We start from the raw sequence: 115,343 nt of genomic DNA, 5'->3' as shown, positions 1-115,343 counted from the left end.
TCGCAGCGCGTACGATCGGCAGAAAGCGTATAGCTCACTCCCAATGCCTGCAACGCATTCAGCATATGACGAACATCATCGCTATCCAGCAGATTGGTTAATACTGTTTTGCCGTGTGCTAATGCCGCCAACAATAAAGCGCGGTTAGAAACGCTCTTGGAACCAGGCAGATTAATAGTGCCATCGACACGGGCGATGGGGTGTAACGTCAGGGATTCCATGAACTCAACTCTCTACAACCGAAATAAAAACCCCACAGTCTGGCTGTGGGGATTAAGCAAATTTTAGGCATTAGCCGTGACGACGTTCGAACTCAACCATGAAATCTGTCAAAGCTTTAACGCCTTCCAGCGGCATCGCGTTATAAATAGAAGCGCGCATTCCGCCGACTACACGGTGACCTTTCAGCGCATGAAGACCAGCGGCAAAAGACTCTTCGAGGAACAGCTTGTCAAGCGCACTATCTGCTAACTGGAACGGCACATTCATCCGCGAACGGTTAGCTTTCGCCACATCATTACGGTAGAAATCGCTGTTATCAATCACGCCATACAGCAGTTCTGCTTTTTGCTGATTGATATTATCCATTGCAGCCACGCCACCGTTCGCTTTTAGCCATTTGAAGACCAGGCCAGATAAATACCAGGCAAATGTTGGCGGCGTATTAAACATGGAGTCGTTATCGTTGAGGATGGAATAATCCAGAATCGACGGGCAGGCGATATTTGCTTTACCCAGCAAATCTTCGCGAACAATAACGATCGTCAGGCCAGCCGGGCCGATATTTTTCTGCGCGCCAGCGTAAATCACGCCATAACGGCTGACATCAATCGGGCGGGAAAGAATCGTTGAAGAAAAGTCGGCAGCGACCACCACATCTTTGCCGAAGTCTGGCGTTTCGTCGATGGCGATACCGTCGATGGTTTCATTCGGGCAGTAATGCATATAAGCAGCATTATCTGAGAGATGCCATTCACGCATTGGCTTAACCGCGCGCAGGCCATCAACAGTCACTTTGGCGTCAAACACATTTGGCGTGCAGTATTTTTTCGCTTCTTTGATGGCGCTTGCCGCCCAGTAGCCGGCATCAACATAATCTGCGGTGGTTTTATCACCAAGAATATTCAGAGGTACGGCAGCAAACTGACCGCGACCGCCGCCGTGACAGAATAATACTTTGTAGCTGGAGGGGACGTTAAGAAGATCGCGAAAATCCTTCTCGGCTTCCTCTGCAACCTGAATGAACTCTTTGCCACGGTGGCTCACTTCCATCACCGACGTGCCAAGACCGTTCCAGTCGCGCAGTTCCTGTTGAGCCTGTTTAAGCACCTCTGCCGGTAGCATTGCCGGACCAGAACTAAAATTGAAGATTTGAGCCATTTCCCCTCACCACGTTGCGTTGCTATTAACCCCGGTCAATCGATTGCGACCGCAGGTAATACGTTATTCCTGTGGCTATCGGTTTTATCATTCAGTGACACGCATCGCAATGGGTAAAACCGTTGAGAGCAAAAATGCGGTACGCGTCACACAATAGAAAATCTCGGATTATTGGAAAAAAACCGATATTTTTGCTGTCAGGTCACTCGTTTTGCCCGACTTGCCTTCGTCCATTCTGGATTTGCACAGCGCGGACATAATTGTTTTTCACCCGCCTTCATGTGAATGATTTCACTGCAACGGATGCAGGCATAGTCCGCCGACTCCGGCACCACTTTATAACGCTGGGTACAATCACTGGGTAAAATAAGTAACCCCGGCTTCACCTTGTCATCTTCAAAGAAATAGACGCTGATTTCACCGTTGGTTTCAAGAATAGCCAGACGTACCTGTCCTAGTTGTTCTACACCACGCAGTCGCAGCTCCATAAAAAACTCAAATTCCGTCATGTTGGAGTTATTGAGTTTCGACCAGGCCAGTTCGCCATCTTCAATAATGACAACCGGCTTGCCCTCCAGCAGATCTTCCAGTTTCTCACTGTGCGCCATCAGCCACATCACAAGGCGGTATAACAACGCCAGGGTAATGAAGACGATAAGCACCGGGATCATCGGCACATCGTCGTAAAACGCCACATCCCCTGCTGCCGACCCCAGTGTCAGAATGATTAACACTTCAAACAGCGACATTTGCCGCACTCCACGCCTACCTGTCATTTTAAGAAACAGAAAGACCAGTACAAAGGTATAGAGACTGCGTAGAGCGACTTCGCCAAGAAAATCCAGCGGCACTTTATCGAATGCCATACGGTGGAGATCGAACGCCTTCATTTTTATGCTCTTATCGTAATTTATCCGCTAAAAGCATAGTCAACAGTTCACCGGCGTGGCGGCGGTGATAGCGCCTTTGAGATAAAACCCGTATTATTGCGCGCTTTCCGTACGACTAAAGTGATTTTCATGACACAAACATTTATCCCCGGCAAAGATGCCGCCCTGGAAGATTCCATCGCTCGCTTCCAGCAAAAACTCTCCGACCTCGGTTTTCAGATTGAAGAAGCTTCCTGGCTGAATCCGGTGCCTAACGTCTGGTCTGTACATATTCGCGACAAAGAGTGCGCGCTGTGTTTTACCAACGGTAAAGGCGCAACCAAAAAAGCGGCGCTGGCTTCTGCTCTGGGTGAATATTTCGAGCGTCTCTCAACCAACTACTTTTTTGCTGATTTCTGGCTGGGCGAAACTATCGCCAACGGTTCGTTCGTCCATTATCCCAACGAAAAATGGTTTCCACTAACCGAAAACGATGATGTGCCGGAAGGCCTGCTTGATGACCGTCTGCGCGCATTTTACGACCCGGAAAATGAATTGACCGGCAGTATGCTGATTGATCTGCAATCCGGTAATGACGATCGCGGTATATGTGGCCTGCCGTTTACGCGCCAGTCTGACAATCAGACCGTCTATATTCCGATGAATATTATCGGTAACCTGTACGTTTCCAATGGTATGTCCGCTGGCAATACCCGCAACGAGGCGCGCGTTCAGGGGTTGTCCGAAGTTTTCGAACGCTACGTGAAAAACCGCATTATTGCTGAAAGCATCAGCTTGCCGGAGATCCCGGCAGAGGTGCTTGCACGTTATCCGGCTGTAGTTGAAGCGATCGAAACACTGGAAGCGGAAGGTTTCCCAATCTTTGCTTATGACGGCTCGCTTGGCGGTCAGTATCCAGTGATCTGCGTCGTACTGTTCAACCCGACCAATGGCACTTGTTTTGCCTCCTTCGGCGCGCATCCTGATTTTGGCGTTGCACTGGAACGTACCGTGACCGAGCTGCTGCAGGGTCGTGGCCTGAAAGATCTGGATGTGTTTACTCCGCCGACCTTCGATGATGAAGAAGTCGCCGAACATACTAACCTCGAAACGCACTTTATCGATTCCAGCGGTTTGATCTCCTGGGATCTTTTCAAACAAGATGCCGATTATCCGTTTGTGGACTGGAATTTCTCTGGCACCACTGAAGAAGAGTTCGCCACGCTGATGGCTATCTTCAACAAAGAGGATAAAGAAGTTTATATTGCCGATTACGAGCATCTGGGCGTTTATGCTTGCCGCATTATCGTACCTGGTATGTCCGATATTTATCCGGCAGAAGATCTGTGGCTGGCAAATAACAGTATGGGCAGCCATTTACGTGAAACGATTCTTTCGCTACCAGGCAGCGAGTGGGAAAAAGAAGATTACCTGAACCTCATCGAGCAACTGGATGAAGAAGGTTTTGATGACTTTACCCGCGTGCGTGAGCTGTTAGGTCTGGCGACCGGGTCAGATAACGGTTGGTATACCCTGCGTATCGGTGAATTAAAAGCAATGCTGGCACTGGCTGGCGGCGATCTGGAACAAGCTCTGGTCTGGACTGAATGGACGATGGAATTTAACTCATCGGTGTTCAGTCCGGAACGCGCCAACTATTATCGATGCCTGCAAACATTGTTATTGCTGGCGCAGGAAGAAGATCGCCAGCCGCTGCAATATCTGAATGCCTTCGTTCGTATGTACGGCGCAGACGCGGTAGAAGCAGCCAGTGCGGCAATGAGTGGCGAAGCGGCGTTTTATGGCCTGCAACCGGTAGATAGCGATCTGCACGCGTTTGCGGCGCATCAGTCGCTGTTAAAAGCCTACGAAAAGCTGCAGCGTGCCAAAGCGGCATTCTGGGCAAAATAAAATCAAATAGCCTACGCAATGTAGGCTTAATGATTCGGCTGAGTTATATTACGGGGCGTTTTTTTAATGCCCCGCTTTACATATATTTGCATTAATAAAATAATTGTAATTATAAAGTTAAATATCGGTAATTTGTATTTAGTAAATACGATCGATATTGTTACTTTATTTGTCTGATGCTCCCTTTTAATTAACTGTTTTAGCGGAGGATGTGGAAAAAATTCAACTCATTTGTTAATTTTTAAAATTTATTTTTATTTGGATAATCAAATATTTACTCCGTATTTGCATAAAAACCATGCGAGTTACGGGCCTATAAGCCAGGCGAGATATGATCTATATCAATTTCTCATCTATAATGCTTTGTTAGTATCTCGTCGCCGACTTAATAAAGAGAGAGTTAGTGTGAAAGCTGACAACCCTTTTGATCTTTTACTTCCTGCAGCAATGGCCAAAGTGGCCGAAGAGGCAGGTGTCTATAAAGCAACGAAACATCCGCTTAAGACTTTCTATCTGGCGATTACCGCCGGTGTTTTCATCTCAATCGCATTCGTCTTCTATATCACAGCAACTACTGGCACAGGCACAATGCCCTTTGGCATGGCTAAACTGGTTGGCGGCATTTGCTTCTCTCTGGGGCTGATTCTTTGTGTTGTCTGCGGAGCCGATCTCTTTACTTCTACAGTGTTGATTGTTGTTGCCAAGGCGAGTGGGCGCATCACCTGGGGTCAGTTAGCGAAAAACTGGCTGAACGTCTATTTTGGCAACCTGGTCGGCGCGTTGTTATTTGTGCTTTTAATGTGGCTTTCCGGCGAGTATATGACCGCAAATGGTCAATGGGGACTAAACGTCCTACAAACCGCCGACCACAAAGTACACCATACTTTTATTGAGGCTGTCTGCCTCGGTATCCTGGCTAACCTGATGGTATGCCTGGCAGTATGGATGAGCTATTCTGGCCGCAGCCTGATGGACAAAGCGTTTATCATGGTGCTGCCGGTCGCGATGTTTGTTGCCAGCGGTTTTGAGCACAGTATCGCAAACATGTTTATGATCCCGATGGGTATTGTAATCCGCGACTTCGCATCTCCGGAATTCTGGACCGCTGTCGGTTCTGCACCGGAAAATTTTTCTCACCTGACCGTGATGAACTTCATCACTGATAACCTGATTCCGGTTACGATCGGTAATATTATCGGCGGTGGTTTGTTGGTTGGGTTGACATACTGGGTCATTTACCTGCGTGAAAACGACAACCATTAATGGTTGTCGAAGTACGCAGTAAATAAAAAATCCACTTAAGAAGGTAGGTGTTACATGTCCGAGCTTAATGAAAAGTTAGCCACAGCCTGGGAAGGTTTTACCAAAGGTGACTGGCAGAATGAAGTAAACGTCCGTGACTTCATTCAGAAAAACTACACTCCGTACGAGGGTGACGAGTCCTTCCTGGCTGGCGCTACTGAAGCGACCACCACCCTGTGGGACAAAGTAATGGAAGGCGTTAAACTGGAAAACCGCACTCACGCGCCAGTTGACTTTGACACCGCTGTTGCTTCCACCATCACTTCTCACGACGCTGGCTACATCAACAAGCAGCTTGAGAAAATCGTTGGTCTGCAGACTGAAGCTCCGCTGAAACGTGCTCTTATCCCGTTCGGTGGTATCAAAATGATCGAAGGTTCCTGCAAAGCGTACAACCGCGAACTGGATCCGATGATCAAAAAAATCTTCACTGAATACCGTAAAACTCACAACCAGGGCGTGTTCGACGTTTACACTCCGGACATCCTGCGTTGCCGTAAATCCGGTGTTCTGACCGGCCTGCCAGATGCTTATGGCCGTGGTCGTATCATCGGTGACTACCGTCGCGTTGCGCTGTACGGTATCGACTACCTGATGAAAGACAAACTGGCACAGTTCACCTCTCTGCAGGCTGATCTGGAAAACGGCGTAAACCTGGAACAGACCATCCGTCTGCGCGAAGAAATCGCTGAACAGCACCGCGCTCTGGGTCAGATGAAAGAAATGGCTGCTAAATACGGCTACGACATCTCTGGTCCGGCTACCAACGCTCAGGAAGCTATCCAGTGGACTTACTTCGGCTACCTGGCTGCTGTTAAGTCTCAGAACGGTGCTGCAATGTCCTTCGGTCGTACTTCCACCTTCCTGGATGTGTACATCGAACGCGACCTGAAAGCTGGCAAGATCACCGAACAAGAAGCGCAGGAAATGGTTGACCACCTGGTCATGAAACTGCGTATGGTTCGCTTCCTGCGTACTCCGGAGTACGATGAACTGTTCTCTGGCGACCCGATCTGGGCAACCGAATCTATCGGTGGTATGGGCCTCGACGGTCGTACCCTGGTTACCAAAAACAGCTTCCGTTTCCTGAACACCCTGTACACCATGGGTCCGTCTCCGGAACCGAACATGACCATTCTGTGGTCTGAAAAACTGCCGCTGAACTTCAAGAAATTCGCCGCTAAAGTGTCCATCGACACCTCTTCTCTGCAGTATGAGAACGATGACCTGATGCGTCCGGACTTCAACAACGATGACTACGCTATCGCTTGCTGCGTAAGCCCGATGATCGTTGGTAAACAAATGCAGTTCTTCGGTGCGCGTGCAAACCTGGCGAAAACCATGCTGTACGCAATCAACGGCGGCGTTGACGAAAAACTGAAAATGCAGGTTGGTCCGAAATCTGAACCGATCAAAGGCGACGTCCTGAACTACGATGAAGTGATGGAGCGCATGGATCACTTCATGGACTGGCTGGCTAAACAGTACATCACTGCACTGAATATCATCCACTACATGCACGACAAGTACAGCTACGAAGCCTCTCTGATGGCGCTGCACGACCGTGACGTTATCCGCACCATGGCGTGTGGTATCGCTGGTCTGTCCGTTGCTGCTGACTCCCTGTCTGCAATCAAATATGCGAAAGTTAAACCGATTCGTGACGAAGACGGTCTGGCTATCGACTTCGAAATCGAAGGCGAATACCCGCAGTTTGGTAACAACGATCCGCGTGTAGATGACCTGGCTGTTGATCTGGTAGAACGTTTCATGAAGAAAATTCAGAAACTGCACACCTACCGTGACGCTATCCCGACTCAGTCTGTTCTGACCATCACTTCTAACGTTGTGTATGGTAAGAAAACGGGTAACACCCCAGACGGTCGTCGTGCTGGCGCGCCGTTCGGACCGGGTGCTAACCCGATGCACGGTCGTGACCAGAAAGGTGCTGTAGCGTCTCTGACTTCCGTTGCTAAACTGCCGTTCGCCTACGCTAAAGATGGTATCTCCTACACCTTCTCTATCGTTCCGAACGCACTGGGTAAAGACGACGAAGTTCGTAAGACCAACCTGGCAGGTCTGATGGATGGTTACTTCCACCACGAAGCGTCCATCGAAGGTGGTCAGCACCTGAACGTTAACGTGATGAACCGTGAAATGCTGCTCGACGCGATGGAAAACCCGGAAAAATATCCGCAGCTGACCATCCGTGTATCTGGCTACGCAGTACGTTTCAACTCGCTGACTAAAGAACAGCAGCAGGACGTTATTACTCGTACCTTCACTCAATCTATGTAATTAGATTTGACTGAAATCGTACAGTAAAAAGCGTACAATAAAGGCTCCACGAAAGTGGGGCCTTTTTTAGCAAGAGAGCCTTTTTTGTCAGCTATCTATACTTTAAGGTAACTGCCAAAACAGACTCGACGTAGCCTTCGAGCTGCGCACCAACACGGCCTCAGATGGGCCACATCTGGAGAAACACCGCAATGTCAGTTATTGGTCGCATTCACTCCTTTGAATCCTGTGGAACCGTAGACGGTCCAGGTATTCGCTTTATCACCTTTTTCCAGGGCTGCCTGATGCGCTGCCTGTATTGTCATAACCGCGACACCTGGGACACGCATGGCGGTAAAGAAGTTACCGTTGAAGATTTAATGAAGGAAGTGGTGACCTATCGCCACTTTATGAACGCTTCCGGCGGCGGCGTTACCGCATCCGGTGGTGAAGCAATCCTGCAAGCCGAGTTCGTTCGCGACTGGTTCCGCGCCTGCAAAAAAGAAGGCATTCATACCTGTCTGGACACTAACGGTTTTGTTCGTCGTTACGATCCAGTAATTGATGAACTTCTGGAAGTGACCGACCTGGTAATGCTCGATCTCAAACAGATGAACGACGAAATCCACCAGAATCTGGTAGGCGTTTCCAACCATCGTACACTCGAGTTTGCTAAATATCTGGCGAACAAAAATGTGAAAGTCTGGATACGTTATGTCGTAGTACCTGGCTGGTCTGACGATGACGATTCAGCTCATCGCCTCGGTGAATTTACTCGCGATATGGGTAACGTCGAAAAAATCGAGCTCCTCCCCTACCATGAGTTAGGCAAACATAAGTGGGTGGCGATGGGCGAAGAGTACAAACTCGACGGTGTGAAACCACCGAAAAAAGAAACCATGGAGCGCGTAAAAGGGATTCTTGAGCAATATGGTCATAAGGTGATGTTCTAAAACATCATATTTCGACCTGGGCCCCTTCCTTTAGTAGTAATGAGTAAATCAGCGTTGAGAACATGCTCGACGCTGATTTACTAGACTTAATTTCCGAGATTTAACCTTCTGATTCTACCTCGTTACCAGTCGGCGTAAGGTATCAGCGGCTGCGGCGGTAAATCCATGTCGCCCTGCCATCCGGCGGCGGAATACCGCACGTAGAGCAGGAAATGGCTTGGCGCATAATCTTTCGCCTGCTGGATATCGATTGCCGTGCCGACAAACCAGTTGGACGTGACCCGACGCTCAAGTAACGCCCGCGCCGTGTAGCCAAAGCCCTGACTGCTGCCGCCGTCGTTGGTCTGGCTGGCGGCATCCTCTTTCCAGTCCGTCGGGATCAGGTTCATCAGCGGATAACGCGGCATGGTTTTGGTGCGCGAATGCGACCACGAGCCAGACGCGCCCAGCTCCCATGACCAGTTTTCCGTCCGCTCACGCCACATCACCGGTATGGCAAACGACAGGTATTCCTGCGGGCTGTAGTAACCGCCCTGACCGAGTGAGTACCCACTCAGGTCTTTGTCGTAATGCCAGATCATATTGTTCAGGCCGACAGTGACGCGGCGATTATTCTGGTTGATGACCTTATAGTAATAGCCCGTCATCCAGCGCACGCGCCAGTTATCTTCGACATTTTTGCCGGTTAACTGGTCGCCGCTAAGGGATGCCCAGACGCCGTTCGCTTCACCTTTATCGTAGCTCAGACTCAGCCCCACGCCATCGGCACGCACACCGCCCCATTTTTTCCCGGTATTGCCCGGAGAGTCTTTCTGCCCGCCAAAGGCCAGTAACGAACTGGAGATGGGGCGACGATGGGCGTTAACGGTGTAACCAAGCGGCCCGATATCGTCGCTGTAACTGATGCCACCGACCACATCCACCACGTTGAAGCCCATCGGTGTGGTGCCGATATCCCAGCTCCAGACGTCATTTCGCCAGCCGACCGCCACGCTGGCGCCGGAATCCGACTGGCTGCGGTTGCCGCTACAGTCCTGCAACGTACAGGTGCCCCAGTTGTTATCCCATTTACCCTCAGCGTCGGCGGAAAAACTGCCGACATTCATATTGACGAAATCACTGCGGAAGAACATCCGTCCGTCAGAATACGGTGCATCCACCTGCAACATGGTGGTGTGCGCTTTCAGGTCGGAATAGCCACCGGTGCCGCTCGATCCCCAGTAGTCGTGCTCCAGGGTGACGTTAAGATCCTGCTGACGATAGAGATCCGCCGCATCGCTGCGCACACCGCGCTTCAGCCAGTCGTCCTTCTCATCGTTACGGGTCAGACGGGTAAAGGTGTCGTTATCCTGCGGACGCGTCGTGGTCACACCGGATGCGACCATCGCGTCTTTGTAGGTTTCCAGCGCCTGCTCCGGATCGCCCGCCTGCGCTTCAAACCCTGCACCATCACGCAGTACCATCGCACTTTCCATCGACGGCGGCTGAGATTTTGCCTGCGGGATCAGCTTGTTAAACGTCTGCTGCGCCGCTGCGGTATCGCCAAGCTGCGCCTGTACCAGCGCCACGCGCCGCTGTGTATTCAGTGAGGTATTGTCGGTGGCGGGCAGTTTCGCCAGCTGGCTGCGTGCCGCCACTTTGTCACCGGCGGCGATATCCACTTCCGTCAGGCCAAGAATGGCATCAACGTTAGCTGGCTCCCGCGTCAGGACATTCTGATACGCCGCGCGGGCGGCGGTGTCATCACGTCGCTGCTGTGCCCAGTCGGCCAGGGTGAGGTCAATGCGCGTGGACGGTGGCTGTTGGCGCAGCATCGCTTCCGCTTCTGCCTCTTTGCCGCTTTCACGCAGGCGGCTGGCAGTTTCCAGTACCTGATCGCTTTGCAGGCGGTTTGCCAGTTCCTGAATATTGCTGTTCCACTGCGCGCGCGGCAGGCTGTTGATATGCGCCAGCGCGGCTCTGTCCTGGTCGTGACCGGAAAGATACAGTCCGTAAGCGTAAACCTGCTCCGGGTCGTTCGGCTTCTGTTGCGCCAGATTGCGCATTAACGTATCGGCCTGGCTGCGTTGTCCGGCCTGCCAGAGATCCTGCGAAAGCCGGTAAGTAATCCACACACTGCCGGGATCGAGCGCCAGTCGCTGACGCTGAAGTGCTGCCGCCTGCGCCCATTTACCCTGATTTTCCAGTGCCTCCGCCTGCTGTGATAAGCGGTCGTTTTGCAGGCTGCGTTCGATATCATCAATGCTGCGCCGCTGGCTGGCAGAGAGCGAGGCGATAAACGCTTCGGCTTTTTCCGGCGACTGCCGGCGATAAAGATTCGCCAGCCCGCGCACGGCGTTGGTGTTGCCGCTGTCCATACGCAGCGTCTGCTGGTAATAACGTTCGGCGGCGGGGTAATCTTTGCGCGCCATCGCCACATCGCCCAGCCCCAGCACCGCATAGCTGTCGGTGTTATCGACATTGCGCGCCTGCTGGAACAGACGCTCTGCGCGGTCAGGATTATTGGCTTTCAGCGCAGCATCGCCCTGCTGGATCGCCAGCCAGTAGCGATTCACCTTCAGCAGACTGTTCCATTTGTCGTTGTTGCTGTTGTGCGGATCCAGCGCGAGGGCTTTTTCCAGATTCGCCACCGCATTAGCGCGATCGCCATTCTGGGAATACGCCTGCCCCAGCGCCCCAAATATGGCACCAGAGTCAGGATTATCAATATTAAGTATTTTCAACTGACGAATCGCTTCGTTGCGACGGGAGGCAATTTGCGTCATTGCCCCCCAGTATTCCAGCGCCATTTCGATATCTGGCGGTGCCCCGTTAAATAGCTTGTCGTAACTGTCGATAGCCTCTTTATGTCGCCCGGAGATAGCTTGTAAGCGTGCCATTTGCAGTGCCTGACGCCCCTCAGGCGAAGAAAGTCGCATGGCCGTGCGCGATGCTTTATATATTTTTGAATCAGGAGCGAACAGGGTAAGTCTGGCAAGTTGTTTTTGCGCACCTTCAATATCCCCCTTACGCAGCAGATAGCGAAAACGCGCCGCAACGACATCTGGATTATCAGGTTCCGCCAATTCAAGACGATAAAGCGACTGTTCGACCAGATCTTCACGATGAATGTCTTCGCCTAACCGAATCTGCGCCATTAACAGCTTGTGTGCAGTTGGTGTGGCTTTCGCCATCGACATTACCGCCAAACCAAGGGATATTGTGAGTAAATTTAGGGTGAATTTGTACATGCCTGCCTCAATCAGGTGTTAACTCACTTTTTATTAAAAACAGAACGGGCGCAGCTCCCTGCCTGTATAAAGTCAGGACAGAATGGAGCCGCAAAATAGAAATGACGATAAATTACTGTTGATGAGGGTTCAGACGACGGCGACTAATGTTACGTAACAGACGCCATACTACCCACGCCAATAGCACCACACTGAGAGTTGCCAGGACTGCCAGTAGAATGGGATGTCTGGCTAACACATATTGCACTCGTTCAATCCAGGGGAGATGCCCAACGTAATAAGTATCTCCAACCTGTAAACTATTGACGCCAGATTCGCGAATAACCGCGACTGAACCAAAAATATTGCCGCGTTTTGTACTATTAATTAACGCATTGTTGAGTAGCGTATCGCCGCGTGATCCCTCGGACATTAAAGCAATTACGCTGCGTTGGGCATGATATGGGGACTGAAAACCAACTATCGCCGCCATTGGCAATGGGGAATTTATAGTTGTTTGTATTTCAGGTTTTTGATCGTTTTTATCTGCCATAATTTTTGCGTAATCAGTGTTCCGCATTGGGCTTTTTACCCAACTCGTTGTTGCCTCAATGAGCAGATTAATTTGCTGATTGTCTGCAAATTCTTGCGGAAGTGTTCCTATAAGTAGAATATCTGAATCCTTGCCCTGAACAGAAACTATATCATCAGTAATTGTCAGATTAATTGCCGGAAATCCAGTTTGAGCACCAATCAATCCAAGGGTATTTAATAATGTTTCAACTTGCGTTGTACCAGGATTTTCAGGCATAACCACAACCGTTTCTGATAGATCGGCCATGCGGCTAAATGGAAAGCCTGAGCTGGCAAAAGCGCGTAAATCTGGCATTGCGATAAAGTGATGGTACTTTGAAAAATCGATAGTGGAATCATCTGCAATAACCGCATGATTTTTTAGAGGCCTGGAAATAATACAGCTATCAGCATCAGAACGCGGCATTGTATTAATGTACTCAAAATTAAATCGCAATTGATTAAGCGCCCCCAACGTCAGCGCAGGAATGGTAATTCCATTATTACCATCCAACAATTCTTGCAATAACGGTAAACGTAACAACAATCTATCGGTAGCAGATTGCGGACTTAGCCGGAAAGATTCAAGGTACTGGTTATTAAGGCTGACATCCATGCGTGAACCACCTATCGTTGGCGTGGTATAGCGATAGTTAATCTTCATATCAACCCCACGATTACGCAATAGAAAAAGATCAGGTGGCAAATTAAATGAAACATTAATTGCCGCAGACTCCAGGCCACTTGCCTGTAACTGCCCTTCATAATTTTTAAGCTCTGCGAAAGTTACAGGACGGTCAGTGCGTACCCAGTTTGGCGCATCATAAGGTTTACGCGGCAGTAACGGCGTCACTTCATTTACGATCACACTATCGCCGCGAAAAAGTATATTTCCCTGTGCAAGGCCTTTTGCCGCCTGTAATAAATCTTTGTCATCGCGGCCCAAAAGTACCAGCAATTTGATAAAAGGATTTTGTGGATGACTGATCATTTTAATAACAGGCGCATTCACCAACGGATGCTCGCGCAGAAAGTCCGGGCGTCTATTGTTAGTGGCAAAGACCACTGCATTACTTTCCGGTAACTGGTTATAGAAAACCGGAAATCGGTGACCACGCCAGCCAGATTGCGCACCAAACCACGAAGCGACAATAGCTGATGCCTGCTGCAAACCAGTCTCAGGAGTACCTGCAAAAACCATCGGCAATGTATTAGTGCGGTTATCTCGCGGGTCAAAAAACGGTACAGGAAAATATGAAAGATCATTTTTCAGATTAAGTCTCTGAAATACCAGTTCAAGTTCACTGGTACGTCCAATATCAAGCCACAAATTGCTGCTGGTCGGGTTTTCACAGGCGCTCTGGTAGTGACTAATTAATTCGAGGCGCAAGCGATTAAAATCAGAAAAATACAATGGGTTAAGAGTTATTTCCGCCAGCGTTTTCTTCCCCAGTTGTTCTTTGGTAATCGGCAATACCCCCATCAACTCGTCATTAAGATAGACCTTAAGCTGTGACTGGACAGGGATCAGCGACGGTGATGGAGTGTATTCAAGTTTTAGTTTTGCTTCTGATACTATTTCATCGCTACGCATACCAAACTCAATTTGCCCCTGTGGGTTAACGCCATTCAGGACTATGTTTCCTGGAGCTGGTGCGATTTGTGTAAATGGGAGTTTAAAATGGCGAGACAACTCTTTCGCATAAGCAGAGATATTTGTCTTCTGGATAGATGGTAATACTTCTCCAGAGGAAGACTTACTGATTACTGTATCTGTAGCCGATGCTGTATTTGCCTGGTAAAAACATAATAACCCCAAGCCAATTATCGCAGCACTTAATCTCAAAAATTTTCTTTCCATTTTAAAAAATTCAACAACCATAATAAACACAAACAATATATTTAATTAGCAGTCAGAAATTAGAACTAACTTTTGGAACTGCTTTTCAGCGTCCGCAGAATATAAAAAACCATATTGCAATAACCTTTCAGAGAGATGAAACATATTTCAAAAAAACTCTTTAGAATATTGTCCCGTCTAATTTTATTATTCCACTCTTGCCATAATGAATCACGAGAAAACGTTGCTCTTACATAATTAACACTTTGTTCATAACTCATTGGCATAATCTTCAGACCAATTTTATTATTGTAAGCATGAACTATTTCTACCGGAATATCACATTTCCCGTTGCTATCATCCAGATAAAGAGACAATTGCTGTGCTTTAAGCATATCTTTTACGTCGGAGATATTATCAAGGATTACACCTAATCCTCCTTCGGAAAAATCAAGAACAGAACAAGGATAGCGCCGTCCATCATCCAGTTGTATAACGCCCTTGAAAGAAACATCAATACGGGGAGAAAAACGCACCTGCTTTTGTTCAATAGAAACAGCCAAAGTTGCGCCAATAATAATTGCATTATAAAACAACCAGATTAAACAAAACAAATTCAAGATGGCAATATGCCCTTGCAAACTATAAACATTAATAACACCTATTATCAGCCCGATTACATTTAAAATAGCAAAAATAAGATAGGGATAGGAAATTCGCCAGTCAACAAACTTATTTTTTATCAGTCCCCCTTTGGCCGTAACGTTAAAACGACCTTTTGCTGGCGCAAGTAAAGCTACAAGCGTTGGTAGCGTAATATACCAAGCCAGAACCATTTCATAAATCTCATTCCAGAATGAATGTCTGTATTTACCTTGTACTCTTGAATTAGTTAAAATAATAACAAATAGATAAGGTAAAATATAAGACATAATATCTGCAACTGATGCATCGATCAGATTGACCGAAAAGAAAATAGGACATAACGGTGCGAACAAGAAAATCAGGCGTGGCACACCTGATAAAAAATGCATCATGCTGCTGAGATAGCAAAGGCGCTGTGATAATGTCAGCCCCTTGCCCAATAATGGATTGTCAATACGCAAGATTTGAATCATGCCTCGAGCCCACCGAATCCGTTGTCCAATATGAGCAGACAATGTTTCGGTGGCTAGCCCGGCAGCCAGAGGATAGCGAAGATACGCAGAGCTATAACCTGCACGATGCAAGCGTAACGACGTATGCGCATCTTCTGTTACTGTTTCGACTGCAATGCCTCCAATCTCATCCAGAGCAGATCTACGGATGATTGCACATGAACCACAAAAAAATGAAGCATTCCATGTATCCGTACCATTCTGGATTAATCCATAAAAAAGGTGTCCTTCATTTGGCTTTTGCCGGAACTGTCCCAAATTTCGCTCAAAAGGATCGGGGGAAAAAAAATGATGTGGTGTTTGCAACATAGATAATTTTTTATCGGCGATAAACCAGCCCATCGTTTTCTTTAAAAAAGAAACCGAGGGTATATGATCGCAATCGAAAATAGCAACAAATTCGCCATTAGCTATTTTAAGCGCATTATTTATATTTCCGGCCTTAGCATGTTCATGTGTTTCTCTTGCGACATAGTAAATTCCTGACTCGTTCGCGAATTTCCTGAACTCGTCCCTGGCGCCATCATCAAGGAGCCAGATATTTAATTTATCCGTTGGCCAGTCTAAGGCCAACGCACCATAAACTGTATTCTTCACGACTGTAAAGGGTTCGTTATATGTGGGGATTAATATATCAACAACGGGCCATTCTTCTTTATTCTCTGGTAAGGGTATACTTTCTCGGTTCAGCGGGAAGCAAACCTGAAAGTAACCAAGTAATAAAACAAACCATGCATACGTCTCAGCAACTAATAGCGTGACTGAAAATAAACAGTCTGGAAATTCATCCAGGATTACTGAAGAAGAGTAACGCCACCATAGATATCGGGATGATATGAGTATTCCAACACCCATTAGAATCAGAGTAATCATCCTTCCTTTGAGAAAATTAAGGAAGATAGCAGCGATACAAATAATAATTGAAAATAATGTTTGTTGATAAAATCCAAGAGGCTGTTCAACAATTGATAAAAAAACAAAACATAGCAGTATAGCAACAACCAAAAGGATTTTGTTTAATATTACTTTATTTTTTATGAGCATTGCACTTAACGATTCATTAATAATATAACTTGAACTGTGTGATTTTTATAAACATCGATGACCAATGCCATGCAAATTAAAATATCAACACCACGTTATCTGTGCTCGGCCATTTTGCTTACTTTTATATAACCGTTCATCTGCCAGCAATTTCAACCGTTCAATGTTATTCATGCACTCATCTGTGCTGGCAACACCTATACTGCAACTACAATTTAACCCACCAATGGCGAAATGAACAACTCTGTGCAAAATTCTTGATAGCTTATTTTTATCTTTCTCATAATAAATAATAGCAAACTCATCACCGCCAAACCGGTATATTTCCCCTTCACGACGGGGTAACTCTTCTTTAATGATATTAACAAGTTTGATGAGTACTTCATCACCAAATAAATGACCAAACTTATCATTAATGGTTTTAAATTTATCCACATCAAATAGACACAGGTAGCCAAAACTTTTTCTCAGTATCTTGATTTCTTTATCAAAACTCCGGCGACCAGAAGCCCTGGTTAATGCATCACAAGTGCCAAAGTCATATATCTCTCGAATTGCATTAATCTCTTCCGTATTAAAGAATAGATTTTCTCCACGTAAATCATATTGATGATTCGACAATATAGATTCTTTTTCCAATCTACCCTTATTTATAATATCACGCAATAATTTAACATAATAAACATACATTATGACTGCAGATATTGCCGACGCAAAAACGAAAAACGCACATATATATAGATATTTACTTTTTTTATAGGCAATAATAAACATCATTTCTGGAAGATAAGAATACGACAGAGTGATAGCTGACATCTCAAATACTGCATCATTTATCAAAAAATCATCACCTGCGATTTTCTTTTCATTATCATTAATATCATAAAATGAGACATAGATATCTTCTCGTTCCCCTGATTGATTTCTTATCAAAGATAAATAACGTTCAGGATCTACCACTGATATCAAACTTGTACGTTTTGCAATGGGATGAGCATAATAAACATAGCACTTATTTTTTAAGCTAATAATGCCTCTTTCAAATTCATTAATTACCCGAATAGAGGAAACTATGTCGTCACAAAAATTATCCCCTTTCGTTGTAACTTTGATACATTTACCATCACTAATCATATAAGGACCGAGATCATACAAATATCCAGGGTTTTCATAGCCAGCAAAGCTATTGCGTATTTTTTTTAACAACTCTTCTGGCGAAACCTCAAGTTCATAAAATATATTATTAGATACTGAGCGGCGATACTCAGAAACATTAGCTATTGCAAGCCCACTATCTACAATAGATACCTTCACCGAATTAATGCGGCCTTTAACATAAATGGTGTATAAATAACAAGTTACTACAGCGACGCACAAAAAATACAAAAAACAGATCACTGCCGCCTTTTTTTTATATTTGAACATTGCTTTATTTTCTTTTTTTCGGTTTGCTGTCTATATGCCATTCTGAAAACGGTAACGGTTTCTGGTATAAGTATCCCTGAACATGAGAGAATCCTAATTTTTGCAACTCTCTAGCCTGACTTTCAGTTTCAACACCTTCAGCTATTACCGGCATATTTTCTTCACGAGCAAGACTGGATATAAAATATACAACTTTGTTAGTTTCATCGAAAATACCAGAGGTAAACTCTGAATCAATTTTAATGCTATCAGGTCTCACTTTATAAAGTTTTTTCAGGTCAGCTAATCCACTTCCGAAATCATCAAGGGAAATCTTGATACCATTTTCTTTTAAAATATTTATATTATTGTAAAAGCTATCATTTATATCTTTTACTGCTGACTCGGTGATCTCCAGGCAGATTTGTTCAGCATTTACACCAAATGCATTAATTAAAGTAAGAACACGAGTGTGGAAGTCAAATTCATTTAATTGCCAGGGAGAAACATTGATATGCAGGAGAAAATCGTTAGCAACCTCATATTCACAACTAAACACCCCAAATTCGCTAATAGCTGTTTCGAGAACAAAATCACCCAGTTCTTTAATTAATCCTATTTCTTCAGCAACAGGTACAAAAATTGATGGCGGTATTACCCCATTTTCGCAGGACAACCAGCGACATAACGCCTCCGCGCCTACAACCCTATTATTATCCATATCAACAATCGGTTGATATACTAAATAAAGCTCATTACTCGCAATCGCTTTTTTTATATTTCCTGCCACCCAGACCTTTTGATCAAGCTCATGGACTTTGATGTCATCATAAAAAATAAATTCAGATTCTTTATTTTCCCGCATAGCTGTTAATGCCAGTTTCAGTTTCCTTTCATAAATCGATACATTTTCCCCTGAAAAATTTTCGCAAATGGCAATCTTGTGGATATATATATTTCTTATGCAAAATATATGTTCAGGAAAGTTTAAAACCGATAATTTTTCGATGAACTCTTCGCAATCAGTGTGACATAGCAACAAGTATGTTTCAGTTGAGATTTTTACGATATCACAATATTTTGAATATTTTTGTGATATCTTAGATTTTATATCATTAAAAATCTCATGAAATTTCTGACTTCCATATACCGCTTCAACAAACTCTAATCCATAGATGCAAAGCATACCAATTGCCAAATAGGTTTTATTATTAGTTTCAATAATAGCCTTATTAATATAAAAGCAACTTCCTTGTTCATAGGACACAAGATTAAGTAATCGGTCCATACGCTCCTTGTATTTATCGCTGATATTATTAATGATTTTTTTGAGTTCAACAATCTCACCACTGTCATTTTGCACAATATCAATTGTGTCGTTGCGATATACTGAATTAGCTAATTTTTTCAGATGTTCTATCAGTTTGCTGGATTCACCTTTGATTTTTCTTGTTATTTTTTCAACGATATACCATAATAAACAAAAACAAACCAAGCCACATAAAAACATCAGTGTAAAATATTTATTGATGTTTGTATCTTCTGATTTTTGATAGTGGAAATAATGGAATCTGACATCAGGAAGCCTGGGGAGTGAGATAACATTATCTGTATAGTTGCCACTATTATTGCTTATGTTATAACTTCCCGATAAATCACGGACAATAAGATGTAACATTGATTTTTCATTACCCACCATAATCCTTTTGTTCTGTTCCATGAATAAAATATCAGAATCACCAGCCAGTTTATTTAAAAAATTACTGAAATATTTTTCATCAAGATCCAGATGTATTAGCTTCAAAGCAAATGATTTTTTTTCTTCTTCGGATGGTCGTAGTGAAAACGAAAAACATTTTTTTCCGGCAATACCATAACAATTATACCATGGTGACCATTTTGAATAAGTCCCCCTTGGTAATTTATTCCATGGTCGTGATTCCGGATTAAAGTAGTTATCGCTGATATCACCATCGTCACCAATAAAAGGTTTACCGGGTTCTGATTGCCCCAGAAATTTTACCTCCCCATTCTCAGTTCGAATAAAGCTAAGATATTTTCCATTATTGAGCATTATCCCTACTAAATTAACCGCGTCTATTTTTTTCATGCGATGAAGGACTGCTCGCTTTATTTCATCTTCATCATGTAACAGATAGATTGCATCTTTTAATGCATCAGCCTCTTTTTCAACTTTAGAAAAAAAATTATTCAAATTGTTATTGATGAGTATAAGGTTAATCTGTGCAGAGTTTTCTGCTATTTTTTTATGGAAATCAATTGCGGTAATAAATGACAAGACAATATAGACAGTAACAGCTAATATAACCGCAGTGTTAAATCTTGAGTTTAATTTTTCGGTAATGCTATACATACTGGTGTTCTGACTAAAATGTTATCAATAGCTTTAATATAAGATCGTATAAAGTTCTGTATATTAGCCGATGTTACCCTCCTTTTTATGACTTTCTTAATTTCATTATTCCAATATAACAAATATGTCATGATGAGAAGATTAATTTTTTCTTAATTTCCACAAGTGATTATCATGCTTCTTATTTTAACCAGAACAATATTGTTATATGTAACACTCATCTTTGTATCTTTCACCCACGCTACCGCCTTTCGTTAATCATTCAACGAAATAATTTAGATATGAAAAAATTACCCTGTAACAACACAACTAGCACATCCTGCCGAGTTGTGACATCTACTCTATAATTATCCAAAAGAGGTATTAATATCTATTGTCAGTAATCCATTCTGTTTATTTATCTTATTTAAGACATGTGTAATACGACTCTCTTAGCCCAAATATATTAATCAGTAACCTTAAAGTAAGATTTAGTCAGAAAGTGATCGTGAAAATTTCACTGCCCAGGCTGTAATTTGTCCATCAACCTAACAGATAAATATTTTCAGGAACACACGTTCGATAAAACAATAGATGCAACATTAGAGCACTATTTTATTTTTAAAACAAAAGACTGTGAACTACACCAGGCATGAGAAGATTCTGTCGGGAGATGATTTTTACCAGATTAAAACACTATAAAATATAGTTTTTACAGAATATTACGCCAGTGAATCAATATACCATCTGCATATCCAAACAATAACCGCAATCATTCTCAGCAAATTTAACCATAATTAGCAACGTGCGAATTCATTGATGCAGATCAAAAAATACGAGTTTACATTACCAATCTTTGTTGAAAATTTAGCCGTAAAAATCATGTTATTACTATGCGCAAGAGTTTACTCCAGAGCCCAAAATAATAACTTGCAAAATAACCAATAATTAAAACTATCACCATATCTAAAAATAATGGTCTCCGATAACTAAAATTCGTATTATCACGGTAGCGTTGATTTTCTTTCATCTCTTAAGAAAAACTTAACTTTTGCCTTATCAGGCCTGATCTAATTTTAGTCTATTTGATATCACAGCCCCGGCGAACCGGGGCATGATGACTATTTTGTATTCGCTTTACGTGCAAGCAGCGGGAATATCAGCCCCAGTCCAACGAGGACAAATGGCGTAGTAATGTTCAGTGCCAATTGGAATGTCCACTCTGCAGTGAAGGCTTCCATTTTAGGGAAAATTCCTGTCAGGCAGGCAAAAGCGGTAAAGGCAAAACACCATATCCCGACGGTCATTGCCATCGGCTTATTACGAATAAAGACATACTCTGGTTTATATTTCTGCGCCAGGCGAACGACAGCAATAAACGCAACAAATACCCACAAATAACGCAGCGGCATCACTACCGAGTTAAGATTCAACAGCCATTTATAGAGATTGTTCATATCACCGATGCCGAGAGTCGGTAGCATAATCAGGATCGCCACCAGCACCAGAGTCAGAAAATAACCATTAACCGGCGTACCAGAAGCGTTGGTACGACATAAACTTGCTGGAATATATTTGCTGTCGGCATCGCCTAATAACACTTTAAGCGGTGCATCAATCGAAAATACCAGTGCGGCAACTTGCCCCAGAGTGTTCGCAATGGCATAAATCACCATTAAGGTATTACCCATATTGTAATACTCCCCCAGCTTCTGGAAGGCGTAATACTGACCGTTAGTCATCAAATCATCGGGAATATTGCGCGAGTCAAACATCATCCCCATCGCCAGTGAGCCGAGAATCGCACATACTGCTACCATGCCCGCCAGACACAACATCCCTTTTGGAAATTCTTTTCCTGGGTTGCGTGTTTGGTTAACGTAAGGAGAAATCTTCTCAGCACCACCAACCGCAAAAACCAGCATTGAAATGGTGGTAATGTAGGTGAAATCGATATGTGGTATGAATGTTTCCCAGGTAATATTAGTAGTCGCAATATGCACTTCAGTAATCGCAGGCGCGGTTACCGCCATCGCCACATAGAGGAGCGACATGACAAACATCGCAATCCCTGCCACTGAACCAACAATTTTCAGTGACTTCATGCCTCGGGAGGCAACCCACATAAAGAAGATAAACAGCACCAGCGTTAACCCCTGTAACGCTACGACCGAATATTCTTTGATTAACGAACCATCGCCTTTCATCGCCCAACCGAGCGCGATCAGTATTGCCTGTGGTTTTTGTGCCAAATAAGGAATATGCACCACCCAGTAGGTCCATGCTGCAAGGTAAGCCAGCCCTGGCCCCATGGTATGTTTAATCCAGGTACTAACGCCCCCTCTCCCGTCTTTAAAGGTCGAACCTAACTGGCCGACAATCAGGGCATAAGGTGTGAAATAGAGCGCAAAAATAAATACCCATGAAAAAACAACCACCAGTCCCTGGTTGGCATAGTTATTTACAACGTTGCCAAAGCCCCAAACGGTAATAAATGACATCAAAGCAATGTTGTACCATCGCAACTGTTTTTCCTGAACGTTCCCAGCCATAGATCGATCCTTCGCCAATATTTAATGGATATTTAGAAAACGAGGAATTATGCGCGGCAAACAAGACGTGCGGAAATAGCGGAATGCAAAATTATAACCTGCTGCACACTTTATTTTTTTACGAATAAAATTTGCTAAAAGATAGTTGTACAGAGGAAACAAAAAACAGAGTGCGAAACAGCCAGTTCACACTCTGCACTCATTCATTTACACGTGAGCAACGGGTTTTGGTGTATGACCGGCGTTGCGAAGCAGCATGAGTAAATAAATAAACGACACACTGGCGATCATGATAAACAGCAGATTATCAGAGAAATTCTGCATTAACATGGCAGTAAAAGACGGGCCAAGCAGACTACCGACGGTATAACTTAACAATAACGCCTGATTCATTGCCACCAGCTGATGATGTTCAACTTTCTCGCAAGCCCAGGCCATCGCCACCGGATAGAGCGTAAAACCGGCTGCACCGAGGATGAACAACGCAGGTGCCATTGCCGCCTGACTTAACATCGCAATACTACCGAGAATGACGACAAATACCTGAACGCGCAGTACCAGCAGGCGACCAAATTTATCTGCCAGACGACCAATTGGCCATTGCCCAAGGATACCAGCACTAACCAGAACCGCCATCCAGAAGCCAATGCTGGCGTTGCTAATCCCTTTATGATTGAGGTACAGCGGCATCAGACCATACAAAGAACCCAGAACGATTCCCGAGATAATACAGCCGTTCACGCCAAGCCGCGCCTGACGAAGTTTTAGCATTGACATAATTGGCGTCGAAGCATGGTTCTCAGCCTGCTGATTCACGATACGAGTAAACAGCAGCGGCAAGATCCCTGCCAGGGTCAACCCTGTAGCCCACGGCAATACGCTCATCAACTCGGTTGAAACTTTACTGAGCAGTAACTGGCCTAAAAACGTCCCCACATAATAAACCATCATATAGGCGGCAAGTAACCGCCCACGGTTACGTGACGTACCGCTGCACATCAGCGCGCTTTCTACCACCACCCAAATCATGGCGCAACCAACGCCTGCGACGAAACGCCAGGCTAACCAGCTCCAGAAACCAATCATCAAGCCAAGCCCGGCACAACCCGCAGCAAAAATAAAGGAAGCAAGGTAATAGCTGCGATTAAACCCAAAGCGTTTAATGACATACCCTGTCAGTAAAGTACCAACCAGGTTGCCGGTAAAATAAGACGAACTGACGACGCCGACCTGCCATGTGGGCAAGTGTACCTGGGCGAGCCATAGCGGCACGAGTGTATTTAACACCGCGATCGCCAGAGTCAACAAAAGTAGGCCAGACAGCAAAAGCATGACAGGCCGGGTATACGTGGACATGAATGAAAACCGTGAGGAAGTTCAAATTTCATGCGCATCATGCCACCGCCAAAAACATTGTCAATGGGTGAAAATACGTACATAACGCAGCGGCTGTATTATCGATTTATATTACTCATTCATAACACTAATAACGAAAAGATAATCAGTCTCATCTAATTGTTTTTATTGATCTAACATAACGTTCATATGTTTAGTTCAGTCGAAAAATTTCATGGTCACTGCAAACCTGAATTTCCCGTCTATGCTTTCAGGGCAACGCATCGCGTCTGAACGATTTCAGGCGTACCACTGACTCTCGAAAGGAGAAGAGAATGACCAAACCGTATGTTCGTCTCGATAAAAATGATGCTGCTGTTTTGTTAGTTGATCACCAGGCCGGTTTACTTTCCCTCGTGCGGGATATTGAACCTGACAAATTTAAAAATAACGTGCTGGCGCTGGGTGACTTAGCCAAATATTTCAATCTACCCACCATTCTTACTACCAGTTTTGAAACCGGTCCTAACGGCCCATTAGTCCCTGAACTGAAAGCACAGTTCCCGGATGCACCGTATATTGCCCGTCCGGGAAATATTAACGCCTGGGATAACGAAGATTTTGTTAAAGCGGTCAAGGCGACAGGTAAAAAGCAGTTGATTATCGCCGGAGTGGTCACCGAAGTTTGCGTAGCATTCCCGGCGCTTTCGGCGATTGAAGAAGGTTTCGATGTCTTTGTGGTGACTGACGCGTCAGGAACCTTTAACGAAATTACCCGGCATTCGGCATGGGATCGTATGTCACAAGCAGGGGCACAATTGATGACGTGGTTTGGTGTCGCCTGCGAACTGCACCGTGACTGGCGCAACGATATCGAAGGTCTGGCGACGCTGTTCTCTAACCACATTCCTGATTATCGTAATTTGATGACCAGTTATGACACCTTAACGAAACAGAAATAAAAGAAAACCGGGGCCGAGACCCCGGTTATAAACATCTTAGCTGGCAACGGCCATCCCCACAGTCATATGCAACCCGTAGAACACGCCGCGCCCGATTAACTCACCAGCCAGAAGCAGGATGAATGACACGGAAAGCAGCGATACCGCAGGCTGAGAACCTTTTAACTGCGGTACAATCCACAAGCACAGTGCCACGGCGATAAGCACAATCCGCCAGGCCATCAGCGCACCGTAATCCGGCACTAACGCCACTGCCTGTTGTACAGAAGAGTGAATCGTAGCGAGTTCAGCCCCCTGCATTACAGACATTACGCCGCTCACCACCAGCGCCAGCACTGAAATGGCCGGAAGTAAACGCATCACCCAACCATTAACCCCCGCCAGACGCAGTAACAAATATCCCAGCAGCGGGCCTCCCATAAACATAGTCAGGAAGAAGCCCATCGGTGTCCAGATGCTGTACCAGGTCGGTACGGTATCGATGCTGTTATAAACTCGCACCATCATCCAGACAAACACCACGCCGAGAATCATCGTCACCACCAGCCACAGCGTGCGTAATGCCGGTGACAGTTTTTTCAGCACTGCCAACAACCAGCCGATGCCACCTACGGCAAAAAAGATCGAACCACTGGCGATTTCATTACTCAATGCCGAAGAGCCAACCCGGTTGAGTGAGTTAAAGGCGCGCATAGGTGAGCCAAGGTGAAGCATTGAGGCGATAAAGCCAATGCCCATCAGTACCCACAAGCCAAACATACAGGTAATCACCCGCTGTTGGGTATCAGCCCTAAGTTCGCCTTTCAACAAGGCAAATGCCAGAACGATAAAACCGCCCACGACGCACTGCCCGAAGACCGTGAAGATCATCAACGGCCATTCATGCCATCCACTTCCCATCTCACACCTCCTTCGGATTTGCCAGATAGCCAGTGGTATCCCCGGTTGGGCGGCTGTTGGCGTTAGGTTTGATCACAATATTCGGTTTGGTAAAGTGCGCTCGTGGCAATGGCGCAACAGCCGCCAGATCACCATGTTTTTTACGCAGCTCGTCGATAGGGCCAAAATCCAGCGCCCGCAGCGGACAAGATTCAACGCAGATCGGCTTTTTACCTTCCGCGACACGGTCATAGCAACCATCGCATTTGGTCATATGCCCTTTGGTTTCGTTATACTGCGGTGCGCCATACGGGCAAGCCATATGGCAGTAACGACAGCCGATGCACACATCTTCATCAACAACGACAAAACCATCTTCACGTTTATGCATCGCACCGCTCGGGCAGACTTTGGTACACGCCGGATCTTCGCAGTGATTGCACGAAATCGAGAGATAGTAGGCAAATACGTTCTGATGCCAGACACCGTTATCCTCCTGCCAGTCGCCACCAGCATATTCATAAATGCGGCGGAAGCTGACTTCAGGCGTCAAATCTTTGTAGTCTTTACAAGCCAGTTCGCAGGTTTTGCAACCGGTGCAACGGCTGGAATCAATAAAAAATCCATACTGGGTTGTCATCGGTTACTCCTTACACCTTTTCAACCTGAACAAGGTTTGTATGCGACGGATTCCCCTTGGCGAGAGGAGACGGACGTTGAGTGGTCAGTACGTTGATACAACCGCCCTTATCGACACGTTTTGCATCCGGGTCATACCAGGCGCCTTCGCCCAGTGCGACCACGCCCGGCATCATTCGTGGCGTCACTTTCGCCTCAATATGAACTTCACCACGATCGTTAAAGATCCTGACTTTATCGCCGTTGTTGATACCGCGTTTTTGCGCATCAAGCGGGTTGATCCACATCTCCTGACGGCAAGCCGCTTTCAGCACGTCTACGTTGCCGTAGGTGGAGTGAACGCGAGATTTATAGTGGAAACCCGTAAGCTGCAGCGGATACTGTTTGTTCAGCGGATCCTGATAACTTTCAAAGCCCGGCGTGTAGATCGGCAGTGGATCGATCACGTCGCCTTCTGGCAATTCCCAGGTAGCGGCAATGTCAGCCAGCGCCTGCGAATAGATCTCAATTTTGCCTGATGGCGTGGTCAGCGGATTAGCCTGCGGATCTTCACGGAAGGCTTTATAAGCAACGTGATGCCCTTGTGGGTCGCGCTTTTTAAAGATCCCCTGCTGGCGGAACTCTTCAAAGGTAGGCAACTCAGGAATCGCTTCCCGCGACTGGGCATACAGATGGCGCATCCACTCTTCCTGAGTACGACCTTCAGTAAACTGTTGCTCAACGCCAAGACGTTTTGCCAGTTCGCTGGTCATCTCATAGATGGTCTTACATTCAAAGCGCGGTTTAATCACCTGGTCGTTGAAAATCACATAAGACATATTCCCGCAGGATGCATCCAGCGCAAAGTCCATCTGTTCGGAAGCGGTGCAGTCCGGCAGCAGGATGTCAGCGTATTTCGCGGATGATGTCATGTGGCAGTCGATAACCACAATCAGCTCGCACTTCTTATCATCCTGAAGGATTTCATGGGTGCGGTTAATTTCTGAATGCTGGTTAATCAGGCAGTTACCGGCATAGTTCCAGATCATCTTGATCGGCACATCCAGCTTATCTTTCCCGCGAACCCCATCACGCAGCGCCGTCATTTCCGGGCCTCGTTCAATAGCATCGGTCCACATAAACATGGATATGCTGGTCTGGATCGGATTTTCGAGAGTCGGCATACGGACAAACGGTAAGCTGTATGAACCTTCACGCGCGCCGCTGTTCCCTCCATTGATACCAACGTTACCGGTCAGAATCGCCAGCATCGAGATAGCACGGGTTGCGATTTCACCATTAGCGTGACGCTGCGGCCCCCACCCCTGGCTGATAAAGGCCGGTTTGGTACTGCCGATTTCACGAGCCAGTTTGATGATTTTGTCTGCCGGAACACCAGTGATTTGCGATGCCCATTCCGGCGTTTTGGCAACGCCGTCTGCCCCTTCACCCAGAATATAGGCTTTGTAGTGGCCATTTTTCGGCGCACTGGCTGGCAGGGTTTTCTCGTCGTAGCCAACGCAATATTTATCGAGGAATTCCTGATCAACCAGATTTTCGGTGATCATGACGTACGCCAGACCGTTAACCAGTGCGGCATCTGTTCCCGGACGAATTGGGATCCACTCATCTTCACGCCCGGCACCGGTGTCGGTATAGCGCGGATCGATGATGATCATGCGAGCATTTGATTTCTGACGTGCCTGTTCAAGGTAATAAGTTACCCCGCCGCCGCTCATTCGCGTTTCGCCCGGGTTATTACCAAACAGCACCACTAGCTTACTGTTTTCGATATCTGACGGGCTGTTACCATCCGCCCAGCCGCCATAGGTATAGTTCAGACCTTCTGCAATTTGCGCGGAGGAATAATCACCATAATGGTTCAGATAACCGCCGCAGCAGTTCATTAGGCGCGCGACCAGAGTATTTCCCGGTGGCCAGGAACGGGTCATGGTGCCGCCCAGCGTACCTGTACCATAGTTCAGATAGATGGATTCATTACCGTACTCTTTAATCAGGCGCTGCATATTGGTCGCGATAATGTCGTAGGCTTCTTCCCAGCTAATACGCTCGAATTTGCCTTCACCGCGCGCCCCGACGCGTTTCATCGGATATTTCAGGCGGTCTGGGTTATAAACGCGGCGACGCATGGAACGTCCACGCAAACAGGCGCGTACCTGATGCAGGCCGTCGTAATTGTCATCACCGGTATTATCTGTTTCGACGTATTTGATTTCACCGTCCACAACATGCATTCGCAGTGGGCAGCGGCTACCGCAGTTAACTGTACAGGCGCTCCAGATAACCTTCTCGTCAGAATTTGCCGCAATGGCGTTATCGACAGCGTGCGCTATTCGACTAAAAGGTAATGTTAATGCACTGCTGGCCATCGCCAGGCCACCGATCGCTGTCGTTTTAACCAAACCACGGCGACTCACCTCAGCAGCCAATACCGCATCAGGGATTTTCGTTTTCATAATGGCTCACTCAAGCTTGCTCACGATTAATTCCAGTAACAAACCGTATTGTGTAATTATTTTTATAGCTGACGCTATATAGGCTTGTATACATCGAATGATTTGAAAATCAACGGGATAGGTAGATTTTCACTCGTAAGTAGTATTGCGCTTAAGTAACGAGTAATTATTGTTTGGTATCAAAGGGAGACAAAAAAAGCGCCCGCAGGCGCTTTTTAGATTCAGAAAAATTGGGTATTAGCCAATATATTCCAGTCCGTTCATATATGGACGCAAAACTTCTGGTACTTCAATACGACCATCGGCCTGCTGATAGTTTTCCATTACCGCAACCAGCGTGCGACCAACAGCCAGCCCGGAACCGTTCAGGGTATGAACCAGACGGGTTTTCTTGTCAGACTTGCTGCGGCAGCGTGCCTGCATACGACGCGCCTGGAAATCCCAGACGTTAGAGCAGGAAGAAATTTCGCGGTAGGTGTTCTGCGCCGGGATCCATACTTCCAGGTCGTAAGTTTTGCACGCGCCAAAGCCCATGTCACCAGTGCAAAGGATGATTTTACGGTACGGCAGACCCAGCAGTTGCAGGACTTTTTCTGCATGACCGGTCATCTCTTCCAGCGCCGCCATAGAGTCTTCCGGGCGCACGATCTGAACCATTTCAACTTTGTCGAACTGGTGCATACGGATCAGACCACGGGTATCACGACCATAAGAACCGGCTTCAGAACGGAAGCATGGCGTATGGGCGGTCATCTTAATCGGCAGGTCATCTTCATCAATGATTTCACCGCGAACCAAGTTGGTCAGCGGAACTTCTGCCGTTGGGATCAGCGCGTAGTTACTGGTGTCTGCTTCTTCTTCCAGCGGACGGGTATGGAACAGGTCGCCAGCAAATTTCGGCAACTGACCTGTACCGTAAAGCGTATCCTGGTTAACCAGATACGGGACATAGTTTTCACTATAGCCATGCTGCTCGGTATGCAGATCCAGCATAAACTGCGACAATGCGCGGTGCATACGTGCGATCTGCCCTTTCATCACCACAAAGCGCGAACCGGTCAGCTTAACCGCTGCTGCAAAGTCGAGGCCAGAGTGCATTTCACCCAGCGTCACGTGGTCACGAACTTCAAAGTCAAACTCACGCGGGGTGCCCCAGCGGCTGACTTCAACGTTGTCATTTTCGTCTTTACCCACCGGCACTTCATCTGCAGGCAGGTTAGGGATTGTCAGCGCGATATCGCGAATTTCAGCCTGTAAAGCATCCAGTTCGGCTTTTGCTGCATCCAGCTCTTCGCCCAGTTTGTTCACTTCCAGACGTAAAGGCTCGATATCTTCCCCGCGCGCTTTCGCCTGGCCAATGGATTTCGATCGGGAGTTACGCTCCGCTTGCAGGTTTTCCGTTTTGACCTGCAATACTTTACGACGCTCTTCAAGAGCGCCCAGCTTATCTACATCCAGCTTAAAGCCCCGGCGTGCCAGTTTTTCAGCGACTGCGTCTGGCTCATTACGCAGCAGATTGGGATCGAGCATGCTTATCCTGTGCTTATCGAATTAAATGGGAGATGTGGCCACAGCCTGCGACCACAGGGATACAGTAACAACATTACCGCAACGATAACATTAACGGTAGCGTTTTATGGGGCTATTTTGATCCTGTTCAGCCAGCCAGGCGAGCTTTTCGCCAATCTTGCCTTCCAGCCCCCTGTTTGTCGGGAAATAATAGCGTGTTTGTGCTATTTCCGGTGGGAAGTAAACCTCACCGGCCGCATAAGCGTTTGCTTCATCATGAGCGTAACGATATTCCTGCCCGTAGCCCATTTCCTTCATTAATTTCGTCGGCGCATTACGCAAATGAACCGGCACGTCATAATCCGGACGTTCGCGAGCATCGGCCAGCGCGGCTTTAAACGCCGTATACACAGCGTTGCTTTTCGGTGCGCAGGCCAGGTAAACAATCGCCTGGGCAATGGCGCGTTCGCCTTCTGCCGGACCAACACGGGTAAAGCAATCCCATGCAGCAATCGCTACCTGCATCGCACGTGGGTCAGCATTGCCGACGTCTTCCGACGCTATCGCCAGACAGCGACGCGCGACATATAACGGATCACCACCAGCAGTAATAATTCGCGCATACCAGTACAACGCCGCATCAGGTGCGCTGCCACGCACAGATTTATGCAGTGCGGAAATCAGATCGTAAAAGCGATCGCCTTTGTTATCGAAGCGGGCGCTACGCTCACCGGCGATTTCCGTCAGTAATTCGGGCTTCAGGACACGTTTGCCACTGCCATCGACTTCGGCCATATCCGCCATCATTTCCAGCGTATTTAACGCCCGACGCGCGTCACCATTCACCAGTTCAGCAATCGCACGGCGTGTTTCATCGGGCAGAACAATATCCTGCCCACCATAGCCGCGCGTTTTGTCTTCCATCGCCTGAGTAAGTACTCGCTCAATATCCTCGGTCGTCAATGATTTCAGCAGATAGACGCGGGCACGTGAAAGCAGCGCCGAATTAAGCTCAAACGAGGGGTTTTCAGTCGTCGCGCCAATGAAAGTGATGGTGCCATCTTCAATATGCGGTAGAAACGCATCCTGCTGGCTCTTGTTGAAGCGATGTACTTCGTCAACAAACAGAATGGTGCGGCGTCCGGCGTTGCGGTTCTGCCGCGCGCGCTCGATCGCCTCGCGAATCTCTTTCACACCAGAAGTAACGGCAGAAATACGTTCCACATCAGCGTTTGCGTAGCGGGCGATCACTTCAGCAAGGGTCGTTTTACCCGTACCCGGCGGCCCCCAGAGGATCATTGAATGCAGGTGCCCGGCTTCGATAGCGCGCGGCAACGGCTTCCCCGCAGCCAGCAAATGTTGCTGACCGATATACTGTGCTAAATTTTCTGGCCGCATACGCGCGGCCAGAGGTTGAAAAGTATTATCCGAAAAATCGAGCGACAGATTGCTCACTCAGGTGCCTCTACTTACGTTGGTCATCTACCGTTACGCCTTGCGGCGGGGTGAAGGTAAATTTCGCTGCATCCACAACGCCATTTTGCTGGGATTTCAGTTGATAACTGCTGCGCTGATCGTCCTGCTCCACCGCGCTAAACTGATGGATTGTGCCGTCACGCCCCACGTTGATGGTGAACTGCTTCAGGTTGCCATTGCTGGCTTTCGGCGTGAGGACAAAGTCATCGCCATTCTGTTTGATATTGTACTGCTGCCAGTCGCTGGACTGGTTGCGGGCAATCAGCATAAACGGCGTATTACCGGTAGCATCTTTCAGCCAGGTTGCCGTAGCCTGCTCAACGAACGGGTTATAGAACCACAGTGTTTTACCGTCAGAAACCAGGATGCTTTCATCAGGTTGAGTCATATGCCAGTTGAACAAGTTAGGACGTTTCACCCACAGATCGCCCTGACCTTCCTGCACCGCCGCGCCGCTACCGTCAGTCACTTTTTGCGTGAAGCTGGCGTGGAAGCTGCTGACTTTATCCAGGCGGCTTTTCAGATCGCTTGCGGCATCAGCCCAAACACTGGACGCCACTAAACTTGAGAGTAATGCACAGGTGATGGCAATTTTTTTCATCATTGTTCCTCAAATTACGTCACTCCCAAACGGGAGTTCCCTCTACTCTATTCCAGGCTAATAATCAGCTTGAGGAAAGAAGAAAATACTGAATTTTCAGTTGATAGAGTGCCGAATGCGACGCTATTGCGTCTTATCCGGCCTACACATCCATTAGTCAAACGGCGGTGGGGCCAGCACTTCACGATTACCGTTGTGCCCCTGTTCGCTGACGATCCCCTGCGCTTCCATCTGTTCGATAATACGCGCCGCACGGTTATAACCAATGCGGAACTGACGCTGTACGCCTGAAATTGACGCTTTGCGTTTTTCAGTGACAAACTGCACCGCCTGATCGAACAACGGATCCAGTTCTTCAGCGCCATCGAAACCGCCCGCGCCACCTTCGCTTTCACTGTCGGAGGTGATGCCATCAACATACTGTGGGCGACCACGCGCTTTCCAGTCCTGCACCACGGCATGAACTTCCTGATCCCGAACAAAGGCACCATGAACACGTACCGGCATGGTGGAGTTCGGCCCGGAGTAGAGCATATCCCCCATGCCCAGTAACGATTCGGCACCAGCCTGATCGAGAATGGTTCGTGAGTCAATTTTACTGGATACCGTAAAGGCGATACGGGTCGGAATATTCGCTTTAATCAGACCTGTAATAACATCAACTGATGGACGTTGCGTTGCCAATACGAGGTGGATACCTGCGGCACGGGCTTTTTGCGCCAGACGTGCAATCAGCTCTTCCACTTTTTTACCCACCGTCATCATCAGGTCGGCAAATTCATCGACCAGAACAACAATATAAGGCTCTTTTTTCAGCACCGGATGCTGAGCATCCATACTGTCGCCCGGTTTCCAGTACGGATCTGGTATTGGGCGCATCATACGGTCAGCTTCAGCAATTTTTTCGTTATAACCCGCCAGGTTACGCACACCCAGCGCAGACATCAGTTTATAACGACGCTCCATTTCGTTGACGCACCAGCGTAAAGCGTTGGCAGCATCTTTCATGTCGGTCACGACTTCCGTTAGCAGATGCGGAATACCTTCATATACCGAAAGCTCCAGCATTTTCGGGTCGATCATGATGAAACGCACATCTTCCGGCTGCGCTTTATAGAGCATACTCAGGATCATGGCGTTCACACCGACTGACTTACCGGAGCCGGTAGTGCCCGCAACCAACAAATGCGGCATTTTTGCCAGATCGGCAACGACCGGATCGCCAGCGATATCTTTACCCAGCACTATCGTTAATGGCGATGGGTTATCGCGGAACTTAGCGTTGTCCAGCACTTCGCGCAGGTAAACGGTTTGGCGTTTTTTGTTGGGTAACTCCAGACCTACGTAAGGTTTACCCGGAATAACTTCAACGACACGAACCGCCACGGTTGATAGCGAACGAGCGAGGTCACGTGATAAATTAGAAATACGCGCCGCTTTTACGCCCGGTGCCAGATTCAGCTCAAAGCGGGTGATAACTGGCCCCGGAGAATAATTGACGACATCGGCTTTAATGCGGAAATCAGCCAGACGCGCCTCTACCAGACGCGCCATTTGCTCAAGCGCAAAGGTATCTACGGGTTCCACTTCGCTCGGCGGCGGCGTCAGCAAATCCAGAGAAGGCAGCGGCGTCGTCGGTTTGTGTAGTGGACGACTGTCGCCATTGCGCATTAACAGCGGATGAAGCAGGGTATCCTGCGACTGTGGCGCTACCGGTTGCTGCGGCTGCTGATACTGCGGCTGTGGCGCTACCGGTTGCTGCGGCTGCTGATATTGCTGCTGTGGCGCTACCGGTTGTTGCGGCTGTTGATAGTGCTGCTGCGGTGCTACCGGTTGTTGCGGCTGTTGATAGTGCTGCTGCGGTGCTACCGGTTGTTGCGGCTGTTGATATTGCGGCTGTGGCGCTACCGGTTGCTGCGGCTGTTGATACTGCGGCTGCGGTGCTACCGGTTGCTGCGGCTGCTGAACAGGTTCAACAATTGGCGTAAACAGCGGTTCGTGTGGACCATCATCCACTAACGCTTTCATCGGTGAAAATTCGAAATCATCCAGCGAGAACGGATTCGCCCCAGCCGGTTGTTCACCGGAATAACGCTGCTGCTGAGTCTGGGCAAACTGACGAGCCAGCTCAGCCTCTGCCGCAGCATCTGCATCTTCCGCGTTCACTGGCACATCATGTTGATATTGCTCGCCATAGCGTTGCTGCTGCGTCTGGGCGAACTGACGAGCCAGTTCATCCTGCTGCATCGCATCGATTTCATCATCGTTATACTGCCCGCCAGCATCGTACTGGTTGCGCTGGGCTTCACGAGCCTTCTCTTCCGCTGCACGCTGTGAGGGCAGCTTAATGCCATATGACGCCAGTTCACGACGTGTTGGTACGCGGATACGCTTCGGTCGAGGTAACTGCGGGCCAATGCCCTCTTTCACTTGCGGACGCGGCGCACCGCTATTTGCCAGGCTGAAAACAGGCGCAGCAACCGTCGCTGCGGCTCCCGTCGCCAGGGTCGCTTTTTTCACGCCCGATGCCAGCGGTGAAACAGCGGCAGCGGCTTCTACTGGAGGTACTGCTGCAACAGAAGTTGCTTTCAGCGAAGATTTGATCGGTTCTGGTTCTTTAACCGGTTCAGGAATCGGTTGATACCAGGCCGCAAGTTGTTCACGTTCACGGGCACGCTTCTCTTCCACTTCTTCAAAATAGTAAAGCGGCGGACGCGCAGGCTTTGTCTCTTCTACAACAGGCTCAGGTGTCGCGACAGGCTGCTGTTCAACAGGTTGCGGCTGTTGGTACAACGGCTCCTGAACGGCTGGCTGCTGGTAAGTTTGCTCCGTCTGGTTTGTAGACTGGGGAGCAAAAGCGGATTGCTGCTCTTCGGCTTGCCAGGCGTTACCAGCCACCGGCTGTTCTGGTGCAGGGGCATAATACGGCTGTTGAACAGGTTGTTCCGCTGCATGTTGAACAGGTTGTTCCGCAGCAGGCGTATAGTACGACTGCTGTGGCGGTACAGGCTGTTGCAGCGGCTCATTATATTGCACCGCAGGCTGCGAATATTGTGGCTGCTGTGGGTAACCTTCCGCTGCAGGAGCAATAACCGGCTCGCCCGTTTGCGGCCCCGGCACAGGCTGCCAGGCAACAGTAGGTTGCGCAGGTGGAACATCAACAGAGGCAACAGGCGGCGTCTGAGTAACAGGTTCAACCGGCGCGGCCCAGCTTTGCGTCGCCGTGGTTGCAGCCGCTGCGGCAGCGACAGGCTCGGTAATCGGCGCACCATTTAATAAAGGATCGTATTCGTCATACTCTGGCTGCGTTGCACGATTGCCCGAAAACAGGACGTCATCAGGATCGGCTGCTACGCCGCGCGCAGTGTAGGTAACATCGTCTTCATCATCCATCCGCTTGCCGGAAAATAACGCAGCGTCTGTTTGCCGCCCCATCGGATTAATGAATTTTTCCGCCAGGCGTTTACGACGCGCTAGCGCGCCGCGAAGAATACGAGCACGGCGCGATTCATGCTGTTTGCCGTGGTTTTCATCTTCGTACTCTTCGTCGTCTTCATACTCATCTTCATCGACCCAGGTATCATCGCGACGGGTGCGATTACTGGCGAAGGTGAGAATGTTTAAAATCCAGCCGCCCAGTTTTTCGGCAATAGTCACCCAGGACCAACCGGTAAACAGCGTCAGGCCAGCTGCCCAGACGCAAAGCAGCGCAATAGTTCCCCCACTGCTGTGTAGCAGAGGCTGCAACGTGGTGCTTAATAAACTACCGATTACGCCACCAGAGGCAAAATACCAGATATCGTCGGCGTTAATGGCTGCCAGACCACAGGAGGTAAGGATGAGCGCCAGCACGCCAATAATACGTAACGAAACGGCAAAATAATCAATGTATTCGTCGCTGGCCTGATGACGCCACGCAAACCAACAGCCACCGACAATGATGACGGGGATGGTGTAAGCCATCACGCCAAAAATGAAGAACAGGGTATCGGCCAGCCACGCACCAGGAGCCCCACCTAAATTATGGATAGGCTCATGCCAGGCCGTTTGCGACCAGCTAGGATCCGAAGGGTTAAAACTCAATAAAGCTGCCATCAACCAGACGGCAAACAGGACAATAAGAATCAGCAACGCCTCCAGAAGTCGGCGCCCGCTGCTTAACTTTGTCAATGTGACTTCTTTGTCTTCAGTGTATTCCTGGCTCAAGAAAGGCTCTCCAGGTTACAGGCTTTTCCTGCCCGATGCTAAAACGGACAACAGTACCAGGTTACCCCAGTACTGTTGCTGTATGGATTAACAGGAGTGTAATCAAAATACGCCGATTTTGCACCTGTTCCGTGTTAGCGCGTCTTAATAACCAGACGATTACTCTGCTTGACTTCTTCCATAACAACGTATGTCCGTGTGTCATTGACGCCAGGCAGACGCAGCAGAGTTTCCCCCAGCAGCTTACGGTAAGCTGACATATCCGGCACGCGTGTTTTCAACAGGTAGTCGAAATCACCAGATACTAAATGACACTCCTGAATTTCTTCAAGTTTTTGTACAGCGGTATTGAATTGTTCAAACACATCCGGAGCACCACGATTCAGAGTAATCTCAACGAATACCAGAAGTGATGCATCCAGATAATGCGGGTTCAGCAGTGCCGTATAGCCCTGGATAAACCCTTGTCTTTCCAGCCGACGCACACGCTCAAGGCACGGCGTTGGGGAAAGTCCCACACGTTTAGAAAGCTCGACGTTAGAAATACGCCCATCCTTTTGCAACTCATTAAGAATGTTACGATCGATACGGTCGAGATCTTTGCCAGGGCGCTTCTTGCTATCTACCATTATTATTGTCTCTCTGTATTCCTTCCCTACTCCTGTCTGACCCTGAAAACATCACTGTTCAGAGTCGCTACCCGTCACGATAGACCGAAATCATTAAGATTCACGGCGCGCAATGCCTGGGTCTACGGTGAGAAGACCGTTGCCTGGAGGCTGCTATCGACATCACGAATGGCGTCTGTCCACGCCATGCGTAGATTTCACTAGCACGGTAAACATGGTATTTACATGCATGATTATGCGCATATAAGAATACTGTTTTTTTCTTCCTCGAATGTTTTCGCAAAACACCAGGTGATTGTCAAAGCAAAACATCGTTTTTTAGTACAACATGCCAGTTATTCATTAACAGTCGCGTTTAATCATCATTTAATCGGCTTATAAACCGGAAAAATTAAGTAGCAGGCGTGATAATGACAGAAGAATTTGACATGCTTATCGCTTCTGACGATTGCACAAATCGTTAACAAAATCGTCATACTCTTTTTTTACGTCTGTAAATTCCCTACAATCCTGCCCATTGTCTGCCAACAACTATGGGGATCTCATGGGCACGACCAAACACAGTAAACTGCTTATCCTGGGTTCAGGCCCGGCGGGCTATACCGCTGCTGTCTACGCGGCGCGCGCCAACCTGCAACCCGTGCTGATTACCGGCATGGAAAAAGGCGGCCAACTGACCACCACCACGGAAGTGGAAAACTGGCCAGGCGATCCAAACGATCTGACCGGTCCGTTATTAATGGAACGCATGCATGAACATGCCACCAAATTTGAAACTGAAATCATCTTTGATCACATCAACAAAGTGGATTTGCAGAATCGTCCGTTCCGTCTGTCTGGCGACAGCGGCGAGTACACCTGCGATGCGCTGATTATTGCTACCGGAGCTTCTGCTCGCTATCTCGGCCTGCCCTCTGAAGAAGCCTTTAAAGGACGTGGGGTTTCCGCCTGTGCGACCTGCGATGGATTCTTCTACCGTAATCAGAAGGTTGCGGTTATCGGCGGCGGTAATACCGCTGTTGAAGAGGCATTGTATCTCTCTAACATTGCTTCTGAAGTACACCTGATTCACCGCCGCGATACTTTCCGCGCAGAAAAAATTCTGATTAAGCGTCTGATGGATAAAGTGGAGAACGGCAACATCATTCTGCACACCAACCGTACGCTGGAAGAAGTGACCGGCGATCAGATGGGTGTCACTGGCGTTCGTCTTCGTGATACACAAAACAGCGATAACATCGAGTCGCTCGACGTTGCCGGTCTGTTTGTTGCTATCGGTCATAGCCCGAATACCGCCATTTTCGAAGGGCAACTGGAACTGGAAAACGGCTACATCAAAGTACAATCGGGTATTCATGGTAATGCCACCCAGACCAGCATTCCGGGCGTCTTTGCCGCAGGTGATGTGATGGATCATATTTATCGCCAGGCCATTACTTCCGCCGGTACAGGCTGCATGGCGGCACTGGATGCTGAACGCTACCTCGACGGTTTAGCTGACGCAAAATAATTTTACAAATCAGTAACAAAAGTAAAGAAGGCGACACCATGCGACTATGGGTCGCCTTTATTATTCCTCCGTTGTAACATTGCCCTGCAAAAAATTCTGATAACTCACCTGCTAAGCGTGCAATGAATAAATCCCGTCAAAAAGAGTTAACCCGCTGGTTAAAACAGCAAAGCGTCATCTCCCAACGGTGGCTGAATATTTCTCGTCTGTTGGGCTTTGTAAGTGGCATATTGATAATTGCCCAGGCCTGGTTCATGGCGCGTATTCTGCAGCACATGATTATGGAGAACATCCCCCGCGAAGCCCTGCTTCTGCCCTTTACTTTACTGGTGCTGACCTTTGTGTTGCGCGCATGGGTGGTCTGGTTGCGCGAACGGGTGGGTTATCACGCCGGGCAGCATATCCGTTTTGCCATCCGCCGCCAGGTTCTCGACCGTTTGCAGCAAGCAGGACCAGCGTGGATTCAGGGCAAACCAGCGGGGAGTTGGGCGACGCTGGTACTCGAGCAAATTGACGATATGCATGATTACTATGCTCGCTACCTGCCACAAATGGCGCTGGCAGTGTCGGTGCCGCTGCTGATTGTGGTAGCAATATTCCCTTCTAACTGGGCTGCGGCGCTTATTCTGCTGGGCACTGCGCCGTTAATCCCGTTGTTTATGGCGTTAGTTGGAATGGGCGCCGCCGATGCAAACCGACGTAACTTTCTCGCACTTGCTCGCTTAAGTGGGCATTTCCTCGATCGCCTGCGCGGCATGGAAACGCTGCGTATTTTTGGTCGTGGTGAAGCTGAAATTGAAAGCATTCGTTCTGCTTCGGAAGATTTCCGTCAACGGACAATGGAAGTGCTGCGGCTGGCATTTTTATCCTCCGGCATACTGGAGTTCTTTACCTCGCTGTCGATTGCCCTTGTGGCGGTGTACTTTGGTTTTTCCTATCTCGGCGAGCTGGATTTTGGTCACTATGATACTGGCGTGACGCTGGCTGCGGGTTTTCTGGCGCTGATACTTGCGCCTGAGTTTTTCCAGCCATTGCGCGATCTCGGTACGTTTTATCATGCTAAAGCCCAGGCTGTTGGCGCGGCGGACAGTCTGAAAACGTTTATGGAAACCCCGCTCGCCCATCCGCAGCGCGGTGAGACGGAATTAACATCGACCGATCCGGTGACCATTGAGGCCGAGGATCTGTTTATCACATCGCCGGAAGGTAAAACGCTGGCCGGACCGCTGAACTTTACTTTGCCAGCAGGTCAACGTGCGGTGTTGGTTGGTCGTAGCGGTTCAGGTAAAAGTTCACTGCTTAATGCGCTTTCCGGTTTTCTCTCATATCAGGGATCACTACGGGTCAACGGGATAGAATTACGTGATTTATCACCGGAATCGTGGCGTAAACATCTCTCCTGGGTTGGGCAAAATCCACAATTACCAGCAGCAACACTACGGGACAATGTGCTACTGGCGCGACCTGATGCCAGCGAACAAGAGTTACAAACAGCACTGGATAACGCCTGGGTCAGTGAGTTTCTACCGCTCCTGCCACAAGGAGTTGATACGCCTGTTGGCGACCAGGCTGCCCGCCTTTCCGTGGGGCAGGCGCAACGCGTGGCGGTGGCTCGCGCATTACTGCATCCCTGTTCGCTATTACTGTTGGATGAACCCGCTGCCAGCCTGGATGCACACAGTGAACAGCGAGTGATGGAGGCGCTGAATGCCGCCTCTTTGCGCCAGACTACGTTAATGGTCACCCACCAGTTAGAAGATCTTGCTGACTGGGACGCCATATGGGTGATGCAGGATGGTCAGATTATTGAGCAAGGGCGTTACGCGGAATTAAGCGTGGCTAACGGTCCTTTCGCTACATTGCTGGCTCATCGTCAGGAGGAGATTTAAATGCGCGCTTTGCTACCCTATCTGGCTCTGTATAAACGTCATAAATGGATGTTAAGCCTTGGTATTGTGTTGGCGATTATTACTCTGCTCGCCAGTATCGGTCTGTTGACGCTTTCCGGCTGGTTCCTCTCCGCCTCAGCGGTTGCGGGCGTTGCAGGACTGTACAGCTTCAACTATATGCTCCCCGCCGCAGGGGTGCGTGGCGCGGCAATCACCCGTACCGCAGGGCGTTATTTTGAACGTCTGGTGAGTCATGACGCGACTTTCCGCGTATTGCAGCATCTGCGCATTTACACCTTCAGTAAACTTTTGCCGCTCTCCCCTGCCGGGCTGGCGCGCTATCGTCAGGGCGAATTGCTCAACCGCGTCGTGGCGGATGTTGATACGCTCGATCATCTTTATTTGCGCGTTATCTCACCGCTGGTGGGCGCTTTTGTGGTGATTATGGTGGTGACAATTGGGTTAAGCTTCCTCGATTTCACCCTCGCCTTCACGCTGGGCGGCATTATGTTGCTGACGTTGTTCCTGATGCCTCCGCTATTTTATCGTGCTGGTAAAAGCACAGGGCATAATCTGACTCATCTTCGCGGGCAGTATCGCCAGCAACTGACAGCCTGGCTGCAAGGGCAAGCTGAACTGACCATTTTTGGTGCCAGCGATCGTTATCGTACGCAGTTAGAGAATACTGAAATTCAGTGGCTGGAAGCGCAACGCCGTCAATCTGAACTAACCGCTTTATCGCAAGCGATAATGCTGCTCATTGGCGCGTTAGCGGTGATCCTGATGCTGTGGATGGCGTCTGGCGGCGTTGGTGGCAATCCTCAACCCGGCGCGTTAATTGCCCTGTTTGTCTTCTGTGCGTTAGCTGCGTTTGAGGCTCTGGCGCCGGTGACAGGTGCATTTCAGCATCTGGGGCAAGTCATTGCCTCTGCAGTACGGATCACTGACTTAACGGATCAAAAACCGGAAGTCACCTTCCCTGATACCCAAACCCATGTTGCCGATCAGGTTTCCGTGACGTTACGTGATGTTCAGTTCACTTATCCTGAGCAATCACAGCAAGCTCTTAAAGGGATTTCCCTTCAGGCAAACGCCGGAGAACATATTGCGATTCTCGGTCGAACGGGATGCGGTAAATCAACACTGTTACAACTGCTGACTCGCGCATGGGACCCACAACAGGGCGAGATTTTGCTTAACGGTAGCTCTATAGCCAGCCTGAATGAAGCGACTCTGCGCCAGACCATCAGCGTTGTGCCACAGCGTGTACATCTGTTTAGCGCCACGCTGCGAGATAATCTGTTACTTGCAGCACCAGGCAGCAGTGATGAGGTTCTGGCGGAGATCTTGCGCCGCGTCGGTCTGGAGAAGCTGCTTGAAGACGCAGGACTCAACAGTTGGCTGGGTGAAGGTGGACGCCAACTCTCCGGTGGCGAACTGCGCCGTCTGGCTATCGCCCGTGCGCTATTACACGATGCGCCGCTGGTATTGCTGGACGAACCAACTGAAGGCTTAGATGCCACAACTGAAAGCCAGATCCTTGAATTACTTGCAGAAATGATGCGTGAGAAAACGGTGTTAATGGTCACCCATCGACTTCGCGGTCTCTCTCGTTTCCAGCAAATAATTGTGATGGACAACGGACAAATTATTGAGCAAGGTACTCACGCAGAACTGCTTGCCAGACAGGGGCGTTATTACCAGTTTAAGCAGGGTTTGTGAGCTATTATTGAACGATCCGACTTGCGTAGTGGAGTTTTGCGGTCATGCGCCTGGTTCAGCTTTCTCGCCATTCAATAGCCTTCCCTTCCCCGGAAGGCGCATTACGTGAGCCTAACGGCTTGCTGGCGCTGGGGGGCGATCTAAGCCCTGCGCGTCTGTTAATGGCTTATCAACGCGGTATTTTTCCGTGGTTTTCTCCTAGCGACCCCATTCTGTGGTGGTCGCCCGATCCGCGCGCGGTATTATGGCCAGAATCACTGCATATTAGTCGCAGTATGAAACGCTTTCATAAACGCTCGCCCTATCGTGTCACAATGAATTACGCCTTTGGTCAGGTTATTGAAGGTTGTGCCAGCGATCGCGAAGAAGGAACCTGGATCACGCGCGACGTGGTTGAAGCCTACTACCGCCTGCACGAGTTGGGTCATGCCCACTCGATTGAAGTCTGGCGTGAAGACGAGCTTGTCGGCGGCATATATGGCGTGGCGCAGGGAACGTTATTTTGTGGTGAGTCGATGTTCAGCCGCATGGAAAATGCGTCCAAAACGGCGCTCCTGGTATTCTGCGAAGAATTTATCCATCACGGTGGCAAATTAATCGACTGTCAGGTGCTTAATGATCACACAGCTTCGCTTGGCGCCTGCGAAATTCCCCGCAGGGATTACCTCAATTATCTTAATCAAATGCGCCCGGAACGATTGCCGAATAACTTCTGGGTGCCACGGCAATTGTTTTCGCCTCAGAAATGAATGTTTTCGGCACATTTCTCTCCAGAGTGTTATAATTGCGGTCGCAGAGTTGGTTACGCTCATTACTCCGCTGCCGATAAGGAATTTTTCGCGTCAGGTAACGCCCATCGTTTATCTCACCGCTCCCTTATACGTTGCGCTTTTGGTGCGGCTTAGCCGTGTGTTTTCGGAGTTATGTGCCAAACCTGTTTGTTGCGATTTAGCGCGCAAATCTTTACTTATTTACAGAACTTCGGCATTATCTTGCCGGTTCAAATTACGGTAGTGATACCCCAGAGGATTAGATGGCCAAAGAAGACAATATTGAAATGCAAGGCACCGTTCTTGAAACGTTGCCTAACACCATGTTCCGCGTAGAGTTAGAAAACGGTCACGTGGTTACTGCACACATCTCCGGTAAAATGCGCAAAAACTACATCCGCATCCTGACGGGCGACAAAGTGACTGTTGAACTGACCCCGTACGACCTGAGCAAAGGCCGCATTGTCTTCCGTAGTCGCTGATTGTTTTGCCGCCTGATGGGCGAAGAGAAAGAACGAGTAAAAGGTCGGTTTAACCGGCCTTTTTTGCGTCTGGAGTTAAGGAAGAAAATAAATATTGGGTTATGGATTTTATAACTGCCTGTGCGGTAGTGAACGATGATCCGTACCGGCTACGCCGGGCTTCGGCTTTCTAAGCTGCCTGTACGGCAGTGAACCGCGTGCTGAACAGCATGATTCATGATGCACGTTTCTAAGCTGCCTGTACGGCAGTGAACTAAACGCATATCTGCATAAATTAGAGGAGCAGTTTCTAAGCTGCCTGTACGGCAGTGAACGCTCGTCGTCATAATACGCATCCTGGTTTGCCTTTCTAAGCTGCCTGTACGGCAGTGAACTTTTTCTTCATCGCTCAGGTCATCAGCGTCCATTTCTAAGCTGCCTGTACGGCAGTGAACAATGGGCTGCTATGGTTAGCAGTTTTGGTGTGTTTCTAAGCTGCCTGTACGGCAGTGAACTTTCTGCAAAGAGTGATTTGGCCGTCATGCTTTTTCTAAGCTGCCTGTACGGCAGTGAACACAGTTTAAGCCAGAACAGGCCGACTCCGAACTTTCTAAGCTGCCTGTACGGCAGTGAACACCTTCGTATGCTGCCAGCGGTAATTTTGTTCTTTCTAAGCTGCCTGTACGGCAGTGAACGACCAGTCTTGTGTTAATGCGTTTTGCTCAGCTTTCTAAGCTGCCTGTACGGCAGTGAACTGGAATAATAACAAACTATCCGATTGATTTACTGTTAAAACTTACAAAATCTCCAATTCATACCCTTTTTCGAGGCATCAAAATAGTAATAAATAAAATCAATGCGTTACATCTCACCCTGAAAAAAGGGTCGATTAGAATGTCTTCAATCTCATATTTCCAGCGTAGCTTTTGATAAATAATTGCCCAGAGCATATACATTCACAATCCTGGACGGATGAACCGCATGAACAATGCATAACCAAACAAACCAATCTAAATAAATTCTTCTTGACCGTTTTACTCCAACTCCCTATAGTAGCGCCCCGTTGCCCCCATGAGGTCAGGCAACAAAAATTTGGTGAGGTGTCCGAGTGGCTGAAGGAGCACGCCTGGAAAGTGTGTATACGGCAACGTATCCGGGGTTCGAATCCCCGCCTCACCGCCATATTTTAAGAAGAGCTCGTACGAAAGTACGGGCTTTTTTTTCGCATATAGATGGCTTCGTATACCTCCCAGCTCAATAACTCTCTCTCCAGGAAATGGTTTAGCAATAAAACTTTTTTAGCAAAGAAAACAACATCCCGGATATGAACAATTAATATCCAACACATCTTCTCAACGGCCAGGCCACACTAAAAAAAAGCCCAGCCGCACGGCCAGGCATCTTAATAATTGCAAAACATCAAAACCAGGGTATGGTTGCTGTTGCGCTTAATCCATAACTACTGAATTCCCCTTTAACCGGTTCTGCGCGCAAATCACCGTGCTGGATAAACAACTTGAACTGTTGCTGACTCGACAAACTCTTCATATTAAGAAAAGGTAAATCGGTCCGCTGTTCAGCTTGCGTCGCCAGTCGCTCAATCGCCTGTTCTTCAGTAAGCCAGCCTTTTTTCACTGAACGCCTTAACAGACGCTGTGGGTTACTTTTAACCTGCACACGACTTACCACTCGCCAGCCCTTTATTTCTGGAATGGGAGTGACAGGCGAACATTGGCAATAATCCGTAAGCCCTTTACGCCACGTTGAGTCTTCAAGCTCCTGCAATGCCGGGGCGCTACCATGTAAGCGTAAGCGCGCTCCTGGCGTAACGTTTATGTCCGGGAAACTCACGCCGATATCACCTTGCCCTCTTGCACCCAATGTCCGGTGCAATTTGGCAAATAACGCCGCCATCAACATTTCACTCGAAAATTCAGGATCGGGCAGAACACGGATCTCAAGATAGTGATCCATTGACAGCTCCTTATTCCGCTTTCTCACCAAAAACACCACCACGAATCAAGACAGCCATCACGTAGTGCTGCTGATCAACTTCCGGTTTGACGCCTTTAGTCACCCAATTATCCAGTAAGGTATAAAAATCGAGTTTTTCTTTTGGCTGACGACAAGCGACACCGCGACTGGTTACAGAACCATAAGGTTCCACAGCGATAGCTCCCAACTCATCAACCTTCGGATGCCAGGTATCAATGGTACGTAAAGCGTTGCCAATTTTTTGGGAGTGAATACCGGCAATGCCTGCAACCTGGTACAACACACGACTTTTGCTACTGTTACTGTCGAGCACCAGTTCCTGTGATGGGAAGACTTCTTGCCCGGCACCGAGGCGAACCTGTGCCTCAACCGTAAGCATGACCCACTCTTTTCCGCTTAATCCTTGTTCAATCGTTGCCGCCAGTTCTGTGACGCTACTCTGGCCTTGATCAAATTGACGTAAGGAGAAGTCATGGCTGTTAAAAGTCCAGGACGAATCATTAGCAGTAACTTTCACCTGGATCTGCTCAGCACCAATGCGGTTGCGCCACAAAAAACGACCATTTGCCAGATTCAGCGCATAGCGTAACGCCAGCTCTTTAAAGCCATGCTCGCTGATGTAACCTTCAATGACCTCAGAAAGCGCCTCCTGATAGGCCATATCATTACATACTGAAGGTGAAGATAAATTACCCAGCACTCGCAGCGTAAACACCACTTTTAGCGTATCTGCATCTACCGGAAGCGAAGCCACATCCACCCGTTGTAGGTTGGCTTTTTGGATTTCAGCATCCAGTTTGGTGGGATCGCTGGTAATCGTGTTCTTCAGGCGATTAGAGATGGTTCCACGAACCGCTTTCTCCTGAATCTCAATAGGTTGCCATTCATTTCCTTGCCAGTTACCGGCATACATCACCGCGTCGGATGTTGCCAGTTTGCGTTCAAATGCCAGTACCGATGCTGTTTTTATTGCTACAGGAGCCTTTGCCATAATTATGTCCTTATTCTGAATCGTCATCTTCATGAGTTATAGGGTCGTCAACGAGTGGTATTGCCGAGCAATAGTATCCAGTGTCCGTTGTACGGTAGCGCCACATCAGCGGTTGCAGGTCAGTGATGCGATGTAATCCGCGCCATTCACCAATCCCATAAACGGCTTCGGCAAAAGCAAATGGCGTCACGGTGTCGCGCGCATTTTCAACTTCACCAGAGGCGTACACAGGAGAAATACGTTGGTAACCACACATTAATGGCACGAGGAAACCGGGCATTGGCTTCGGCTGGTATGTCCATTGTGCGGTATTGTCTTCAGCCGGGGATTCGGCCTGATATTTAATGGCGGCGAAATCGAGCCAGGCATCAAGCAACGATATGTCAGGATGTTGTTGGTGATGTTCAGCCAGCCATTCGCTGCGATCGTAAAGCGCGTAACCCGGCATTAAACGCCAGATGATTTTACGCAGTTGCTTTTCATCTTCTGGTGCATGAAAAAGCTGCGGATCGCGCATACTGACAATGCTGCCACCCGCCAGTTTATGGCTCTGGCAAAGCATTTTCAGATGGTCACACAGGGCTTTTCTACCGTATTCACCATTAGTAATTTCGCCATTACATTCAACAAGTAGAGAAACCGTCAGGTGCATACGCCCCTCTTCATTGAACGAGGCAGTTTTACCTTCTTTGGTTAATGGGTTACGGGTGAGAGCAAACTGAAAATCGCGCCCGGAACTGTACGCCTGAATATGCTGTTCATGGCTAACGACTGCGCAACCGGCAAAACTTACGCCAAATTCATCCACCACTTTGCGAGAAAGCGCATGAACATAGCCGAGAAAATGGGTCATCGCCGGGAATCCCCAGGTCAACCCGGAAACGGCGTTAGCGTTTTCTATGCGTATATGGGGTAACAAGAGCAGATAACTCATTTCAGCGCCTCCTGCAAAACGGCTTCCATTTCACGCATCCGTTGAGTGAACAGGGACTGACTACGCCACTCTCTTTGCTCGACGGCTCCCACATCGAAACTTGCTTTTTTCAGGCGATAGTTCAGCCAGCGCGCGAAGTCATCAGCGACTATCCTCTGCCAGTCGTTTTTCTCACGCTCCAGTTTGAAAGCCTCATCTGACAAGCTTCGCCACGGGTCCAGCCAAAGCTGCTGGTGACGAGGTAATTCTGGTGATTGTGCTGACCACCCCTGCCATTTTTCTTGCTGAAAAGAGGATGCCTGCATGAACAGCAAATCTATCAACTCATCAATATATTTCGCGCGCGCAGTACGAATATGAACATTGTTTATGTCAACTTTCAGTAAGTAGGTCATCCGGGCGATAGTGCCCGAAGCTGAGCGATTGAAATAACCGCGTAAGGCAAAAATACTGCGCATGTTTTGTGGTGCGCGCTCCTGCGTCGTCCAGGTGGGGGGCATTGATGGCAACAACCAGACGCGTCCAACTCTGGCACTGTTTAGCAGGGAGATATTCTGTTGATTTCCACCTCCATAATACATCTCAGCAAGATTAGGGAAACGAATATCTGGCTGTGAGTGCCATTTACCTGCCTTGTGCGCATCGCGAATGGCTTTTGATTCCTCGCTAAAGCGCACAGCGGTTAGCTTTTCATACATTGCCTGCGCCAGTGAGCTGGAAAACAGCGGGCATAACAGGTGATAACCATCATCCACAGGGAAATAGATTTGCTTCGATAGTTTGTGCGCTTTTATCCACTCCGATGCATATGCTTGACTAAAGCATTCAACCCATTGTTTTAGTTGTTCATCATCCAACGCAAAGGCATTTAATGATTGATAATCGCCACGTTTTAAGCTGGCGAGTAACGAATCTCCGTGAACATCTGTTAGGAGTATTTTTGCAACATCATAAAATGCAGCGTTGCCTTCAGCATCCTCTTTAATAATTGCCAGTGATGCTGTATTTAAATATCCCTCGCTGACGAATTTCTCCAAATAACGTCCATATGCTTTGGAGTCACCATTACTATATTTTGCCCCGTGGGAGATTATCCTTATAGAACGAACACGCTTCGCCGCATCCGTTAACCAGTTACGAGGCAGGTAGCGTGCTTCAAGTTCCTGCCGTTCCTGAGCGATGGCGCTGGCATCATCGCTCTGCTCCAGCCTCTTTGCTGCTTCTTTTTCAAAAGCATCGATTTTGGGTTGCCTTCGCGAAGCGATGTAATCAGTAATAAATTGTATTAGCGCCGTTTTTTCCATCTCGGCTCCTTTCGTTAATCCATCAAATTAAAGTTGTTCCCTAACTTCACTGAAAAATCTCCGTAGCTCAACATGGCTTCAGTACAACGACGCATACAGCAAAAGGGACAACACCCGTGGTGATAATCATGGATAGTTCACCTAGATGTATCTACGCATTAATCTAGCTAAACCCAATGCAATAAACCAAAGTTATATTACCATGCATAAATCATTTGAAACATAATAGTTGCGAGATTAATATTCACGCACTGCCGTTGGCAGCTTAGAAATAGATGTATCTCCGGATACGGACTTGTAAACTGCCGTACAGGCAGCTCGCGCCCCTTCACGGGGCGCGAAACACCCCTAACCATGGGTGATAATGCCAGCCGTTGAGCGCATCTTCGTCACAGACGGGTACTCTCACTTCAGCAAACCTTTCCCCGACACGATTAATCTCACAACTGTGCTCAACAGCCAGATCCAACAAAACTTGTTGGTAATCCATCATGCCCCAGCAAGCAACGCCGCTGGCGCATATCACGTCTTCTCGTTTGAAATTCCCCTGCTCTTTACGCTCGTTGTCGCCCATGCGGGAATAGAAACTCGCTTTACTTTCTTCGTCATCCATATGCAGAAAAAACACCGCTTCCGGTAACGACGAATAACGAAAAGGCGTCTGGCGCTGCATCCAGCCGTTCCAGCTTAGCGGTGCGCGCCACCATTGCGCAGCTACCACATGTTTGCTTTTACTACTCATCAACTCGGTGAATAAACGACTATGCTCAAGTTCCGCCAGTTTATTTTCATTATTGGCAGGTAAGATCCGTGGTAAGGCATTAATCGTCCGGTAGTCCGTGAGTGGTATCAGCTCGCAAATATCATGGCTATTCAGCACGCGATCTTTTGTTTCGAAACCCGGTTTACAAAATGCGGGGCATTTTTTCTGCAATGCTTTGATATTGCTCCGCAAAATAACCAGATTCTCACTGGTTGGCACATTTCTGCGGTGGCGTTGAATACGTCCGGCAAATTGAATAATCGAACGCATAGAACTCGGTTCAATAATTCCCCAGTCCGCATCCCAGTCACGCCCCACTTCTATAACTGATGTGCCCAACACCACAAAAATATGGTGCGATTCCGGACTTTTATGTAAGGCTTCAGCGATATCCTCGTTTTTCCAGAAATCATCTTCTCTATGACGAGTAAAAGCGCGATCCAGCCGCTTCTCAATATTTGAACGTACCGCCAGCGGATGTCGGGAGTGGTAAACGCAATAATGAATGCAGACATCTTCTGGTGAAGGAATGGTAATCAGAGCTTTGGCCACCGCGACCAGAGAATTAATATTGGCGAAGCGCACCAGACCCAGCGAAACAGTTTTGCCGCTTTCGTGTTGCTGGCGATGCGCCTGATGCAACTTCAACATTTGCTCATGTACCGTCTGAGCCACGCTTTCGATAACATCCTGAGTCGCGCTTGATGGGGATGAAATCGAAGCTATACGCCCGAAATGCAGTCGTTCTTTTTCAGCCAACATTAACGCTCGTCGCGCAACAAACTTTTTGTGCGTCTCACGAAAAGTAGCGCCATCACCAATTTGTGTGGCATCGGCATCTTTTTCATCAAACCAGGCACAGCAGATATTGACGGGTCTGCCGTTCGTGCCGCATGACGCCTGCCACATTTTGCGCCCGGCAAGATAAGCCGCGAACAGAGCCTGAATCAAATCTGGCGGCAACGTCGCGGAAGAAAGTAATACCCGCGTTCCCAACATTCCGGCCCAGTTCATCAGACGACATACTGCATAGAGATCGGCAATATCAAAATCGTCAGGTTCGTCGAGCACTAAATCACTGGTTAACAGACGCAACATCGCCGGAAGCTGTTTCCCGCCACGCACACCTTCGGTCGCGGAAATAAGATGATCAATCGTTGCTACCAGAATCGGTGCGCTTACTAACTCCTTAAGTTTGCTGTCATCCTTCAACCATTTTTCCAGCGCCCCGGTATGAAGACTGCCTTCGTATTTAACAAACTGTTGCTCCTCTGCCAGCGACTCTTGCGAAGCACTTCCACAATCATTGTCTGTTTTTTCCTGCTGCCAGAGTTGTTTGACTGCCGCCGAACCAATCAGTACAGCCAGCTCATCCTCACCGAGTCCAAGCCGGCTGCGCAGAGCATCACCCGTTTGTAAAGTCAGCGTACGTAATCCCAATGCGATGGTAAAGCGACACCCTTCACGCTCATCAGCAAGCGCATACATAATTCGGGCGTTAGCAAAGGTTTTACCGCCCCCCGTCGAGGCCATATTGACACCGAAAAAACCATCTTCCCGACTGCGTTCACGTAACGCACGCGCCACATCCCAGGCTTTGTCCTGCCAGCGATATTTCGCATCTGTAGCTCGCTGGTTAAAACCTTTATGTCGGGCAATTGCCGGAAGCGATGCCCGTGTGTGCATCAGTTGCCGCCCAAGCAAATACGCATGATGCGCGACGCCCACAAGATGCTCATCTACCCGTTGTTTGAGCGTGCCGCTCTGCCGATCGCTATTTGCCCAGACGATATAATTCGGATCTTGCCATTTTTGCTGCGCGTCGTTAGATGAATAGTAGTGATCGGCAAGCATCAGGCAAAAACGCGCCATATGTAATGGAAACAGTTGCTCCATCAGCCCCCATTCCTTTAAACCGACAGCGTTACGCGCCCGACGGGCAATCTGACGCGCTTTTTCTCGCCAGCTCGCGCTTTGAAGCGGAGTGCCTGCCGGAAACTGCCAGACTTGCTCGAAATCCTGAGGTGACCAGTCATTCTTACGGTGGTTAACGGCATTCCAGTCAGCATTGAGTTGCTTCTCCAGCCAACTTTCACAGCCTTTGCATGATTGTTCCGGTTGTGGCGAAAGATTCTCCGGCATTCGATGATGGGAAAGGATCAACCAGCCTACCGTTTTGGCGAGTGGTTGCAGCGAACTGAATGGACTATTGGAAAAATGAGGCGTGTCCTTTTGCAGGCGCTCAAGAATCGCGGTTTCATCATCTGCCGTTAATTCCCCAAGTTTTTCCAGCCACACATCATCTGACTGCTTACCGACAAAAGCCTGAAAAAGCCGCAGCGAAATCCACTCATGCCGGTAAGGTTGATAACTTCGTGCACTCTTTTTGGTCAGGCTTTGCTGAAAGCTGCGTCCTGCTTTACCAAAATCATGAAATAACCCAGCAATAGCCGCCAGCAGCGCAATGCTTTCCGCGCACTGCCAGCGATGTTCTTCTTTGTTCACCAGGCTGGTTTGCGTTGTTCGATTTGTGGGAACGCGGCCTTGATCATTAAAGCGACGAATATTGCCGACAATCCACATCAGCTCCGTTTGCCCATTCTTCTTCAGCCAGTGACAAGCAACCGCTGTGTTTCGTCTTGCCGTTTTGCGCAGTAAACGGCGTAAAGTGTTAACACCTTCCTGAGTAATCACCGTTTGCCATGCGGCATCACCTGTGCGTTCGGCAAACTGATCAATAATACGGCAACTCTCAACACGAGCATTTTTTGTGCATCGCGAAATAATCAGGACGTTCATTGGTCACCCTTAGCCAGTGCCTGAGCCGTTTCCTGCAGAGAGGTGATCATGACATCCAGCGCATCCGCTTGTTGAAAGATATTGATGCAGCGTTGACGAAACTCCTGAGCATTCTCTCCCGCCATTGCGGCGATAAATGCTTGTGGCATAACAAGGGCATCTTTAATCAGATCGGCAAGGTCAAAAACAAGCCCACCGCGACGTGTTTTACCGTGCATTACCGCTAAACCGTGGGGAATACCTGTTACCCACGCCGCCACTGCCGCCAGGCCATAGGCCAGATAATTCCCTTGATCGAGGAAACGGTTGGCCATATCAATCCCACCGCCCCGTTTTGCGCGGGTGAAATCGCCATAGCCCACTGTTTGACTGACCATTTTGTATAACGCCCTGGTCATTTTGGCTTCTACGAGCATAAGCTGCGTATGGTTTTCTGCCGCGTCTATTTCTTCGCGAGTACGATTTATCAAGGTCTGGAGCACGCTGGTATCAGGTTGAAATGCGTGTTCACGCTGCATTTTCGCGCTGGTCCAGTGCTTATCAATATGTGTCAGGCGGATTAACTGAAAACGTTTCGCGGCGGCAAGTCGTTTGTCTTCAATAAACCAGAAAGAAACCCATTGCTGAAGGTACTCGGTAGGACGATATTCGCTTTGTGGGCTGAGCCAGGAGACATCAACATCTACTTCATTGGCGGAGTAAAGCGGTGTGCCATCCGTACCACAAAATCCTACCATCACCCCCGCATGGGCAAATTCACGCATCGCCGCCTGGGTAACGGAAGTTCCCATCCCCAACATCAACGCCGTGGTATTCGCAATAGGGATATTCCAGTAGTACGACTCCTTACCTTCACTGGTAACATATTCCACTCGCCCACCATTCACCTGCACCCGGCATTTTTCCAGATAATAAATATTGGCGCGTTTGGAGTGGAGAATAGTTTTGAGGTCAGAAGGAGTAAGGTAATTTGAAGACATAAACACATCCTGTGATTATTTTTGTTTTAAGGCGTTAGGATTAGTACAACATTGATTTCTGTGCAGGAAATTGATTTCTGTCGCAATTATTACAATTGTTATTGTGTGCTAAGGCTAATGTTTTGACGTTGAGAGCATCATGATATGACCAAACGTCTACCATTACGTATTGTGAAACTGCCTGTACGGCAGTGAACAATCTTCCGCTTCTCTCCACCAGAGAGTGTCTTTTCTAAGCTGCCTGTACGGCAGTGAACTTCGATAACGCATCGAGCAGGAACGACGACCCTTTCTAAGCTGCCTGTACGGCAGTGAACCTCATTAGCGCGCGTTCGCGAGCGATTAATGATTTCTAAGCTGCCTGTACGGCAGTGAACTATCGTGGGCGCGGACAGGGTAACCGCATCGCTTTCTAAGCTGCCTGTACGGCAGTGAACAACGAGCTGCCCGTCGAAGACCAGGAATCCCCTTTCTAAGCTGCCTGTACGGCAGTGAACTGATGTATCGCTGTTCATGCCAGAAATTAACATTTCTAAGCTGCCTGTACGGCAGTGAACGGCGATAACTCAAAATGTCCGAATTACTACACTTTCTAAGCTGCCTGTACGGCAGTGAACATAAGCTACCCATGTGAAGCCGCACCATTTCTTTTCTAAGCTGCCTGTACGGCAGTGAACACGGAAGGGTATGTGACGGAGCATATTTCTCATTTCTAAGCTGCCTGTACGGCAGTGAACTATTCAGTCACAATGAAATAGCGTTCGTTGTCTTTCTAAGCTGCCTGTACGGCAGTGAACGAGCCAGACCTGCAACCGCCGGTAGCCAGAGCTTTCTAAGCTGCCTGTACGGCAGTGAACGCAACCACCGTTGATCTCGCAGATATTCAATCTTTCTAAGCTGCCTGTACGGCAGTGAACGCTAAAAAATACAAATTAGCAATAGATTCCGATTTCTAAGCTGCCTGTACGGCAGTGAACTCAGTCGAAACTTCATCAGCAAGAATATTTTCTTTCTAAGCTGCCTGTACGGCAGTGAACTAACATGCCTTTCAAACAGCTATTTATCTACATTTCTAAGCTGCCTGTACGGCAGTGAACCAGGAGAATAAGACACTGGTATTTCAGGTCCGTTTCTAAGCTGCCTGTACGGCAGTGAACAGGATGGTAAAGAGAAGATCGGTCAGGACGTATTTCTAAGCTGCCTGTACGGCAGTGAACTCAAATACTACACGTTTAGCCCGTTGTTAATAAAGTAAAACTATCCAATTTCCCTGCTGCCACCCTTTTTTATCCTTGCCTTCCAGCAGCGTTAATTATCAATAAGTTACAGCAACCATAGAAATTAGGGTTACAACCGCCCTCACCTCACAAACAAAAAAGTCCGTAACCCCATACAGGATTACGGACTTTATCAACCTACTTAAAAGGCTTTACACCATCAGATTAATGCGCTGCTTCCGCCTTGTGCTTTTGCGCACTCTGGAACCCGTAGGTCAGCTCATTTTTCTCTTTATCCAGTGCAACAGTGACCTGGCCGCCGTCCACCAGCGAGCCAAACAGCAGTTCGTTAGCGAGCGGTTTTTTCAGGTTGTCCTGAATGACGCGAGCCATCGGACGTGCACCCATTGCCCGGTCGTAACCTTTCTCGGCCAGCCAGTTACGTGCTTCCTGACTCACTTCCAGAGAAACACCTTTTTGATCCAACTGAACCTGCAACTCGACGATGAATTTATCCACCACCTGATGGATTACGTCGGTTGACAGATGATCGAACCAGATAATGTTGTCGAGACGGTTACGGAACTCTGGCGTAAAGATCTTCTTGATCTCTTCCATCGCATCGGTGCTGTTATCCTGGTGGATAAGGCCAATAGATTTGCGCTCGGTTTCACGTACCCCGGCGTTGGTGGTCATCACCAGCACCACGTTACGGAAATCTGCCTTGCGTCCGTTGTTATCGGTCAGCGTGCCGTTGTCCATCACCTGCAACAGAATGTTGAATACGTCCGGATGCGCTTTCTCGATTTCGTCCAGCAGCAGCACCGCGTGCGGATGTTTGATCACCGCATCGGTCAGCAGACCACCCTGATCAAAACCAACGTATCCCGGAGGTGCACCAATCAGGCGGCTGACGGTATGACGCTCCATATACTCGGACATATCAAAGCGTAAAAGCTCAATGCCCAGGGCTTTGGAAAGCTGTACCGTCACCTCGGTTTTCCCGACCCCAGTTGGACCAGCAAACAGGAACGAACCGACCGGTTTATGTTCGTGGCCTAAACCCGCACGCGCCATCTTGATAGCCTCAGTCAGCGCCTCAATGGCTTTATCCTGACCGAAGACCAGCATTTTCAGGCGATCACCGAGGTTTCTCAGCGTATCGCGGTCACTCTGAGAAACGCTCTTCTCTGGAATACGCGCAATACGGGCTACCACGGACTCAATATCCGCCACATTGACCGTTTTCTTGCGCTTGCTTACCGGCATCAGGCGTGCGCGAGCGCCCGCTTCGTCGATAACGTCAATCGCTTTATCCGGCAGATGACGATCGTTTATGTATTTCACCGCCAGCTCTACCGCCGCACGCACCGCTTTCGCGGTATAACGCACGTCGTGGTGCGCTTCGTACTTCGGTTTCAGGCCGTTGATGATTTGAACAGTTTCTTCGATCGACGGTTCAGTAATATCAATTTTCTGGAAGCGACGCGCCAAAGCACGGTCTTTCTCGAAAATGTTGCTGAACTCCTGATAGGTTGTCGAACCAATTACGCGAATTTTACCGCTGGAGAGCAACGGTTTGATCAGGTTAGCTGCATCCACCTGACCGCCAGAGGCTGCACCTGCGCCGATGATGGTGTGGATCTCATCAATAAACAGGATGCTGTTTGTATCCTGCTCAAGTTGTTTAAGCAATGCTTTGAAACGTTTTTCAAAGTCGCCGCGATATTTGGTGCCCGCTAACAGAGAACCGATATCGAGGGAGTAAATCGTACAGTCAGCCATCACTTCCGGTACATCGCCCTGAACAATACGCCAGGCAAGACCTTCCGCAATGGCGGTTTTACCGACGCCAGACTCCCCGACCAGCAGCGGGTTGTTTTTACGGCGGCGACAGAGAACCTGAATGGCGCGCTCCAGTTCCTTCTCACGACCAATCAGCGGGTCGATTCCTCCCACGCGTGCAAGCTGGTTCAGGTTAGTCGTGAAATTCTCCATACGGTCCTCCCCACCAGCTTGTTCTTCACTGCTCGGCTGGTTTCCTGGTTCAGAAGACTGAGATGGCTCGTCTTTACGCGTGCCATGAGAAATAAAGTTCACCACATCGAGACGGCTGACTTCATGTTTGCGCAACAGATACGCCGCCTGTGACTCCTGTTCGCTAAAGATAGCAACCAGAACATTCGCACCGGTAACCTCACTGCGACCGGAGGACTGAACATGGAAGACCGCACGTTGCAGTACACGCTGAAAACTCAGCGTCGGCTGTGTGTCGCGCTCCTCTTCACTGGCAGGCAGAACGGGTGTGGTTTGTTCAATAAAGGCTTCCAGTTCCTGACGGAGCGCCACCAGATCCACGGAACATGCTTCCAGCGCCTCCCGAGCAGACGGATTACTGAGCAATGCCAGTAACAAGTGCTCGACGGTCATAAACTCATGACGGTGCTCGCGCGCTCTGGCGAAAGCCATGTTTAAACTGAGTTCCAGTTCTTGATTGAGCATAGGCACCTCCCCCAATTTTTATGCCTGCATTCAGGCTTTTTCCAGCGTACACAGCAATGGATGCTCGTTCTCCCTCGCGTACTTGTTCACCATCGCCACTTTGGTTTCTGCAACCTCGGCGGTAAAGACTCCGCAAATGGCCTTCCCCTGGTAGTGAACAGCGAGCATCAATTGCGTTGCACGTTCTACATCATAAGAAAAGAATTTTTGTAACACGTCAATAACAAACTCCATCGGAGTGTAATCATCATTGACTAATATCACTTTATACATAGATGGCGGTTTTAGCGCGTCACGCACTTTTTCTTCCGCCAGTTGATCAAAGTCCAGCCAGTCGTTCGTTTTACCCATTGTCAGTTATCATCTTCGGTTACGGTTATCGGCAGAACGCTCTGCCGCTGACAAGAGCTTATTTGCCTGACCAATCTACTCCACATAATAGATAAGTATCATCTATCGTTGGCATCAGCGACATCAGTCACGTTACTGTCAATAGCGTTAACTGCTTCAAATTTTTGATGCATACCTACCCCCTGGCCCCTGTCAAACGCTTGACGACTCGCCCTATTTCTCTAAATTGTATTTCTAGAGTTGGCGAGGTTTTGAACTGCCCCCTCTCTGACCCCGGTTTATTCCATCTTACTTGTATAAGATTTGCGAAGGATGTCGAAGCATGGAAAAGGGTACTGTTAAGTGGTTCAACAATGCCAAAGGGTTTGGTTTCATCTGCCCTGAAGGCGGCGGCGAAGATATTTTCGCTCATTATTCCACCATCCAGATGGATGGTTACAGAACGCTAAAAGCTGGGCAATCCGTTCAGTTTGATGTCCACCAGGGGCCAAAAGGCAATCATGCCAGTGTTATTGTGCCCGTCGAAGTAGAAGCGGCAGTCGCATAGCTCTTCTGTCTCATTGTGTACATCCTACAGGCAAAATGCCAGCCCGATCGGCTGGCATTTTTATCTCAAATACTACTCTCGCGCCAGAGCATCCACTGGATCCAGCCGTGCCGCATTTCTCGCAGGCAGCCAGCCGAATAAAATCCCGGTAATGGTCGAGCAAAGAAACGCCAGCAGCAGCGCCAACGGAGAAAAGCCAATTTCCCAGCCGGGTAAAAAAAGCTGCAAGGTGAAAGCGATTAACAGCGAAAGAGAGATCCCCAACGCGCCACCCACCAGACAAACCAGCACGGCTTCGATCAGAAACTGTTGCAGTACATCGCTGGCTCGCGCCCCCACAGCCATGCGAATGCCAATTTCCCGCGTTCGCTCGGTCACTGACACCAGCATAATGTTCATTACACCAATGCCTCCAACCACCAGCGAAATCACCGCCACCAGCGTCAGAAACAGTTGTAAAGTACGTGTGGTCTTTTCGACGGTTTTCAAGACGCCGTCCATGTTCCAGGTGAAGAAATCCTTTTTGCCGTGACGCAGCGACAACAAACGCGTCAGTTGCTGTTCCGCCTCGGCGCTGTCAAAGCCTTCTTTCACTCTTACGGTAATTGAGTTAAGCCACGACTGTCCCATAACTCGCCCGGACATCGTGCTGTAAGGCAACCACACGCGCAGCACTTTACTGCTACCAAACATCGACTGTTTTTCTTCCGCTACGCCGATGACCCTCGCTGGCATATTACCAACCAGAATCACCTCGCCAACCACATCCGCTTTATGCGGGAAAAGCTGACGGCGGGTATTACTGTCGAGAACGACGACCTGCGCGCGACCGTTGAGTTGCTCCTGATTAAAGGTGTTGCCTTCGCTGAAGGTCATGCCATAGACATTGAAATAATCGCCGCTCACGCCATTGGCACTGGCAGCTACATCAACATTGTTATAACGCAGGCGCAGGTTTTGCGAGACAGCGGGGGTGGCAGAGGCGACCCACGGTTGTTTTTGAATAGCGATTAAGTCGTCGTATTTAAGCGCCTGTTGATATTGCGGATCGTCATCGCCAAAATCTTTCCCGGGATAGACATCAATAGTATTCGTACCAATAGAACGAATATCCGCCAGCACCATTTGTTTGGCGGCGTCGCCCACCACGACAATAGAAACCACCGACGCAATACCGATAATAATCCCCAGCATGGTCAGTAAAGTACGCATTTTATTCGCTGCCAGCGCCCGCCACGCCATCGTCAGCGCCTCGTTAAAACCGCTGACAAACTGCCGCCAGCCAGACGCCGTTTTGACTACAGGCTCCGTCCCGCCAGCAACATTCTCCTTTTCAATAGCGGGCGGATTGCGCACGATTTCGCCGTCGCGAATTTCGATCACCCGCTCGGCCTGAGCAGCGACCTGCGGATCGTGGGTGACAATAATCACCGTGTGCCCGCGATCGCGTAACTGATGCAGGATCGCCATGACCTCTTCGCCAGAATGGCTGTCCAGTGCGCCGGTCGGTTCATCGGCAAGGATCACCTGCCCGCCGTTCATCAATGCCCGCGCGATACTGACGCGCTGTTGCTGACCGCCGGAAAGCTGCGCAGGGTAATATTCTGTGCGGTCTTCCAGCCCCAGTCGTTGCAGTAACTCCTGGGCGCGTAGCAGTCGCTGTTTCCTCTCAAGACCGGCATAGACGGCGGGTACTTCAACGTTCTGCTCGGCGGTTAAATGCGAAAGCAAATGGTAACGCTGGAAAATAAAGCCAAAATGCTCGCGGCGCAGTTGCGCCAGCGCATCGGCGTCCAGTGTGGCAACATCCTGACCGGCAACGCGATAGGTGCCGCTGGTGGCTTTATCCAGGCAGCCGAGAATATTCATCAGGGTCGATTTACCAGAACCCGAAGCGCCGACAATCGCCACCATCTCACCGGCATAAATATCAAGGCTGATGCCCTTCAGCACCTCGACCTGCTCATCCCCAGCGGGATAGCTGCGGCGAATATCCTTCAATTCGAGCAAAGGCGTCATTGCGCAGCTCCTGGCTTGGCCTCACCAATCACCACTTCATCGCCCGCTTCCAGCCCTTTGACAATCTCAACATCGGTATCGTTACGTGCGCCAATCGTCACTTCACGCTCGCGTGTTTCACCATTACGCAACAATTTAACCTTATAACGATTATCACCAACCGGATCGCCTAACGCTGACAGAGGGATCGTCAGCACGTTTTTCACATCGGTGAGCTGAATATGAACCTGTGCGGTCATATCCAGTCGCAGCAAACCATTGGGGTTTGGGACTTCAAAACGGGCATAGTAGAAAATGGCGTCGTTAACCTTTTCCGGCGTCGGTAGCACGTCTTTAATCTGCCCTTCGTAGCGCGTCAGCGGATCGCCAAGCACCGTAAACCAGGCTTTTTGCCCCGGCTTCAGGTGAATGACGTCCGCTTCAGAAACCTGCGCTTTTACCAGCATGGTGCTCATATCCGCCAGCGTCAGAATGTTCGGTGCTTGTTGTGCGGCAATCACCGTCTGACCTTGCAGAGTGGTGATTTGCGTGACTTCCCCGGCCATCGGGGCAACGATGCGGGTGTAATCAAGATTGGTTTTAGCGGTGTCGAGAGAGGCCTGATTGCGCTTGATTTGCGCGTCAATAGTGCCGATTTGCGCCTGTTTCACAGCCATCTCCGTCGCGGCGGTGTCGAGATCCTGTTGTGAAACCGCCTGCGTTTGCGCCAGACGTTGTTGACGTGAATACGTCACCCGCGCCAGTTTCAACTCCGCTTCCGCCTGTTGCCGCTGCGCGCGCAGCTCCATCAGTGTTGCTTCCACTTCCTTGATCTGGTTTTCAGCCTGCTCAGGATCAATAACCCCTAAAAGCTGATCTTTTTTAACTTTATCGCCAATCGCCACCGACAGCGTTTTCAACTGACCGCTAACCTGCGCGCCCACGTCAACCTTACGCAGCGCGTCCAGCTTTCCGGTCGCCAGTACGCTTTGCTGCAAATCACCGGGGCGAACAATCAGTGTCTGATAAGTCGGCACGGGCGCGTTGAGAATTCTCCATAACGCAATCAGCCCGGCGATGACTATCACCAGCGCAATAACGTAACGTTTCTTCACGGTTCTCCGATTTTTCATAAATATTCTGAATACTCCATATGCCAATCCGGGTCATCAACTTCAACGAAATATCAACAAAACCCTAAAATTTACGTTAGTAATCACACTATTGATGTTTGGTTAAGATACGCAATGGTGAAATCGGCGTCATGTATAACCATTGATTTCATGAATATGTCGCAGCTAACTGAACGGTCCTTTACGCCATCTGAATCTCTCAGCAGCCTGTCTCTTTTTCTTAGTCTGGCACGCGGACAGTGTCGACCAGGTAAATTCTGGCACCGACGTAGCTTTCGTCAGAAATTTTTGCTGCGCTCGTTGATTATGCCGCGCTTAAGCGTTGAATGGATGAACGAACTATCCCACTGGCCTAATCTCAATACGCTGTTAACACGCCAGCCGCGACTGCCTGTTCGTCTGCATCGCCCTTACCTTGCCGCCAATCTTAGCCGTAAGCAATTACTCGAGGCACTACGTTACCATTATGCATTGCTGCGTGCGTGTATGTCGGCAGAAGAATTCAGCTTATATTTGAATACCCCCGGCCTGCAACTGGCGAAGCTGGAAGGTAAAAATGGTGAGCCGTTCACGCTTGAGCTGACCATGATGATCTCAATGGATAAAGAAGGTGACAGCACAATCCTGTTCCGCAACAGTGAAGGTATTCCTCTGGCAGAGATCACTTTTACCCTGTGTGAATATCAGGGGAAAAGAACGATGTTTATTGGTGGACTGCAAGGTGCGAAATGGGAAATTCCGCATCAGGAAATTCAGAATGCGACGAAAGCCTGCCACGGGCTATTTCCAAAACGCCTCGTGATGGAAGCGGCCTGCCTGTTTGCCCAACGTTTACAGGTAGAGCAAATCATTGCCGTCAGTAATGAAACGCATATTTACCGCAGCCTGCGTTATCGCGATAAAGAAGGCAAGATCCATGCAGATTACAACGCTTTCTGGGAATCGGTTGGCGGCGTATGTGATGCTGAACGCCATTACCGCCTTCCGGCACTGATAGCACGAAAAGAAGTTGCCGAAATCGCCAGTAAAAAACGAGCTGAATACCGTCGGCGCTATGAGATGCTCGACGCCATTCAGCCACAGATGGCAACGATGTTTCGCGGTTAATCTGCCCGACCGCGCGCCAGCCACAGCACGCGTGAGAACATTTTTTTCAGCAGCGTCGGTACGGATTCCACACCACGACGGCCGGCCTCCATTGCCACTTCAATGGCAAGATCGGGTTTGGAAGAGCGATGGATCGCCTTCGAGATAATTTTGCGCAGATTCATCGGCACATTTTCCGGGATCTGCGCCACGCGGTGGAACACATCGGAAAATCCCTGGCGATACATAAAATGTTCCATATCCAGCGCCGGTAACGCCGTTAAATGTTCTCGTTCAGCTTCCCGATCGTTATTCAACAGGCTGCGTACCGTAGCGGCATATTTCTTCCCTGCTTCATCGCCATCGACCAGTACATGCCATTCAATCCCCATTCGCCGGGCAAATTTAACCAGTGGCTTTAGCCCGGACTGGGCAAATTCAATGACCTTGATCCCTTCGGCATCGAAATGGTGTCCACACTGGCGCGCCAGTTCATTGATAACCCAGGTTTCTGTTTCCCCTTCCACCAGCAACCAGCAGCGAGCAAACAGCGATGACGGACGATTAAAACGAATATGAAAGGATATGCGTCGGCTATCTTCAGTACTCAAGCCACTCGGCCCCAGACGCCAGGCGGCAACGCGAGAAGATTCACGCACCAGACGGCAAACATGCTCTACCGGTGTTAACGAAAGCAGCTCGCCAGAGTTGGTTGTAGCAATACGTTGCAATGGCAGAAGATTCAGCAGATGCCAGGCAACGGAAAGCATAATGGGGTGTAAACGGGTTTCTGGATCTTCTATCAGCAATAATGGACGGGCGTCTTTATCCAGCCGTAATGTACCTTTTGCCTGCAATAAAGTGGCAAACAGGCCGAGCAAAATAACCCTATACGAGCGACCTCCGGGCCGGTCAATCATCCGGTTGATGATATCCAGATATCGCCAGCTTCGTTGCTCATTGCTGGCTCGCCGCCGCATTAAACGATATCTCGCCTGTCCGGCTCCCTGCTCAGAGAAATAATGCTCAAGCAGTTGCACCATTGCCGAAAGTCCCTGACGAATCTGCCCATCAGAGAGATTTTGTGGATGCGAGGATAACTCACGGGCGAGGAAATCGAGCTGGCGTGCGGTGACTTCCACATTGGGGACATTTGGCACCGTGCCACTACGAATACGGCGCATAAAACGGGCATCACGCAAGCGCAGCACCGGCATTAAACGCACCAGATGGCGTGCCTGATCGTTAATATCCTCGACATCAATCGGATGTCCGTCTTTATCGAGAAAACTGCGGAGTGTCATCACACTGCCGTCTTCCGCACTCTCCCCTTCCAGGCGATAAAAAATACGGTGATAGCCATCGGCGCACGGCGTCCAGCACGCTTCCAGCGGACGATAGCGGCGCACCCGATGCCGGCCTGGCAGCGATTCGCGGAAGGTCAAAATGATATGCAGATGATGTTCCCGCCCATTGATATCTCCCGTCGGAAACCAGAAATCGTCGCGCTCAAAATGGTAGAGATCTGACTCTGGCGATAACAGCAGGGTTAAAGCGTCCAGCAAGCTGGATTTACCCCACGCGTTCTCCCCAATCAGGACATTGTTTTGTTCCAGCATCAACGATAAACGGTTGATACCGCGAAAACCCACAATTTCAACGCGCTCAAGAATCATATCCCCTCCAGAAATATGTTATTTATCTTCTACTCCGGCAGTATAACGAGAAAGACGGTGACAATACGTGATGACAGCACAATTAAGCATGGCAAATGACTGAAAAATGAGCGAATAATTGTGTTATATACCCTCTTAACGATCCCCCTGAAAAAACAACGAAATCAAATAATTAGCTTATGAATTATTTTTGTTACCACCAAAGGCTTAATTCAGTTGTTTGCACTACAATGTCAATCAGGCAAATGACTATATGAGGGAACTGACTATTGCCCTAAATCAAAATTACTGGATTTATTTATCTGGCGAATGACTCGCCTTCGTTTTTAAAATACCCACGCATTATTTCTGTCGTCACTTTTTTACGACGACCCTATAAAACGACCATATTTTTCACAGGGTCAATTTTTAATTGAGGTGGATATGTTCAGAAAATTAGCAGCTGAATGTTTTGGTACTTTCTGGCTTGTATTTGGTGGCTGCGGTAGCGCAGTGCTGGCAGCAGCGTTCCCGGAATTAGGCATTGGTTTTGCTGGTGTCGCGCTGGCTTTTGGTCTGACCGTACTGACCATGGCCTTCGCTGTCGGTCATATTTCTGGTGGTCATTTTAACCCGGCAGTCACTATTGGTTTATGGGCTGGCGGTCGTTTCCCGGCAAAAGAAGTCGTTGGCTATGTGATTGCCCAGGTTGTCGGCGGTATTGTGGCGGCGGCATTGCTGTATTTAATTGCCAGCGGCAAAGCTGGATTTGACGCGGCAGCCAGCGGTTTTGCTTCTAACGGTTATGGCGAGCATTCACCGGGCGGTTATTCCATGCTTTCTGCACTGGTGGTTGAACTGGTACTGAGTGCGGGTTTCCTGCTGGTGATCCACGGTGCAACCGACAAATACGCTCCGGCGGGTTTTGCACCCATTGCCATTGGTCTGGCATTAACACTGATTCACTTAATCAGTATTCCGGTGACTAACACTTCCGTTAACCCGGCGCGCAGTACTGCGGTTGCTATCTTCCAGGGCGGTTGGGCATTAGAACAACTGTGGTTCTTCTGGGTGGTGCCAATTGTCGGCGGTATTATCGGTGGTCTGATTTACCGTACTCTGCTGGAAAAACGTGATTAATTAGCATTGGCATTTTATCTGCCCTGATTGTTTTATCTTCGACGTTACAAACCGCACGGGTGTTGGTGGCGTCAAAATCGCTGAAGCGTTCCCCGAAGGCCGGGGCAGCCCACATGGATGTGGGCTGAGGGCGCGTCTTACAGGGACGTTACCTCGCGCCCGACCCGGTAGCCGAAGGGGATAAGCTGAAGGCACCGCGCAGCGGCGATTTTGTTCGCCAGAGCCCGGGGGTGCAGGGGGCGGCGGCGACTGGCCGCCCCCTGCGCGCTCCTTGCACCAGTGGCTTTATATGGCATTGCACATGAAAGGAGTGCAACAATGTTAAGCTCTCAAATAGAATGACGAGATCTTTAAGCTCAACGCAGTCCCCTTCTTGTGCATAACATTTCCTTTTAATTGCAACTTTACTCGTCCTTCCGCTTTCAGTAGTGTGTCATCGCGCATTTCGACTTCTTTCTTTGCAAGGACTGGGTTTTCATGTTTTCTGGGCTGTTAATCATTCTGGTTCCCCTGATTGTGGGTTACCTCATTCCGCTTCGCCAAAAAGCTGCATTAAAAGTTATTAATCAGCTATTAAGCTGGATGGTTTACCTTATTCTCTTTTTTATGGGTATCAGTCTGGCGTTTCTCGATAACCTCGCCAGTAACCTGTTGGCGATTCTGCATTATTCTGCCGTCAGTATTACCGTTATTTTACTGTGTAATATTGCCGCCCTTATGTGGCTGGAGCGCGGTTTGCCGTGGCGTAATCACCATCAGCAAGAAAAACTCCCGTCACGTATTGCGATGGCGCTGGAGTCGCTAAAACTGTGCGGCGTAGTCGTAATTGGTTTTGCCATTGGCCTTAGCGGATTAGGTTTCTTACAACACGCCACTGAAGCCAGCGAATACACCTTAATTCTGTTACTTTTCCTCGTCGGTATTCAGCTACGCAATAATGGCATGACCTTAAAGCAGATTGTCCTTAATCGCCGGGGAATGATTGTCGCTGTAGTGGTGGTTGCCAGTTCTTTAATTGGTGGCTTAATTAACGCCTTTATTCTTGATCTCCCCATCAATACCGCGCTGGCAATGGCCTCCGGTTTCGGCTGGTATTCTCTTTCCGGTATTTTGTTGACCGAATCTTTTGGGCCGGTAATCGGAAGCGCGGCGTTTTTTAATGATCTGGCTCGTGAGCTAATCGCCATTATGCTCATCCCCGGTCTTATCCGTCGCAGTCGCTCAACGGCACTGGGTTTGTGCGGTGCCACATCAATGGATTTCACCCTACCCGTGCTTCAGCGGACAGGCGGGCTGGATATGGTCCCGGCGGCGATTGTTCACGGTTTTATTCTTAGCCTGTTAGTGCCAATTCTGATCGCCCTTTTCTCTGCGTAATACCTCTCTGGCGGTAGATCTCTGCCGCCAAAATTGCGCTAAATCAATCTCCCTTAAAGTTGCATGAAAAATCCCTTTTATCCCCGCGTTAAGCGTCTTAACCTTAAACATGTATATTAAATATAACTTTAAAAGGTGTGATCATGTTTTGTGTGCAATGTGAACAAACTATCCGTACTCCGGCAGGAAACGGCTGCTCATACGCGCAGGGGATGTGTGGTAAAACGGCGGAAACCTCTGACCTTCAGGATTTACTCATCGCGGCGCTGCAAGGGCTTTCGGCCTGGGCGGTTAAAGCGCGTGAATACGGCATCATCAACCACGATGTAGACAGCTTTGCGCCACGCGCATTTTTCTCAACCCTGACCAACGTTAACTTCGATTCTCCGCGTATTGTCGGCTACGCTCGTGAAGCGATTGCCCTGCGCGAGGCGTTGAAAGCGCAATGCCTGGCTGTAGATGCCAACGCCCACGTCGATAATCCGATGGCGGACTTACAACTGGCGAGCGACGATCTCGGCGAACTGCAACGTCAGGCAGCAGAATTTACTCCGAACAAAGATAAAGCGGCGATTGGCGAAAACATTCTCGGCCTGCGTCTGCTCTGCCTGTATGGCCTGAAAGGTGCGGCAGCCTATATGGAACACGCGCATGTTCTCGGTCAATACGACAACGATATTTACGCCCAGTACCATAAAATCATGGCATGGCTGGGGACGTGGCCTTCCGATATGAACGCACTTCTCGAATGTTCAATGGAAATCGGTCAGATGAACTTCAAAGTGATGAGCATTCTGGATGCAGGCGAAACCGGTAAATATGGTCACCCGACGCCAACTCAGGTCAACGTGAAAGCGACGGCGGGTAAATGCATCCTGATTTCCGGTCACGATCTCAAAGATCTCTACAACCTGCTGGAACAGACCGAAGGCACGGGCGTTAACGTCTACACCCACGGCGAAATGCTGCCAGCGCATGGCTATCCGGAACTGCGTAAATTCAAACATCTGGTCGGTAACTACGGCAGCGGCTGGCAGAATCAACAAGTTGAGTTCGCTCGCTTCCCTGGTCCCATCGTGATGACCTCTAACTGCATCATCGACCCAACCGTGGGCGCTTATGACGATCGTATCTGGACCCGCAGTATTGTTGGCTGGCCGGGCGTGCGTCATCTGGATGGCGAAGATTTCTCTGCGGTTATCGCCCAGGCGCAACAAATGGCGGGCTTCCCGTACAGCGAAATTCCGCACCTGATCAATGTGGGCTTTGGTCGCCAGACGCTGCTTGGCGCGGCGGATACGCTGATTGATCTGGTCAGCCGCGAAAAACTGCGTCATATCTTCCTGCTTGGCGGCTGTGACGGCGCACGCGGCGAACGTCACTACTTCACCGATTTCGCCACCAGCGTGCCGGATGACTGCCTGATCCTGACCCTCGCCTGTGGTAAATATCGCTTTAACAAACTTGAGTTTGGCGATATCGAAGGTCTGCCGCGTCTGGTGGATGCCGGTCAGTGTAACGATGCATACTCGGCGATTATTCTGGCGGTAACGCTGGCAGAAAAACTGGGATGCGGTGTCAACGATCTGCCGTTGTCGCTGGTGCTCTCCTGGTTTGAACAGAAAGCGATTGTCATTCTGCTGACACTGCTTTCTCTGGGCGTGAAAAATATCGTCACCGGCCCGACTGCACCTGGCTTCCTGACCCCAGACCTGCTGGCGGTGCTGAATGAGAAATTCGGCCTGCGTTCTATCACCACTGTTGAAGAAGACATGAAGCAACTGTTGAGCGCGTAAGGAGTTTGTCGATGACGATGCCAACGAATCAATGCCCGTGGCGGATGCAGGTTCATCACATTAAGCAAGAAACGCCGGATGTGTGGACGATTTCCCTGATTTGCCACGATTACTATCCGTATCGCGCCGGGCAATATGCGCTGGTCAGCGTGCGAAACTCAGCCGAAACGCTGCGTGCTTATACCATCTCCTCCACACCTGGTGTGAGTGAATACATCACCCTGACCGTGCGGCGGATTGATGACGGTGTCGGTTCCCAGTGGCTGACCCGCGAAGTGAAACGCGGTGACTATCTCTGGCTTTCGGACGCGATGGGGGAATTTACCTGCGACGATAAATCTGAAGATAAATTCCTGTTACTGGCGGCCGGCTGCGGCGTCACGCCGATTATGTCGATGCGTCGCTGGCTGGCGAAAAATCGTCCGCAGGCAGATGTACAGGTGATCTACAACGTGCGTACGCCGCAGGACGTCATTTTCGCCGATGAGTGGCGTAATTATCCGGTGACGCTGGTGGCAGAAAATAACGTCAGTGAGGGCTTTATCGCTGGGCGTCTCACTCGCGAACTGTTGGCAAGCGTTCCTGACCTGGCTTCGCGTACTGTGATGACCTGTGGCCCGGCGCCGTATATGGATTGGGTGGAACAGGAAGTGAAGACGCTTGGCGTGACACGTTTCTTTAAAGAGAAATTCTTTACGCCAGTGGCGGAAGCGGCGACCAGCGGTCTGAAATTCACCAAACTGCAACCGGCGCAAGAATTTTACGCACCGGTTGGCACCACGCTGCTGGAGGCGCTGGAAAGCAACAAAGTTCCGGTTGTCGCCGCCTGCCGTGCGGGTGTTTGCGGCTGCTGTAAGACAAAAGTGGTTTCCGGTGAATATACGGTGAGCAGCACCATGACGCTGACCGACGCCGAAATCGCTGAAGGTTACGTACTGGCGTGTTCATGTCATCCGCAGGGGGATATGGTGCTCGCCTAAAGTTTAATGCCCGGCAAACTTAGCCGGGCATTTTTTAAGGAATTATCGCCAGGCAGAATTACCCGCCACGGCATAACGTCCGGCACCAAGAAAAGCGACGGCGAGAGCTGCAATAAAGAAATAAACCAGGCTTTCAATCGCCCAGGCTCCGGTTTTATCCAGCATCCCTGTTTTTCCCATTCCCACCATCAACCACGCCACGACCATTGTCAGGGCGATAACCAATGCGGCAGGTCGCGTCAAAATACCGAATATAATCAATATCGGCGCAACCACTTCCCCAATCAGTACGCCGTAGGCAGTAAAGCCAGGAAAACCTTTTGCAACCAGCATTCCACTAATACCGTCAATTCCGGCAAATAACTTATGTATCCCGTGGAAAAGCATCAATCCTCCCACCGCCAGGCGTAACAATAATTTGCCAAAATCCTCATGCGTCAGCATCCGGTTCACTGCATTTAACATTGGTGTAACCATCTGAATTAACTCCTTTTATCGTAAAAATGCCATTCGCATCAGCCTTGGCGATTCCCGGATTAAAAGCAACAGAAATATCAGTATTCAGCCAGCGCAACAGGCAGCATCTACTAAACTTGTTACCGTTATCACATTCAGGAGACGGAGAACCATGAAACAAACGGTTGCAGCTTATATCGCCAAAACACTCGAATCGGCAGGCGTGAAACGCATCTGGGGAGTCACGGGTGACTCTCTGAACGGTCTTAGCGACAGTCTTAATCGCATGGGCACTATCGAGTGGATGCCTACTCGCCATGAAGAAGTCGCGGCCTTTGCCGCTGGCGCTGAAGCCCAGCTTTCGGGAGAACTGGCGGTCTGTGCCGGATCGTGCGGCCCCGGCAACCTGCACTTAATCAACGGCCTGTTCGATTGTCATCGTAATCACGTTCCGGTACTGGCGATTGCCGCCCACATCCCTTCCAGCGAAATTGGCAGCGGCTATTTCCAGGAGACCCACCCGCAAGAGTTATTCCGCGAATGTAGTCACTATTGCGAGCTGGTTTCCAGCCCGGAGCAGATCCCACAAGTGCTGGCGATTGCCATGCGCAAAGCGGTGCTTAACCGTGGCGTTTCCGTTGTCGTTTTACCGGGCGACGTGGCGTTAAAACCTGCGCCAGAAGGGGCGACCTCGCACTGGTATCATGCGCCACAGCCGGTAGTCACACCGGAAGAAGAAGAGTTACGCAAACTGGCGCAACTGCTGCGTTACTCCAGCAATATCGCCCTGATGTGCGGCAGCGGCTGTGCGGGGGCGCATAAAGAGTTAGTCGAGTTTGCCGGAAAAATTAAAGCGCCAATCGTCCATGCCCTGCGCGGTAAAGAACATGTCGAATACGACAATCCGTATGATGTCGGAATGACGGGATTAATCGGCTTCTCATCAGGTTTTCATACCATGATGAACGCCGACACGTTAGTGCTGCTCGGCACCCAGTTCCCCTACCGCGCGTTCTACCCGACCGATGCCAAAATTATTCAGATTGATATCAACCCAGCGAGCATTGGCGCACACAGCAAGGTGGATATGGCACTGGTCGGCGATATCAAATCGACTCTGCGTGCATTGCTGCCGCTGGTGGAAGAAAAAACCGATCGCAAGTTCCTCGATAAGGCGCTGGAAGATTACCGCGATGCCCGAAAAGGGCTGGACGATTTAGCTAAACCGAGCGAGAAAGCCATTCACCCGCAATATCTGGCCCAGCAAATCAGTCATTTTGCCGCCGATGACGCCATCTTTACCTGTGACGTAGGTACGCCAACAGTATGGGCAGCGCGTTATCTGAAAATGAACGGCAAGCGTCGCCTGTTAGGTTCGTTTAACCACGGTTCAATGGCTAATGCCATGCCACAGGCGCTGGGTGCTCAGGCGACGGAGCCGGAACGTCAGGTGGTCGCCATGTGCGGCGATGGCGGTTTTAGCATGTTGATGGGCGATTTCCTGTCAGTAGTGCAGATGAAACTGCCGGTGAAAATTATCGTCTTTAACAACAGCGTGCTGGGCTTTGTGGCGATGGAGATGAAAGCCGGAGGCTACCTGACAGACGGCACCGAACTGCACGACACCAACTTTGCCCGCATTGCCGAAGCGTGCGGCATTACGGGTATTCGCGTAGAAAAAGCGTCTGAAGTCGATGAAGCACTGCAACGCGCCTTCTCCATCGACGGCCCGGTGCTGGTGGATGTGGTGGTTGCCAAAGAAGAGTTAGCCATTCCGCCGCAAATCAAACTCGAGCAGGCCAAAGGATTTAGCCTGTATATGCTGCGGGCGATCATCAGCGGACGCGGTGATGAAGTGATCGAACTGGCGAAAACAAACTGGCTAAGGTAAAAAGGGTGGCATTTCCCGTCATAAATAAGGACATGCCATGATTGATTTACGCAGTGATACCGTAACCCGACCGAGCCGCGCCATGCTCGAAGCGATGATGGCCGCCCCGGTAGGGGACGACGTTTACGGAGACGACCCTACCGTTAATGCTTTGCAGGACTACGCCGCAGAGCTTTCCGGTAAAGAAGCCGCCATCTTTCTGCCGACCGGCACCCAGGCTAACCTGGTCGCTCTGCTCAGTCACTGCGAACGTGGCGAAGAGTATATTGTCGGTCAGGCCGCGCATAATTATCTGTTTGAAGCCGGTGGCGCTGCGGTGCTGGGCAGTATTCAGCCGCAACCCATCGACGCTGCTGCCGACGGCACGCTACCGCTGGATAAAGTGGCGATGAAAATCAAACCCGACGATATTCACTTCGCCCGCACCAAATTACTCAGTCTGGAAAACACCCACAACGGCAAAGTGCTGCCGCGTGAATACCTGAAACAGGCATGGGAATTTACCCGCGAGCGTAATCTGGCGCTACACGTTGACGGCGCGCGCATCTTTAATGCCGTAGTAGCTTACGGCTGCGAACTGAAAGAGATCACGCAATATTGTGATTCGTTCACCATTTGCCTGTCGAAAGGTCTTGGGACGCCAGTCGGTTCATTACTCGTCGGTAATCGTGATTACATTAAACGCGCCATCCGCTGGCGGAAAATGACAGGTGGCGGGATGCGCCAGTCCGGCATTCTGGCTGCCGCCGGGATGTATGCGCTGAAAAATAACGTCGCGCGGTTGCAGGAAGACCACGACAACGCCGCCTGGATGGTGGAACAGTTGCGTGAAGCAGGCGCGGATGTGATGCGTCAGGACACTAATATGCTGTTTGTCCGCGTCGGGGAAGAAAATGCTGCCGCGTTAGGTGAATACATGAAAGCGCGAAACGTACTGATCAACGCCTCGCCGATTGTCCGCCTGGTGACGCATCTTGACGTCTCGCGCGAACAACTGGCGGAAGTCGCCGCCCACTGGCGCGCTTTCCTGACGCGTTAAGGAGAGAGACGTGCCGCAACGCATTTTAGTTCTCGGTGCCAGTGGCTACATTGGTCAGCATCTGGTGCGCACACTCAGCCAGCATGGGCATCAGATCCTGGCGGCGGCACGTCACGTCGACAGACTTTCGAAGCTGCAACTGGCTAATGTCAGTTGCCATAAAGTCGATCTTAGCTGGCCGGATAACCTACCGGCACTATTGCAGGATATCGATACCGTCTATTTTCTGGTGCACAGCATGGGCGAAGGCGGCGATTTTATCGCGCAGGAGCGCCAGGTGGCTCTCAACGTCCGCGATGCGCTGCGCAAAGTGCCGGTTAAGCAATTAATCTTCCTCAGTTCACTGCAAGCCCCGCCACATGAGCAGTCAGACCATCTGCGCGCCCGTCAGGCTACGGCGGACATTCTTCGTGAAGCGGGTGTCCCGGTGACCGAATTGCGTGCCGGAATTATCGTTGGCGCAGGTTCAGCGGCGTTCGAAGTCATGCGCGATATGGTATACAACCTGCCGGTGCTAACCCCGCCGCGCTGGGTTCGTTCACGCACCACGCCCATCGCGCTGGAAAACCTGCTGCACTATCTGGTGGCGCTGTTAGATCATCCGGCCAGCGAACACCGCATCTTCGAAGCTGCCGGACCAGAGGTGCTCAGTTATCAACAACAATTTGAACATTTTATGACCGTAAGCGGTAAGCGCCGCTGGTTGATCCCCATCCCCTTTCCCACCCGCTGGATTTCGGTATGGTTTCTCAATGTGATTACTTCCGTACCGCCCACCACCGCCAAAGCGTTGATTCAGGGGCTGAAACACGATCTGTTAGCAGATGACACCGCGTTACGTGCACTCATTCCACAACCGCTGATCGCTTTCGATGATGCGGTACGTAGCACGTTGAAAGAGGAAGAAAAACTGGTCAACTCCAGCGACTGGGGATACGACGCTCAGGCCTTTGCCCGCTGGCGACCAGAATACGGTTATTTCGCCAAACAGGCGGGGTTTACCGTTAAAACTTCCGCCAGCCTTCAGGCTTTATGGCAGGTGGTGAATCAAATCGGCGGTAAAGAGCGTTATTTCTTTGGCAATATTTTGTGGCAGACCCGGGCGCTAATGGATCGCGCGATAGGTCACAAACTGGCGAAAGGTCGCCCCGCACGGGAATATCTGCAAACAGGCGATGCGGTGGATAGCTGGAAAGTGATTATCGTCGAACCGGAAAAACAACTTACCCTGTTATTTGGCATGAAAGCGCCGGGGCTGGGAAGACTGTGTTTTACTCTGGAAGATAAAGGCGACTATCGCACTATTGATGTACGCGCCTTCTGGCATCCTCACGGTATGCCAGGGTTGTTTTACTGGCTACTGATGATCCCAGCGCATCTGTTTATTTTTCGCGGCATGGCAAAACGAATCGCCAGACTTGCAGAACAAAGCACAGATTAATCGAAAAAAACCTGCGTTATTCTTTCACGTTTCCCATTGCATCAAGGAGGAAATCACGGAAGAATGCGCTCGTCGTTTTATCAACAACAGTGGAATGATATGAAGGTACTGGTTACCGGCGCCACCAGCGGTTTAGGTCGAAACGCGGTTGAGTTTTTATGCCGGAAAGGCATCAGTGTGAGAGCAACCGGTCGCAACGAAGCGATGGGCAAATTGCTGGAAAAAATAGGTGCAGAGTTTGTCCATGCGGATCTGACTGAGCTGGTCTCATCGCAGGCGAAGGTGATGCTCGCAGGCATTGATACACTGTGGCACTGTTCCAGCTTTACCTCGCCATGGGGAACGCAGCAGGCTTTCGATCTGGCAAACGTTCGCGCCACTCGCCGCCTGGGCGAATGGGCTGTCGCCTGGGGTGTACGTAATTTTATTCATATCTCTTCACCCTCCCTGTACTTCGACTATCACCACCATCGCGATATCAAAGAAGATTTTCGCCCTCACCGCTTCGCCAACGAATTTGCCCGCAGCAAAGCCGCCAGCGAAGAGGTGATCAATATGCTTTCGCAGACCAACCCACAAACGCGCTTTACTATTCTGCGCCCCCAAAGTCTGTTCGGCCCGCACGATAAAGTTTTTATTCCCCGTCTGGCGCATATGATGCACCACTACGGCAGCATCCTGTTACCCCACGGCGGCAGCGCGCTGGTCGATATGACCTACTATGAAAATGCCGTGCACGCTATGTGGCTGGCGAGTCAGGAAGCGTGCGATAAGTTGCCTTCTGGTCGTACGTACAACATTACCAACGGCGAACATCGCACTCTGCGCAGCATCGTACAGAAACTGATCGACGAACTGAACATTGATTGCCGTATCCGGTCGGTGCCTTACCCGATGCTGGATATGATTGCCCGCAGTATGGAGCGTTTAGGACGCAAGTCAGCAAAAGAGCCGCCGCTGACCCATTACGGCGTCTCCAAGTTGAATTTTGACTTTACGCTGGATATCACGCGTGCGCAGGAAGAGTTAGGTTATCAGCCGATCATCACGCTAAATGAAGGTATTGAGCAAACTGCCGCCTGGCTGCGCGACCACGGAAAACTGCCGCGCTAATCCTGACCATATTTCTCCAGCAACGCTTCGACAATCGCCTGAGTTTCTGCATCCGCTTCGCCGTTATATAACGTCGGGCGGAAATGCATCTGAAACGCCATAATCACTCGCTGCTGTTCGCGCGGCGTCATTTCAGGTTTTACGTCATAGCCGTAGCGTGCCAAAAGCTCAAGCAACGATGCGGTTTCTACCGGCGTGTGGGGCGCGCGCCCGGCCAGATAAAAGCTAACGCGCGATGCATCCGGCCAGGCACCAATCCCCTGCTGCGCCAGTTGCTGCCACGGGAACAGTGGACCAGGATCGTCTTTGCGCTGTGGGGCAATATCCGCATGTGCCACTACGTTTTCTGGTTTGATGTGATAGCGGGCGATAATATCTTTCGCCAGGGGAATGAGCGCCTGAATTTGCGCTGGTTCAAACGGCGTAAAATATTTCACCCCCGCTGATTTCTGCCAGCCGCGATTTTCCAGCTCAATGCCAATAGAGGTATCGTTAATCCGCGTCGCCCCGCGCCAGGCGCTGATCCCCGCGTGCCAGGCCAGTTCTTGCTCCGGCACCAGTTGCCAGATACGCGGTTTGCCGTTGAAACGCGGCGGCACAGCTGGCACCAGGTAGTGCGAGCTGACTTTTTTATCGGTCAGCGTCGCCAGCGACGTGTCGAAATCATCCGCCGTGTAGTGGATCACCAGCACTTTAATACGGGGATATGCCGCCTGCGCCTGGCGTCGGGTATCGAGTTGGTATCCCTCTTTCTCGACAATGCCTTTTTCGCCTGCGCACCCTGCCAGTAACAGGATCGCCGCAACCAGCCAGAAAACGCTTCTCATCGACGTGTTTTCACCGCCGTTCCGCTGACGCTGACCATCAGCATACTGCCGTTTTGCCCGACAGTTTCGTAGTCGATATCAATGCCAACCACTGCGTCCGCTCCCAGCGCCCGTGCCTGGGAGCCTAATTCTTCAAACGCAATCTCCCGGGCTTTGCGCAGTTCCTTTTCGTAAGCCCCTGAACGACCGCCGACGATATCGCGGATACCGGCAAAGAAATCACGAAAAATATTGGCGCCTAAAATCGCTTCGCCCGTCACCACACCGCAATATTCAACGATGGTCTGACCTTCAAGTGTTGGGGTTGTGGAAAATTGCATGATCGATCTCCTTGTTTGCTAAGCCTTCGATCTCAAAAGCATTATCGGACTGATACGCTATTATTGAAAGGATATCATTATTATCGTAGAACGCTTTCAAGGTGTTCGCTTATAAGGAAATCATTATGCGCTACAGCAAATTGACCATGCTTATCCCTTGCGCACTGTTACTCAGTGCTTGCACCACCGTCACGCCAGCCTATAAAGACAACGGCTCCCGCACAGGTTCTTGCGTCCAGGGCGGCCCTGACAGCGTGGCTCAGCAATTCTATGACTACCGTATTCAGCATCGCAGTAACGACATTACCGCTCTGCGTCCGTACTTGAGTGACAAACTGGCGGCACTGCTCAGTGATGCCAGCCGCGATAACAACCAACGCGAATTGTTAAGCAGCGATCCCTTCTCCAGTCGTACCACCTTGCCAGACAGCGCCCGCGTCGCCAGTGCTTCTACCATCCCGAATCGCGATGCACGTAATATTCCGCTGCGCGTGGATCTGAAACAAGGCGACCAGAGCTGGCAGGATGAGGTGCTGATGATTCAGGAAGGCCAGTGTTGGGTCATCGACGATGTGCGCTATTTAGGTGGCAGCGTTCACGCCAAAGCGGGGACATTACGCCAGTCCATTGAGAATCGTTAATCCCTTGATTAGATTATAACCCCCATAAATTGTCCGGCATTCTGAGAGGAATGCCGACATTTATGCTCGCCGAACAACGCCCCCGTTATTTTGTGCTATGTTTATTGAATAATGCGCTTTGCTTTTAACTTTTAAAGCAGAAATATTGCATAATTATTCTGTCAAAGGTACTATCTTCGACCTCAATAGCTATCAGACTGCCAGTATACGAGTGTCAATGAGTATTCAATTAAACGGCATTAATTGCTTCTACGGCGCACATCAGGCGCTGTTCGATATCACGCTGGATTGCCCGCAGGGCGAAACGCTGGTGTTACTTGGCCCCAGCGGCGCGGGGAAAAGCTCGCTGCTGCGTGTACTCAATCTGCTTGAGATGCCGCGCTCCGGTACGCTCAACATTGCAGGCAACCATTTCGATTTCACCAAAACACCGTCAGACAAAGCGATTCGCGACCTGCGTCGCAACGTCGGCATGGTGTTTCAGCAATACAATCTGTGGCCGCATCTCACCGTACAGCAAAACCTGATCGAAGCGCCATGCCGCGTACTCGGCTTGAGTAAAGATCAGGCGCTGGCTCGTGCAGAAAAACTGCTGGAGCGTCTGCGTCTCAAACCTTATAGCGATCGTTACCCGCTGCACCTTTCTGGTGGTCAGCAACAACGTGTTGCTATTGCCCGTGCGCTGATGATGGAGCCGCAGGTACTGCTGTTTGATGAACCGACCGCCGCGCTGGATCCGGAAATTACGGCACAAATCGTCAGCATCATTCGTGAGCTGGCGGAGACCAATATTACCCAGGTGATCGTCACCCACGAAGTTGAAGTGGCGCGTAAAACCGCCAGCCGTGTGGTGTATATGGAAAACGGTCACATCGTTGAACAAGGCGACGCGCGCTGCTTTACCGAGCCGCAAACCGAAGCATTTAAAAACTATCTCTCTCACTAAAGATTCGGGATAACGACAATGAAAAAAGTTCTGATTGCCGCGTTAATTGCAGGTTTTAGTCTTTCCGCCACAGCTGCCGAAACCATTCGTTTTGCTACCGAAGCCTCCTATCCTCCGTTTGAATCTATAGACGCGAATAACCAGATCGTCGGTTTTGACGTCGACCTCGCACAGGCGCTGTGTAAAGAGATTGATGCAACCTGTACTTTCTCCAACCAGGCATTTGACAGCCTGATCCCGAGTCTGAAATTCCGCCGTGTGGACGCCGTTATGGCGGGTATGGATATCACTCCAGAGCGCGAAAAACAGGTGCTGTTCACCACCCCGTACTATGACAACTCCGCCCTGTTTGTGGGTCAGCAAGGTAAATACACCAGCGTTGATCAGCTGAAAGGCAAGAAAGTCGGTGTGCAGAACGGGACGACACACCAGAAATTCATTATGGATAAACATCCGGAAATCACCACAGTTCCGTATGACAGCTACCAGAACGCAAAACTGGATCTGCAAAACGGGCGTATCGACGGTGTATTCGGTGACACCGCAGTAGTAACCGAATGGCTGAAAGATAACCCGAAACTGGCGGCAGTGGGCGACAAAGTGACCGATAAAGATTACTTCGGTACTGGCCTCGGCATCGCAGTACGTCAGGGCAACACTGAACTGCAGCAGAAATTTAATACTGCGCTGGAAAAAGTGAAGAAAGATGGCACTTACGAAACCATCTACAACAAATGGTTCCAGAAGTAATTCCTGATGAATGAATTTTTTCCTTTAGCAAGCGCCGCCGGGATGACCGTCGGCCTTGCCGTTTGTGCATTGATTGTCGGACTGGCGCTGGCGATGTTCTTTGCAGTATGGGAGTCAGCAAAATGGCGCCCTGTTGCGTGGGCAGGTTCGGCGCTGGTGGCGATTCTACGCGGCCTGCCAGAAATTCTGGTGGTGCTGTTTATCTATTTTGGCTCCTCGCAGTTACTGCTGACGCTTGCGGATGGCTTCACCATCAATCTTGGGATTGTAGAGATCCCGGTGCAGATGCAGATTGAAAACTTCGATGTCAGTCCGTTCCTTTGCGGTGTTATCGCTCTGTCACTGCTGTATGCCGCTTATGCTTCGCAAACTCTGCGTGGCGCACTGAAAGCGGTGCCGGTGGGTCAGTGGGAATCGGGTCAGGCGCTGGGGCTGTCGAAATCGGCTATCTTTTTCCGTCTGGTGATGCCGCAGATGTGGCGTCATGCGCTGCCTGGTCTCGGCAACCAGTGGCTGGTACTGCTGAAAGATACCGCGCTGGTCAGTTTGATTAGTGTGAATGATTTAATGCTGCAAACCAAAAGCATCGCCACCCGTACCCAGGAACCGTTCACCTGGTACATTGTGGCGGCGGCGATTTACCTGGTGATTACCCTGTTGAGCCAGTACATTCTCAAACGCATTGACCTGCGCGCGACACGTTTTGAGCGGAGACCTGGCTGATGCTTGAGTATTTACCCGAACTGATGAAAGGGCTGCATACCAGCCTGACCCTGACGGTTGCCTCGCTGATTGTGGCGCTGATTCTGGCGTTGATTTTTACCATCATCCTGACGCTAAAAACGCCGGTGCTGGTGTGGCTGGTGCGTGGTTATATCACGCTGTTTACCGGTACACCGCTGCTGGTGCAAATCTTCCTGATTTACTACGGACCAGGTCAGTTCCCGACGTTGCAGGAGTATCCGGCGCTGTGGCATTTGCTGTCGGAACCGTGGCTGTGTGCGCTAATTGCATTGTCGCTGAACAGTGCGGCGTATACCACGCAGCTGTTTTACGGGGCGATTCGCGCGATCCCGGAAGGTCAATGGCAGTCCTGTAGCGCGCTGGGAATGAGCAAAAAAGATACGCTGGCGATCCTTCTGCCGTATGCCTTTAAACGCTCGCTCTCGTCTTATTCCAACGAAGTGGTGCTGGTGTTCAAAAGTACCTCTCTGGCATACACCATTACGCTAATGGAAGTGATGGGCTACAGCCAGTTACTGTACGGACGCACCTACGACGTAATGGTGTTTGGCGCGGCGGGGATTATTTACCTCGTCGTCAACGGCCTGCTGACGCTGATGATGCGTCTGATTGAGCGTAAAGCACTGGCATTTGAACGTCGGAATTAATGTGACTGCGTACACATTCGCCGGGGGGTTTTGTAGGTCTGAGAAGACGCGCCAGCGTCGCATCAGACACCTGCACGGTGCCTGTGCCGGATGCGGCGTAAACGCCTTATCCGGCCCACATAGTGCATAAATCCTTATAATGAAGACGGGCAACCCACTAAGTTGTCCGTCTTTTTTTATCTCTCGCAAACTATTTAATCATATTTATTGCATATAAATTCATTTGATGGCATTGTAAATCCATGCCGCAGACACGGCTAATAATCATAAGATTGACAGACGGGAGTTCCATCATGAAAAAGCTAGTTCTTGCCGCATTACTTGCATCCTGTGCATTCGGCGCTTCTGCCGCAGAGAAAATCAATTTCGGCGTCTCTGCCACTTATCCGCCATTCGAATCGATGGATGCGAACAACCAGATCGTCGGCTTTGATATCGATCTGGCAAAGGCGTTATGCAAACAAATGCAGGCAGAATGTACTTTTACTAATCACGCTTTCGACAGCCTGATCCCGTCACTGAAATTCAGAAAATATGACGCAGTGATTTCCGGGATGGACATCACACCGGAACGTAGCAAACAGGTCGCCTTTACCACCCCCTATTACGAAAACTCAGCCGTTGTGATTGCCAAAAAAGATACCTATAAGACTTTTGCCGACCTGAAAGGTAAACGTATTGGTATGGAAAACGGCACTACCCACCAAAAATATATTCAGGATCAGCATCCGGAAGTGAAAACCGTCTCTTATGACAGTTATCAGAATGCATTTATCGACCTGAAAAATGGTCGTATTGATGGGGTATTTGGTGATACAGCGGTAGTTAATGAGTGGCTGAAAACCAATCCGCAACTGGGCGTTGCGACTGAGAAAGTAACCGATCCGCAGTACTTCGGCACCGGTCTGGGCATCGCTGTACGTCCGGATAACAAAGCTCTGCTGGAGAAACTGAATAACGCACTGGCAGCCGTTAAAGCAGACGGTACATATCAGAAAATCAGCGATCAGTGGTTTCCGCAGTAATTGAGACTGAGACGAAAGTAAGATGCCTGATGCGCTACGCTTATCAGGCCAACATCGACTCTGCAATGTATTGATTTAGCACGATTTGTAGGCCGGATAAGGCGTTCACGCCGCATCCGGCATGAACAAAGCGCACCAGGTCTGCGATCTGAAGCCGCAGATGCGGCTTTTTTATTGCTTCACCAGCAGCGTCAGCACTTCATAATGTGCGGTGTGGGGGAACATATCGAAAAGCTGTACCCGCTCAATGCGATATCCTGGCAGTTCGCGGATATCTTTCGCCATCGTTTGGGCGTTACAGCTTGAGTAGATAATAAAATGCGGTGCCATCGTCGAAAGATAATCACACAGCGGTTTACCAATGCCGCGACGCGGTGGATTAACCAGCACCAGCTCCGGCACTTCGCCCTGAGCGGTGGCAAACTGAGTGGAGTCCAGCGCCTGAAATTGCAGACGCGTTAGAGCCAGTTCAGCAGCAGATTGTTTCGCACAGGCTATCGCTTCTGGCGCAATTTCAATCCCCGTTAGCTGCATTTCTGGCGTTGCGCAATGCAAACCAAAACCACCAACACCGCAGAACAGATCCCACATATGATTTACCGGCAATTGCCGCACCCAGTCACGCGCGGTGGCGTACAGCTGGCTGGCGACCGCCGGATTCGTCTGGAAGAAACTTTGCGGGCGGATCCACAGCGGCACGTCATTAAAACGCTCTGCCAGCGCCTGCTGTTCGGTCAGGTAGATCTCCGTCTCCCCTTCCATTATCGCCATATGCACTGGCTGAATATTGACGGTAATGACTTTTAGCTGCGGCAGTTGCGCCTGTAACCACGGCAGCGCCTTACGCAGTTGCGCCAGCTTGGTTTCAGAGCGCAGTACAAAGCGCAGCATCATACCGCCATCCATCTGGCTTTCAGTCAGCAGAATATATTTCAGTTCGCCACGTTTGCGCGCCACGTTGTAGGGCGTCAGCCCCGCACGGGCGATAAACGGTTTTAGCGCCGCAAAAACAGGCGCAAATGAGGCAGGGTAAAGCGGACAGTCGCAAAGATCTTCTGGCGTACCGTCGCGGTGTAGCATTCCGAGCAGTGGTTTTTCAACGCTACCACTCACCACCATTTTGGCTTTATTGCGAAACCCTTGTTCCGGGCCAGACACCGGCGCGCACCATTCCGCGACCGGAAAATCGGCCAACAGATTTTTAAGATCGGTGGTTTTAGCGGAGAGTTGCTCTGGAATCGGCTGCGTTATCCACTGACAGGAGCGGCAGCGATCCGCGTCGTAAAGTGCGCACTGCATACATTGACCTTCACATCATCAGGGGCGAGGATTATACACATTATTGCAACTGGAAGAACCGCCGACTGGTGGCGGGAACAAACAGCAGCAATAAGATGAGCATGTCCGGCAGCTTTTGTAACATCAGACTATGGAAGATTTCGCGTTTCGATTCACCGGGAATGCTGAACAGCTCAGGGTAACCATAACCGAGCGAAGCTGCCCACAGATAACTGGCGGCCGTGATTTGCGTCAGCAGATACAGCCAGCGCGCCAGGCGACGCCCTTTCACCAGCGAAAACGCACACCAGATTTCAATAAAAACCAGCGCAAGGCTGCTTAGAAAGACCAGCGTTAAACTCCAGGTTTGTACGCTGCGATGTATGAACTCGCCGATACCGCGCACGCCCAGCGTATTGAAAATCATCAGCACGTCGAGGCCACGGATCATAATAATGGCGAGCGCCGCCACCTGCACCAGTGCAGGCACATTCAGGCGAGCATGTGATGAAGATGTTTTCTTAAAAAATCCCAACGTTTCGTCTTCCATGAAAACAATGCCGCGACATGCGCGGCATTATGTAGCCAGGTTGGCAAATTTTAGTGTCTTCAGCCACGTCTTGCACGCTGGATATCGCGTATCCGCTGCTTTTCTGCGCGCGCCATTAAATACCAGGCGATAAATCCGACAATTCCTACCGCGCCGAGAATCAATGTTGCCAGGGCGTTGATTTCCGGATTCACCCCCATCCGCACGCTGGAGAAGACCAGCATTGGTAAGGTGGTGGCTCCCGGCCCGGAAACAAAGCTGGCGATCACCAGATCATCAAGCGACAGAGTAAAAGCCAGTAACCAGCCAGAAATGATCGCCGGCATGATCATCGGTAGTGTAATGACGAAAAACACCTTCAGCGGCGTCGCGCCGAGATCCATCGCCGCTTCTTCAATGGAGCGATCCAGTTCCCGCAGACGCGAAGAAATAACAACTGCCACATAAGCCGTACAGAAGGTCACGTGCGCCAGCCAGATAGTTAACATACCGCGATCGGCAGGCCAGCCGATCGCATGAGCAAGAGCAACGAACAATAACAACAGCGACAGGCCAGTGATCACATCCGGCATGACTAGCGGCGCGGTGATCATAAAGGCAAAGCCATTTGATCCACGAAACCGCCCAAAGCGTACCAGCACAACCGCCGCGATAGTTCCAAGAATTGCCGCCGCCGTCGCCGCACAGGCGGCAATCGTCAGACTTAAGCCGACCGCACTCATCATCGCATCATCACGCAATAACTCGCCGTACCAGCGCGTTGACCAACCGGCCCACACCGTCACCAGCTTCGAACTGTTAAATGAATAGATGACCAGCATCAGCATCGGCGCATAGAGAAAGGTGAAGCCCAGCAACAAAATCACCATTCGCCAGGGCGAACGAACGACCGGTAAATTATTCATCCGTGTTCCCCCACGCTTTTTTGCTGATATTTGTGGAACCACATAATTGGCACAATCAGCAGCAATAACATAACGATTGCCACCGCTGAGGCCACCGGCCAGTCACGGTTATTGAAAAACTCCTGCCACAGAACGCGCCCGATCATGATGCTGTCCGGGCCGCCGAGCAGTTCCGGGATCACAAACTCACCCACCGCCGGAATGAAAACCAGCATCGATCCGGCGATAATCCCACCTTTGGTAAGCGGCACAATCACCGTAAAGAAAGTCTTCAGCGGACGCGCGCCGAGATCCAGCGCGGCTTCCACCAGCGAATAATCAATGCGAGTTAACGCGGTGTAGATAGGCAACACCATAAACGGCACATAGGCGTAAACAATGCCGATATAAACGGCCAGATTGGTATGCAGAATGGTCAGCGGCTGATCGATAACCCCCAGCCACAGCAGGAAATTATTCAGCACGCCATTGTTTTTTAGTATTCCCATCCAGGCGTAAACGCGGATCAAAAATGAGGTCCACGAAGGCAGGATCACCAGCAGCAATAAGATATTGCGGGTCGAAGGTTTACTGTGCGCCACTGCCCACGCCAGCGGATAGCCGAGCAATAAGCAACAAACGGTCGAAATCGCCGCCACCTGTAACGACTGGAGATAAGCATCGAAATAGAGCGGATCGTCAGTCAGTTGCAGGAAATTGCCGAGATTGAGGGTGACAGACAGTTGCCCGTCAGCCCACTCCATCAGTTCGGTATAAGGCGGAATGGCGCGCGCCATCTCAGCCAGGCTTATTTTAAAGACGATAAGAAATGGCAGCAGAAACAACAAAATCAACCAGATATACGGCAGCGCAATCACCAGTTTGCGACCGTGCTTCATTTGCCACTGTGTAAGCCACTGCTTTAATCCGCCCGGCTGGGCAGCAGGTTCAAGTGTACTCATCTTTGCTCCTTAAACCGTCAGCACCACACAACTGTCTGATTCCCAGCACAAACGAACTTCATCGCCCCAGGTCGGTAACCCTTTGCGAAAACGATGGGCGTTTTGTAACTGGGCGCTGATCATCTGCCCGCTTTTCAGGCGGACATGATAAACAGACAAATCACCGAGATAGGCAATATGTGTCACCTCTCCCACTGCAAAATTGCAGCCATCAGCAGGCGGTTCGTCACAGAGCATGATTTTTTCCGGACGCAGCGCCACATGCACCGGCACGTTATCCACCACCGACGCATCGGGATCGACTTTCAACGGATGCACCAGCCCAGGCGAATAAAGCAACAGGCCATCTTCCTGGCGTTCCTTTAGCAGCCCTTCGAAAACATTGACCGATCCAATGAACTCGGCGCTATATCGTGTCGTCGGGTGCTCATAAATTTCCTCCGGCTCGCCAATCTGAACAAATTTACCGCGATTCATAATCGCGATGCGCCCCGCCATGGTCATCGCCTCTTCCTGATCGTGCGTTACCATCACACAGGTCACGCCGACACGCTCCAGAATATCCACCACTTCAAGCTGCATCCGGTCGCGCAGTTTTTTATCCAGCGCGCCCATCGGTTCATCGAGCAGTAATAGTTTCGGGCGTTTAGCGAGGCTTCGTGCCAGCGCCACTCGCTGACGTTGGCCACCGGAAAGCTGATGCGGTTTGCGTTTGGCAAACTCCTGCATATGCACCAGCCCCAGCATTTCATTGACCCGACTGGCAATTTCCGCTTTTGGTAACTTGTCTTGTTTCAGACCAAAAGCAATGTTTTGCTCCACGGTCATATGGGGGAATAGCGCGTAGGACTGGAACATCATGTTGATGGGGCGCAGATAAGGCGGAACCTGTGACAAATCAACACCATCAAGCATAATTTGCCCGGCAGAAGGTTGTTCGAAACCTGCTAACATACGCAGCAGCGTGGACTTGCCACAGCCGGATGCGCCCAGCAGTGCAAAGATTTCGCCTTTATAAATGGTCAGACTGACATCATCGACCGCGTGTTGACCATCGTAAGATTTGGTCAAATTGCGGATTTCTAATAGTGGTGTCAGCGACTTACGACTTTTCGCCTGCGGGCGAGGGATAGCGTCATTCACGGCTGCTCTCCGGCATTTAATGTGTGCAAGCGCACCAGGATGGTGCGAATTGCCGGCGGGAGTGGTGCGCCCGTCCGGCATCTACGGCAGCGGATTATTTTCCGCTCTTCACTTTGGTCCACGCGCGGGTGCGCACACGATCGATTTTCGGATCCTGCACTTGCAGGGTGAACATTTTGGCGCGAACGTCCGCCGGAGGATAAATCCCTGGATTATCACGCACTTCCGCACTCACCAGCGGCGTAGCTGCTTTATTGGCGTTGGCATAGAACACATGGTCAGAGATATGTGCCACCACATCCGGGCGCAGCAGATAATTCAGGAACTGATACGCTTCGTCTTTGTTTTTGGCATCTGCCGGCATGGCGAAAACATCAAAGAACGCCATCGCCCCTTCTTTAGGAATCGAGAAGGAGACATTCACGCCGTTCTTCGCTTCTTTCGCACGGTTAGAAGCCTGCCAGACATCACCCGCCCAGCCGATAGCTACGCAAATATCGCCATTTGCCAGGTCATTGATGTACTGGGAAGAGTGGAAATAACGAATATTCGGGCGCAGTTTTAACAGCAGATCGGTAGCCGGTCCGGTGTAATCATCCGCTTTGGTGCTGTTCGGATCTTTACCAAGATAATTCAACACAGTGGCAAAAACTTCTTCCGGCGCATCGAGGAAAGAGACACCACAGCTTTTCAGTTTTTCCAGATTTTCTGGTTTGAGGATCAAGTCCCAGCTATCGACCGGCGCGTTTTCGCCCAGCACTGCTTTGACTTTATCGACGTTATACCCAATCCCGGTAGTCGCCCACATATACGGCATAGCAAATTTATTGTCGGGATCGTGTTTTGCCACCAGCTTCAGCAGTTCTGGATCGAGATTCTTCCACTCCGGCAATTTGCTTTTATCCAGCGGCTGGAATACTCCCGCAGTCAACTGGCGCTCCAGAAAGCTGGCTGACGGCACGACCAGGTCAAAACCGGTACTCCCCGCCATTAATTTGCCTTCCAGCACTTCGTTGGAATCAAAAACATCGTAGACGACTTTAATACCGGTCTCTTTTTCAAAATTTGCCACCGTATCCGGGGCGATATAATCAGACCAGTTATAAATGTGGAGTGTTTTTTGTTCAGTCGCGAGCGTGCCGACAGAGACGGCCATCAGAGCACCCGCAATCAGACCCGATAGCCATTTTTTATTTAAGGCGGTCATATCTCTTTCCTTCTGAAAGTTCGTTAACAAACGAACAAAAGTTGTCACACTGAAAGATATGCAATAAACGTGCATATTTTTTATCGGCGCGGTGCAAGAAAAGAGAACTCTCTCCCGGCCAGCATTGCTCGCTATATAAAAGCCTCGCAAGAATAACTTTAGCCAGGGTTTGAAACTATAGCTGTAATTAAAAAACGGTATTTAACAAATTTTTATGCGCATTTGCTCTATGTGATAAAGCAAATCTGGCACAATAGAAGTGAAATAATCTTTAATGAAAGGTTAAAATCAGCAGGAAATATTACGACGCGCAGTCACTGCGGCAGCGACTGCGTGCTCGAAGAAAGTTATCAGTGAAGGAAATAGTTTTCGGTAACGTTGTTTTGCCCTTCATCGTCAGTCGGCAACAGCAGCTGATGGGCATTAGCTTCGAGGATGACCATTGAAATCTGCTCTTCGCTCTGGCGTACAAACCATGCAAACTGTTCATAGGTTACGCCCTGCATAACAGATAAAGACTGGCAAACCACCAGCTTTGGCAGATTATCATCCTGCATATCGAGAAATGCTTTCACGGTCAGTGAGCTGGCATTGATGGCTGATAAATCCGCCGCCAGCGGCAACACGGCTGAAGGCCTGACTTCCGCCATGGCAGAAAACAGGATTGTGTTATCAATCAGGTCGATTTTGGCATCAAAGACACCGTCGAAATTCTGCATATGGGGCAGATGCAAAGCCTGACAGTTATCACATTCAAAAAAACTCATCCCCAGGTCATCGAGCCATTGACGCAACGTATCCAGACCAGGAACGACCAGCGATGTCATAATTTTGTACAACCTCTTCCGATAAAAAGACTGGCACAGCTTACGCAAAAAGCGCAGGCAAAACCATGATCAGTAATGTGATTGCGACTAACCACCCGTTTTCAGGCAATATTCTGCCGTGGCGTGGCGTTCGATCCAGCGGATCATTTTACCCGCAATGTCGATACCGGTGGTTTTTTCTATTCCTTCCAGCCCCGGCGACGCATTCACCTCCATCACCAACGGTCCGCGATTGGCACGCAGAATATCCACACCGGCAACATCCAGCGCCATCGTTCGCGCGGCTTTGATGGCGATCTCACGCTCTTTCGGCGTGATACTGGCGATGCTTGCCGCGCCGCCACGATGCAAATTGGAGCGAAAATCGCCCTCTTTCGCCCGCCGTTCAATCGCCGCGACAACTTCATCACCGACGACCAGACAGCGGATATCGCACCCTTGCGCCTCTTTGATATATTCCTGCACCAGAATATGGGCGTTCAGGCCGCGAAAAGCATCAATCACGCTTTCTGCCGCCTGGCGCGTTTCCGCCAGCACCACACCAATTCCCTGCGTGCCTTCGACCAGCTTAACTACCAGCGGCGCACCACCGACCATATCGATTAAGTCGCTGGTATCATCCGGCGAATGCGCAATCCCCGTGACAGGCAGGTCAATGCCCTGACGCGCCAGCAGTTGCATGGAACGCAATTTGTCACGCGCCCGGGCAATCGCGACCGATTCATTCAGCGGATAACTGCCCAGCATTTCGAACTGGCGTAGCGCCGCCGTCCCATAAAAGGTTATAGCAGTGCCAATACGTGGGATCACTGCATCAAAATGGGGTAACTTACGGCCTTTGTAGTGAATGGAAGACGCCGCAGGATTTATGTCCATGTAGCAAGAAAGCGGATCGAGAATTTCAACCAGGTGACCACGCTGTATGGCGGCTTCACGCAACCGCTTACACGAATAGAGCGTTCCATCCCGGGACAATATGGCAATTTTCACCCTGCACCTCTCTGTCAGACCTGGTCAAAAGCCCGCGTATAATACATCGCCGTAACGGTTTTAGCGCGTCGCCCAACCTTGTTTATGCAAATAATCGAGAATAAAAGGACGGCTTTCTTTGATAATCGTCCGGCGAATATGATCGCTCCAGGTATCCCGGCGATTATTGCTGCCACGGGTAAGATAATATTCCGCCAGTTGCTCGTCATACTGCGCCAGTGCGTCTTTATCCAGCGGTTGATAGCTGTTTTCATGCACCAAAATGGAGGCCGGTAAACGCGGCTTGAGATCCGGGTTATCCGCAGGCCAGCCGAGACACAGGCCAAACAGCGGCAGAACATGCTTTGGTAATTTCAGCAGCTCCGTCACCGCTTCAATGTTATTGCGCAAGCCGCCAATATATACACCGCCCAACCCCAACGATTCCGCTGCGGTTAAGGCATTTTGCGCCATCATCGCCGTATCAACAACACCGAGCAACAACTGTTCTGCCAGGCCGAGTTGAGCATCCGGGCAGATCTGCAAATGACGGTTAAAGTCGGCGCAAAACACCCAAAACTCCGCCGCTTGCGCAACGTGTTTTTGCCCACCGGTCAGCGGCACCAGGGCTTCACGCAATGCGGGGTCGGTAATGCGAATAATGCTACTACACTGCAAAAAGCTGGAACTGGAGGTCGCACGGGCGCTGTTGATAATCGCCTCACGCTGTTCAGCGGAGATAGGTTCATCAGTGAAATGGCGAATGGAGCGGTGACCACAAATAAGTTCAATGGTTGGCGTCATTATCTTTTTCTCTTTCTGAACGTGAAGATTCCAGTGGATGATTCATCAGTTGCGGGGCCAGCCGTTTTGCCACCTGAAGAATAACCACCACCGCAGCGGGAAGCATGAGCAAAACACCGAGAAAAATCATCAGAATTTGCGCTTCTGGCGTAGAAAACGGCGCTGGAAGCGAAAAGTTGTCACTTATCGACAGCAGCGCCGCCGCCAGTAACATCATTCCAATAAATTCCAGTATCAACACGCTTTTAGGCAATTTACCGATCGCGCGCATAAACTTCCCTCTGCAAAGTGAGCTGCCAGTTTAAAACCTTTCGCCGCGTTGTGCTTAACAGTTATAGCTTTAAGCAATCAATGCAACAGGTTCGATCGCGCGCATAAACTTCCCTCTGCAAAGTGAGCTGCCAGTTTAAAACCTTTCGCCGCGTTGTGCTTAACAGTTATAGCTTTAAGCAATCAATGCAACAGGTTAAACCTACTTTCAGCGAATAAGATTTGGCGTGATCATGCACACATGACAGATAAATGGAGAAAGCCAATGCAAACCGTTATTTTCGGTCGTCCGGGTTGCCCTTACTGCGTGCGTGCCAAAGATTTGGCAGAAAAGTTAAGTAATGAACACGATGATTTTCACTATCAGTATGTGGATATTCGTGCTGAAGGGATCACTAAAGAGGATCTGCAACAGAAAGCTGGCAAGCCGGTAGAAACCGTACCGCAGATTTTTGTCGATCAGCAACACATCGGTGGCTATACCGATTTTGCTGCCTGGGTGAAAGAGAATCTTGACGCCTGATTACCGGATAAGCCCTCTCTGTTTGAGGGCTTTATTGATTTTTTCTGTGTTGTGGCCTGAACAAGCTACTAATAAACAAAAAACATAACGCGCCCAGCGCACACCAGAAGACGGCACTCAACAACCACGCCAGCTCCTGCCAGAATGAGCGTGATGGTGAAAAAAACAGACGCATAATTAACATAGAACAGGGTGCTGCCAGCATTGCGCCAAACAGTGGTTTAAGGACTTCTCTACGCCGCGAAAAAAAGCTGGCTACAGCCCCAGGAAGAATGAAAAACAGTAAGCCGATTTCAGGGTGCCCGGCAGCCCGAAAAGCTCCCTTCATATGTGTCGCCAGAAAAAGGCACACCACAATAAAGAGGACAAAACAGCAAATTGCCCCCGCCCAATGTTGTTTATGTTTCACATGTTCCTCCTGACACTGCCTCTATCGAACACATTTTTCGCCGGTGTGGCGCTCAGTAAGATAAAGCCGCTTCGCATTCCATGCTAATATAGGCCAACACAATTCTTATAGCCGTTGGTATCTAATGTGATTACACTAGTAAAATATATTGTTACTTTACTATTGATTAAGTGCGCTGAATGAATCTGCGCTCTGAATTCAGGTAAAAACATTATCTTAAATTACCATTTCTTTCAACAGCTTACTCGTAAACAAGAAGTTAGTCTCCGTGAATATAAACGTCGCCGAATTGTTAAATGGGAATTACATTCTGTTATTATTCGTGGTCCTCGCGCTTGGACTATGTCTCGGAAAATTACGACTTGGTTCAATCCAACTGGGTAATTCCATTGGCGTTTTAGTCGTATCACTGTTATTAGGGCAACAACATTTCAGTATTAACACCGACGCGCTTAATCTTGGCTTTATGCTGTTTATTTTCTGCGTCGGGGTCGAAGCCGGACCCAACTTTTTTTCCATTTTTTTCCGCGATGGTAAAAATTACCTAATGTTAGCCCTGGTAATGGTCGGTAGTGCACTGCTGATCGCCTTAGGGCTGGGTAAGTTGTTTGGCTGGGACATCGGCCTGACGGCTGGTATGTTGGCTGGCTCAATGACATCAACACCGGTTTTGGTTGGTGCGGGCGATACCTTACGCCACTCTGGAATAGAAAGCAGGCAACTCTCTGCGGCACTGGATAATTTAAGCCTCGGGTATGCATTAACCTATTTGATTGGCCTGGTGAGTTTGATTGTCGGTGCGCGTTACTTGCCTAAGTTGCAGCATCAGGACTTACAGACCAGCGCCCAGCAAATCGCTCGTGAGCGAGGTCTGGACACCGACGCCAGCCGTAAAGTCTATCTGCCGGTAATTCGCGCCTACCGCGTCGGCCCGGAACTGGTCGCCTGGGCCGACGGCAAAAACTTGCGTGAACTGGGTATTTATCGACAAACAGGTTGCTACATTGAACGTATTCGTCGTAACGGGATTCTGGCAAATCCGGATGGTGACGCCGTGCTACAGATGGGCGATGAAATAGCGTTGGTAGGCTATCCCGACGCCCACGCCCGACTCGATCCCAGCTTCCGTAATGGTAAAGAAGTTTTTGATCGAGACCTTCTCGACATGCGTATCGTCACTGAAGAGGTGGTCGTCAAAAACCATAACGCTGTCGGTAAACGTCTGGCACAACTGAAGCTGACCGATCACGGTTGTTTCCTTAACCGCGTCATTCGCAGCCAGATCGAAATGCCGATCGACGATAACGTGGTGCTTAATAAAGGCGATGTATTGCAGGTGAGCGGCGATGCCCGTCGCGTGAAAACCATCGCCGATCGCATCGGCTTTATCTCGATTCACAGCCAGGTTACTGATCTACTGGCATTCTGCGCGTTCTTTGTCATCGGTCTGATGATCGGGATGATAACCTTCCAGTTCAGCACATTCAGCTTCGGCATGGGTAACGCCGCCGGATTGTTATTCGCTGGTATTATGCTGGGCTTTATGCGAGCGAACCACCCAACCTTCGGCTATATTCCCCAGGGCGCGTTAAGCATGGTGAAAGAGTTCGGTTTGATGGTATTTATGGCGGGCGTTGGTTTAAGTGCCGGCAGCGGCATCAATAACGGCCTGGGCGCGATTGGCGGTCAAATGTTGATTGCCGGGTTAATTGTCAGCCTGGTGCCTGTTGTTATTTGCTTCCTGTTTGGCGCTTACGTGCTGCGCATGAACCGCGCGCTGTTGTTCGGTGCAATGATGGGCGCGCGTACTTGTGCTCCAGCAATGGAGATCATCAGCGACACTGCGCGCAGCAACATTCCGGCATTAGGTTATGCGGGCACTTATGCAATAGCTAACGTGCTGCTGACGTTGGCAGGGACAATCATCGTAATGGTATGGCCAGGACTCGGATAAAACTGAAGTTGCCCCAAAAATGAAATTTTTTTGCACAACCGCAGAACTTTTCCTCGGGGCATCAGTCTTAATTAGTGCCACTGCTTTTCTTTGATGTCCCCATTTTGTGGAGCCCATCAACCCCGCCATTTCGGTTCAAGGTTGGTGGGTTTTTTGTTGCCTGAATTTTATCTCCTGCCCTGCCAATTGCGCCACCATCTGCAAAATATCCTCGCGCGATAGCGGCTTACGGTCAGTGACAAAATGCAGTGTCATCCCTTCAATAAATGCATCCAGCGCGCGGGCGGTTCCGGGTTCAAACCATTGTTCGAGCGTTTGCTGACTGCGCTGCATCCAGTTTTGCATCACCGTTTTTAATAGCGGTTTTCGGCTGGCCAATGCGTAGAGTTGATACATCAGTTCCATGTTATCCGGCGTTGCAACCTGCGAGCTGTAGATCATGTCAGTTATGGCCTGGCAGGCGCCTGAAGCATCACTGACATCACTAAAAAATGCCTGATATTGCTTAGACATTATCTCTGTAAAACTGCTGAACGCCTCCAGCAGCAGCTCATCAATTCCTGAAAAATAGTAGGTCATCGACCCCAACGGCACTCCGGCAAGGGTAGCGATTTTGCGGTGTGTAACGGCATGTATTCCGTAAAGTTTCACCGCCTCCAGCGTGGCCTGGATGATTTTTTCTCGCCGTTGCGGATCGTTAGCGCGACGCATGTCATTTCCTCTCTTTGCAATTGTGTACAAATGTACACAACCTTGCTAATGTTGTCTTCCCTCTTCTTTTTTTGACGTGATCTATGACCGTAAATTCTTCACGTAATGCCTTGAAACGCCGAACCTGGGCGCTGTTTATGTTCTTCTTTTTGCCAGGCCTGTTAATGGCATCCTGGGCAACCCGTACGCCTGCTATCCGCGATATTCTTTCTGTCTCGATCGCTGAAATGGGCGGTGTCCTCTTTGGCTTGTCGATCGGTTCGATGAGCGGAATTCTCTGCTCGGCGTGGTTAGTGAAACGTTTTGGGACGCGTAATGTCATCCTGGTCACGATGTCCTGCGCGTTGATCGGGATGATGATATTAAGTCTGGCGCTCTGGCTGACATCGCCCGTGCTCTTTGCCGTGGGTCTTGGCGTCTTTGGAGCCAGTTTTGGTTCTGCGGAAGTGGCGATAAACGTTGAAGGTGCCGCCGTTGAGCGAGAAATGAATAAAACGGTTTTGCCGATGATGCACGGCTTTTATAGCCTGGGCACGCTGGCAGGTGCTGGTGTCGGGATGGCGCTGACGGCCTTTGGCGTTCCGGCAACTGTGCATATTTTGTTGGCGGCACTGGTCGGCATCGCACCTATTTATATCGCCATTCAGGCAATCCCTGACGGAACAGGAAAAAATGCCGCCGATGGCACGCAGCATGGCGAAAAAGGCGTACCTTTTTATCGCGATATCCAGTTGCTATTGATTGGTGTCGTGGTGCTGGCGATGGCGTTTGCAGAAGGTTCTGCCAACGACTGGTTACCCTTATTAATGGTTGATGGTCACGGTTTTAGCCCTACTTCCGGCTCGCTGATTTATGCCGGTTTTACCCTGGGGATGACCGTTGGACGCTTCACTGGCGGTTGGTTCATAGACCGTTACAGTCGCGTTGCCGTGGTTCGGGCCAGTGCGCTAATGGGTGCGTTGGGTATTGGGCTGATTATTTTTGTCGATAGCGCCTGGGTCGCGGGGGTGTCTGTTGTCCTTTGGGGGTTGGGAGCTTCTCTGGGCTTCCCACTGACCATTTCTGCCGCCAGTGATACCGGCCCCGATGCGCCGACCCGCGTCAGCGTGGTAGCAACAACCGGTTATCTGGCTTTCCTCGTCGGGCCGCCGCTGCTGGGCTATCTCGGCGAACATTATGGATTACGTAGTGCAATGCTGGTTGTACTGGCGCTGGTTATTCTCGCGGCTATTGTCGCGAAGGCCGTCGCCAAACCCGATACCAAAACGCAGACGGCGATGGAGAATAGTTGATGAGCATTAAATTAATTGCGGTAGACATGGATGGTACTTTCTTAAGCGATCAAAAAACCTATAACCGCGAGCGGTTTATGGCTCAATATCAGCAAATGAAAGCACAAGGGATTCGCTTTGTGGTCGCCAGCGGGAATCAATATTATCAGTTGATCTCTTTCTTCCCCGAAATTGCCGATGAAATTGCCTTTGTGGCAGAAAACGGCGGTTGGGTAGTGAGCGAAGGCAAAGATGTTTTTAATGGCAAGCTGTCGAAAAATGCATTTACCACTGTAGTGGAACATTTACTGACGCGCCCGGAAGTGGAAATTATTGCCTGCGGAAAAAATAGCGCCTATACCCTCAAAAAATATGACGATGCCATGAAAACGGTGGCGGAAATGTATTATCACCGTCTGGAATATGTCGATAACTTTGACAACTTAGAAGATATCTTCTTTAAGTTTGGCCTGAATCTTTCCGATGAACTGATTCCGCAAGTGCAAAAAGAGTTACATGATTCGATTGGCGATATTATGGTGCCGGTTCACACCGGCAACGGTAGCATCGATCTGATTATCCCCGGCGTACATAAAGCCAATGGCCTGCGGCAACTCCAGAAGTTATGGGGAATAGACGACAGTGAAGTGGTGGTCTTTGGTGATGGCGGTAACGATATCGAAATGCTGCGCCAGGCTGGCTTTAGCTTTGCGATGGAAAATGCCGGCAACGCGGTCGTAGCTGCGGCGAAATACCGCGCAGGCTCCAATAACCGTGAAGGCGTACTGGATGTGATCGATAAAGTTCTTAAGCACGAAGCGCCATTTAATCAATAAAACGGCAGCACGCCCGGCAACACAATGCCTGAATGAAGGATGCATAATTCGCGGAAATTCCCCTTCTGGATTATTTCAGGCGAAATGATGATGAAAAATTGTGTACTGCTGGGCGCGTTTCTGTTGAGTTTTACTGGTGTGGCAATGGCGCAAAGTGTCACCGTTGATGTGCCGAGCGGATACAAAGTGGTGGTAGTCCCCGATTCAGTCAGCGTTCCACAAGCGGTCAGCGTCGCGACTGTACCGCAAACTGTCTATGTGGCGCCTACTCCAGCGCCGGCTTACCGCCCACATCCGTATGTTCGTCACCTTGCCAGCGTAGGCGAAGGGATGGTTATCGAACATCAAATCGACGACCATCACCATTAATCCATGAATGCCTGATTGTGCAAAGCAACCAGGCATTTTCTTATCCGTCGTTTGAATTTCCTGTTTGTTTATCTTTTAAAAAGATAAACATCAGCAGCAGCCACAAAATTCCGTTGGCAAGGTTAAAGAGATTAAACAGGCCGTTGCCCCCGTTCAGCCAGGCATGTTTACTGATTTCGATACCGACGGTAAAGATCAGCATTTGTAACATCCCCATCGCCGCAGAAACCGTACCTTTACTCATATCGCTGGCAAACAGGGTTAATCGCACCAGCCCCGCATTCGCCAGGCCAATACCAAAAGCATAAATACTTAACCCGGCGGTCATCCATAAATACGCGTGCGATGAGATAACCGTTGCGGCAGCGGCGACTAACAGGCCAATCATAATCGGCCAGCCGCCCATGATGATCAATGCACGAACGGTGCGGCGCGAGGTCAAACGCGCTAACAGCAAGTTACCCGCAATTAACGCCCCGAAAACTGGCACTTGCAGCAAACCATATTCATAGCTGCTCAACTTTTCGCCAGTGATAATGATAATTGGTGACTGGGCGATCCACGCCAGCAACGGCAGGCTGACGAACCCCAGCGCCAGAGCTCCGGCAACAAAGCGACCGTTCTTCAGCACCAGCTTGTAGTCATGCCCAAGCTCTTTCAGGGACAGTTTCTCACCAATACGCGTGGCGGTTTCCGGCATAGCGCGTTGCAGACCGAAAAAGGAGATCGCTGCCAATGCGGCAAACAAGACAAACATCCCCTCCCAGGGCAGCACATGAATCCATGCGGCGCCCACCAGCGGACCGAGTAGCGGAGCAATCAGCGCCACGTTCGCCATCAGCGCGGTGATCTTGATACAAACCGCCTCTTCGAAGGATTCCTGAATCGCGGCGTATCCGACAGCGCCAATGAAACAAAGGCTTATCCCTTGCAGGAAGCGTAATAGCGTGAATTGTTCAATGTTTTGCGCCAACAATATTGCCAGACAGGTGACGATAAACCACACCACGCCCGCCAGCATCACCGGACGGCGGCCAATACGATCCGACAGCGGTCCCAGGAGCCACTGTAAAAACATCCCGCCCGCCAGGTAAGCGGTCATCGAAGTAGGAACCCAGTCAATACCCGCCTGATACTCTTCCACTACAGCGAGCATACCGGGTTGAATCATATCATTGCCGATATAGGTCGAGAATTCGTAGAGCACCAGACAGAGAGGAAAAAGTAACGCCTGACGTCCAAGCCGGGCACCGGAAGCTAATCTATTTTGCATGCAATTTCTTCGCCAATAATAATCGCGCAAAGTTTAATAAAAGCGCGGCAAACGAGAAAGCAAATTTTGTAGGTGAAACCACGCTTAAGCACATTCTTACATTATTCCGAGTATAGCTACTCTTTCTTTAAGCTTTATTTAATTCCTTCGCGTTACTATTCCCTGTGGTAAACCAATCCGAAAGTGAAATAAGACGATGCCGCTTTACCCTGTTTAACATGCACTTTATGCTCATCGACTTGCCTGATGGCTCCCCAATAATCACCTTTTGAGTCTGAAAGTTATGCTGGAAAATCTGAATTACTCATTATTCTCTCTTATTAACGCGACGCCAGACTCATCCGAATGGATGATTTCGTTAGCGATTTTTATTGCCAAAGATTTAATTACTGTAGTACCGCTGCTGGCTACGGTGCTTTGGCTATGGGGGTTTACAGCGCAACGGCAACTGGTGATAAAAATCGCTATCGCGCTGGCGGTCGGCCTGTTTGTTTCCTGGACGATGGGGCACTTATTTCCGCACGACCGTCCGTTTGTTGATCATATCGGCTATAACTTCCTGCATCATGCGGCGGATGACTCTTTCCCAAGCGATCACGGCACAGTGATATTTACCTTTGCGCTGGCATTTTTATGCTGGCATCGCCTGTGGTCAGGCGCAATCCTCATGACGCTGGCGGTGGTCATTGCCTGGTCACGTGTTTATCTCGGTGTTCACTGGCCGCTGGACATGCTCGGTGGATTGTTGGCAGGAATGATTGGTTGCCTTAGCGCCCAGATTATCTGGCAGGCTGTGGGGGCAATGCTCTACCAGAAGCTGCAATTATGGTATCGCTTCTGTTTCGCCTTACCTATACGTAAAGGCTGGGTGCGTGGCTGATTTCGGATAAAAAGTGTAATATCAGGCGGCTCGCTTCAATAACTATTCAGAGGGAATATGGAAACACGTCGCGAAGAGCGTATCGGGCAGTTACTACAAGAATTAAAACGCAGCGATAAGTTACACCTGAAGGATGCCGCCGCCCTGCTTGGGGTTTCAGAGATGACGATTCGTCGCGATTTGAATAACAACAGTGCCCCCGTCGTACTACTCGGCGGCTATATTGTTCTGGAACCGCGTAGTGCCAGCCATTACCTGTTAAGCGATCAAAAATCCCGCCTGGTGGAAGAAAAACGCCGGGCGGCAAAACTGGCCGCGACGCTGGTTGAACCCGATCAGACCCTCTTTTTTGACTGTGGCACCACCACGCCGTGGATTATTGAAGCGATAGATAATGAAATCCCTTTCACCGCCATTTGTTATTCACTAAATACCTTTCTGGCGCTGAAAGAGAAACCCCATTGTCGCGCGTTTCTTTGCGGTGGTGAATTTCACGCCAGCAACGCTATTTTCAAACCCATTGATTTTCAGCAAACACTGAATAATTTTTGCCCGGATATCGCTTTTTATTCCGCAGCTGGCGTGCATGCCAGTAAAGGCGCAACCTGTTTTAATCTTGAAGAGTTGCCGGTAAAACACTGGGCGATGTCGATGGCACAAAAGCACGTGCTGGTTGTCGACCACAGTAAGTTTGGCAAGGTACGTCCGGCGCGCATGGGCGAGCTGAAACGCTTTGATATTGTGGTGAGCGATTGTTGTCCGGAAGATGAGTATGTGAAGTATGCGCAGGCGCAGCGTATTAAGTTGATGTATTAATGACGCATAACCGGATGACGTTTCCGCGCCATCCGGTCATCAGAAGATTAAGAGAACCAGCTGCCGAACCACTGATGGAATTTCATCATCACGAAGTCCCACATCCGACCAAAGAACCCACCCTCTTCCACATTTTCCATCACGATCAGCGGACGCTGTTCAATAGATTTACCGTTAAGCTGGAAATCAATGGTGCCGACAACCTGACCTTTTTTCAGCGGCGCGGTGAGCTGCGGTTCCGTTAACGTATAACTCGCTTTCAGGTTTTTCAGTTGCCCGCGTGGGATGGTCACTGATCCCCCTTCGCCTGCGCCGAGATTCACTTCGCTCTTATCACCGAACCAGACGCGCTGAGTCACAAAGGTGGCATCAGGTTTAATTGGCGTCACGGTTTCAAAAAAGCGAAAGCCCCAGGTCAGTAATTTCTCAGACTCATTAAAACGGATGCGGTCAGTTTTTGCCCCCAGCACTACGGAGATTAAACGCATATCACCCTGGGTAGCCGAAGCAACCAGATTATATCCCGCACCTGCCGTGGTTCCGGTCTTCATGCCATCAACATTCAGATTGCTGCTCCACAGCAGACGATTACGGTTAGGCTGACGAATTTTGTTAAAGGTAAACTCTTTCTCTTTATGAATAGCGTACTCTTCCGGCACATCGTGGATTAACGCTTTACCCAGCAATGCCATATCGCGCGCGGTACTGAATTGCCCCGGCGCATCCAGACCGTGCACCGTCTGGAAGGTGGTGTTGGTCAGGCCCAGTTTTTTGGCATAACCATTCATCAAACCAATAAATGACTCCTGACTCCCGGCAACGTAATCGGCCAACGCAATACAGGCGTCATTACCGGACTGGATAATCACACCTTTGTTCAAATCCGCCACCGAAACCTGATCGCCCGGTTTGAGGAACATTACCGACGAACCGCGCAGTGCCGGGTTTCCCGTCGCCCAGGCATCTTTACCGACCGTCACCATATCGGTGAGTTTGATCTTATCGGCCTTAAGCGCCTGCCCAACCACATAGCTGGTCATGATTTTAGTCAGACTCGCGGGATCCAGTTTCTCATCCGCATTGCCTTCTGCCAGCACTTTACCGCTGGCGTAATCCATTAAAATCCATGCACGCGCATCCACGCTCGGCGCTTCAACGGTTTGTTCTGCCGCGAATGCCGTTGGGGCAAAAAGGAATAAAAATGCAGAACCCGCTGCAAGACCACGAAGGAAAGAGGAGTATTGCGTCATAAATGCCACCCGAGTATCCATTCAAAAAAAATACGTTATATCGCCGTATGATAAGTTCGGTGATTAATAACGCACACACAAGTTTAAAGAAACCGTAAGTTGGTAAAGTTTTTAAAGTTTATGCAATATCCTGCCGCTTCGCTGCTTCTGGCGTCATTTTTTTACTCGCTGTTGCTTAAAAGTTAACTTTACTTCACCATCGGAGTCCTGTTCAGCCTGTGGCTGCCTGTCGGAAAAGGGGTGAGTATGATTACGTTGTGGGGTCGGAATAATTCAACCAACGTTAAAAAAGTGTTGCTGACGCTCGAAGAACTGGAACTGCCTTATGAGCAAATTTTGGCGGGTCGTGAGTTTGGGGTAAACCATGACGCCGATTTTCTGGCGATGAACCCTAACGGGCTGGTGCCGCTGTTGCGTGATGACGAAAGTGATTTAATTCTTTGGGAATCAAACGCCATTGTCCGCTATCTGGCGGCACAGTACGGGCAAGAACGTCTGTGGATCGACTCACCGGCACGTCGCGCAGAAGCCGAAAAGTGGATGGACTGGGCAAACCAGACGCTCAGCAATGCCCATCGTGGGATCCTGATGGGATTAGTCAGAACGCCACCAGAAGAACGTAATCAGGCCGCCATTGATGCCAGCTGCAAAGAGTGCGATGCCCTGTTTGCCCTACTCGATGCGGAGCTGGCAAAAGTAAAATGGTTTTCTGGCGACGAGTTTGGTGTGGGCGATATCGCTATCGCACCGTTTATTTACAATTTGTTTAACGTTGGCCTGACCTGGACACCGCGTCCGAATCTGCAACGCTGGTATCAGCAACTCACCGAACGCCCCGCTGTGCGCAAAGTGGTGATGATCCCCGTTAGCTAATTGCGTGGGCTAACTTTGAGTAATTCCCCGTTGGGCTCGTCGGTGAGAACGTATAAATAACCGTCGGGTCCAGTGCGAACGTCACGAATTCGCTGCCCCCTGTCCGTTAATATGCGGCCATCTTCCGTCACTTTGTCGCCTTTGACGCTCATCACGATGACATCTTTATCTTTCAGCGCGCCAATAAATAATTTTTGCTGCCACTGGGGGAATTTGTCACTGTTATAGAAGGCCATACCGCTCACGGCGGGCGAATCTTTCCAGTAAAAAACCGGTTGCTCGGTTCCGGCGACGATTTCCCCTTTTGCTTCCGGTATTTTAAAACCTGAGTAATTAATACCCCAGGTTGCCAGCGGCCAACCGTAGTTTTTGCCTTTTTGCGGGATATTAATTTCATCACCACCGCGCGGGCCATGTTCATTCAGCCACAGCGCATTACTCCACGGATTCATCGCCATCCCTTGCGGGTTACGAATGCCATAAGACCAGATCCCGGCTCGCGCACCGGATTCGTTTACAAAGGGATTATCATCCGGGATCTCGCCCTGTTCGGTCAGACGCACCAGTTTGCCCTGTAATTTATCCAGATCTTGCGCCGTCAGACGCTGATTGTTTTCGCCCAGAGCAATAAAAAGATAACCGTTACCGTCGAAGACCAGCCGCCCGCCAAAATGGTTGCCGGTAGAAAGTTTTGGTGTCTGGCGAAAGACAGTGCGGAAGTCGGTCACTTTTGAGAGATCATCACTTAAGCGGCCATACCCCACGGCAGTTCCGGCTTTGCCATCATCGCCAACTTCGGAATAACTTAACCAGATGCGGCGCGACTGGGCAAAATCAGGCGCTAATGCCACATCCAGCAGGCCGCCCTGCCCGCGCGCCCAGACTTCCGGCACACCGACAAGCGGCGCAGATAATCCTTTTCCTGCTTGCCAGTGACGCAACTCGCCACCGCGCAGGGTGATTAACATGCCGTGATTATCAGGTAAAAAGGCCAGCGCCCACGGATGGTCGAGTTTGTCTTGCAGTACTTCGACATTTACCGGCGCGGGAGCCGCCCAGAGAGCGGAAGAAACACAGAGAAAGGGCACAAGGAAAAGGGATTGTCGATGCATAACGCCTCCGGATTGACTCTGGCTTAAAGCGTAGTCAGTGGAGGAGATGACAAATTCATTTTTACAAAAACTTAAGCATGAAGGGGGAGACGCTTTCTCCCCCTTAGTTTTCAGGCCTGCGCAAGCATGGTGTGCTTTTCAAGGCTCTGGATACTCAGCGTTAAGCTCATCAGACAATTTTCAAGCTTATCGGCGTTGACGGTAATAACAGTCGGGCAATCATGATGCCCGCTCATCAAACATACTGCGGCTGTCGCTAATGCTTCTTCAGCATGATGAAGAGCACTCCACTCTTCCTGATCCAGATGAAGATTCAACCGCAGCGATTTATCGTGCAGTTCGCGATTCAGTTTAAAAAAGTTATCTCGTAGATGATTGCTTTCGCTGACGGACATGTATCCTTTGGCCTTCCTCAGTTGCACATATGCGGCGAGGTCAACTCTTGCATCGATCAACCGGTTAAGTAGATCGCTTCGCTGTCTGTCAACGAACATACTTCGATCCTCCTCTTTGCAGCCTTTGTGCAATTAAATAGTATGGCTACTTTTTGTACAAAATGCTGTCAGGGATCAATACTTCACATTTTATTAATAAGAATTTACATTATTTCTCTTTCCAGCACCTCGCATCCCCACGGCGCCAGTTCTAAGTCTTGTGAACAAGCTTTACCTGTTTCCGCCACTCGCCACGCTCCAGGAAGCACAATATTTTGTACATGAGCAGTGTAGTTTTGTACAAAAACCCATTCCTGATCGCCGTCTGTCCGACGCATTGCAATAACGCCAGCAGGAAGTTCAGTAGCAAGTGCTTTTGGGAGATGAAGTGTGTTGATCAACATCGCGGCAAACGCTTGATGAAATAACGCATCATTACGCGAAGCCACATAGAAAGCTCGACCTTGTCCGACGTGATTTACCGTTAACGCAGGCGTACCCGCATAAAAATCCTCGCCATAGCGCGCCAGAACCTGTGCACCTTCGGCGTGAATAACCGCACATAATTCCCGTGCCTGCCATTGCCCCTGCAGTCCATATGCATTCGGCTCACAGATAACTTCGTTATGCTGATAATCATTAAGGCTATCAATCTCTTCAGCCCACACACCCATCAGGTCACGCAACGGGCCAGGGAACCCACCCAGGTGACATAAATCGGTTTCATTGACAATCCCGGACCAGTAAGTGGTGACAAAATTGCCACCAGCGTCAACATAGGCGCGAGCACGAGCAGCAAATCCATCGCGAACCATATAGAGCATTGGGGCAATAACTAACTGATAACCCGTAAGATCACAATCAGCATTGATAATATCGACCGCCACGCCCTGCTCCCAGAAAGGTCGGTAATGCTCCACTACCGTTTGCTCGTAGTGGATACCGCAATTGCGCGGCCCGGCAGCATCATTGACCGCCCAGCGGTTTTCCCAGTCGAAAATAATGGCAACTTTTGCCTGCGTTTTCGTCCCAACCAATTGGTTAAGATGAGCCAGCCGTTGCCCCAGTTGTATGACTTCGCGCCCGGTACGCGTCTCCAGATGACCGACATGATCAACTACCGCACCATGAAACTTCTCCACGGCGCCACGACTCTTACGCCACTGAAAATAGTGCACGCCGTCTGCGCCGTGAGCGACGGCCTGTAAGGAAGAAAGAATATTCATTCCCGGCTTTTTCAATTTGCTGGTTGGCTGCCAGCTTGTCTGGCTGGGCGTGGATTCCATCAGAATAAACGGTTTATTTTTCAAGGTACGCATCAGGTCGTGATACATCGCTGTTTTACAGGCAACGGCGCGTTCATCTTCCTGTTTATGCCACATGGGATAGCTATCCCAACTCACAAAATCAACCACTTCGGCTAATGCCCAGTAGTTGTAGTCATTGAAATACCACATAAAATTGGTCGTCGCAGGTAAATCTGGGCGTTCAGCTTTTAACGGCGCGATCTCCATTTGGTAGAACTCTTTTACCTGCGATGTGACAAAGCGCCGCCAGTCAAGATTCAAACCGTGGTTAGACATCTCACCTAATGGGGAAGGCGATTCAATTTGTGACCAGTCACTGTATGTATGGCTCCAGAAGCCAGTCCACCATGCCTGATTAAGCGCCTCAAGAGTGGTGTAACGAGTCTGCAACCAACGGCGAAACGCCTGTTGGCATCCCTTACAATGACACTCTCCGCCATACTCATTACTGATATGCCACCCCAGAACCGCCGGATGATTGGCGTATCGCTGCGCCAGCTTACGGTTAATTTGCGTCACTTTATCTTTATACACTGACGAAGAAAGGCAATGATTATGGCGACCTCCGTGCAGCATTTTCTCGCGTGAGGCGCTAACTCTCAGAACCTCTGGATAACGAGCTGCAAGCCAGGCGGGTTTTGCTCCGCTTGGTGTTGCGAGGAAGACAGAAATCCCGCCAGCATGAAGTTTATCCAGCACTTCATCCAGCCAGTCAAAGCGATACTCACCCTCTGTGGGTTCCAGCATTGACCAGCTAAAAATGCCCACCGACATGGTGTTACAACCAGCCTGTTGCATCATGGCGATATCTTTCTCCAGAATCCCAGGGACATGTAACCATTGCTCCGGATTGTAATCAGCACCATGAAGTAACCATGGGGCTCTGGGGATGATCGGTGGGTGCTTGTCCATGCTGACTCCTGAATTGTTTTAAACAGACAAAAAATGTTATTCGTTCACAACGATATCATCTAGTAATTAATTGCTTCGCTATGCAAGGAATGTCCGGCAAGAATGTGATCAAGTACGCGTTTTTTCCCTTCAAACAGGTTCGTCGATTCAGCTTACCAGCACTGAGACAGGTGAGCGTGATACGTATGACATTCACTGCGGTATACTGTGACAAATCTTTTAGCCGGGGCGAATATGAAAACCAAAGCTGCAACCCTTGCCGATGTTGCTCGTCATGCCAATGTTTCTTATCAGACAGTGTCGCGGGTGCTTAACAATTCAGCGAACGTGTCTGCCAAAACACGTCAAAAAATTGAACAAGCCATTGCCGAACTTAAATACGTTCCAAATCGCGTGGCTCAACAGTTGGTAGGGAAAGAGAGCAAAACGGTGGGGCTGGTTACAACTTCGCTCGCCCTACATGCCCCCTCGCAAATTGCGGCAGCAGTGAAAAAATATGCCGGAGAACAGGGATATCAGGTGCTGATATCCATGATCGATGATGTTGATATTAACGGTATTCAGGCTGCAATTAATGACTTAAAAGCACAACGGGTAACAAAGATTATTATCAACGCACCGCTGGAAACGGCATTGGCTGAAACTCTGGTTGCTGAAAACAGCGATGTATTGTGTCTGTTTCTCGACGTGGATCCTTATAGCCCGGTGTTTAACGTCACCTTTAATCCCGCAGAAGGTGCACGCGCCAGCGTGAAATATCTTTACGATTTGGGGCATCGTCAATTTTGCCTGATCTCTGGCCCAGAAAACTCAGTACCGGCGCGGCTACGACTCAATACCTGGCGCGATACCCTCTCCTCACTCCAACTGACGCCGCTGGCCATTCATTACGGTAGTTGGGACGCTCAAAGCGGCTATCTGGCGACGTTACAGATGCTACGTGAAACGCCACAGGCGACCGCTCTTCTGATCGCCAATGATCAGATGGCATTGGGGGCGTTAAGCGCCTTACATCAACAAAAACGTAAAATCCCGCAAGATATTTCTGTCATTGGCTATGACGACACCTATGAGAGTGCGTTTTTTGAACCTTCGCTAACGACCGTCGCAATCGACTTTGATTTACAAGGGAAAATTGCCGTTCAACAGATTTTACAGCCGGACGATGAACACGCGATGCTCCGCTCTTCAACCATCCTTCCCAGTCGCCTGGTCGTGCGTAACTCTGCTGGCCCTCTGCACTCACCACAAACTGATCTGATGAATATTGCTGAACACCTTCGCACACTGGCGGATGAGCTAACACGCAAGGCATAAAAGTAATACGTTCCCATAAAAAGATTTAGTGATCTATTTCGCTAAATCTTTTTTATTACCAGCAATAATTGTGATGCAAATCGCAAACATTCATTTAACACATTGCCTAATCATCGCACTCAGGGTCAGAGTAAAAATGAAATTGTTAACGTATGACATTTTACGGAGATGCATACCAAAACAATAACCAGTAAGCACAGCGAATGCCTGTGCCAACGGTAAATGACCCAACGCCAGTGATTGAGGATATGGCTATGTTATTGCCCGGTAAACGTAATTATATTTTGCTCAGTATTTTCGATTTCCTGTACCTCTTTGCCTGGTCGGCAACGATGGCATTTTTTGTCATATGGACGACACAGCATCTGGAAATTACCGCCACACGCACAGGATTACTTTATTCCGTTAATGCTTTCATTGCGTTATTAATGCAACCGTTCTTCGGTTTCATCTCCGATAAATTTGGTCTTAAGAAACAACTCATCTGGATCCTCGTCGCATTATTACTTCCCGTAGGCCCATTCTTTATTTATGTGTACGCCCCGCTTCTGGTTCATAACTTCTGGCTGGGCGCTGTTTTGGGTGGCGTTTACCTGGGGATCATTTTTAATTCTGGCTGTGGCGTTCTGGATTCCTGGATAGATAAAGTTTCGCGTCGTTATCATTTTGAATATGGTCGCGTAAGAATGTGGGGCTCTCTGGGATGGGCCGCCGCCGCGTGGATTGTGGGTAAATACATTGATACCAGCCCTAATCTCTCTTTCTGGCTGGCAAGCTGTGCCATTGTGGTCGCCGCAATCTGCTTTATGTTTACCAAAATCGAACTGACCGAGGCGGAAATTGAAAAAACCAATTCGCTGAAAGCTATCCATGCGCTTGAACTGGCGAAAAATAGTCAGTTCTGGTTTTTATTGATGTTCACTCTGTTCGTAACGCAAATTTATGACACCTACGATCAACAATTCGCACAATATTTTTCGCTGCAATTTCCGACACCAGAAGAAGGCAATCGCTGGTACGGGATTCTGGCTTCTGTCCAGGTCTGTGGAGAAACCCTATTTCTCTGTCTGATGCCGTGGTTTGTTAACCGCACTGGCGCAAAATGGGCATTAGTGATTGCCGGAACCATTATGTCGTTGCGCATTGCCGGTTCTGCAATCCAACTGGGACCAGTGTGGATTGCAGCCGTTAAAATGATGCACGCCATCGAAAAACCACTGATCCTGGTATCTGTGTTTAAATTTATCGCAGCTAACTTTGATCATAAACTCTCTTCGACGGTCTACCTGCTGGTGCTTTTTGTGGCATCCATCGCCACGGCAATCTATTCACCTATTGCCGGCTATCTGTATGACACCATTGGCTTTGCTGAAACCTATCTCATCCTGGGGGCGATTGCCGGTTGCTTCACGCTTATTTCGGTCTTTACGCTGCGGGACAAATCCAGCAACCAGCCTGCAAAGGCGCTAACTGAAAACCCTGTAGCCTGATAACCATTTGCGCCCCGATATTTGGGGCGTTTTCCTCGCCTGTTGACCAGATTACGATACAAATTTTATCCAGAACTCTGTAGAATCCCTGCCCTGACCTTTCCTGTAACTGAATATTTTTTAAGCTATGAGCAAAGTAACTCCCCAGCCGAAAATCGGCTTTGTTTCCCTTGGCTGTCCGAAAAACCTTGTCGATTCAGAGCGTATTCTCACCGAACTACGCACTGAAGGTTATGACGTGGTACCGAGCTACGACGACGCAGACATGGTGATCGTCAACACCTGCGGCTTTATTGACAGCGCGGTACAAGAATCACTGGAAGCCATTGGTGAAGCGTTGAATGAAAACGGCAAGGTAATTGTGACCGGTTGTCTGGGGGCAAAAGAAGATCAGATCCGCGAAGTCCACCCGAAAGTGCTGGAAATCACCGGGCCTCATAGCTATGAGCAGGTTCTGGAGCACGTTCATCACTACGTGCCAAAACCGAAACACAACCCATTCCTGAGCCTGGTGCCAGAACAAGGTGTGAAACTGACGCCGCGTCATTATGCCTATCTGAAAATTTCTGAAGGCTGTAATCACCGCTGCACCTTCTGCATTATTCCGTCTATGCGCGGCGACCTGGTGAGCCGTCCGATTGGCGAAGTGTTAAGCGAAGCGAAACGCCTGGTAGATGCGGGCGTTAAAGAGATTCTGGTGATCTCCCAGGATACTTCCGCCTATGGCGTCGATGTTAAACACCGTACAGGCTTTTACAACGGCGAGCCGGTAAAAACCAGTATGGTCAGCCTGTGCGAACAGTTATCGAAACTGGGGATCTGGACACGTCTGCACTACGTTTACCCTTATCCGCATGTGGACGACGTCATCCCACTGATGGCGGAAGGCAAAATCCTGCCGTATCTGGACATTCCGTTGCAGCACGCCAGCCCGCGCATTCTCAAACTAATGAAGCGCCCGGGTTCTGTAGATCGCCAACTGGCACGCATCAAACAGTGGCGCGAAATCTGCCCGGAACTGACCCTGCGTTCAACCTTTATTGTCGGCTTCCCTGGCGAGACGGAAGAAGATTTCCAGATGCTGCTCGACTTCCTGAAAGAAGCACGTCTGGATCGCGTTGGCTGCTTTAAATACAGCCCGGTTGAAGGCGCAGACGCCAATGCCCTGCCTGACCAGGTTCCGGAAGAAGTGAAAGAAGAACGCTGGAATCGCTTCATGCAACTGCAGCAGCAGATTTCCGCCGAGCGCCTGCAAGAAAAAGTGGGCCGTGAAATTCTGGTGATCGTCGACGAAGTAGACGAAGAAGGCGCGATTGGCCGCAGCATGGCAGATGCACCGGAAATCGACGGCGCGGTTTATCTCAACGGTGAAACCAACGTTAAGCCGGGCGATATCCTGCGTGTGAAAGTCGAGCACGCCGACGAGTACGATTTGTGGGGTAGTCGGGTTTAATTAATTCAGGCCGGGCAAAATCATTTGCCCGGTTCGTTAATAAAAATTACTGCCAGCTAATCTGTGCCCTGCCGTTTTTCTTACTTTTATACAGCCGCTCATCCGCCAGCATTTTTAACCGTTCAACGGTAGTACATTCATTTGAATGCGCCACGCCGATACTGGTGCTTAAATTAATACTCCCCACCTGGAAATTAACGATATCTTTTAAAATCGATAGCAACTCATCCAGGGTTCCGCCAGTATAAATCACCGCAAATTCGTCGCCGCCAAAGCGGTAGACTTTGCCTTTATCCACCGGAATTTGTGATTTAAGGATTTTCACGACCTTCATCAACACTTCATCGCCCAACAAATGACCGAAGGTATCGTTAATATTTTTGAATTTATCGACGTCAAACAGGCATAAATAACCACCTTTTTCCGGTAAGGTTTTTAAATCTTCGTCAAAGGATTTTCTGCCCATTGCTTTTGTCAGATCGTCAAGAAACGCCGAGTTATACATGCTGTAGAGTTTTTTGACATCCGCCGCCGAAAAGAAAAGCCCACCGTCCAGCACGCGATCAAAATGGTTATTAATAATGGCTTCTTTCTCAACAATGCCACGATTAATCACTCTGCGTATCAGATAGAGGCAACTTATGCCTGAAATAACTGCCACCAAGGCAGCAAAGAAAATAATCAGTGTACATACCTGCAAATAAACGTCTTTTTTATAAGCAAATACGTACAATCCGGTCGGCAAATAGGAGAAATGTTCCATCGCTTCCGAAACGGTGAAGATGGCGTTTTTGGCATTATATTCATCACCGGTAACTGGCTTGCCGTTCTTAAACAGTGAGAACATCAGGTTCTCGCTATCCATTGCCAGTGACTTTGACAGTAACGAAAATCGCTCCAGCCCAAGCAAAAATATCAAACTGCGATTGTGAGTAACCGGATAGAGATAATAGACGAAGGTTTTGCCGTCAAAAGAGATGAACCCCGTATTTTTAACATGCCGATACTTAACAACTTGCATAATATCTGCACAATAATTATTTTCATACTCCTTAACCTGAATACACTCATCACTGGAAATCAGATAAGGACCAACATCATACAAATAAGAAGGTGAAACCGAGTCAGCGTAAGCTGTGCGCAAGCCAGCCAGCAATTCTTCTTCAGTCGGGTTAAGCGTGTTAATGAGATCAATTGCCACACTACGCCGATATTCAGCAATATTTGCCACCGCAAAAGCAGTATCAATAACGGACTGTTTCAGGCCATACACCCGTTCTTTTACCATCTGGGTATAGATCCCGCAGGCAACTGCTGAAATCATGATAAAAATCAGCAGACTGACTGTAAGTACGAATTTATTGATTCTGGACATACCTAAACTACTCTTTTACTAACTTTCCACTTTTGTCCCAGGCAGAGAATGGCAACGGCTTCTGGTACAGATACCCCTGGGCCTGAACACACCCTAATTTGATTAATTCACGCGCAACCTCTTCGCTCTCAACACCTTCTGCAATCACCGGGATCCGGTTATAGCGTGCCAGGTCGAAGATAATGCGCAAAATTTTACCCGCAGTGCCGAAAATATCGCCGGTAAATTGCGAGTCCACTTTTATGCTATCAGGATTAATTTCATAAAAACGTTTCAGGTTTGACAAACCCGTACCAAAGTCATCAATCGATATTCGTACCCCTTGTTTACGCAGCTGTTCAATATTGAGATAAAAATGTTCACTAATTCGCTCAATCACAGTTTCAGTGATCTCAATACAGAGACTTTTCGCTGTCAGTTCATGTTCTTTCATGATGGCGATAAAACGCTCATGAAAATGAGGTTCGTTTAACTGCCAGGGCGAAACATTTATATGCAGTAAGAAATCCTGTTTCAGGAGCGCACGCTGGCTAAAATGGCGGAATTCAGCCATCGCCGTTTTAATAATTTGGTAACCCAGTTCATTGATAAAAGCGATATCTTCCGCGATAGCAATAAACTTCAGTGGCGAGATGATCCCCCGCTCCGCAGAAACCCAGCGGCACAGTGCCTCAGCGCCCAGAATTTCACGGGTGTTAATATCAACAATCGGTTGATAAACCAGGAATAGCTCGCCTTTTTCCATTGCATGACGGATATTGCGCGCAATCCAGATATTCTCTTCAATTTCGCTGAGTTTCGCATCATCACAGAAAATAAACTCAGAGAACATATGGTCACGGATGCTGGAAATCGCCAGCTTCAGTTTTTCTGCGTAGCTCCAGGCATTTTCGCCCTTCAGAGGTTCACAAATGGCAGATTTGTGTATACGCAGATTGCGATAGCCAAAGCTACTGTCGAAATCGTTTATCATCGCTATTTTACGAGTAAACGTCTGTATATTTTCCCGACACAATAATAAATAGAGATCGGCATTAAATGTCACGATATCGCAGCATTGTGCATATTTCTCGGCAATTCGCTGACACAGCCTCCTGACGATTTTGTTGCGTTCCTCGACACCAAACACGGCTTCGACGGCTTCCAGTCCGCACAGTTTGATGATCCCGGCGGCCAGATACTGATTATTGTTTGACTCAATAATCGCCATATTTTTGATAAAACCGCTTTCCTGATCGTAGGAGATCAGCGAGAGCAATTTATTTGAACGCTCAACTTCAGCATCTTTCATTTCCGCGATCGAATTTTTGATGCTGATAATCTCTTTCGCATCGCCGTCACGAATTTTCAGTGCCTGCATTTGATCCGCAGAGTCAGGTAAAAACTCCAGCGTATTGACCAGCGTTGTCATTTCTGAAAATTGGCGACGGAACACACGGGTCGTCATTAAGTAAACCGCCAGCAATACGACAATAATGAAAGCAAACGGTAAATAAAAAAGTTTATCTGACGCGTTAAATAGTTTCCCCGTAGGATAATAAAAATAGATTTCGAATAGCGAGTTATTGGGTACGCGCGATGTTTTTGCTATATACTCTGTATCGACAGAATCAATAATATTATAATTATCTTCGCTATTATAAATAATCAATTTTTCACGGGCGAGTTGGTTCTTGGCAATGATTTCATAACCTTGTTTCAGAAACAACACTTCATCAGTTGCGCTGATTTGATCAAGGTATTCGTTCAGGTATCGCCAGTTTAAATCGACATGAATTTTATCAATAGCCAGCAAATCACGGTCTTTGCCGTTAATTCGTAGTGTAAAAGAAATACATTTTTTCCCCGGACGATCAAAGCAATTATATGCCGGATTCCAGCTACTGTCAGAGCCATCCGAAGCTACTGACCACGGGCGCTGCGACGGATTAAAATCGGCAAAGATGACGCGTCCTGCCTCATCAACAAGGGGACCATTTACCTTTTCCTGATGATAAACAAAGATTTTATCATTCGCCCGCCGCGAAAATAGATAATATTTATCATTATCCAGTACCAGCCCCACTGAGTCTAAAAATGGCATCATTTCCATTTTCAGGATGACAGCTCGTTTAATCTCCTCACTGTTTTTCAATAAATAAAGTGAGTCCTTTAACGTCAGAGCGGAACGTTCAATATCTTTAAAGAAATAGCCAACGTTTTTTTGAATAAGTTCAAAGCGGCTATCAGCACGTTTTACCGCACGCTCCGATACCAGCTGATAGTTAATGATGAAAAAAAGAACAATAAATGACAGCGCAGCCAATAAAAATAAAATTATCAGCCTGATCTTTATCTTTTCGTATAAACTCAGCATGTTAATACATTTAACAAAATAACTGTCAGTACGCTGTGCCGCTGCATAAATAGTCCCTCACAGCGGCTTTTTAACCAAATTACTCGATTCTACAAAATTAGAAGAAAGTTACAACACTTGCTTAAGGCAATAATTTCCTCTGAGGTCATTACTCTTTCAAGCAATGTTCAACCGTGACTATCCTTTAATTTTGGGGTCCAGCGCATCACGCAAACCATCACCCAGCAAGTTGAACGCCAGCACGGTCAGGAAAATAGCCAGTGCCGGAAAAACCGCCACATGCGGCGCGATAACCATATCCGCTCTCGCTTCGTTGAGCATCGCTCCCCACTCCGGGGTCGGCGGCTGCGCTCCCAAGCCGAGAAACGACAGACTGGCGGCGGAGATAATTGAGGTGCCAATGCGCATGGTAAAGAACACGACGATGGAAGAGACTGTCCCCGGTAAGATGTGGCGCAACAAAATGGTCATATCGCTGGCGCCAATACTGCGCGCTGATTCAATAAAGGTTTGCTGTTTTAACACCAGCGTGTTGCCGCGCACCAGTCGGGCAAACGCAGGAATAGAAAAGATAGCGACGGCGATAATCACGTTAGCAATGCCGCTTCCCAGCACCGCGACAACAGCAATAGCCAGCAAAATGCCAGGGAAAGCAAACAGCACATCGCAAATACGCATGATCAGCCGATCCCACCAGCCTTCGTAATATCCAGCCAGCAAGCCCAGCAACGTCCCTATCGCCGCACCGATAAACACCGCAAACACGCCCGCCGCCAGCGAGATTTGTGCACCAACCAGGACACGGCTGAAAATGTCGCGCCCCAGTGAATCGACGCCAAACCAGTGCTGCAAAGAAGGTCCGTTATTCAGATTGTCATAATCGAAATAATTTTCGGCGTCATAGGGGACGATCCAGCGTGCAAAAATTGCCATCACAATCAACAAAATGACGAATAATGCGGCGGTCATCGCCATATGCTGACGGCGAAAACGTCGCCAGAACTCATGCCACGGAGTACGCACCTGATCAGGTTTTACTAGTGGCATGGCGTTTAACACCGCCTGACGACGCCAGTTAAATAATCGCATCCTTACTTGTACCTGATAGCCGGGTTAATGGCGGCGTAAAGCACATCCACCACTAAGTTGATAAGAATAAATTCCAGCGAGAAAAGCAGAATTTCCGCCTGAATCACCGGGTAATCGCGCATTTCTACGGAGTCAACGAGTAAGCGCCCAAGTCCGGGCCAGTTGAAAACCTTCTCCACCACGATGGAACCTCCGAGCAAAAAGCCAAACTGTAAGCCCATCATGGTCACTACCGGGATCATCGCGTTGCGTAGCCCATGTTTGAGGACAACCCAGGTTTCACTCACCCCTTTCGCCCTCGCGGTACGCATATAATCTTCGCTTAAGACATCGACAAACGACGCACGGGTAAAGCGCGCCATCACGGCTGCCACTGCCGCGCCGAGCGTCAGGGAGGGTAAAATGTAGTGCTGCCAACTGTCTGCACCTACGGTAGGCAGCCAGCCCAGCTCAACGGAGAAAACCTGTATCAAAAGCATTCCCAGGGCAAATGCCGGGAAGGAGATCCCCGACACCGCGATGGTCATACTCAATCGATCCGGCCAACGGTTACGCCAGACGGCGGCGATAATTCCTGCCGCCATACCAAATATCACCGCCCAGACCATACTGGTTATGGTCAGCCACAGCGTTGGCATGAAGCGGCTGGCAATCTCATCGGCAACCGGACGACGCGACACCATCGACAGGCCAAAATCTCCCTGCACTGCGTTGCTGATGTAGTGCCAGAACTGGTGATACAGCGGCTGATCCAGACCCAGTTGCTGACGCACCAGTTCGATGACCTGAGCATCGGCTTCGGGGCCGGCAATCAATCGCGCCGGATCGCCGGGCAGCATATGGACAAATAAAAACACCAGCACCGAGACGATAAACAGCGTCGGAATCAACCCCAGTAAGCGTTTGATAACGTAATTAAGCATTCCACTCCCTGCGTTGCTTATTGCAAGTCCGCATCTTCAAAGCTGAAGCCGGTGTCTGGCATGATCCAAAAACCGGTCAGATTTTTACTGTGTGCCGACACCAGTTTTTCGACCACCAGCGGGATCCACGGCGACTCTTGCCAGATGATATCCTGCGCCGCCTTATATAAGCGGGTCTTTTCCGCCGGATCGTTAGTTTTCAGTGCCTGAGCCAGGAAATCATCCACCTGTTTATTACTGTAAAACGCAGTATTAAACAG

General features: G+C 49.4%; 92 protein-coding genes, 1 tRNA gene and 2 CRISPR repeat arrays (2 of these 95 running past the window's edge). Of the genes, 38 read left to right on the top strand and 55 right to left on the bottom strand.

Annotated features, from left to right (window positions below):
* The 3 genes from aroA to RGV86_RS20605 form a co-directional block, all read right to left on the bottom strand.
* On the bottom strand, positions 1-221 hold the 5' end (the start) of the coding sequence (aroA, locus tag RGV86_RS20615) for a 3-phosphoshikimate 1-carboxyvinyltransferase (protein WP_085460584.1). 1,063 nt of this gene lie to the left of the window's left edge; 221 of the gene's 1,284 nt are visible here — the first part of the coding sequence; the start codon lies at positions 219-221; its stop codon lies off the left edge, out of view.
* Between the two features lie 70 nt (positions 222-291).
* Positions 292-1,380: a 3-phosphoserine/phosphohydroxythreonine transaminase gene (gene serC, locus RGV86_RS20610; protein ID WP_085460583.1), complete on the bottom strand. Its 1,089-nt coding sequence runs from the start codon at positions 1,378-1,380 to the stop codon at positions 292-294.
* 197 nt (positions 1,381-1,577) lie between these two features.
* The gene (locus RGV86_RS20605) at positions 1,578-2,270 is read right to left on the bottom strand and encodes a DUF421 domain-containing protein (RefSeq protein ID WP_000642857.1); all 693 of its coding nucleotides are present in this window, start codon (positions 2,268-2,270) and stop codon (positions 1,578-1,580) included.
* 129 nt (positions 2,271-2,399) lie between these two features.
* On the opposite strand from RGV86_RS20605, the gene ycaO reads away from it, so the two are divergent.
* From ycaO to pflA, 4 genes are all read left to right on the top strand, one after another.
* Positions 2,400-4,160 (top strand): 30S ribosomal protein S12 methylthiotransferase accessory factor YcaO, encoded by a 1,761-nt coding sequence (gene ycaO, locus RGV86_RS20600; RefSeq protein WP_010344476.1) that lies wholly within the window; start codon positions 2,400-2,402, stop codon positions 4,158-4,160.
* 405 nt (positions 4,161-4,565) lie between these two features.
* The gene (gene focA, locus RGV86_RS20595; protein WP_000642547.1) at positions 4,566-5,423 is read left to right on the top strand and encodes a formate transporter FocA; all 858 of its coding nucleotides are present in this window, start codon (positions 4,566-4,568) and stop codon (positions 5,421-5,423) included.
* A gap of 54 nt (positions 5,424-5,477) precedes the next feature.
* Complete coding sequence (gene pflB / locus RGV86_RS20590; RefSeq protein WP_001292822.1) at positions 5,478-7,760, top strand: formate C-acetyltransferase; 2,283 nt, start codon at positions 5,478-5,480, stop codon at positions 7,758-7,760.
* A 191-nt stretch (positions 7,761-7,951) separates the two neighbouring features.
* On the top strand, positions 7,952-8,692 hold the full coding sequence (gene pflA / locus RGV86_RS20585; RefSeq protein ID WP_000111043.1) for a pyruvate formate lyase 1-activating protein: 741 nt from the start codon (positions 7,952-7,954) through the stop codon (positions 8,690-8,692).
* A gap of 122 nt (positions 8,693-8,814) precedes the next feature.
* Here the strand turns inward: pflA and bcsC are convergent, their stop codons facing one another.
* The 7 genes from bcsC to RGV86_RS20550 form a co-directional block, all read right to left on the bottom strand.
* A complete protein-coding gene (gene bcsC, locus RGV86_RS20580; protein ID WP_137598419.1) occupies positions 8,815-11,922 on the bottom strand; it encodes a cellulose synthase complex outer membrane protein BcsC in 3,108 nt (1,035 codons plus the stop codon).
* A gap of 112 nt (positions 11,923-12,034) precedes the next feature.
* A complete protein-coding gene (gene bcsB, locus RGV86_RS20575) occupies positions 12,035-14,335 on the bottom strand; it encodes a cellulose biosynthesis cyclic di-GMP-binding regulatory protein BcsB (RefSeq protein ID WP_085460760.1) in 2,301 nt (766 codons plus the stop codon).
* A gap of 65 nt (positions 14,336-14,400) precedes the next feature.
* Complete coding sequence (gene bcsA, locus RGV86_RS20570) at positions 14,401-16,515, bottom strand: UDP-forming cellulose synthase catalytic subunit (RefSeq protein WP_085460581.1); 2,115 nt, start codon at positions 16,513-16,515, stop codon at positions 14,401-14,403.
* An 84-nt stretch (positions 16,516-16,599) separates the two neighbouring features.
* The gene (locus RGV86_RS20565) at positions 16,600-17,940 is read right to left on the bottom strand and encodes a GGDEF domain-containing protein (protein WP_309508442.1); all 1,341 of its coding nucleotides are present in this window, start codon (positions 17,938-17,940) and stop codon (positions 16,600-16,602) included.
* A 4-nt stretch (positions 17,941-17,944) separates the two neighbouring features.
* Positions 17,945-20,293: a sensor domain-containing phosphodiesterase gene (locus RGV86_RS20560; protein WP_309508443.1), complete on the bottom strand. Its 2,349-nt coding sequence runs from the start codon at positions 20,291-20,293 to the stop codon at positions 17,945-17,947.
* A 1,100-nt stretch (positions 20,294-21,393) separates the two neighbouring features.
* Positions 21,394-22,824, bottom strand: a complete 1,431-nt coding sequence (locus RGV86_RS20555) for an APC family permease (RefSeq protein WP_000918532.1) — start codon at positions 22,822-22,824, stop codon at positions 21,394-21,396.
* A 207-nt stretch (positions 22,825-23,031) separates the two neighbouring features.
* Complete coding sequence (locus tag RGV86_RS20550) at positions 23,032-24,180, bottom strand: MFS transporter (protein ID WP_085460578.1); 1,149 nt, start codon at positions 24,178-24,180, stop codon at positions 23,032-23,034.
* A gap of 314 nt (positions 24,181-24,494) precedes the next feature.
* Here RGV86_RS20550 and ycaC point away from each other — a divergent pair, with 314 nt between their 5' ends.
* Complete coding sequence (gene ycaC, locus RGV86_RS20545; protein ID WP_000165876.1) at positions 24,495-25,121, top strand: isochorismate family cysteine hydrolase YcaC; 627 nt, start codon at positions 24,495-24,497, stop codon at positions 25,119-25,121.
* Between the two features lie 36 nt (positions 25,122-25,157).
* Here ycaC and RGV86_RS20540 read toward each other — a convergent pair whose 3' ends face one another.
* The 8 genes from RGV86_RS20540 to lrp form a co-directional block, all read right to left on the bottom strand.
* Positions 25,158-26,021, bottom strand: a complete 864-nt coding sequence (locus tag RGV86_RS20540; protein WP_000534711.1) for a dimethyl sulfoxide reductase anchor subunit family protein — start codon at positions 26,019-26,021, stop codon at positions 25,158-25,160.
* Between the two features lies 1 nt (position 26,022).
* Complete coding sequence (dmsB, locus tag RGV86_RS20535; RefSeq protein ID WP_000213098.1) at positions 26,023-26,640, bottom strand: dimethylsulfoxide reductase iron-sulfur subunit DmsB; 618 nt, start codon at positions 26,638-26,640, stop codon at positions 26,023-26,025.
* A gap of 10 nt (positions 26,641-26,650) precedes the next feature.
* Entirely contained in the window at positions 26,651-29,095 is a 2,445-nt protein-coding gene (gene dmsA / locus RGV86_RS20530) for a dimethylsulfoxide reductase subunit A (RefSeq protein WP_000850274.1), read from the bottom strand.
* Between the two features lie 237 nt (positions 29,096-29,332).
* Positions 29,333-30,625 (bottom strand): serine--tRNA ligase, encoded by a 1,293-nt coding sequence (serS, locus tag RGV86_RS20525; RefSeq protein ID WP_000886683.1) that lies wholly within the window; start codon positions 30,623-30,625, stop codon positions 29,333-29,335.
* 90 nt (positions 30,626-30,715) lie between these two features.
* Entirely contained in the window at positions 30,716-32,059 is a 1,344-nt protein-coding gene (gene rarA / locus RGV86_RS20520) for a replication-associated recombination protein RarA (protein WP_085460577.1), read from the bottom strand.
* 10 nt (positions 32,060-32,069) lie between these two features.
* Entirely contained in the window at positions 32,070-32,681 is a 612-nt protein-coding gene (gene lolA, locus RGV86_RS20515) for an outer membrane lipoprotein periplasmic chaperone LolA (protein WP_021550529.1), read from the bottom strand.
* Between the two features lie 153 nt (positions 32,682-32,834).
* Positions 32,835-36,887 (bottom strand): DNA translocase FtsK, encoded by a 4,053-nt coding sequence (gene ftsK, locus RGV86_RS20510; RefSeq protein WP_085460576.1) that lies wholly within the window; start codon positions 36,885-36,887, stop codon positions 32,835-32,837.
* A gap of 134 nt (positions 36,888-37,021) precedes the next feature.
* Positions 37,022-37,516 (bottom strand): leucine-responsive transcriptional regulator Lrp, encoded by a 495-nt coding sequence (gene lrp, locus RGV86_RS20505; RefSeq protein WP_000228473.1) that lies wholly within the window; start codon positions 37,514-37,516, stop codon positions 37,022-37,024.
* A gap of 544 nt (positions 37,517-38,060) precedes the next feature.
* On the opposite strand from lrp, the gene trxB reads away from it, so the two are divergent.
* The 6 genes from trxB to RGV86_RS20475 all read left to right on the top strand — a co-directional run bounded on the left by trxB (position 38,061) and on the right by RGV86_RS20475 (position 45,050).
* Positions 38,061-39,026 (top strand): thioredoxin-disulfide reductase, encoded by a 966-nt coding sequence (gene trxB / locus RGV86_RS20500; protein WP_000537426.1) that lies wholly within the window; start codon positions 38,061-38,063, stop codon positions 39,024-39,026.
* Between the two features lie 122 nt (positions 39,027-39,148).
* Positions 39,149-40,915 (top strand): heme ABC transporter permease/ATP-binding protein CydD, encoded by a 1,767-nt coding sequence (gene cydD, locus RGV86_RS20495; RefSeq protein ID WP_085460575.1) that lies wholly within the window; start codon positions 39,149-39,151, stop codon positions 40,913-40,915.
* The gene (gene cydC, locus RGV86_RS20490; protein WP_085460574.1) at positions 40,916-42,637 is read left to right on the top strand and encodes a heme ABC transporter ATP-binding protein/permease CydC; all 1,722 of its coding nucleotides are present in this window, start codon (positions 40,916-40,918) and stop codon (positions 42,635-42,637) included.
* 44 nt (positions 42,638-42,681) lie between these two features.
* Positions 42,682-43,386, top strand: coding sequence for a leucyl/phenylalanyl-tRNA--protein transferase (aat, locus tag RGV86_RS20485; protein WP_309508444.1), 705 nt, complete (start codon positions 42,682-42,684; stop codon positions 43,384-43,386).
* Between the two features lie 284 nt (positions 43,387-43,670).
* On the top strand, positions 43,671-43,889 hold the full coding sequence (infA, locus tag RGV86_RS20480) for a translation initiation factor IF-1 (protein WP_001040187.1): 219 nt from the start codon (positions 43,671-43,673) through the stop codon (positions 43,887-43,889).
* Between the two features lie 166 nt (positions 43,890-44,055).
* Positions 44,056-44,623: a CRISPR direct-repeat array (repeat unit 28 nt; unit sequence TTTCTAAGCTGCCTGTACGGCAGTGAAC).
* Positions 44,624-44,962: 339 nt separating this feature from the next.
* Positions 44,963-45,050, top strand: a tRNA-Ser gene (locus RGV86_RS20475).
* A 237-nt stretch (positions 45,051-45,287) separates the two neighbouring features.
* Here RGV86_RS20475 and cas6f read toward each other — a convergent pair.
* From cas6f to RGV86_RS20430, 9 genes are all read right to left on the bottom strand, one after another.
* Positions 45,288-45,842, bottom strand: a complete 555-nt coding sequence (cas6f, locus tag RGV86_RS20470; protein WP_000350180.1) for a type I-F CRISPR-associated endoribonuclease Cas6/Csy4 — start codon at positions 45,840-45,842, stop codon at positions 45,288-45,290.
* Between the two features lie 10 nt (positions 45,843-45,852).
* Entirely contained in the window at positions 45,853-46,854 is a 1,002-nt protein-coding gene (csy3, locus tag RGV86_RS20465) for a type I-F CRISPR-associated protein Csy3 (RefSeq protein WP_137598423.1), read from the bottom strand.
* Between the two features lie 10 nt (positions 46,855-46,864).
* A complete protein-coding gene (gene csy2 / locus RGV86_RS20460; protein WP_032225505.1) occupies positions 46,865-47,788 on the bottom strand; it encodes a type I-F CRISPR-associated protein Csy2 in 924 nt (307 codons plus the stop codon).
* A complete protein-coding gene (csy1, locus tag RGV86_RS20455) occupies positions 47,785-49,092 on the bottom strand; it encodes a type I-F CRISPR-associated protein Csy1 (RefSeq protein ID WP_309508445.1) in 1,308 nt (435 codons plus the stop codon). The genes csy2 and csy1 overlap by 4 nt, the downstream gene beginning before the upstream one ends.
* A 328-nt stretch (positions 49,093-49,420) precedes the next feature.
* A complete protein-coding gene (gene cas3f, locus RGV86_RS20450) occupies positions 49,421-52,654 on the bottom strand; it encodes a type I-F CRISPR-associated helicase Cas3f (RefSeq protein WP_309508446.1) in 3,234 nt (1,077 codons plus the stop codon).
* Positions 52,651-53,634, bottom strand: coding sequence for a type I-F CRISPR-associated endonuclease Cas1f (gene cas1f, locus RGV86_RS20445; RefSeq protein ID WP_085460570.1), 984 nt, complete (start codon positions 53,632-53,634; stop codon positions 52,651-52,653). The genes cas3f and cas1f overlap by 4 nt, the downstream gene beginning before the upstream one ends.
* Positions 53,635-53,803: 169 nt before the next feature.
* Positions 53,804-54,851: direct repeats of the CRISPR family, unit length 28 nt; unit sequence TTTCTAAGCTGCCTGTACGGCAGTGAAC.
* Between the two features lie 225 nt (positions 54,852-55,076).
* Positions 55,077-57,353, bottom strand: a complete 2,277-nt coding sequence (clpA, locus tag RGV86_RS20440; RefSeq protein ID WP_000934072.1) for an ATP-dependent Clp protease ATP-binding subunit ClpA — start codon at positions 57,351-57,353, stop codon at positions 55,077-55,079.
* A 30-nt stretch (positions 57,354-57,383) separates the two neighbouring features.
* A complete protein-coding gene (gene clpS, locus RGV86_RS20435; RefSeq protein WP_000520781.1) occupies positions 57,384-57,704 on the bottom strand; it encodes an ATP-dependent Clp protease adapter ClpS in 321 nt (106 codons plus the stop codon).
* A gap of 98 nt (positions 57,705-57,802) precedes the next feature.
* The gene (locus RGV86_RS20430; RefSeq protein WP_212741843.1) at positions 57,803-57,877 is read right to left on the bottom strand and encodes a hypothetical protein; all 75 of its coding nucleotides are present in this window, start codon (positions 57,875-57,877) and stop codon (positions 57,803-57,805) included.
* 149 nt (positions 57,878-58,026) lie between these two features.
* Between RGV86_RS20430 and cspD the strand changes: the two genes are divergently transcribed.
* Positions 58,027-58,251 (top strand): cold shock-like protein CspD, encoded by a 225-nt coding sequence (cspD, locus tag RGV86_RS20425; protein ID WP_000410785.1) that lies wholly within the window; start codon positions 58,027-58,029, stop codon positions 58,249-58,251.
* 72 nt (positions 58,252-58,323) lie between these two features.
* Here cspD and macB read toward each other — a convergent pair whose 3' ends face one another.
* Entirely contained in the window at positions 58,324-60,270 is a 1,947-nt protein-coding gene (gene macB, locus RGV86_RS20420) for a macrolide ABC transporter ATP-binding protein/permease MacB (RefSeq protein WP_000188131.1), read from the bottom strand.
* Positions 60,267-61,382 carry a macrolide transporter subunit MacA gene (gene macA / locus RGV86_RS20415; RefSeq protein ID WP_000797455.1) on the bottom strand — a complete coding sequence of 372 codons (1,116 nt, stop codon included), beginning with the start codon at positions 61,380-61,382 and terminating at the stop codon, positions 60,267-60,269. Before macA ends, macB begins: the two co-directional genes overlap by 4 nt.
* A gap of 150 nt (positions 61,383-61,532) precedes the next feature.
* On the opposite strand from macA, the gene RGV86_RS20410 reads away from it, so the two are divergent.
* Positions 61,533-62,489, top strand: a complete 957-nt coding sequence (locus RGV86_RS20410) for a VirK/YbjX family protein (protein ID WP_137598424.1) — start codon at positions 61,533-61,535, stop codon at positions 62,487-62,489.
* On the opposite strand, the gene RGV86_RS20405 is transcribed toward RGV86_RS20410, so the two are convergent.
* Positions 62,486-64,144 (bottom strand): ATP-dependent endonuclease, encoded by a 1,659-nt coding sequence (locus RGV86_RS20405; protein WP_000599824.1) that lies wholly within the window; start codon positions 64,142-64,144, stop codon positions 62,486-62,488. The genes RGV86_RS20410 and RGV86_RS20405 overlap by 4 nt on opposite strands.
* A 423-nt stretch (positions 64,145-64,567) precedes the next feature.
* Here RGV86_RS20405 and aqpZ point away from each other — a divergent pair, with 423 nt between their 5' ends.
* The 4 genes from aqpZ to hcr all read left to right on the top strand — a co-directional run bounded on the left by aqpZ (position 64,568) and on the right by hcr (position 69,416).
* Positions 64,568-65,263: an aquaporin Z gene (gene aqpZ / locus RGV86_RS20400; protein ID WP_010347562.1), complete on the top strand. Its 696-nt coding sequence runs from the start codon at positions 64,568-64,570 to the stop codon at positions 65,261-65,263.
* 477 nt (positions 65,264-65,740) lie between these two features.
* The gene (lysO, locus tag RGV86_RS20395) at positions 65,741-66,640 is read left to right on the top strand and encodes an L-lysine exporter LysO (RefSeq protein WP_085460569.1); all 900 of its coding nucleotides are present in this window, start codon (positions 65,741-65,743) and stop codon (positions 66,638-66,640) included.
* A gap of 143 nt (positions 66,641-66,783) precedes the next feature.
* Complete coding sequence (gene hcp, locus RGV86_RS20390; protein ID WP_085460568.1) at positions 66,784-68,436, top strand: hydroxylamine reductase; 1,653 nt, start codon at positions 66,784-66,786, stop codon at positions 68,434-68,436.
* 11 nt (positions 68,437-68,447) lie between these two features.
* On the top strand, positions 68,448-69,416 hold the full coding sequence (gene hcr / locus RGV86_RS20385; RefSeq protein ID WP_000178649.1) for an NADH oxidoreductase: 969 nt from the start codon (positions 68,448-68,450) through the stop codon (positions 69,414-69,416).
* Between the two features lie 42 nt (positions 69,417-69,458).
* On the opposite strand, the gene RGV86_RS20380 is transcribed toward hcr, so the two are convergent.
* Complete coding sequence (locus RGV86_RS20380) at positions 69,459-69,893, bottom strand: DoxX family protein (protein WP_085460567.1); 435 nt, start codon at positions 69,891-69,893, stop codon at positions 69,459-69,461.
* A gap of 151 nt (positions 69,894-70,044) precedes the next feature.
* Between RGV86_RS20380 and poxB the strand changes: the two genes are divergently transcribed.
* From poxB to RGV86_RS20360, 4 genes are all read left to right on the top strand, one after another.
* Positions 70,045-71,763, top strand: coding sequence for a ubiquinone-dependent pyruvate dehydrogenase (poxB, locus tag RGV86_RS20375; protein ID WP_085460566.1), 1,719 nt, complete (start codon positions 70,045-70,047; stop codon positions 71,761-71,763).
* 37 nt (positions 71,764-71,800) lie between these two features.
* On the top strand, positions 71,801-72,802 hold the full coding sequence (gene ltaE / locus RGV86_RS20370; protein WP_085460565.1) for a low-specificity L-threonine aldolase: 1,002 nt from the start codon (positions 71,801-71,803) through the stop codon (positions 72,800-72,802).
* A gap of 10 nt (positions 72,803-72,812) precedes the next feature.
* Positions 72,813-74,243 carry an SDR family oxidoreductase gene (locus tag RGV86_RS20365; protein WP_085460564.1) on the top strand — a complete coding sequence of 477 codons (1,431 nt, stop codon included), beginning with the start codon at positions 72,813-72,815 and terminating at the stop codon, positions 74,241-74,243.
* A gap of 99 nt (positions 74,244-74,342) precedes the next feature.
* Positions 74,343-75,356, top strand: a complete 1,014-nt coding sequence (locus RGV86_RS20360) for a 3-beta-hydroxysteroid dehydrogenase (protein WP_024191085.1) — start codon at positions 74,343-74,345, stop codon at positions 75,354-75,356.
* On the opposite strand, the gene amiD is transcribed toward RGV86_RS20360, so the two are convergent.
* Positions 75,353-76,183: an N-acetylmuramoyl-L-alanine amidase AmiD gene (gene amiD, locus RGV86_RS20355; RefSeq protein ID WP_001258030.1), complete on the bottom strand. Its 831-nt coding sequence runs from the start codon at positions 76,181-76,183 to the stop codon at positions 75,353-75,355. The genes RGV86_RS20360 and amiD overlap by 4 nt on opposite strands.
* Positions 76,180-76,503 carry a heavy metal-binding domain-containing protein gene (locus RGV86_RS20350; RefSeq protein WP_001160737.1) on the bottom strand — a complete coding sequence of 108 codons (324 nt, stop codon included), beginning with the start codon at positions 76,501-76,503 and terminating at the stop codon, positions 76,180-76,182. Before RGV86_RS20350 ends, amiD begins: the two co-directional genes overlap by 4 nt.
* Before the next feature lie 125 nt (positions 76,504-76,628).
* On the opposite strand from RGV86_RS20350, the gene RGV86_RS20345 reads away from it, so the two are divergent.
* The 6 genes from RGV86_RS20345 to artJ all read left to right on the top strand — a co-directional run bounded on the left by RGV86_RS20345 (position 76,629) and on the right by artJ (position 81,256).
* Positions 76,629-77,144: a lipoprotein gene (locus RGV86_RS20345; RefSeq protein WP_010347551.1), complete on the top strand. Its 516-nt coding sequence runs from the start codon at positions 76,629-76,631 to the stop codon at positions 77,142-77,144.
* A gap of 217 nt (positions 77,145-77,361) precedes the next feature.
* The gene (gene artP, locus RGV86_RS20340) at positions 77,362-78,090 is read left to right on the top strand and encodes an arginine ABC transporter ATP-binding protein ArtP (RefSeq protein ID WP_000027204.1); all 729 of its coding nucleotides are present in this window, start codon (positions 77,362-77,364) and stop codon (positions 78,088-78,090) included.
* A gap of 18 nt (positions 78,091-78,108) precedes the next feature.
* A complete protein-coding gene (gene artI, locus RGV86_RS20335) occupies positions 78,109-78,840 on the top strand; it encodes an arginine ABC transporter substrate-binding protein ArtI (protein WP_000756564.1) in 732 nt (243 codons plus the stop codon).
* 6 nt (positions 78,841-78,846) lie between these two features.
* Complete coding sequence (gene artQ, locus RGV86_RS20330; RefSeq protein WP_309508447.1) at positions 78,847-79,563, top strand: arginine ABC transporter permease ArtQ; 717 nt, start codon at positions 78,847-78,849, stop codon at positions 79,561-79,563.
* Positions 79,563-80,231 carry an arginine ABC transporter permease ArtM gene (gene artM, locus RGV86_RS20325; protein WP_000895401.1) on the top strand — a complete coding sequence of 223 codons (669 nt, stop codon included), beginning with the start codon at positions 79,563-79,565 and terminating at the stop codon, positions 80,229-80,231. The genes artQ and artM overlap by 1 nt, the downstream gene beginning before the upstream one ends.
* A 293-nt stretch (positions 80,232-80,524) precedes the next feature.
* The gene (gene artJ, locus RGV86_RS20320; RefSeq protein WP_010347547.1) at positions 80,525-81,256 is read left to right on the top strand and encodes an arginine ABC transporter substrate-binding protein ArtJ; all 732 of its coding nucleotides are present in this window, start codon (positions 80,525-80,527) and stop codon (positions 81,254-81,256) included.
* A 171-nt stretch (positions 81,257-81,427) separates the two neighbouring features.
* Here artJ and rlmC read toward each other — a convergent pair whose 3' ends face one another.
* The 10 genes from rlmC to RGV86_RS20270 all read right to left on the bottom strand — a co-directional run bounded on the left by rlmC (position 81,428) and on the right by RGV86_RS20270 (position 90,151).
* Entirely contained in the window at positions 81,428-82,555 is a 1,128-nt protein-coding gene (gene rlmC / locus RGV86_RS20315) for a 23S rRNA (uracil(747)-C(5))-methyltransferase RlmC (protein WP_309508448.1), read from the bottom strand.
* A 40-nt stretch (positions 82,556-82,595) separates the two neighbouring features.
* Entirely contained in the window at positions 82,596-83,084 is a 489-nt protein-coding gene (locus RGV86_RS20310; protein WP_000389254.1) for a YbjO family protein, read from the bottom strand.
* Between the two features lie 59 nt (positions 83,085-83,143).
* Positions 83,144-83,989: a putrescine ABC transporter permease PotI gene (gene potI / locus RGV86_RS20305; RefSeq protein ID WP_085460562.1), complete on the bottom strand. Its 846-nt coding sequence runs from the start codon at positions 83,987-83,989 to the stop codon at positions 83,144-83,146.
* On the bottom strand, positions 83,986-84,930 hold the full coding sequence (gene potH / locus RGV86_RS20300) for a putrescine ABC transporter permease PotH (RefSeq protein ID WP_000105411.1): 945 nt from the start codon (positions 84,928-84,930) through the stop codon (positions 83,986-83,988). The genes potI and potH overlap by 4 nt, the downstream gene beginning before the upstream one ends.
* Positions 84,931-84,939: 9 nt before the next feature.
* Positions 84,940-86,073: a putrescine ABC transporter ATP-binding subunit PotG gene (potG, locus tag RGV86_RS20295; protein ID WP_000995981.1), complete on the bottom strand. Its 1,134-nt coding sequence runs from the start codon at positions 86,071-86,073 to the stop codon at positions 84,940-84,942.
* A 94-nt stretch (positions 86,074-86,167) separates the two neighbouring features.
* Complete coding sequence (potF, locus tag RGV86_RS20290; protein WP_085460561.1) at positions 86,168-87,280, bottom strand: spermidine/putrescine ABC transporter substrate-binding protein PotF; 1,113 nt, start codon at positions 87,278-87,280, stop codon at positions 86,168-86,170.
* A 350-nt stretch (positions 87,281-87,630) separates the two neighbouring features.
* Positions 87,631-88,107 (bottom strand): type III secretion system chaperone family protein, encoded by a 477-nt coding sequence (locus tag RGV86_RS20285; RefSeq protein ID WP_000203025.1) that lies wholly within the window; start codon positions 88,105-88,107, stop codon positions 87,631-87,633.
* Between the two features lie 87 nt (positions 88,108-88,194).
* Positions 88,195-89,097, bottom strand: a complete 903-nt coding sequence (gene rimK / locus RGV86_RS20280; RefSeq protein WP_085460560.1) for a 30S ribosomal protein S6--L-glutamate ligase — start codon at positions 89,095-89,097, stop codon at positions 88,195-88,197.
* Between the two features lie 60 nt (positions 89,098-89,157).
* On the bottom strand, positions 89,158-89,880 hold the full coding sequence (nfsA, locus tag RGV86_RS20275; protein WP_021550513.1) for a nitroreductase NfsA: 723 nt from the start codon (positions 89,878-89,880) through the stop codon (positions 89,158-89,160).
* Positions 89,864-90,151 (bottom strand): YbjC family protein, encoded by a 288-nt coding sequence (locus RGV86_RS20270; RefSeq protein WP_001201565.1) that lies wholly within the window; start codon positions 90,149-90,151, stop codon positions 89,864-89,866. Before RGV86_RS20270 ends, nfsA begins: the two co-directional genes overlap by 17 nt.
* A 264-nt stretch (positions 90,152-90,415) precedes the next feature.
* Between RGV86_RS20270 and grxA the strand changes: the two genes are divergently transcribed.
* Positions 90,416-90,673, top strand: a complete 258-nt coding sequence (gene grxA / locus RGV86_RS20265; RefSeq protein ID WP_001195223.1) for a glutaredoxin 1 — start codon at positions 90,416-90,418, stop codon at positions 90,671-90,673.
* A 31-nt stretch (positions 90,674-90,704) separates the two neighbouring features.
* Here the strand turns inward: grxA and RGV86_RS20260 are convergent, their stop codons facing one another.
* On the bottom strand, positions 90,705-91,082 hold the full coding sequence (locus RGV86_RS20260) for an inner membrane protein YbjM (RefSeq protein WP_000681103.1): 378 nt from the start codon (positions 91,080-91,082) through the stop codon (positions 90,705-90,707).
* A 268-nt stretch (positions 91,083-91,350) separates the two neighbouring features.
* On the opposite strand from RGV86_RS20260, the gene RGV86_RS20255 reads away from it, so the two are divergent.
* A complete protein-coding gene (locus tag RGV86_RS20255; protein WP_001024863.1) occupies positions 91,351-93,036 on the top strand; it encodes an aspartate:alanine antiporter in 1,686 nt (561 codons plus the stop codon).
* Positions 93,037-93,171: 135 nt separating this feature from the next.
* On the opposite strand, the gene rcdA is transcribed toward RGV86_RS20255, so the two are convergent.
* Entirely contained in the window at positions 93,172-93,747 is a 576-nt protein-coding gene (gene rcdA, locus RGV86_RS20250; RefSeq protein ID WP_001250444.1) for a DNA-binding transcriptional regulator RcdA, read from the bottom strand.
* An 83-nt stretch (positions 93,748-93,830) separates the two neighbouring features.
* On the opposite strand from rcdA, the gene RGV86_RS20245 reads away from it, so the two are divergent.
* The 3 genes from RGV86_RS20245 (at position 93,831) to ybjH (ending at position 96,223) form a co-directional block, all read left to right on the top strand.
* The gene (locus RGV86_RS20245) at positions 93,831-95,039 is read left to right on the top strand and encodes an MFS transporter (protein ID WP_000217871.1); all 1,209 of its coding nucleotides are present in this window, start codon (positions 93,831-93,833) and stop codon (positions 95,037-95,039) included.
* Complete coding sequence (gene ybjI / locus RGV86_RS20240; protein WP_010347526.1) at positions 95,039-95,854, top strand: 5-amino-6-(5-phospho-D-ribitylamino)uracil phosphatase; 816 nt, start codon at positions 95,039-95,041, stop codon at positions 95,852-95,854. Before RGV86_RS20245 ends, ybjI begins: the two co-directional genes overlap by 1 nt.
* 84 nt (positions 95,855-95,938) lie before the next feature.
* Entirely contained in the window at positions 95,939-96,223 is a 285-nt protein-coding gene (ybjH, locus tag RGV86_RS20235) for a protein YbjH (RefSeq protein WP_077629224.1), read from the top strand.
* 40 nt (positions 96,224-96,263) lie between these two features.
* Here the strand turns inward: ybjH and mdfA are convergent, their stop codons facing one another.
* Positions 96,264-97,496, bottom strand: a complete 1,233-nt coding sequence (mdfA, locus tag RGV86_RS20230) for a multidrug efflux MFS transporter MdfA (RefSeq protein ID WP_010347523.1) — start codon at positions 97,494-97,496, stop codon at positions 96,264-96,266.
* Between the two features lie 283 nt (positions 97,497-97,779).
* Here mdfA and ybjG point away from each other — a divergent pair, with 283 nt between their 5' ends.
* Together ybjG and deoR are read left to right on the top strand one after the other, a co-directional pair.
* The gene (gene ybjG, locus RGV86_RS20225) at positions 97,780-98,376 is read left to right on the top strand and encodes an undecaprenyl-diphosphate phosphatase (protein WP_085460559.1); all 597 of its coding nucleotides are present in this window, start codon (positions 97,780-97,782) and stop codon (positions 98,374-98,376) included.
* 57 nt (positions 98,377-98,433) lie between these two features.
* On the top strand, positions 98,434-99,192 hold the full coding sequence (gene deoR / locus RGV86_RS20220) for a DNA-binding transcriptional repressor DeoR (protein ID WP_309508449.1): 759 nt from the start codon (positions 98,434-98,436) through the stop codon (positions 99,190-99,192).
* A 47-nt stretch (positions 99,193-99,239) separates the two neighbouring features.
* Here deoR and dacC read toward each other — a convergent pair whose 3' ends face one another.
* A complete protein-coding gene (gene dacC / locus RGV86_RS20215; protein WP_024212562.1) occupies positions 99,240-100,442 on the bottom strand; it encodes a serine-type D-Ala-D-Ala carboxypeptidase in 1,203 nt (400 codons plus the stop codon).
* 246 nt (positions 100,443-100,688) lie between these two features.
* Here dacC and gstB point away from each other — a divergent pair, with 246 nt between their 5' ends.
* Entirely contained in the window at positions 100,689-101,315 is a 627-nt protein-coding gene (gstB, locus tag RGV86_RS20210; RefSeq protein WP_010347520.1) for a glutathione S-transferase GstB, read from the top strand.
* Here the strand turns inward: gstB and yliI are convergent.
* The 3 genes from yliI to RGV86_RS20195 form a co-directional block, all read right to left on the bottom strand.
* Complete coding sequence (yliI, locus tag RGV86_RS20205) at positions 101,312-102,427, bottom strand: aldose sugar dehydrogenase YliI (protein ID WP_085460558.1); 1,116 nt, start codon at positions 102,425-102,427, stop codon at positions 101,312-101,314. The two genes, gstB and yliI, sit on opposite strands and share 4 nt — an antisense overlap.
* 110 nt (positions 102,428-102,537) lie before the next feature.
* Positions 102,538-102,921: a biofilm formation regulator BssR gene (bssR, locus tag RGV86_RS20200; protein ID WP_000497144.1), complete on the bottom strand. Its 384-nt coding sequence runs from the start codon at positions 102,919-102,921 to the stop codon at positions 102,538-102,540.
* A gap of 104 nt (positions 102,922-103,025) precedes the next feature.
* Positions 103,026-105,080 carry a beta-galactosidase gene (locus RGV86_RS20195; protein ID WP_085460557.1) on the bottom strand — a complete coding sequence of 685 codons (2,055 nt, stop codon included), beginning with the start codon at positions 105,078-105,080 and terminating at the stop codon, positions 103,026-103,028.
* Positions 105,081-105,314: 234 nt separating this feature from the next.
* On the opposite strand from RGV86_RS20195, the gene RGV86_RS20190 reads away from it, so the two are divergent.
* The 3 genes from RGV86_RS20190 (at position 105,315) to rimO (ending at position 109,340) form a co-directional block, all read left to right on the top strand.
* Complete coding sequence (locus RGV86_RS20190) at positions 105,315-106,397, top strand: LacI family DNA-binding transcriptional regulator (protein ID WP_085460556.1); 1,083 nt, start codon at positions 105,315-105,317, stop codon at positions 106,395-106,397.
* 254 nt (positions 106,398-106,651) lie between these two features.
* On the top strand, positions 106,652-107,887 hold the full coding sequence (locus RGV86_RS20185) for an oligosaccharide MFS transporter (protein ID WP_000926279.1): 1,236 nt from the start codon (positions 106,652-106,654) through the stop codon (positions 107,885-107,887).
* 127 nt (positions 107,888-108,014) lie between these two features.
* Complete coding sequence (gene rimO, locus RGV86_RS20180; RefSeq protein ID WP_000049382.1) at positions 108,015-109,340, top strand: 30S ribosomal protein S12 methylthiotransferase RimO; 1,326 nt, start codon at positions 108,015-108,017, stop codon at positions 109,338-109,340.
* Positions 109,341-109,386: 46 nt separating this feature from the next.
* Here rimO and RGV86_RS20175 read toward each other — a convergent pair whose 3' ends face one another.
* The 5 genes from RGV86_RS20175 to gsiB all read right to left on the bottom strand — a co-directional run.
* Complete coding sequence (locus RGV86_RS20175; protein ID WP_180514910.1) at positions 109,387-110,715, bottom strand: GGDEF domain-containing protein; 1,329 nt, start codon at positions 110,713-110,715, stop codon at positions 109,387-109,389.
* 7 nt (positions 110,716-110,722) lie between these two features.
* Positions 110,723-113,071, bottom strand: a complete 2,349-nt coding sequence (locus RGV86_RS20170) for a sensor domain-containing phosphodiesterase (RefSeq protein WP_000950341.1) — start codon at positions 113,069-113,071, stop codon at positions 110,723-110,725.
* 177 nt (positions 113,072-113,248) lie between these two features.
* The gene (gene gsiD / locus RGV86_RS20165) at positions 113,249-114,160 is read right to left on the bottom strand and encodes a glutathione ABC transporter permease GsiD (protein ID WP_001236036.1); all 912 of its coding nucleotides are present in this window, start codon (positions 114,158-114,160) and stop codon (positions 113,249-113,251) included.
* Positions 114,161-114,162: 2 nt separating this feature from the next.
* Positions 114,163-115,083, bottom strand: coding sequence for a glutathione ABC transporter permease GsiC (gsiC, locus tag RGV86_RS20160; protein WP_000936043.1), 921 nt, complete (start codon positions 115,081-115,083; stop codon positions 114,163-114,165).
* A 17-nt stretch (positions 115,084-115,100) separates the two neighbouring features.
* On the bottom strand, positions 115,101-115,343 hold the 3' end of the coding sequence (gene gsiB / locus RGV86_RS20155; RefSeq protein ID WP_000090186.1) for a glutathione ABC transporter substrate-binding protein GsiB. It continues 1,296 nt past the right edge of the window; 243 of the gene's 1,539 nt are visible here — the last part of the coding sequence; its start codon lies off the right edge, out of view; it ends in the stop codon at positions 115,101-115,103.

Origin of the sequence: Escherichia ruysiae (assembly GCF_031323975.1) — a bacterium.
Taxonomy (GTDB): domain Bacteria; phylum Pseudomonadota; class Gammaproteobacteria; order Enterobacterales; family Enterobacteriaceae; genus Escherichia; species Escherichia ruysiae.
This window is presented reverse-complemented; position numbering and strand designations above follow the sequence as displayed.

What these genes read in the sequence shown, in the direction of transcription:
- serC (WP_085460583.1), bottom strand. Translation starts at nt 1,380, where the DNA reads ATGGCTCAAATCTTCAATTTTAGTTCTGGTCCGGCAATGCTACCGGCA.
- RGV86_RS20605 (WP_000642857.1), bottom strand. Translation starts at nt 2,270, where the DNA reads ATGAAGGCGTTCGATCTCCACCGTATGGCATTCGATAAAGTGCCGCTG.
- ycaO (WP_010344476.1), top strand. Translation starts at nt 2,400, where the DNA reads ATGACACAAACATTTATCCCCGGCAAAGATGCCGCCCTGGAAGATTCC.
- pflB (WP_001292822.1), top strand. Translation starts at nt 5,478, where the DNA reads ATGTCCGAGCTTAATGAAAAGTTAGCCACAGCCTGGGAAGGTTTTACC.
- pflA (WP_000111043.1), top strand. Translation starts at nt 7,952, where the DNA reads ATGTCAGTTATTGGTCGCATTCACTCCTTTGAATCCTGTGGAACCGTA.
- bcsC (WP_137598419.1), bottom strand. Translation starts at nt 11,922, where the DNA reads ATGTACAAATTCACCCTAAATTTACTCACAATATCCCTTGGTTTGGCG.
- bcsB (WP_085460760.1), bottom strand. Translation starts at nt 14,335, where the DNA reads ATGGAAAGAAAATTTTTGAGATTAAGTGCTGCGATAATTGGCTTGGGG.
- bcsA (WP_085460581.1), bottom strand. Translation starts at nt 16,515, where the DNA reads ATGCTCATAAAAAATAAAGTAATATTAAACAAAATCCTTTTGGTTGTT.
- RGV86_RS20565 (WP_309508442.1), bottom strand. Translation starts at nt 17,940, where the DNA reads ATGTTCAAATATAAAAAAAAGGCGGCAGTGATCTGTTTTTTGTATTTT.
- RGV86_RS20560 (WP_309508443.1), bottom strand. Translation starts at nt 20,293, where the DNA reads ATGTATAGCATTACCGAAAAATTAAACTCAAGATTTAACACTGCGGTT.
- RGV86_RS20555 (WP_000918532.1), bottom strand. Translation starts at nt 22,824, where the DNA reads ATGGCTGGGAACGTTCAGGAAAAACAGTTGCGATGGTACAACATTGCT.
- RGV86_RS20550 (WP_085460578.1), bottom strand. Translation starts at nt 24,180, where the DNA reads ATGTCCACGTATACCCGGCCTGTCATGCTTTTGCTGTCTGGCCTACTT.
- ycaC (WP_000165876.1), top strand. Translation starts at nt 24,495, where the DNA reads ATGACCAAACCGTATGTTCGTCTCGATAAAAATGATGCTGCTGTTTTG.
- RGV86_RS20540 (WP_000534711.1), bottom strand. Translation starts at nt 26,021, where the DNA reads ATGGGAAGTGGATGGCATGAATGGCCGTTGATGATCTTCACGGTCTTC.
- dmsB (WP_000213098.1), bottom strand. Translation starts at nt 26,640, where the DNA reads ATGACAACCCAGTATGGATTTTTTATTGATTCCAGCCGTTGCACCGGT.
- dmsA (WP_000850274.1), bottom strand. Translation starts at nt 29,095, where the DNA reads ATGAAAACGAAAATCCCTGATGCGGTATTGGCTGCTGAGGTGAGTCGC.
- serS (WP_000886683.1), bottom strand. Translation starts at nt 30,625, where the DNA reads ATGCTCGATCCCAATCTGCTGCGTAATGAGCCAGACGCAGTCGCTGAA.
- lolA (WP_021550529.1), bottom strand. Translation starts at nt 32,681, where the DNA reads ATGAAAAAAATTGCCATCACCTGTGCATTACTCTCAAGTTTAGTGGCG.
- lrp (WP_000228473.1), bottom strand. Translation starts at nt 37,516, where the DNA reads ATGGTAGATAGCAAGAAGCGCCCTGGCAAAGATCTCGACCGTATCGAT.
- trxB (WP_000537426.1), top strand. Translation starts at nt 38,061, where the DNA reads ATGGGCACGACCAAACACAGTAAACTGCTTATCCTGGGTTCAGGCCCG.
- cydD (WP_085460575.1), top strand. Translation starts at nt 39,149, where the DNA reads ATGAATAAATCCCGTCAAAAAGAGTTAACCCGCTGGTTAAAACAGCAA.
- cydC (WP_085460574.1), top strand. Translation starts at nt 40,916, where the DNA reads ATGCGCGCTTTGCTACCCTATCTGGCTCTGTATAAACGTCATAAATGG.
- aat (WP_309508444.1), top strand. Translation starts at nt 42,682, where the DNA reads ATGCGCCTGGTTCAGCTTTCTCGCCATTCAATAGCCTTCCCTTCCCCG.
- infA (WP_001040187.1), top strand. Translation starts at nt 43,671, where the DNA reads ATGGCCAAAGAAGACAATATTGAAATGCAAGGCACCGTTCTTGAAACG.
- cas6f (WP_000350180.1), bottom strand. Translation starts at nt 45,842, where the DNA reads ATGGATCACTATCTTGAGATCCGTGTTCTGCCCGATCCTGAATTTTCG.
- csy3 (WP_137598423.1), bottom strand. Translation starts at nt 46,854, where the DNA reads ATGGCAAAGGCTCCTGTAGCAATAAAAACAGCATCGGTACTGGCATTT.
- csy2 (WP_032225505.1), bottom strand. Translation starts at nt 47,788, where the DNA reads ATGAGTTATCTGCTCTTGTTACCCCATATACGCATAGAAAACGCTAAC.
- csy1 (WP_309508445.1), bottom strand. Translation starts at nt 49,092, where the DNA reads ATGGAAAAAACGGCGCTAATACAATTTATTACTGATTACATCGCTTCG.
- cas3f (WP_309508446.1), bottom strand. Translation starts at nt 52,654, where the DNA reads ATGAACGTCCTGATTATTTCGCGATGCACAAAAAATGCTCGTGTTGAG.
- cas1f (WP_085460570.1), bottom strand. Translation starts at nt 53,634, where the DNA reads ATGTCTTCAAATTACCTTACTCCTTCTGACCTCAAAACTATTCTCCAC.
- clpA (WP_000934072.1), bottom strand. Translation starts at nt 57,353, where the DNA reads ATGCTCAATCAAGAACTGGAACTCAGTTTAAACATGGCTTTCGCCAGA.
- clpS (WP_000520781.1), bottom strand. Translation starts at nt 57,704, where the DNA reads ATGGGTAAAACGAACGACTGGCTGGACTTTGATCAACTGGCGGAAGAA.
- cspD (WP_000410785.1), top strand. Translation starts at nt 58,027, where the DNA reads ATGGAAAAGGGTACTGTTAAGTGGTTCAACAATGCCAAAGGGTTTGGT.
- macB (WP_000188131.1), bottom strand. Translation starts at nt 60,270, where the DNA reads ATGACGCCTTTGCTCGAATTGAAGGATATTCGCCGCAGCTATCCCGCT.
- macA (WP_000797455.1), bottom strand. Translation starts at nt 61,382, where the DNA reads ATGAAAAATCGGAGAACCGTGAAGAAACGTTACGTTATTGCGCTGGTG.
- RGV86_RS20410 (WP_137598424.1), top strand. Translation starts at nt 61,533, where the DNA reads ATGAATATGTCGCAGCTAACTGAACGGTCCTTTACGCCATCTGAATCT.
- RGV86_RS20405 (WP_000599824.1), bottom strand. Translation starts at nt 64,144, where the DNA reads ATGATTCTTGAGCGCGTTGAAATTGTGGGTTTTCGCGGTATCAACCGT.
- aqpZ (WP_010347562.1), top strand. Translation starts at nt 64,568, where the DNA reads ATGTTCAGAAAATTAGCAGCTGAATGTTTTGGTACTTTCTGGCTTGTA.
- lysO (WP_085460569.1), top strand. Translation starts at nt 65,741, where the DNA reads ATGTTTTCTGGGCTGTTAATCATTCTGGTTCCCCTGATTGTGGGTTAC.
- hcp (WP_085460568.1), top strand. Translation starts at nt 66,784, where the DNA reads ATGTTTTGTGTGCAATGTGAACAAACTATCCGTACTCCGGCAGGAAAC.
- hcr (WP_000178649.1), top strand. Translation starts at nt 68,448, where the DNA reads ATGACGATGCCAACGAATCAATGCCCGTGGCGGATGCAGGTTCATCAC.
- RGV86_RS20380 (WP_085460567.1), bottom strand. Translation starts at nt 69,893, where the DNA reads ATGGTTACACCAATGTTAAATGCAGTGAACCGGATGCTGACGCATGAG.
- poxB (WP_085460566.1), top strand. Translation starts at nt 70,045, where the DNA reads ATGAAACAAACGGTTGCAGCTTATATCGCCAAAACACTCGAATCGGCA.
- ltaE (WP_085460565.1), top strand. Translation starts at nt 71,801, where the DNA reads ATGATTGATTTACGCAGTGATACCGTAACCCGACCGAGCCGCGCCATG.
- RGV86_RS20360 (WP_024191085.1), top strand. Translation starts at nt 74,343, where the DNA reads ATGAAGGTACTGGTTACCGGCGCCACCAGCGGTTTAGGTCGAAACGCG.
- amiD (WP_001258030.1), bottom strand. Translation starts at nt 76,183, where the DNA reads ATGAGAAGCGTTTTCTGGCTGGTTGCGGCGATCCTGTTACTGGCAGGG.
- RGV86_RS20350 (WP_001160737.1), bottom strand. Translation starts at nt 76,503, where the DNA reads ATGCAATTTTCCACAACCCCAACACTTGAAGGTCAGACCATCGTTGAA.
- RGV86_RS20345 (WP_010347551.1), top strand. Translation starts at nt 76,629, where the DNA reads ATGCGCTACAGCAAATTGACCATGCTTATCCCTTGCGCACTGTTACTC.
- artP (WP_000027204.1), top strand. Translation starts at nt 77,362, where the DNA reads ATGAGTATTCAATTAAACGGCATTAATTGCTTCTACGGCGCACATCAG.
- artI (WP_000756564.1), top strand. Translation starts at nt 78,109, where the DNA reads ATGAAAAAAGTTCTGATTGCCGCGTTAATTGCAGGTTTTAGTCTTTCC.
- artQ (WP_309508447.1), top strand. Translation starts at nt 78,847, where the DNA reads ATGAATGAATTTTTTCCTTTAGCAAGCGCCGCCGGGATGACCGTCGGC.
- artM (WP_000895401.1), top strand. Translation starts at nt 79,563, where the DNA reads ATGCTTGAGTATTTACCCGAACTGATGAAAGGGCTGCATACCAGCCTG.
- artJ (WP_010347547.1), top strand. Translation starts at nt 80,525, where the DNA reads ATGAAAAAGCTAGTTCTTGCCGCATTACTTGCATCCTGTGCATTCGGC.
- rlmC (WP_309508448.1), bottom strand. Translation starts at nt 82,555, where the DNA reads ATGCAGTGCGCACTTTACGACGCGGATCGCTGCCGCTCCTGTCAGTGG.
- RGV86_RS20310 (WP_000389254.1), bottom strand. Translation starts at nt 83,084, where the DNA reads ATGGAAGACGAAACGTTGGGATTTTTTAAGAAAACATCTTCATCACAT.
- potI (WP_085460562.1), bottom strand. Translation starts at nt 83,989, where the DNA reads ATGAATAATTTACCGGTCGTTCGTTCGCCCTGGCGAATGGTGATTTTG.
- potH (WP_000105411.1), bottom strand. Translation starts at nt 84,930, where the DNA reads ATGAGTACACTTGAACCTGCTGCCCAGCCGGGCGGATTAAAGCAGTGG.
- potF (WP_085460561.1), bottom strand. Translation starts at nt 87,280, where the DNA reads ATGACCGCCTTAAATAAAAAATGGCTATCGGGTCTGATTGCGGGTGCT.
- RGV86_RS20285 (WP_000203025.1), bottom strand. Translation starts at nt 88,107, where the DNA reads ATGACATCGCTGGTCGTTCCTGGTCTGGATACGTTGCGTCAATGGCTC.
- nfsA (WP_021550513.1), bottom strand. Translation starts at nt 89,880, where the DNA reads ATGACGCCAACCATTGAACTTATTTGTGGTCACCGCTCCATTCGCCAT.
- RGV86_RS20270 (WP_001201565.1), bottom strand. Translation starts at nt 90,151, where the DNA reads ATGCGCGCGATCGGTAAATTGCCTAAAAGCGTGTTGATACTGGAATTT.
- grxA (WP_001195223.1), top strand. Translation starts at nt 90,416, where the DNA reads ATGCAAACCGTTATTTTCGGTCGTCCGGGTTGCCCTTACTGCGTGCGT.
- rcdA (WP_001250444.1), bottom strand. Translation starts at nt 93,747, where the DNA reads ATGCGTCGCGCTAACGATCCGCAACGGCGAGAAAAAATCATCCAGGCC.
- RGV86_RS20245 (WP_000217871.1), top strand. Translation starts at nt 93,831, where the DNA reads ATGACCGTAAATTCTTCACGTAATGCCTTGAAACGCCGAACCTGGGCG.
- ybjI (WP_010347526.1), top strand. Translation starts at nt 95,039, where the DNA reads ATGAGCATTAAATTAATTGCGGTAGACATGGATGGTACTTTCTTAAGC.
- ybjH (WP_077629224.1), top strand. Translation starts at nt 95,939, where the DNA reads ATGATGATGAAAAATTGTGTACTGCTGGGCGCGTTTCTGTTGAGTTTT.
- mdfA (WP_010347523.1), bottom strand. Translation starts at nt 97,496, where the DNA reads ATGCAAAATAGATTAGCTTCCGGTGCCCGGCTTGGACGTCAGGCGTTA.
- ybjG (WP_085460559.1), top strand. Translation starts at nt 97,780, where the DNA reads ATGCTGGAAAATCTGAATTACTCATTATTCTCTCTTATTAACGCGACG.
- deoR (WP_309508449.1), top strand. Translation starts at nt 98,434, where the DNA reads ATGGAAACACGTCGCGAAGAGCGTATCGGGCAGTTACTACAAGAATTA.
- dacC (WP_024212562.1), bottom strand. Translation starts at nt 100,442, where the DNA reads ATGACGCAATACTCCTCTTTCCTTCGTGGTCTTGCAGCGGGTTCTGCA.
- gstB (WP_010347520.1), top strand. Translation starts at nt 100,689, where the DNA reads ATGATTACGTTGTGGGGTCGGAATAATTCAACCAACGTTAAAAAAGTG.
- yliI (WP_085460558.1), bottom strand. Translation starts at nt 102,427, where the DNA reads ATGCATCGACAATCCCTTTTCCTTGTGCCCTTTCTCTGTGTTTCTTCC.
- bssR (WP_000497144.1), bottom strand. Translation starts at nt 102,921, where the DNA reads ATGTTCGTTGACAGACAGCGAAGCGATCTACTTAACCGGTTGATCGAT.
- RGV86_RS20195 (WP_085460557.1), bottom strand. Translation starts at nt 105,080, where the DNA reads ATGGACAAGCACCCACCGATCATCCCCAGAGCCCCATGGTTACTTCAT.
- RGV86_RS20190 (WP_085460556.1), top strand. Translation starts at nt 105,315, where the DNA reads ATGAAAACCAAAGCTGCAACCCTTGCCGATGTTGCTCGTCATGCCAAT.
- RGV86_RS20185 (WP_000926279.1), top strand. Translation starts at nt 106,652, where the DNA reads ATGTTATTGCCCGGTAAACGTAATTATATTTTGCTCAGTATTTTCGAT.
- rimO (WP_000049382.1), top strand. Translation starts at nt 108,015, where the DNA reads ATGAGCAAAGTAACTCCCCAGCCGAAAATCGGCTTTGTTTCCCTTGGC.
- RGV86_RS20175 (WP_180514910.1), bottom strand. Translation starts at nt 110,715, where the DNA reads ATGTCCAGAATCAATAAATTCGTACTTACAGTCAGTCTGCTGATTTTT.
- RGV86_RS20170 (WP_000950341.1), bottom strand. Translation starts at nt 113,071, where the DNA reads ATGCTGAGTTTATACGAAAAGATAAAGATCAGGCTGATAATTTTATTT.
- gsiD (WP_001236036.1), bottom strand. Translation starts at nt 114,160, where the DNA reads ATGCGATTATTTAACTGGCGTCGTCAGGCGGTGTTAAACGCCATGCCA.
- gsiC (WP_000936043.1), bottom strand. Translation starts at nt 115,083, where the DNA reads ATGCTTAATTACGTTATCAAACGCTTACTGGGGTTGATTCCGACGCTG.